The sequence below is a fragment of the Hydrogenophaga sp. ZJX-1 genome, from assembly GCF_048590325.1.
Lineage (GTDB): Bacteria > Pseudomonadota > Gammaproteobacteria > Burkholderiales > Burkholderiaceae_C > Hydrogenophaga.
Genome location: NZ_JBMBRA010000001.1, coordinates 503,835 through 615,210, shown reverse-complemented (window position 1 = coordinate 615,210; position 111,376 = coordinate 503,835). Strand labels below are relative to the sequence as shown.

At 66.2% G+C, this 111,376-nt stretch carries 109 protein-coding genes, 2 tRNA genes and 1 riboswitch (2 of these 112 only partly in view); of the genes, 59 read left to right on the top strand and 52 right to left on the bottom strand.

Annotated elements, in window-relative coordinates; all coding sequences use genetic code 11:
- Window positions 1–23: the 3' end of a hypothetical protein gene (locus ACN5W5_RS03070; protein ID WP_420047117.1), read on the top strand. 193 nt of this gene lie to the left of the window's left edge; only the last 23 of its 216 coding nucleotides appear in the window; its start codon lies beyond the left edge, outside the window; the stop codon is at window positions 21–23.
- A 10-nt stretch (window positions 24–33) separates the two neighbouring features.
- Here the strand turns inward: ACN5W5_RS03070 and ACN5W5_RS03065 are convergent, their stop codons facing one another.
- The 11 genes from ACN5W5_RS03065 to ACN5W5_RS03015 form a co-directional block, all read right to left on the bottom strand.
- The gene (locus tag ACN5W5_RS03065; RefSeq protein WP_420047116.1) at window positions 34–906 is read right to left on the bottom strand and encodes an alpha/beta fold hydrolase; all 873 of its coding nucleotides are present in this window, start codon (window positions 904–906) and stop codon (window positions 34–36) included.
- The gene (locus ACN5W5_RS03060; RefSeq protein ID WP_420047115.1) at window positions 903–2,003 is read right to left on the bottom strand and encodes a branched-chain amino acid ABC transporter permease; all 1,101 of its coding nucleotides are present in this window, start codon (window positions 2,001–2,003) and stop codon (window positions 903–905) included. Before ACN5W5_RS03060 ends, ACN5W5_RS03065 begins: the two co-directional genes overlap by 4 nt.
- A gap of 10 nt (window positions 2,004–2,013) precedes the next feature.
- Window positions 2,014–3,000, bottom strand: coding sequence for a branched-chain amino acid ABC transporter permease (locus ACN5W5_RS03055; protein ID WP_420047114.1), 987 nt, complete (start codon window positions 2,998–3,000; stop codon window positions 2,014–2,016).
- A gap of 82 nt (window positions 3,001–3,082) precedes the next feature.
- The gene (locus ACN5W5_RS03050; RefSeq protein ID WP_420047113.1) at window positions 3,083–3,817 is read right to left on the bottom strand and encodes an ABC transporter ATP-binding protein; all 735 of its coding nucleotides are present in this window, start codon (window positions 3,815–3,817) and stop codon (window positions 3,083–3,085) included.
- Window positions 3,814–4,575 (bottom strand): ABC transporter ATP-binding protein, encoded by a 762-nt coding sequence (locus ACN5W5_RS03045; protein WP_420047112.1) that lies wholly within the window; start codon window positions 4,573–4,575, stop codon window positions 3,814–3,816. The genes ACN5W5_RS03050 and ACN5W5_RS03045 overlap by 4 nt, the downstream gene beginning before the upstream one ends.
- Window positions 4,576–4,738: 163 nt before the next feature.
- Window positions 4,739–5,929 carry a substrate-binding domain-containing protein gene (locus ACN5W5_RS03040; protein ID WP_177135200.1) on the bottom strand — a complete coding sequence of 397 codons (1,191 nt, stop codon included), beginning with the start codon at window positions 5,927–5,929 and terminating at the stop codon, window positions 4,739–4,741.
- Between the two features lie 165 nt (window positions 5,930–6,094).
- Window positions 6,095–7,588, bottom strand: a complete 1,494-nt coding sequence (locus ACN5W5_RS03035; RefSeq protein ID WP_420047111.1) for a sigma-54 interaction domain-containing protein — start codon at window positions 7,586–7,588, stop codon at window positions 6,095–6,097.
- A 149-nt stretch (window positions 7,589–7,737) separates the two neighbouring features.
- A complete protein-coding gene (locus tag ACN5W5_RS03030; RefSeq protein ID WP_420047110.1) occupies window positions 7,738–8,376 on the bottom strand; it encodes an HAD family hydrolase in 639 nt (212 codons plus the stop codon).
- Between the two features lie 32 nt (window positions 8,377–8,408).
- On the bottom strand, window positions 8,409–9,902 hold the full coding sequence (locus ACN5W5_RS03025; protein ID WP_420047109.1) for a tripartite tricarboxylate transporter permease: 1,494 nt from the start codon (window positions 9,900–9,902) through the stop codon (window positions 8,409–8,411).
- Window positions 9,903–9,932: 30 nt separating this feature from the next.
- Entirely contained in the window at window positions 9,933–10,469 is a 537-nt protein-coding gene (locus ACN5W5_RS03020) for a tripartite tricarboxylate transporter TctB family protein (RefSeq protein ID WP_420047108.1), read from the bottom strand.
- A 78-nt stretch (window positions 10,470–10,547) separates the two neighbouring features.
- Window positions 10,548–11,510 carry a Bug family tripartite tricarboxylate transporter substrate binding protein gene (locus tag ACN5W5_RS03015; protein WP_420047107.1) on the bottom strand — a complete coding sequence of 321 codons (963 nt, stop codon included), beginning with the start codon at window positions 11,508–11,510 and terminating at the stop codon, window positions 10,548–10,550.
- Window positions 11,511–11,651: 141 nt separating this feature from the next.
- Here ACN5W5_RS03015 and ACN5W5_RS03010 point away from each other — a divergent pair, with 141 nt between their 5' ends.
- Genes ACN5W5_RS03010 through ACN5W5_RS03000 form a run of 3 tightly spaced genes read left to right on the top strand, consistent with a single transcriptional unit; the run spans window position 11,652 to window position 14,238 of the window.
- The gene (locus tag ACN5W5_RS03010; RefSeq protein WP_420047106.1) at window positions 11,652–12,341 is read left to right on the top strand and encodes a response regulator transcription factor; all 690 of its coding nucleotides are present in this window, start codon (window positions 11,652–11,654) and stop codon (window positions 12,339–12,341) included.
- Entirely contained in the window at window positions 12,338–13,759 is a 1,422-nt protein-coding gene (locus ACN5W5_RS03005) for a sensor histidine kinase (protein WP_420047105.1), read from the top strand. Before ACN5W5_RS03010 ends, ACN5W5_RS03005 begins: the two co-directional genes overlap by 4 nt.
- A 17-nt stretch (window positions 13,760–13,776) precedes the next feature.
- A complete protein-coding gene (locus tag ACN5W5_RS03000; RefSeq protein WP_420047104.1) occupies window positions 13,777–14,238 on the top strand; it encodes an RNA-binding S4 domain-containing protein in 462 nt (153 codons plus the stop codon).
- 15 nt (window positions 14,239–14,253) lie between these two features.
- Here ACN5W5_RS03000 and ACN5W5_RS02995 read toward each other — a convergent pair whose 3' ends face one another.
- From ACN5W5_RS02995 to cysS, 7 genes are all read right to left on the bottom strand, one after another.
- Window positions 14,254–15,162 (bottom strand): DMT family transporter, encoded by a 909-nt coding sequence (locus ACN5W5_RS02995; RefSeq protein WP_420047103.1) that lies wholly within the window; start codon window positions 15,160–15,162, stop codon window positions 14,254–14,256.
- Between the two features lie 74 nt (window positions 15,163–15,236).
- Window positions 15,237–15,329: transfer RNA gene (locus ACN5W5_RS02990), tRNA-Ser, on the bottom strand.
- A gap of 65 nt (window positions 15,330–15,394) precedes the next feature.
- On the bottom strand, window positions 15,395–16,675 hold the full coding sequence (locus ACN5W5_RS02985; protein WP_420047102.1) for an aspartate kinase: 1,281 nt from the start codon (window positions 16,673–16,675) through the stop codon (window positions 15,395–15,397).
- A gap of 102 nt (window positions 16,676–16,777) precedes the next feature.
- Window positions 16,778–17,788, bottom strand: a complete 1,011-nt coding sequence (gene tilS / locus ACN5W5_RS02980; protein ID WP_420047101.1) for a tRNA lysidine(34) synthetase TilS — start codon at window positions 17,786–17,788, stop codon at window positions 16,778–16,780.
- A 1-nt stretch (window position 17,789) separates the two neighbouring features.
- Window positions 17,790–18,779 (bottom strand): acetyl-CoA carboxylase carboxyltransferase subunit alpha, encoded by a 990-nt coding sequence (locus ACN5W5_RS02975; RefSeq protein ID WP_420047100.1) that lies wholly within the window; start codon window positions 18,777–18,779, stop codon window positions 17,790–17,792.
- Between the two features lie 109 nt (window positions 18,780–18,888).
- Window positions 18,889–19,539: a DNA-3-methyladenine glycosylase family protein gene (locus ACN5W5_RS02970; protein WP_177135288.1), complete on the bottom strand. Its 651-nt coding sequence runs from the start codon at window positions 19,537–19,539 to the stop codon at window positions 18,889–18,891.
- Window positions 19,539–20,927, bottom strand: a complete 1,389-nt coding sequence (cysS, locus tag ACN5W5_RS02965; protein ID WP_420047099.1) for a cysteine--tRNA ligase — start codon at window positions 20,925–20,927, stop codon at window positions 19,539–19,541. The genes ACN5W5_RS02970 and cysS overlap by 1 nt, the downstream gene beginning before the upstream one ends.
- A gap of 325 nt (window positions 20,928–21,252) precedes the next feature.
- Between cysS and ACN5W5_RS02960 the strand changes: the two genes are divergently transcribed.
- From ACN5W5_RS02960 to ACN5W5_RS02935, 6 genes are all read left to right on the top strand, one after another.
- The gene (locus ACN5W5_RS02960) at window positions 21,253–22,281 is read left to right on the top strand and encodes a tetratricopeptide repeat protein (protein WP_420047098.1); all 1,029 of its coding nucleotides are present in this window, start codon (window positions 21,253–21,255) and stop codon (window positions 22,279–22,281) included.
- On the top strand, window positions 22,281–23,786 hold the full coding sequence (locus ACN5W5_RS02955) for a L,D-transpeptidase family protein (protein ID WP_420047097.1): 1,506 nt from the start codon (window positions 22,281–22,283) through the stop codon (window positions 23,784–23,786). Before ACN5W5_RS02960 ends, ACN5W5_RS02955 begins: the two co-directional genes overlap by 1 nt.
- An 86-nt stretch (window positions 23,787–23,872) precedes the next feature.
- The gene (locus ACN5W5_RS02950) at window positions 23,873–24,403 is read left to right on the top strand and encodes a peptidylprolyl isomerase (protein ID WP_420047429.1); all 531 of its coding nucleotides are present in this window, start codon (window positions 23,873–23,875) and stop codon (window positions 24,401–24,403) included.
- Between the two features lie 2 nt (window positions 24,404–24,405).
- Window positions 24,406–24,912, top strand: coding sequence for a peptidylprolyl isomerase (locus ACN5W5_RS02945; RefSeq protein WP_177135292.1), 507 nt, complete (start codon window positions 24,406–24,408; stop codon window positions 24,910–24,912).
- A 40-nt stretch (window positions 24,913–24,952) separates the two neighbouring features.
- Window positions 24,953–25,768 (top strand): UDP-2,3-diacylglucosamine diphosphatase, encoded by an 816-nt coding sequence (locus ACN5W5_RS02940; protein ID WP_420047096.1) that lies wholly within the window; start codon window positions 24,953–24,955, stop codon window positions 25,766–25,768.
- Window positions 25,762–26,625, top strand: a complete 864-nt coding sequence (locus ACN5W5_RS02935; RefSeq protein WP_420047095.1) for a zinc-dependent peptidase — start codon at window positions 25,762–25,764, stop codon at window positions 26,623–26,625. The genes ACN5W5_RS02940 and ACN5W5_RS02935 overlap by 7 nt, the downstream gene beginning before the upstream one ends.
- Window positions 26,626–26,677: 52 nt before the next feature.
- On the opposite strand, the gene ACN5W5_RS02930 is transcribed toward ACN5W5_RS02935, so the two are convergent.
- A complete protein-coding gene (locus tag ACN5W5_RS02930) occupies window positions 26,678–29,428 on the bottom strand; it encodes a DUF349 domain-containing protein (protein ID WP_420047094.1) in 2,751 nt (916 codons plus the stop codon).
- Between the two features lie 725 nt (window positions 29,429–30,153).
- Between ACN5W5_RS02930 and ACN5W5_RS02925 the strand changes: the two genes are divergently transcribed.
- From ACN5W5_RS02925 to tolA, 19 genes are all read left to right on the top strand, one after another.
- Complete coding sequence (locus ACN5W5_RS02925) at window positions 30,154–31,056, top strand: transglycosylase SLT domain-containing protein (RefSeq protein ID WP_420047093.1); 903 nt, start codon at window positions 30,154–30,156, stop codon at window positions 31,054–31,056.
- A gap of 58 nt (window positions 31,057–31,114) precedes the next feature.
- Window positions 31,115–31,280, top strand: a riboswitch (ZMP/ZTP riboswitch).
- Between the two features lie 56 nt (window positions 31,281–31,336).
- Window positions 31,337–32,581, top strand: a complete 1,245-nt coding sequence (gene glyA, locus ACN5W5_RS02920; RefSeq protein WP_420047092.1) for a serine hydroxymethyltransferase — start codon at window positions 31,337–31,339, stop codon at window positions 32,579–32,581.
- Window positions 32,582–32,600: 19 nt separating this feature from the next.
- Entirely contained in the window at window positions 32,601–33,050 is a 450-nt protein-coding gene (nrdR, locus tag ACN5W5_RS02915) for a transcriptional regulator NrdR (RefSeq protein WP_177135298.1), read from the top strand.
- Window positions 33,051–33,170: 120 nt separating this feature from the next.
- Entirely contained in the window at window positions 33,171–33,728 is a 558-nt protein-coding gene (locus ACN5W5_RS02910) for a GspH/FimT family pseudopilin (protein ID WP_420047091.1), read from the top strand.
- 10 nt (window positions 33,729–33,738) lie between these two features.
- On the top strand, window positions 33,739–34,299 hold the full coding sequence (gene pilV / locus ACN5W5_RS02905) for a type IV pilus modification protein PilV (protein WP_420047090.1): 561 nt from the start codon (window positions 33,739–33,741) through the stop codon (window positions 34,297–34,299).
- The gene (locus tag ACN5W5_RS02900) at window positions 34,254–35,135 is read left to right on the top strand and encodes a PilW family protein (RefSeq protein WP_420047089.1); all 882 of its coding nucleotides are present in this window, start codon (window positions 34,254–34,256) and stop codon (window positions 35,133–35,135) included. Before pilV ends, ACN5W5_RS02900 begins: the two co-directional genes overlap by 46 nt.
- Window positions 35,136–35,140: 5 nt before the next feature.
- Window positions 35,141–35,905: a pilus assembly PilX family protein gene (locus ACN5W5_RS02895; protein WP_420047088.1), complete on the top strand. Its 765-nt coding sequence runs from the start codon at window positions 35,141–35,143 to the stop codon at window positions 35,903–35,905.
- A gap of 19 nt (window positions 35,906–35,924) precedes the next feature.
- Window positions 35,925–39,413: a pilus assembly protein gene (locus ACN5W5_RS02890; protein ID WP_420047087.1), complete on the top strand. Its 3,489-nt coding sequence runs from the start codon at window positions 35,925–35,927 to the stop codon at window positions 39,411–39,413.
- Between the two features lie 11 nt (window positions 39,414–39,424).
- Window positions 39,425–39,862 (top strand): type IV pilin protein, encoded by a 438-nt coding sequence (locus ACN5W5_RS02885; RefSeq protein WP_420047086.1) that lies wholly within the window; start codon window positions 39,425–39,427, stop codon window positions 39,860–39,862.
- Window positions 39,859–41,016 carry a bifunctional diaminohydroxyphosphoribosylaminopyrimidine deaminase/5-amino-6-(5-phosphoribosylamino)uracil reductase RibD gene (ribD, locus tag ACN5W5_RS02880; protein ID WP_420047085.1) on the top strand — a complete coding sequence of 386 codons (1,158 nt, stop codon included), beginning with the start codon at window positions 39,859–39,861 and terminating at the stop codon, window positions 41,014–41,016. Before ACN5W5_RS02885 ends, ribD begins: the two co-directional genes overlap by 4 nt.
- 113 nt (window positions 41,017–41,129) lie before the next feature.
- Window positions 41,130–41,777 (top strand): riboflavin synthase, encoded by a 648-nt coding sequence (locus ACN5W5_RS02875; RefSeq protein WP_420047084.1) that lies wholly within the window; start codon window positions 41,130–41,132, stop codon window positions 41,775–41,777.
- Window positions 41,774–42,904 carry a bifunctional 3,4-dihydroxy-2-butanone-4-phosphate synthase/GTP cyclohydrolase II gene (gene ribBA / locus ACN5W5_RS02870; protein WP_420047083.1) on the top strand — a complete coding sequence of 377 codons (1,131 nt, stop codon included), beginning with the start codon at window positions 41,774–41,776 and terminating at the stop codon, window positions 42,902–42,904. The genes ACN5W5_RS02875 and ribBA overlap by 4 nt, the downstream gene beginning before the upstream one ends.
- Window positions 42,905–42,937: 33 nt before the next feature.
- Entirely contained in the window at window positions 42,938–43,402 is a 465-nt protein-coding gene (gene ribH, locus ACN5W5_RS02865; RefSeq protein WP_177135306.1) for a 6,7-dimethyl-8-ribityllumazine synthase, read from the top strand.
- Window position 43,403: 1 nt separating this feature from the next.
- Entirely contained in the window at window positions 43,404–43,943 is a 540-nt protein-coding gene (gene nusB, locus ACN5W5_RS02860; protein ID WP_420047082.1) for a transcription antitermination factor NusB, read from the top strand.
- A 21-nt stretch (window positions 43,944–43,964) separates the two neighbouring features.
- Entirely contained in the window at window positions 43,965–45,185 is a 1,221-nt protein-coding gene (locus ACN5W5_RS02855) for a pyridoxal phosphate-dependent aminotransferase (RefSeq protein WP_420047081.1), read from the top strand.
- Window positions 45,182–45,634, top strand: a complete 453-nt coding sequence (gene ybgC, locus ACN5W5_RS02850) for a tol-pal system-associated acyl-CoA thioesterase (RefSeq protein ID WP_420047080.1) — start codon at window positions 45,182–45,184, stop codon at window positions 45,632–45,634. Before ACN5W5_RS02855 ends, ybgC begins: the two co-directional genes overlap by 4 nt.
- Window positions 45,635–45,664: 30 nt before the next feature.
- A complete protein-coding gene (gene tolQ / locus ACN5W5_RS02845; protein ID WP_177135309.1) occupies window positions 45,665–46,357 on the top strand; it encodes a protein TolQ in 693 nt (230 codons plus the stop codon).
- Between the two features lies 1 nt (window position 46,358).
- Complete coding sequence (locus ACN5W5_RS02840; RefSeq protein WP_420047079.1) at window positions 46,359–46,796, top strand: ExbD/TolR family protein; 438 nt, start codon at window positions 46,359–46,361, stop codon at window positions 46,794–46,796.
- A gap of 10 nt (window positions 46,797–46,806) precedes the next feature.
- Window positions 46,807–47,679 (top strand): cell envelope integrity protein TolA, encoded by an 873-nt coding sequence (gene tolA / locus ACN5W5_RS02835; RefSeq protein ID WP_420047078.1) that lies wholly within the window; start codon window positions 46,807–46,809, stop codon window positions 47,677–47,679.
- Between the two features lie 139 nt (window positions 47,680–47,818).
- Here the strand turns inward: tolA and ACN5W5_RS02830 are convergent, their stop codons facing one another.
- From ACN5W5_RS02830 to ACN5W5_RS02815, 4 genes are all read right to left on the bottom strand, one after another.
- Window positions 47,819–48,913, bottom strand: coding sequence for a transglutaminase-like domain-containing protein (locus ACN5W5_RS02830; RefSeq protein WP_420047077.1), 1,095 nt, complete (start codon window positions 48,911–48,913; stop codon window positions 47,819–47,821).
- Between the two features lie 135 nt (window positions 48,914–49,048).
- Entirely contained in the window at window positions 49,049–51,283 is a 2,235-nt protein-coding gene (locus ACN5W5_RS02825) for an ATP-binding protein (protein WP_420047076.1), read from the bottom strand.
- Between the two features lie 113 nt (window positions 51,284–51,396).
- Window positions 51,397–54,963, bottom strand: a complete 3,567-nt coding sequence (gene dnaE / locus ACN5W5_RS02820) for a DNA polymerase III subunit alpha (protein WP_420047075.1) — start codon at window positions 54,961–54,963, stop codon at window positions 51,397–51,399.
- Window positions 54,964–55,011: 48 nt separating this feature from the next.
- Window positions 55,012–55,752, bottom strand: coding sequence for a hypothetical protein (locus ACN5W5_RS02815; RefSeq protein ID WP_420047074.1), 741 nt, complete (start codon window positions 55,750–55,752; stop codon window positions 55,012–55,014).
- Between the two features lie 195 nt (window positions 55,753–55,947).
- Here ACN5W5_RS02815 and ACN5W5_RS02810 point away from each other — a divergent pair, with 195 nt between their 5' ends.
- The 7 genes from ACN5W5_RS02810 (at window position 55,948) to ACN5W5_RS02780 (ending at window position 63,417) form a co-directional block, all read left to right on the top strand.
- Window positions 55,948–57,585 carry an NAD(P)/FAD-dependent oxidoreductase gene (locus ACN5W5_RS02810; RefSeq protein ID WP_420047073.1) on the top strand — a complete coding sequence of 546 codons (1,638 nt, stop codon included), beginning with the start codon at window positions 55,948–55,950 and terminating at the stop codon, window positions 57,583–57,585.
- 128 nt (window positions 57,586–57,713) lie between these two features.
- Window positions 57,714–59,048 carry an NAD(P)/FAD-dependent oxidoreductase gene (locus ACN5W5_RS02805; protein ID WP_420047072.1) on the top strand — a complete coding sequence of 445 codons (1,335 nt, stop codon included), beginning with the start codon at window positions 57,714–57,716 and terminating at the stop codon, window positions 59,046–59,048.
- Window positions 59,045–59,911 (top strand): MipA/OmpV family protein, encoded by an 867-nt coding sequence (locus ACN5W5_RS02800; protein WP_420047071.1) that lies wholly within the window; start codon window positions 59,045–59,047, stop codon window positions 59,909–59,911. Before ACN5W5_RS02805 ends, ACN5W5_RS02800 begins: the two co-directional genes overlap by 4 nt.
- Entirely contained in the window at window positions 59,904–60,680 is a 777-nt protein-coding gene (locus ACN5W5_RS02795; protein ID WP_420047070.1) for a lysophospholipid acyltransferase family protein, read from the top strand. The genes ACN5W5_RS02800 and ACN5W5_RS02795 overlap by 8 nt, the downstream gene beginning before the upstream one ends.
- A complete protein-coding gene (locus ACN5W5_RS02790) occupies window positions 60,673–61,452 on the top strand; it encodes a glycosyltransferase family 2 protein (protein WP_420047069.1) in 780 nt (259 codons plus the stop codon). Before ACN5W5_RS02795 ends, ACN5W5_RS02790 begins: the two co-directional genes overlap by 8 nt.
- A 1-nt stretch (window position 61,453) precedes the next feature.
- Window positions 61,454–62,212: a class I SAM-dependent methyltransferase gene (locus tag ACN5W5_RS02785; RefSeq protein WP_420047068.1), complete on the top strand. Its 759-nt coding sequence runs from the start codon at window positions 61,454–61,456 to the stop codon at window positions 62,210–62,212.
- Complete coding sequence (locus tag ACN5W5_RS02780) at window positions 62,209–63,417, top strand: cation:proton antiporter (protein WP_420047067.1); 1,209 nt, start codon at window positions 62,209–62,211, stop codon at window positions 63,415–63,417. Before ACN5W5_RS02785 ends, ACN5W5_RS02780 begins: the two co-directional genes overlap by 4 nt.
- Before the next feature lie 11 nt (window positions 63,418–63,428).
- Here the strand turns inward: ACN5W5_RS02780 and ACN5W5_RS02775 are convergent, their stop codons facing one another.
- The 16 genes from ACN5W5_RS02775 to ACN5W5_RS02700 form a co-directional block, all read right to left on the bottom strand.
- Window positions 63,429–63,917 (bottom strand): hypothetical protein, encoded by a 489-nt coding sequence (locus ACN5W5_RS02775; RefSeq protein ID WP_420047066.1) that lies wholly within the window; start codon window positions 63,915–63,917, stop codon window positions 63,429–63,431.
- Window positions 63,918–63,957: 40 nt separating this feature from the next.
- On the bottom strand, window positions 63,958–64,695 hold the full coding sequence (gene fabG, locus ACN5W5_RS02770; RefSeq protein ID WP_420047065.1) for a 3-oxoacyl-ACP reductase FabG: 738 nt from the start codon (window positions 64,693–64,695) through the stop codon (window positions 63,958–63,960).
- A complete protein-coding gene (locus tag ACN5W5_RS02765; protein ID WP_420047428.1) occupies window positions 64,692–65,078 on the bottom strand; it encodes a 3-hydroxylacyl-ACP dehydratase in 387 nt (128 codons plus the stop codon). Before ACN5W5_RS02765 ends, fabG begins: the two co-directional genes overlap by 4 nt.
- Window positions 65,079–65,119: 41 nt before the next feature.
- Window positions 65,120–65,923: a beta-ketoacyl synthase chain length factor gene (locus ACN5W5_RS02760; protein ID WP_420047064.1), complete on the bottom strand. Its 804-nt coding sequence runs from the start codon at window positions 65,921–65,923 to the stop codon at window positions 65,120–65,122.
- Window positions 65,920–67,110, bottom strand: a complete 1,191-nt coding sequence (locus tag ACN5W5_RS02755) for a beta-ketoacyl-[acyl-carrier-protein] synthase family protein (RefSeq protein WP_420047063.1) — start codon at window positions 67,108–67,110, stop codon at window positions 65,920–65,922. The genes ACN5W5_RS02760 and ACN5W5_RS02755 overlap by 4 nt, the downstream gene beginning before the upstream one ends.
- 47 nt (window positions 67,111–67,157) lie before the next feature.
- On the bottom strand, window positions 67,158–67,934 hold the full coding sequence (locus tag ACN5W5_RS02750; protein WP_420047062.1) for an SAM-dependent methyltransferase: 777 nt from the start codon (window positions 67,932–67,934) through the stop codon (window positions 67,158–67,160).
- Window positions 67,931–68,731, bottom strand: coding sequence for a polysaccharide deacetylase family protein (locus tag ACN5W5_RS02745; RefSeq protein ID WP_420047061.1), 801 nt, complete (start codon window positions 68,729–68,731; stop codon window positions 67,931–67,933). Before ACN5W5_RS02745 ends, ACN5W5_RS02750 begins: the two co-directional genes overlap by 4 nt.
- Window positions 68,728–69,369, bottom strand: coding sequence for a hypothetical protein (locus ACN5W5_RS02740; protein WP_420047060.1), 642 nt, complete (start codon window positions 69,367–69,369; stop codon window positions 68,728–68,730). The genes ACN5W5_RS02745 and ACN5W5_RS02740 overlap by 4 nt, the downstream gene beginning before the upstream one ends.
- Window positions 69,366–71,714 carry an MMPL family transporter gene (locus tag ACN5W5_RS02735; RefSeq protein ID WP_420047059.1) on the bottom strand — a complete coding sequence of 783 codons (2,349 nt, stop codon included), beginning with the start codon at window positions 71,712–71,714 and terminating at the stop codon, window positions 69,366–69,368. The genes ACN5W5_RS02740 and ACN5W5_RS02735 overlap by 4 nt, the downstream gene beginning before the upstream one ends.
- A 58-nt stretch (window positions 71,715–71,772) precedes the next feature.
- Window positions 71,773–72,300 (bottom strand): outer membrane lipoprotein carrier protein LolA, encoded by a 528-nt coding sequence (locus ACN5W5_RS02730; RefSeq protein ID WP_420047058.1) that lies wholly within the window; start codon window positions 72,298–72,300, stop codon window positions 71,773–71,775.
- 140 nt (window positions 72,301–72,440) lie between these two features.
- Window positions 72,441–73,358 carry an acyl-CoA synthetase gene (locus ACN5W5_RS02725; protein WP_420047057.1) on the bottom strand — a complete coding sequence of 306 codons (918 nt, stop codon included), beginning with the start codon at window positions 73,356–73,358 and terminating at the stop codon, window positions 72,441–72,443.
- Window positions 73,355–73,660: a 3-hydroxyacyl-ACP dehydratase FabZ family protein gene (locus tag ACN5W5_RS02720; RefSeq protein WP_420047056.1), complete on the bottom strand. Its 306-nt coding sequence runs from the start codon at window positions 73,658–73,660 to the stop codon at window positions 73,355–73,357. The genes ACN5W5_RS02725 and ACN5W5_RS02720 overlap by 4 nt, the downstream gene beginning before the upstream one ends.
- Window positions 73,647–74,996: an AMP-binding protein gene (locus ACN5W5_RS02715; protein WP_420047055.1), complete on the bottom strand. Its 1,350-nt coding sequence runs from the start codon at window positions 74,994–74,996 to the stop codon at window positions 73,647–73,649. Before ACN5W5_RS02715 ends, ACN5W5_RS02720 begins: the two co-directional genes overlap by 14 nt.
- A gap of 52 nt (window positions 74,997–75,048) precedes the next feature.
- Window positions 75,049–75,333 carry a phosphopantetheine-binding protein gene (locus ACN5W5_RS02710; RefSeq protein WP_290967647.1) on the bottom strand — a complete coding sequence of 95 codons (285 nt, stop codon included), beginning with the start codon at window positions 75,331–75,333 and terminating at the stop codon, window positions 75,049–75,051.
- Between the two features lie 15 nt (window positions 75,334–75,348).
- Window positions 75,349–76,614 (bottom strand): beta-ketoacyl-[acyl-carrier-protein] synthase family protein, encoded by a 1,266-nt coding sequence (locus ACN5W5_RS02705; protein ID WP_420047054.1) that lies wholly within the window; start codon window positions 76,612–76,614, stop codon window positions 75,349–75,351.
- Window positions 76,611–76,856: an acyl carrier protein gene (locus ACN5W5_RS02700; protein ID WP_420047053.1), complete on the bottom strand. Its 246-nt coding sequence runs from the start codon at window positions 76,854–76,856 to the stop codon at window positions 76,611–76,613. Before ACN5W5_RS02700 ends, ACN5W5_RS02705 begins: the two co-directional genes overlap by 4 nt.
- A 231-nt stretch (window positions 76,857–77,087) precedes the next feature.
- On the opposite strand from ACN5W5_RS02700, the gene ACN5W5_RS02695 reads away from it, so the two are divergent.
- Window positions 77,088–77,786, top strand: coding sequence for a phosphatase PAP2 family protein (locus ACN5W5_RS02695; RefSeq protein ID WP_420047052.1), 699 nt, complete (start codon window positions 77,088–77,090; stop codon window positions 77,784–77,786).
- A gap of 22 nt (window positions 77,787–77,808) precedes the next feature.
- Here the strand turns inward: ACN5W5_RS02695 and ACN5W5_RS02690 are convergent, their stop codons facing one another.
- From ACN5W5_RS02690 to ACN5W5_RS02675, 4 genes are read right to left on the bottom strand one after another with little or no spacing between them, the layout of a single operon-like run.
- Complete coding sequence (locus ACN5W5_RS02690) at window positions 77,809–78,504, bottom strand: DUF599 domain-containing protein (RefSeq protein ID WP_420047051.1); 696 nt, start codon at window positions 78,502–78,504, stop codon at window positions 77,809–77,811.
- A gap of 39 nt (window positions 78,505–78,543) precedes the next feature.
- Window positions 78,544–79,098: a flavodoxin family protein gene (locus ACN5W5_RS02685; RefSeq protein WP_210822836.1), complete on the bottom strand. Its 555-nt coding sequence runs from the start codon at window positions 79,096–79,098 to the stop codon at window positions 78,544–78,546.
- 58 nt (window positions 79,099–79,156) lie between these two features.
- Entirely contained in the window at window positions 79,157–79,564 is a 408-nt protein-coding gene (locus ACN5W5_RS02680) for a DoxX family protein (RefSeq protein WP_420047050.1), read from the bottom strand.
- Window positions 79,565–79,616: 52 nt separating this feature from the next.
- A complete protein-coding gene (locus ACN5W5_RS02675) occupies window positions 79,617–80,318 on the bottom strand; it encodes a pirin family protein (protein WP_420047049.1) in 702 nt (233 codons plus the stop codon).
- 154 nt (window positions 80,319–80,472) lie between these two features.
- Here ACN5W5_RS02675 and ACN5W5_RS02670 point away from each other — a divergent pair, with 154 nt between their 5' ends.
- From ACN5W5_RS02670 to gluQRS, 3 genes are all read left to right on the top strand, one after another.
- Complete coding sequence (locus ACN5W5_RS02670) at window positions 80,473–81,420, top strand: LysR family transcriptional regulator (RefSeq protein ID WP_420047048.1); 948 nt, start codon at window positions 80,473–80,475, stop codon at window positions 81,418–81,420.
- Window positions 81,421–81,574: 154 nt separating this feature from the next.
- Window positions 81,575–82,639, top strand: coding sequence for an NAD(P)/FAD-dependent oxidoreductase (locus ACN5W5_RS02665; protein ID WP_420047047.1), 1,065 nt, complete (start codon window positions 81,575–81,577; stop codon window positions 82,637–82,639).
- 101 nt (window positions 82,640–82,740) lie between these two features.
- Complete coding sequence (gluQRS, locus tag ACN5W5_RS02660; RefSeq protein WP_420047046.1) at window positions 82,741–83,661, top strand: tRNA glutamyl-Q(34) synthetase GluQRS; 921 nt, start codon at window positions 82,741–82,743, stop codon at window positions 83,659–83,661.
- Here the strand turns inward: gluQRS and ACN5W5_RS02655 are convergent.
- A complete protein-coding gene (locus tag ACN5W5_RS02655) occupies window positions 83,639–83,860 on the bottom strand; it encodes a hypothetical protein (protein WP_420047045.1) in 222 nt (73 codons plus the stop codon). The two genes, gluQRS and ACN5W5_RS02655, sit on opposite strands and share 23 nt — an antisense overlap.
- Before the next feature lie 122 nt (window positions 83,861–83,982).
- Here ACN5W5_RS02655 and trmB point away from each other — a divergent pair, with 122 nt between their 5' ends.
- Window positions 83,983–84,744 carry a tRNA (guanosine(46)-N7)-methyltransferase TrmB gene (gene trmB, locus ACN5W5_RS02650; protein ID WP_420047044.1) on the top strand — a complete coding sequence of 254 codons (762 nt, stop codon included), beginning with the start codon at window positions 83,983–83,985 and terminating at the stop codon, window positions 84,742–84,744.
- A 13-nt stretch (window positions 84,745–84,757) separates the two neighbouring features.
- On the opposite strand, the gene ACN5W5_RS02645 is transcribed toward trmB, so the two are convergent.
- A complete protein-coding gene (locus tag ACN5W5_RS02645; protein WP_420047043.1) occupies window positions 84,758–85,003 on the bottom strand; it encodes a hypothetical protein in 246 nt (81 codons plus the stop codon).
- A gap of 168 nt (window positions 85,004–85,171) precedes the next feature.
- On the opposite strand from ACN5W5_RS02645, the gene ACN5W5_RS02640 reads away from it, so the two are divergent.
- Window positions 85,172–86,002 carry a pseudouridine synthase gene (locus ACN5W5_RS02640; RefSeq protein ID WP_420047042.1) on the top strand — a complete coding sequence of 277 codons (831 nt, stop codon included), beginning with the start codon at window positions 85,172–85,174 and terminating at the stop codon, window positions 86,000–86,002.
- Window positions 86,003–86,008: 6 nt separating this feature from the next.
- Here ACN5W5_RS02640 and ACN5W5_RS02635 read toward each other — a convergent pair whose 3' ends face one another.
- The 3 genes from ACN5W5_RS02635 to ACN5W5_RS02625 form a co-directional block, all read right to left on the bottom strand.
- Window positions 86,009–86,440, bottom strand: coding sequence for an acyl-CoA thioesterase (locus ACN5W5_RS02635; RefSeq protein WP_420047041.1), 432 nt, complete (start codon window positions 86,438–86,440; stop codon window positions 86,009–86,011).
- Window positions 86,441–86,482: 42 nt separating this feature from the next.
- Window positions 86,483–89,104, bottom strand: a complete 2,622-nt coding sequence (alaS, locus tag ACN5W5_RS02630; RefSeq protein WP_420047040.1) for an alanine--tRNA ligase — start codon at window positions 89,102–89,104, stop codon at window positions 86,483–86,485.
- 90 nt (window positions 89,105–89,194) lie between these two features.
- Window positions 89,195–90,124, bottom strand: a complete 930-nt coding sequence (locus tag ACN5W5_RS02625) for a LysR family transcriptional regulator (protein ID WP_420047039.1) — start codon at window positions 90,122–90,124, stop codon at window positions 89,195–89,197.
- A gap of 232 nt (window positions 90,125–90,356) precedes the next feature.
- Between ACN5W5_RS02625 and ACN5W5_RS02620 the strand changes: the two genes are divergently transcribed.
- From ACN5W5_RS02620 to ACN5W5_RS02600, 5 genes are all read left to right on the top strand, one after another.
- A complete protein-coding gene (locus ACN5W5_RS02620; protein ID WP_420047038.1) occupies window positions 90,357–91,508 on the top strand; it encodes an ABC transporter substrate-binding protein in 1,152 nt (383 codons plus the stop codon).
- 193 nt (window positions 91,509–91,701) lie between these two features.
- Window positions 91,702–92,727, top strand: a complete 1,026-nt coding sequence (locus ACN5W5_RS02615; RefSeq protein WP_420047037.1) for an ABC transporter ATP-binding protein — start codon at window positions 91,702–91,704, stop codon at window positions 92,725–92,727.
- Between the two features lie 10 nt (window positions 92,728–92,737).
- Window positions 92,738–93,640, top strand: a complete 903-nt coding sequence (locus tag ACN5W5_RS02610; RefSeq protein ID WP_420047036.1) for an ABC transporter permease — start codon at window positions 92,738–92,740, stop codon at window positions 93,638–93,640.
- A complete protein-coding gene (locus tag ACN5W5_RS02605; RefSeq protein ID WP_420047035.1) occupies window positions 93,630–94,427 on the top strand; it encodes an ABC transporter permease in 798 nt (265 codons plus the stop codon). The genes ACN5W5_RS02610 and ACN5W5_RS02605 overlap by 11 nt, the downstream gene beginning before the upstream one ends.
- A gap of 49 nt (window positions 94,428–94,476) precedes the next feature.
- Window positions 94,477–95,916: a gamma-aminobutyraldehyde dehydrogenase gene (locus ACN5W5_RS02600; RefSeq protein WP_420047034.1), complete on the top strand. Its 1,440-nt coding sequence runs from the start codon at window positions 94,477–94,479 to the stop codon at window positions 95,914–95,916.
- A gap of 216 nt (window positions 95,917–96,132) precedes the next feature.
- On the opposite strand, the gene ACN5W5_RS02595 is transcribed toward ACN5W5_RS02600, so the two are convergent.
- Window positions 96,133–97,536: a PLP-dependent aminotransferase family protein gene (locus ACN5W5_RS02595; RefSeq protein WP_420047033.1), complete on the bottom strand. Its 1,404-nt coding sequence runs from the start codon at window positions 97,534–97,536 to the stop codon at window positions 96,133–96,135.
- Between the two features lie 145 nt (window positions 97,537–97,681).
- Here ACN5W5_RS02595 and gabT point away from each other — a divergent pair, with 145 nt between their 5' ends.
- The 10 genes from gabT (at window position 97,682) to ACN5W5_RS02545 (ending at window position 108,009) form a co-directional block, all read left to right on the top strand.
- Entirely contained in the window at window positions 97,682–98,980 is a 1,299-nt protein-coding gene (gabT, locus tag ACN5W5_RS02590) for a 4-aminobutyrate--2-oxoglutarate transaminase (protein WP_420047032.1), read from the top strand.
- The gene (locus ACN5W5_RS02585) at window positions 98,977–100,167 is read left to right on the top strand and encodes a CaiB/BaiF CoA transferase family protein (protein WP_420047031.1); all 1,191 of its coding nucleotides are present in this window, start codon (window positions 98,977–98,979) and stop codon (window positions 100,165–100,167) included. The genes gabT and ACN5W5_RS02585 overlap by 4 nt, the downstream gene beginning before the upstream one ends.
- 37 nt (window positions 100,168–100,204) lie before the next feature.
- Window positions 100,205–101,287: an ABC transporter ATP-binding protein gene (locus ACN5W5_RS02580; RefSeq protein WP_420047030.1), complete on the top strand. Its 1,083-nt coding sequence runs from the start codon at window positions 100,205–100,207 to the stop codon at window positions 101,285–101,287.
- Window positions 101,288–101,436: 149 nt separating this feature from the next.
- Entirely contained in the window at window positions 101,437–102,468 is a 1,032-nt protein-coding gene (locus ACN5W5_RS02575) for an ABC transporter substrate-binding protein (RefSeq protein WP_420047029.1), read from the top strand.
- Window positions 102,468–103,775, top strand: coding sequence for an ABC transporter permease (locus ACN5W5_RS02570; RefSeq protein WP_420047028.1), 1,308 nt, complete (start codon window positions 102,468–102,470; stop codon window positions 103,773–103,775). Before ACN5W5_RS02575 ends, ACN5W5_RS02570 begins: the two co-directional genes overlap by 1 nt.
- Window positions 103,776–103,789: 14 nt before the next feature.
- Window positions 103,790–104,608: an ABC transporter permease gene (locus tag ACN5W5_RS02565; RefSeq protein ID WP_420047027.1), complete on the top strand. Its 819-nt coding sequence runs from the start codon at window positions 103,790–103,792 to the stop codon at window positions 104,606–104,608.
- A 3-nt stretch (window positions 104,609–104,611) separates the two neighbouring features.
- Entirely contained in the window at window positions 104,612–105,217 is a 606-nt protein-coding gene (locus tag ACN5W5_RS02560; protein ID WP_420047026.1) for a GNAT family N-acetyltransferase, read from the top strand.
- A gap of 7 nt (window positions 105,218–105,224) precedes the next feature.
- Complete coding sequence (gene speB, locus ACN5W5_RS02555; RefSeq protein ID WP_420047025.1) at window positions 105,225–106,181, top strand: agmatinase; 957 nt, start codon at window positions 105,225–105,227, stop codon at window positions 106,179–106,181.
- A 25-nt stretch (window positions 106,182–106,206) separates the two neighbouring features.
- Window positions 106,207–106,491 (top strand): cupin domain-containing protein, encoded by a 285-nt coding sequence (locus ACN5W5_RS02550; protein WP_420047024.1) that lies wholly within the window; start codon window positions 106,207–106,209, stop codon window positions 106,489–106,491.
- A gap of 39 nt (window positions 106,492–106,530) precedes the next feature.
- A complete protein-coding gene (locus ACN5W5_RS02545; protein WP_420047023.1) occupies window positions 106,531–108,009 on the top strand; it encodes an NAD-dependent succinate-semialdehyde dehydrogenase in 1,479 nt (492 codons plus the stop codon).
- A gap of 193 nt (window positions 108,010–108,202) precedes the next feature.
- Here ACN5W5_RS02545 and ACN5W5_RS02540 read toward each other — a convergent pair whose 3' ends face one another.
- Window positions 108,203–108,676 carry an RT0821/Lpp0805 family surface protein gene (locus ACN5W5_RS02540; protein ID WP_420047022.1) on the bottom strand — a complete coding sequence of 158 codons (474 nt, stop codon included), beginning with the start codon at window positions 108,674–108,676 and terminating at the stop codon, window positions 108,203–108,205.
- A gap of 133 nt (window positions 108,677–108,809) precedes the next feature.
- Between ACN5W5_RS02540 and ACN5W5_RS02535 the strand changes: the two genes are divergently transcribed.
- Window positions 108,810–108,883: transfer RNA gene (locus tag ACN5W5_RS02535), tRNA-Gly, on the top strand.
- A 67-nt stretch (window positions 108,884–108,950) separates the two neighbouring features.
- On the opposite strand, the gene ACN5W5_RS02530 is transcribed toward ACN5W5_RS02535, so the two are convergent.
- Entirely contained in the window at window positions 108,951–110,105 is a 1,155-nt protein-coding gene (locus ACN5W5_RS02530; RefSeq protein WP_420047021.1) for an acyl-CoA dehydrogenase family protein, read from the bottom strand.
- A gap of 35 nt (window positions 110,106–110,140) precedes the next feature.
- The gene (locus ACN5W5_RS02525) at window positions 110,141–110,893 is read right to left on the bottom strand and encodes a metallophosphoesterase family protein (RefSeq protein WP_420047020.1); all 753 of its coding nucleotides are present in this window, start codon (window positions 110,891–110,893) and stop codon (window positions 110,141–110,143) included.
- 221 nt (window positions 110,894–111,114) lie between these two features.
- Here ACN5W5_RS02525 and ACN5W5_RS02520 point away from each other — a divergent pair, with 221 nt between their 5' ends.
- A protein-coding gene (locus ACN5W5_RS02520) for an acetyl-CoA C-acetyltransferase (RefSeq protein WP_420047019.1) crosses the window boundary here: on the top strand, window positions 111,115–111,376 show its beginning. 944 nt of this gene lie beyond the right edge of the window; only the first 262 of its 1,206 coding nucleotides appear in the window; the start codon lies at window positions 111,115–111,117; the stop codon falls past the right edge of the window.

Here is a 111,376-nt window from a genome sequence, read left to right as displayed (position 1 = left end):
AAGCCCTCCCGTCCAGGCCCTGATCTCAGGCTCTCAGTGCACACCGACTAAAAAGCGCTGCACCAGATCCAGCTGCTCGGGCACATTGAGCGCCGGCGCATGGCCACAGCCCGCGATCGTCACCACCAGCGCACGCGGCCCGCGGTCGCGCATGGCTTCGGCGGTGTCGGCCAGCAGCAGGTCGGAATCCGCGCCACGCAGGCACAACACCGGTATGTCGATGCGGTCGTAGGCATCCCACAGCTCGTAGTCCGCCGGATGCTGGGTGAACTGCATCACCATGGCGGGGTCGTAGTGCGGCGTGACACGGCCATTGGGCAGGCGGCGGGTGGAGCTTTCGGTGAGCAGCTTCCATTGCGCGTCGGTGAGGAATCCGTAAGGTTTGTAGACCGTGCGGAAATACTGTTCCAGTTCGCCCACGGTGGCAAACGAAGCCGGGTTGCCGGCGTAGCTGCGGATGCGCTCGACCGCGGCGTCGGCCAGCTTGGGGCCGATGTCGTTGAGCACCAGGCGCTGGATGCGGCCCTGCAGCGGACCGGCCGCGCACACCATGCCGATGGCGCCACCCATGGAGGTGCCCACCCAGTGGAAGGACGCGAGCCCAAGCTGCTCCACCAGCGCCGTGGCGATGCGGGCGTAGAAGTCCAGGCAGTACTCGATCTCGGGTGTCGGGCTCCATTGCGACAGGCCACGGCCGATGGTGTCGGGGCAGATCACGCGGTGACCCAGACCGCTCAGGTACGCGGCCAGCGGGTCCATGTCGCGCCCGGTGCGCGCCAGGCCGTGCCAGGCGATCACGGGCGTGCTTTCGGGCACGCCGGGTGCGGGTGCCCAGTCCATGAAATGGATCTCGCGGCCTTCGCACACAAGGTAGCGCGACTGGGGAACCACAGTGGAGGTGTTCATTTCAAGCCTCTGAGTTTTGCGAGGACCGAACGCTCGCGCAGCTTGCCGACGATGCCGGTGGGAAAGTAATAGACCGACAAGACGAACAGCACACCCATCCAGAGCAGCCAGCGGTCGGGGGTGAGCAGCGCGGGCAGCAGCGGAATGCCAGCGGTGGCCTCGCCCGCGAGGCGCAGCAGGTCCTGCAGGTAGCTCTGCGCCAGCACGAACAACACGCTGCCGATCAACGCGCCGTAGAGCGTGCCCATGCCGCCGATCACGACGATGAGCAGGATGTCGAGCATGATCTCGAACGAGAGCGAGGTGTCGGGTCCGTTGTAGCGCAGCCAGAGCGCGAGCAGGCAGCCGGCCAGCGTGGCGAAGGCGGCCGAGAGCACGTTGGACAGCGTGCGGTACACGACGGTGCGGTAGCCCAGCGCCTCGGCACGGAAATCGTTTTCGCGGATCGCCTGCAGCACGCGGCCGAAAGGCGAATTCACGATGCGCAGGATGGTGAGGAAGATCGCCGTGACCGCCGCGAAGATCAGGTAGTAGGTGACCAGCTTGCCGTTCAGATCCACCTCGCCCAGTGGCGTGACCAGCGGCTCTTCGGTCAGCGTGAAGCCCGGCGACAGCAGTTCGGGCACGCTGAAGCTCAGGCCGTCTTCGCCGCCGGTGAAATCCGACAGCTGCGAAGCCAGCGTGAGGAAGGCCGAGGCCACCGCCAGCGTGATCATGGCGAAGAAGATTGCTTTCACCCGCAGCGAAAACAGGCCGATCATGAACGAGAGCACCAGCGAGATCAGCAGCGCACAGATCACCCCCAGCGCGATCGCACCCCAGGACGGTTCTTCGACCGCGTTGAGCGCGATCGCCACGCCGTAGGCCCCGATGCCGAAGAACATGGTGTGGGCAAAGCTCACGATGCCGGTGTAGCCCAGCAGCAGGTCGAAGCTGGCCACCAGGGCCACGAACACCAGCACCTTGGCCGCCACGTTGAGCGCCTTCACACCCGGAAACAGGAAGGGCGCGAACGCCAGGCCGAGGAACAGGATCACAAGCAGCGCGGCGAGCCAGCGGCTGCGTGGGAGGTCGTGGGAGAGCAGTCGGGTCAACATCATCGGCTCCTCAACGGTTGGTCACAGGATAGACACCCTGCGGCCGCCACAACAGAATGGCCACCATCAGCGCGATGTTGGAAAACAGCGCCACCTTGGGCACCAGGAAGCCGGTGTAGTTGGCCATCAGGCCGACCAGCAGCGCGCCGATGAGCGCGCCCAGCGTGGAGCCCAGGCCGCCGATGATGATGACGATGAAGATCAGCACGTTGACCTGCGCGCCCATCTGCGGAATCACGCTCTGCTGGTACAGACCCCACATCACGCCGCCCAGGCCGGCCAGTGCAGAGCCGGCCACGAACACGCCGACGAACAGGCGACGGATGCGGTAGCCCAGGGACTCGACCATCTCGCGGTCCTGCACGCCGGCGCGGATCAGCAGACCGACCTTGGTGCGGTTGAGCGTCCAGACCATGGCAGCGAACACGGCAGCACCCACCAGCACGGCCAGCAGCCGGTATTTCTCCACCGCGGCATCGCCCATGAGCACCGCGCCACGCAGCGCCTCGGGCAGCGGCAGCGGGATCTGCTCCGGCCCCCAGATCACCTTGATCAGCTCTTCGCCGATGATCATGCCGCCCATGGTGATGAGGATCTGCTTCAGGTGCATGCCGTACACCGGGCGGATGATCAGGCGCTCGAACACCAGACCCAGCGCTCCCGCCACGGCCATCGCCACCAGCATCGCGGGAAACAGCGCCAGCAGGTTCAACCACAGGCTGTCGGCCGTGGTGTAGCTGCCCATGGTGGCCAGCACGGTGGTGGCCACGAAGGCACCGAGCGCGATGAACACGCCGTGGCCAAAGTTGAGCACGTCCATCAGGCCAAACACCAGCGTCAGGCCCGAGGCGATGATGAAGACGATCATGCCCATCGCCAGCCCGGCCACGGTGAGCGTGAGCCAGGTGGAGGGGCTGCCGATGGCGGGCAAGGCGGCCAGCGCCAGCACCGGCACCAGGGCCATGGGTTTCCAGTCCATGTCTTTGAACAAACTCATGGGACCTCCCGCCGGGCCGCCCCAAGGGAGGCCAGCCCCTCTTGGAGGGGCAGCGAATACACGCAGTGATGGGTGTGGGGTGTCATTGGTGTGCTCCCAGGGAAAGGCCCAGCAGTCTCGACTGCATCGATTCATCGGCAGCCAGTTCGGCCATGGAGCCGCTGTGCACCACGCGTCCGTCGTCCATCACGGCCACCGTGTCGCCGAGTTGTCTGGCGAAGTTGAAGTTCTGCTCGACCAGCAGGATCGTGGTCTGCGCCGCCTTGAGCTGGCGGAAGGCCTCGATCATGTTCTGGATGATCGCGGGCGCCAGGCCCTTGCTGGGCTCGTCGATCAGCAGCAGCTGGCGCGGTTCGACGATGGCGCGCGACACGGCCAGCATCTGCTTCTGTCCGCCGCTGAGCTTGCCCGCCGGGTGGGTCCAGAACTTCTTCATGGCCGGGAACAGGCCGAAGATCCACTCCAGCCGCGTGGTGTCGATGTCGTCCAGCGTGCGCGCGCCGCGTGCGGCCAGCAGCATGTTCTCGCGCACCGAAAGGTCCGAGAAGATGCCCATGCTCTCGGGCACGTAGGCCACGCCGCTGTGCGCGATGTCGGGCGTGGGCTTCTGCGTGATGTCCTGGCCATCGAGCACCACCGTGCCCTGGCTGGCGTGCCACAGGCCCATGATGGTGCGCAGCGTGGTGGTCTTGCCCGCGCCGTTGCGACCCAGCAGCATGGTCAGTTGCCCGGCGGGCACGGCGAGGTCCACGCCGTGCAGGATGTGGTACGCGCCGATGTGGGTGTGCACGCCGTTGAGAGTCAGGAGATTGCTCATGCTGACACCTCTTCTTCAGGGTTGATGCCGAGGTAGGCCTGCTGCACCACCGGCGAGGCGATCACGGTCGCCGGGTCGCCGTCGGCCACCAGTTCGCCGTTGTGCAGCACGATGATGCGATCAGACAACTCGCGCACCACGTCCATCTTGTGTTCGACCAGCAGGATGGTCTTGGTCTTGTCGGCCTTGAGCTGGCGGATCAGGTTCAGGATGACGGGCACCTCGTCCACGCTCATGCCCGCGGTGGGCTCGTCGAACATGAACACCTGCGGCTCCAGCGCCATCAGGATGCCCACCTCCAGCTTGCGCTGGTCGCCGTGCGGCAGGCTGGACGCGAGCGCGTCGCCCTTGTCCGCCAGCGCCACGGCCTCCAGCACCTCGTCGGCGCGAACGACCAGGTCACGCCGGTCGCTCCAGATGCGCCAGAGGTTCAGCCCCGCGCCCGCCCTCGCCTGCACCGCCAGCCGCACGTTCTCGCGCACCGTGAGGTTGGGGAACAGGTTGGTGAGCTGGAACGCCCGACCCAGACCGGCCTGCGCCCGCGCCGGCGCGCCCAGCGAAGAGACGTCCACCCCGTTCAGGCGAACGCTGCCCGCCGAGGCCCGGATCTGCCCCGAGATGAGGTTGAAGTAGGTCGTCTTGCCCGCACCGTTGGGGCCGACGATGGCGGTCAGCGTGCCCGGCTCGAAAGCGCAGGACACAGCATTCACCGCCACGTGCCCACCGAAGCGGACCGTGAGATCGCGTGTTTCAAGCATGAAGTCTCCGAACGCCACACCACAAAAGCGCAGCGCAAGTGCGCAAGCAGTCGCCGCCAGCGGCGACCTACGAGAAACACCGCGGAACCGGCTTCGCCGGGCCGCAGGTGTTGTCCCCCTTTCAGGGGGAAGCCGCCTCAGCGGCGCAGGGGGTCAAGCGCTTTCAGCGCTTGTTTTTGATAGGCACATTCATGTCCGCCGGCTTGATCTCGCGCACGAGTTCAGGCACACCCCACGGGAACGCCGGGTCCACCTTGATCTTGAAGTGGTACATGCTCTGCATCGCCTGGTGGTCTTCCTTGCGGAAGGTCATGGTGCCCTTGGGCGTCTCGAAGCTCATGCCCTCCATGGTCTTGATCAGCGTGTCGGTCTTGGTGTCGCCATTGGTCTTCTTGAGCGCGGTCACCACCGCCATCGCCGCGCTGAAGCCGCCAGCGGTGAAGAAGTCGGGCGGGCTCTTGAACTGGCTGTAGTGCTGCGCCACCATGGCATCGTTGACCGGGTTCTTCGGGATGCCGAAGTAGTAGTACGTGGCGCCTTCCATGCCAGGAAAGTTCTTGTAGTTGGCCATCGCCGGCAGGATGTTGCCGCCGGTGGCGATCTCGATGTTGTAGCGCTTGAGATCGAGATCGGCGATCTTGAACGGGTTGCCTGCGCCGGCCCAGATGATGAAGATCACCTTGCGGCCCGGCAGGTCCTTGAGCTTGTCGATCAGGCGCTGCGCACCGGCGGTGAAGTCGGTGGTGCTGGTCGGCAGGTATTCCTCGTGCACGATCTTGGCGGTCTTGACCGCGTCCTTGAAGGCCTTCACGCCATCACGCCCGAACGCGTAGTCCTGCGCCAGCGTGGCGATGTTCACGCCGGCCTTGTCCAGCGCCACGGCGTTGGAGATCGCGTCCTGCGAGGAATTGCGGCCGGTGCGGAAGATGTACTTGTTCCACTTGTCGCCGGTGATGGAGTCCGCCACGGCGGGCTCCACCAGCAGGATTTTCTTGTACTCCTCGGCCACCGGCAGCATGGCCAGCGCCACGCCGGAACCGGTCGGGCCCACGGCGATGTCGGCCTTGTCGTCGGCGAACGCGGCCGCCAGCTGGGCCTTGCCCACGTCGGGTTTGAACTGGCTGTCTTTCTCGATCACCACCAGCTTCTTGCCACCCACCATCATCGTGCCACCGGTGGCGTAGTTCAGGCCCATCATCAGGCCCGTGTGGGTCTGCTTGGCGTAGGCTTCGAGCGGGCCGGTCTTGTCGTAGACGTGGGCAATGCGGATCTCGCCCTTGTTCGACTGGGCAAAGCCCAGCGTGGCGGTGCAGGCGAGCGCGATGACCGCCAGGCGGCGGGTGGTGTTGTGCATGTCTTGTCTCCTGGTTGGAAGTGTCACAGCGCGTGGCGCCGCGTCTTTCCCATCGCAGGGTCCGTGCCAGGGAGACAAGTGTTTGATTTCAAACAGATTTTTCAGCGACGACTGGGCGCTTGTCTGAGTTTCAGACAGTCACGGGCGGATACATGTGTCTATTATTCAGACGCTTGTCTGAATTTCAGACATATCCACAGAGCCTGTTGAGGCTCCCAGCTTGTCGTACAGGCTGGCGCGCGAGATGCCGAGTAGGCGTGCCGCCGCAGCCCGGTTGCCGCCGCTGCGCTGCAGCGCCGCCGCGATGGCCCGCTGCTCCAGTTCGGCGATCTGCTCCGGCAGGGGCCGGGCGTCCACCCCGCCCGCGGCCAATGCCTGCGCAGGAGCGGGCACCATGGCAGGCTCGATGCGGTCCAGCCCCGATTCGCGCAGCACCACCTCCACCTGCGGCGCCGCGATCAGCGGCGAGTCGCTGCGCAGGGCCAGTTGCTCCAGCACGTTGCGCAGCTCGCGGATGTTGCCACGCCAGGGCTGGGCCGCGAGCAGCGCGCGGGCACAGGGCTGCAGGTCGATCTGCTCGCCTGCGCCGCGCGCGGCGATGTCCTCGCACAGGGTTTCGATCAGCAAGGGCACGTCGTCGCGCCGCTCGCGCAGCGGCGGCACCCGGATCGGCAGCACGTTGAGGCGGTAATACAGGTCTTCGCGGAAGCTGCCCTCGCGCACCATGTGCTGGAGGTCGCGCGAGGTGGCTGCCACCACACGCACGTCAAAACTGACCAGCTTGTTCGAACCCAGTGGCTCGATCTCGCCTTCCTGCAGCGCGCGCAACAGCTTGACCTGCACCGACATCGGCATGTCGCCCAGCTCGTCGAGAAACAGCGTGCCGCCGTCGGCCAGCTTGAACTTGCCGTCGCGGCCCTTCTTGTCGGCGCCGGTGTAGGCGCCCGGCGCCACGCCGAAGAACTCGGCTTCCAGCAGCGTGTCGGGCACGGCCGCCATGTTCACGCTCACGAACGGCCGCCCCGCGCGCGGCGACGCGGCGTGGATGGCGTGGGCCAGCAGTTCCTTGCCGGTGCCGGTTTCGCCCAGCAGCAGCACCGGGCTGCTGGAAGACGCCGCGCGTCGCGCCTGGCGTTTCACTTCCAGCGCGCCCGGGCTGGTGCCCACGAAACTGGCGAAGGTGTATTTGCTGCGGCGCTGGCTGGCCAGCTCGCGCCGCGCGTCGCTCAGGTCCTGCTCCAGCCGCGCGAACTTGGCGATCAGCGGCTGCAGTGTGGTTTCGGGGTGGTCGAACAGCACGATGCCCAGCACGCCGATGACCTCGCCCGCGTCGTCGCGCAGCGGAATGCGGCTGACCACGAAGGTGCCGGCCTTGTTGGTCAGCAGGTCGATCAGGATCGGCTTGCCGGTGGCCAGCACCTGGTGCATCTGCGTGTTCTGAACCACGCTGGAGACCGGGTGGCCGACGAAATCTTCTTCGCGCTCGAAACCCAGCGCGGGCAGGAAACGGCGGTACTGGTCGTTGATCCAGACCACGCGCGCCTTGCGGTCCACCAGCATCATGCCTTCGCTGGCGGTGGCGAACAGGTCGAACATGGAACGCGCGGCGAGCTCCAGAATGCTCTGCGCGTCGCGGGGAAGTCGGTCGTCTCGGATCATGACGGGATATTAAGCCCACCCCCATCGCTTGTTCGCTTCGCGTAACCGCTCCGCCCCTCAAGGGGCGATGCGAGCGGCCCGGCAAAGCCGGCTCCACCGCATCCTGGGTGAGGCATTTCGCTCCGGAGCGATAGCAGCCGTTCGGTCGCTCAGATCGGCAGCAGGCCAGCTTCGACCAGTTGCGCCCTCGCCTGCCCGGCCGACTCGAAGCGCACGCCCTGCCACCCGTGCGGGCGCGCCGCGTCCAGGTTGCGCTGCACGTCGTCCACAAACCAGACACCCTCCCGACGGAGGCCGAAGCGCTCGACCGCCAGCGCGTAGATACCCGGGTCGGGCTTGATCTGTTGAACATGGGCCGAGAAGATGCCGTCGTCGAAAGCGCTGAAAAACGTCTTGTCTCGCAGCAGTCGCTCGGCATACGGCGCCGGCATGTTGGAGAGGAAGCACAGCCGATGGCCCTGCGCGCGCAGTTCGTGCAGCAGCGCCTCGGTACCTTCCAGTGTGGCCAGGTGCGGCGGAATGGCCTCGATCACCGCCTGCACGTCCAGCTCCGGCAGGCCGGTGCGCGCGGCAATGCGTTGCGCCAGTGCGTCGGGTTCGATCTGACCCAGGTCGAACAGCGCCCAGTCGCCACCAGGATCGAAACCCTGGAACAGCTGCTGCGCCAGCGCCTGCGCTCCGGCGTGGTGGGGGGCGTGTTGCGGCAGCAGGTGCTGCAGCAGGGTCAGCGGCTGCCAGTGCAGCAGCACGCCGCCCAGGTCAAAAATGACCGTCTTCTGTGGGCTCATGCCGCCATTGTCGCGCGCATCCCCCCACCCCTTCAGGATCTGCGGTGCCAGGCCAGCAGGCGCGGCGTGATCAACACCAGCACCACAATGGTCAGCAAGGTGGCCGACATCGGGCGCTGGAAAAACACGGCCACACTGCCCTCGCCGATCGACATCGCGTTGCGGAACTGCGCCTCGGCCAGCGGGCCCAGGATCAGGCCCACGATCACCGGCGCGGTGGGGAAATCGAACCGGCGCAACACCACGCCCACCAAGGCCAGGCCAAACATGACGAACAGGTCGAACGAGCTCTGGCGCATGCCGTAGACACCCACCGTGGCGAAGATCAGGATGCCGGCGTACAGCGGCGCCTTGGGGATCTTCAGCAGCTTCACCCACAGCCCCACCATGGGCAGGTTGAGCACCAGCAGCATCACGTTGCCGATGTAGAGCGAGGCGATCAGCGCCCACACCAGGGCAGAGGACGTCTCGAACAGCTGTGGCCCGGCGTTGATGCCGTAGTTCTGCAGTGCGCTCAGCAGGATGGCCGCCGTCACCGAGGTGGGGATGCCCAGCGTGAGCAGCGGCACCAGCGTGGCCGTCACGGCCGCGTTGTTGGCGGCTTCGGGGCCGGCCACGCCTTCGATGGCACCGGTGGTGCCGAATTCCTTCTTGAACTCGGGGTCGGCCAGCTTGCGCTCCGTCGCGTAGCTCAGAAACGTGGGGATCTCGGAGCCACCCGCGGGGATGGTGCCGAAGGGGAAGCCGATGAAGGTGCCGCGCAGCCAGGCGGGCCAGGAGCGCTTCCACTCGGTGCGCGTCATGTGCGCCTTGTTCATCTTGTTCAGGTTGGCTTCGCTCCTGCCTTCGTACAAGGCGTTGTAGAGCGCCTCGGTGACGGCAAACAGGCCCACGGCCACCAGCACCACTTCGACGCCGTCCAGGAATTCGATGACGCCGCCGGTGTAACGCACCTGGCCGGTGATCTGGTCCATGCCCACCAGACCCAGCGCCAGGCCGAAGAACAGCGCCGTGATGCCGCGCAGCGTGCTCTGCCCCAGCACCGCGCTCACGGTGGTGAAGGCCAGCAGCATCAGGCAGAAATACTCGGGTGGTCCGAGCTTCACGGCGAACTCCGCCAGGATGGGCGCGAACAGCGTCACCAGCACCGTCGCGATGCTGCCGGCCACGAACGAGCCGATGGCCGAGGTGGCGAGCGCGGCGCCGGCGCGTCCGCTCTTGGCCATCTTGAAGCCTTCGAGCGCGGTCACCATGGTGCCGGTCTCTCCGGGCGTGTTGAGCAGGATGGAGGTGGTCGATCCGCCGTACATGGCGCCGTAGTAGATGCCGGCGAAAAAGATCATCGACGCGGTGGCCTCCACCTGACCGGTGATCGGCAGCAGCATGGCCACCGTGACCGCCGGGCCCAGGCCAGGCAGCACGCCGATGGCGGTGCCCAGCGCGCAGCCGGCCAGCGCCCACAGCAGGTTGATGGGGGTGCCGGCGGTCACAAAGCCGCCGAGCAGGTTGTTCCAGGTTTCAAGCATGGTGAATTCCTTTCTGGTCCGTCACAGGGCTCACAGCCAGCCGGTGCCTGTGAGGCCCGGCAGGTTGACGGCGAGGAATTTGGTGAACAGCCAGAAGGTGGGCGCCGAGATCAGCATGCCGATCACCGCGTCTTTCACCGTCTGCATGGCGTTGCCCGCAGGCTTGCCTTCGCTGATGCGCAGGCCGCGCACCGCCAGCGTGAAGCACATCGCACAACTCAGGATGAAACCGATGGTGGTGATGAGCGCCGCGTTGCCCAGGATGCCGGCCGACACCCAGACCATGGCATGCCAGTCGCCACGGGCCGCGCCCGAGGGCTCGGGCATGTTGCGGAAACCGCCAGTGCGCACTTCCCAGATCAGCAGCACACCGCACAAGCCCATGGCGGCCGACACCACCCAGGGCAGGAAGTCCGGGCCGACGCCCGCGTAGCCCGCGTCCGACGGAATGTTGGCCGCGCCGTAGGCCAGTCCGGCGGCCAGCAGCACGGCGGCAATGCCCAGGGCCAGCTGGCCGGGGCGGTGATCGGGGCGCGGCTCGGGCGTCGCTGGGGTGGGGGCTTGCATGGAGCTCTCCTGTCCGGAAAAAGGCGCGGCCACGACACGTACGCCGTGGCCGCTGTGTCAAACGGAAACGGGTGTGGCTCAGACCATGCCGGCGCGCACCATGGTCGCGCGCAGGCTGGAGAAGTCCTTGTCGACGAACTCGTCGAAAGCCTTGCCGGTCAGCAACGCGGGCATCCAGTTGTTCTTCACCAGCGCATCGGTCCAGGCCTTGCTCTTGGTGGCCTGGATCACACGGTTGGTCAGCTCATCGCGCTGGGCCGGGGTGATGCCGGCGGCGCCGAACACGCCGCGCCAGTTGCCAATCTCCACATTGATGCCCTGCTCCTTGAGCGTGGGCACGTCAATGCCCTTGACGCGTTCGCCCGAGGTGATGCCGATGGCTTTCATCTTGCCGGATTCGATGTACTGCTGGAACTCGCTGTAGCCGCTGCCGCCCACGGTGACGTTGCCACCCAGGATGGCCGCCACCGCCTCGCCACCGCCACGGAAGGGCACGTAGTTGATCTTGGCCGCGGGCACGCCGACCGACTGCGCGATCTGCGCGGCCGCAATGTGCTCGGTGGAACCGCGCGAGCCGCCGCCCCACTTGACGCTGCCCGGGTCCTTCTTGAGCTGTTCAACCACGTCTTTCATGGTTTTGAAAGGCGAGTTGGCCGGCAACACGAACACGTTGTATTCGGTCGTCAGGCGGGCAATCGGCGTGAGTTGCGTGACCGACACCGGCGGCTTGCCGGTGATGATGCCGCCCAGCATGACAGCGCCCATGACCATGAGCGCGTTCGGATCGCCCTTGCTGGCGTTGTAGAACTGGGCCAGGCCAATCGCGCCCGCGGCGCCGCCCTTGTTTTCAAAGGTCACCGAACTGGCCACCTTGGCGTCGCGCAGGGCTTCACCCAGGGCACGGCCGGTGCCGTCCCAGCCACCGCCCGGGTTCGCGGGAATCATCATCTTGATGTTGGCCCCCTGGGCCCAGGCCAGGTTCGGCAGGGCGCCAGCTGCGGCCATGGCGGCCAAGGATTTGAGGAAGGTGTCGCGACGCATGTGATGTCTCCATAGGGTGTTGATCGACGGGGTCCATGTTCCTGTCGCACGCTGTCAATCGGCTGTCCAACCACCTAGGAGAAACCCTAGTCCAACTGGGCACCCCTGTGAGTTGCCTGTGCTGCCGATAATCGAAGCCGAATGAAACTGCTGCTGATCGAAGACAACCCCACCATGCAGACCACGCTGCGGCGCACGTTCGAGCGGCGCGGCATGCAGGTGCTCACCTGCGGCGACGGCGAGCGCGCGCTGGCGCTCTGGCAAGCCAGCCTGCCCGACGCCGTGCTGCTCGATCTGAGCCTGCCCGGGCGCGACGGCCTGCAGGTGCTGGGCGACGCGCGCACCGCCGGCCTGACCACGCCGGTCATCATCCTCACCGCGCGCGGCACCGTGGGCGACCGCATCATCGGCCTGAACACCGGCGCCGACGACTACCTGCCCAAGCCCTTTGACCTGGACGAACTCGAAGCCCGCCTGCGCGCCCTGGTCCGTCGCTCAGGCAGCGCCAGCGAAGCCGTCAACGGCCCGAGCGGCCGCTCCGCCGTCTGGTGCGGCATGCAGCTCGACAAGGACAACGGCGCGGTCTACTTCGAGGGCCAGCCCCTCGAACTCGCGCCGCGTGAACTGGCCCTGCTGCGCGCCGTGCTGCAGAAGCCGGGGCACGCGATCGCCAAGGAGCGCCTGACCGAGCTGGTGTTTCCCGGGGAAAGCCAGGTGCAGCCCGAAGCGATCGAGGTCGTGGCCTACCGCCTGCGCAAGAAGATCGCCCACACCGGCGCGCAGCTGGTCACGCTGCGTGGCCTGGGTTACCTGTTGAAAGCCACGACGTGAAGCCCCGCTCGCTCTCGCTGCGGCGCACCCTGCTGCTCGGCATCCTGCTGCCCGTGTTCGGCTTCGTGCTCATCAACACCGTGGTGCTCTACCGCCAGGCACTGGCCGCGGCCGATACGGCCTACGACCGCACCCTGCTGGCCACCGCCAAGTCGCTGGGCGAACAGCTGGAGGTGGTGAAGGGCGGCTCGGGTGCGCGGGTGACTTCATCGCTCGCCTATTCCGCGCTGGAGGCTTTCGAAGCCGACAACCGCAGCCGCATTTTCTACCGGGTCAGCGGGTTTGCCGGCGAGATGGTCTCCGGCTTCGAAGACCTGCCGCCCGCCCGCCAGCGCATGCCCGACCAGAAGATCTACGCCGCCCTGGTGCACTTCTACGACGACCAGTACCGTGGCGTGCCGGTGCGCATGGCGGTGCTGCTGCAGCCGGTGGCTGGGGTCGCCGGACAAGGCATGACCACGATCCAGGTGGCCGAAACGCTGGAGCTGCGCCAGACGCTCGCGCGCCAGATCCTCATCGACACGCTGTGGCGCCAGGCGGCGCTGGTGATCGTGATCGCGGGGGTGGTGGTGTTCGTGGTGCAGCGTGCCACGCGTCCGGTGCGCGCACTCAGCCACGCGCTCTCGGCGCGCAGCGAGAACGACCTGTCGCCCCTGCCCACCGACAGCGCCCCACGCGAGCTGCTGCCGCTGGTGGAAGCCACCAACCAGCACATGCAGCGCCTGTCGCAGTTGCTGGAACACCAGAAGCGCTTCGTGCGCGACACCTCGCACCAGCTGCGCACGCCGCTGGCCGTGCTCAAGACCCAGGTGCAGTCGGCGCGCCGGGGCGACGTGGAACCGCAGCTGGCGCTGGAAGAAATCGGCCACACCGTCGAACGCGCCACCGAACTGGCCAACCAGATGCTGGCGCTGGCCAAGGTCGAGCAGTTGCGCCAGGAGACCGATGCGCCGGCAGTGGACTGGGCCGACGTGGTCCGGGCCGTGGGACTCGATCTCTCGCCCCTGATCGCCGAGCGCGCGCTCGACTTCTCGCTCGACGTCGTCAGCGCGCGGGTGCGCGCACACGAATGGGCACTGCGGGAGCTCAGCCGCAACCTGCTGCACAACGCCATCAAGAACACGCCCGAAGGCTCGCGCCTCGCGGTGACGCTGGTGCGCGACGCCCACGCCGCGGCGCTCACCATCAGCGACAGCGGCCCCGGCATTTCGGCAGCGTTGCGCGAGCGCCTGTTCCAGCCCTTCGCCACCGACCCTCAGCGCGCCGGTGCACCGGGCAGCGGCTCGGGTCTGGGCCTGGCGATCTGCCACGGCGTCACGCTGTCGCTCGGCGGCAGCATCGACCTGATCAACCGCGAAACCCACGGACAGGTCCTGGGGCTTGACGCGACCGTCCGCCTGCCGCTGGCCTCCACCTGAACCTAACAAACCTTTCGATGAAGAACGTCCCGTCCACCAGTGCAGGCAGCGGCAAGATCCGGCTCGACAAATGGCTCTGGGCCGCGCGCTTCTACAAGACCCGCAGCCTGAGCTGCGAAGAAATCGACAAGGGCCGCGTGCGGCTCAATGGCCAGCCGGTCAAGCCCTCGCACGACGTGAAGCCGGGCGACACGCTGGAGATCCGGTCGGGCCCCATCGTCCGCACCGTGCTCGTGCGTGCGCTCAGCGGCGTGCGCGGCCCGGCCCCGGTCGCGGCCCAGCTTTACGAAGAAACCGCCGAGTCGACGGCCCAACGCCTGGCCGCCGCCGAACAGCGCCGGCTGGCGCCCGAGCCCGCCCACAGCCTGACCCAGGGTCGCCCGACCAAACGCGACCGGCGCCACATCGAAGGCCTGCGCGACGAGGGCAAGGCCCCGGGCTGGAATGAACGCTGGAGCGCTTCGCTGGACGACGACTGATCGTCGAGCGATCCGTCAGTTTTTTCGAGTGCCCAGCCACACCACGGTGGCCACCACCAGCAGGCCGCCCGCCACCTGCACGGGCGCGATGCTCTGTCCCAGGATGGCCCAGGCCAGCATCAGCGCAAAGATGGGTTCGATGTTCATGATGGCCGAGTTGCCCACCACGCCCAGGCGCGGCAACACGGTGAACATGATGGTGAAGGCCGTGCCATACAGGACCGTGAGCCCGAGCAGGCCCCACCAGCCCGCCACGGCCACGGGAAAATGGAACCCGCCCTGTGTCGCCACCCCGGCCAGGGCCAACACTGCCACGATGCCCATGGTGCTCGCGGTGCGCAGGCGGCCATCCAGGTCGGCCGTCTCGTGCTGGGTCAGCACCAGCGCCAGACCGAAGGTGGCAGCCGCCGTGAGCGCGAAGGCCACACCCACGCCAATCTGCGCCCAGTGACCCGAAGCACCCAGGCCCGAAGCGGCGCCGGACACATCGAGCGCCAGCGCCAGACCCAGCAGCATCACCGGCATGGCGCGCACCATGCGCGCCTCGGGCCGGTGGCCGTAGACCACACGTGCCCACAGCGCAGTCCAGAGCGGGTAGGTGTTGAACGCCAGCAGCGCCAGCGCCACCGGCAGGCGGGCCACCGACGAATACAGGCACAGACTCTGGACACCGACCAGCAGGCCGATCACGGGCAGCGCCCTGCGGTGCCGCTGACCGAGCCGCACCGGCACACGGAACCAGCGCAGCAGAAATGAAACCACCAGCGCCGTGACCCCGCTGCGGAAAACCACCGCGGTGGCGACATCGACACCGTTGTCGAAAGCCATGCGTGCCGCCACGTGGTTCGCCCCCATCATGAAGGCGATCAGCAGCAGCGTGGCAAAGGCGGCGCGCGACAGCGCCGGGCGTGAAGTCGAAGACATGCGCAAAAGGTCCTTGTGCGGGCTGTCCCAAGAAAAAACCCGTTCCAGCTTGCGCTGGAACGGGTTTCTCTGATTGGCGGAGCGAGAGGGATTCGAACCCTCGATGAGGCTCTACACCCCATACTCCCTTAGCAGGGGAGCACCTTCGGCCACTCGGTCATCGCTCCGGAGCCTCATATTATGCCTCAAGTTGTCCCCTCTCCCGAGGGAACCGGTGCTGTGGCTGCCGACTTCAGCCGGCGATGCTGTCTTCGGTGCGGTCCAGATCGAACTCGCGGTGCAGTGCGCGCACGGCCAGCTCCATGTACTTCTCGTCGATCACGACCGAGGTCTTGATTTCCGAGGTCGAGATCATCTGGATGTTGATGCCTTCGTCGCTCAGGCACTTGAACATGCGGCTGGCCACACCGACGTGGCTGCGCATGCCGATGCCGACGATGCTGACCTTGCAGATGCGCGCATCGCCCACCACGTCGGCCGCGCCGAGTTCGGGCACGACCTTGCCCTTGAGCAGGTCCATGGCCTTCTGGAAATCGTTGCGATGCACCGTGAAGCTGAAGTCGGTCTTGCCGTCCTTGCTCAGGTTCTGGATGATCACGTCGACCTCGATGTTGGCCTCGGCCACGGCACCCAGGATCTGGTACGCGATGCCCGGCTTGTCGGGCACGCCGAGCACGGAGATCTTGGCTTCGTCGCGGTTGAAGGCAATGCCGGAAACGACGGCTTGTTCCATTTGTTCGTCTTCCTCAAAAGTGATCAGGGTGCCGGAGGCGGCTTCTTCATTCAGGTCGATGTCCCAGGGCGTGAAGCTCGAAAGCACGCGCAGGGGCACCTTGTATTTGCCGGCAAATTCCACCGAACGGATCTGCAGCACCTTGCTGCCCATGCTGGCCATTTCCAGCATCTCTTCAAAGCTCACCCGCAGCAGGCGGCGCGCTTCGGGCACGACGCGCGGGTCGGTCGTGTACACGCCATCCACGTCGGTGTAGATCAGGCATTCGGCCGCCTTGAGCGCAGCGGCCACGGCCACGGCCGAGGTGTCGCTGCCACCACGGCCCAGCGTGGTGATATTGCCATCGGGGTCCACGCCCTGGAAGCCGGTGACGATGACCACCTTGCCGGCGTCCAGGTCGGCGCGCACGCGGGCGTCGTCGATCGATTCGATCCGCGCCTTGGTGAAGGCGCTGTTGGTCTTGATCGGCACTTGCCAGCCGGCGTAGCTCACCGCATCCATGCCTTCGGCCTGCAGGGCAATCGCCAGCAAAGCCGAGGAAGCCTGTTCGCCGGTGGCGGCCAGCATGTCGAGTTCGCGGCCGTATGCGCTGTCGGTCTTGCCCGGGGCCAGCTCTTTGGCGAGGCCCAGCAGGCGGTTGGTTTCGCCGCTCATGGCGCTGGGCACCACCACCATCTGGTGGCCGGCCTTGTGCCATTTGGCGACGCGGCGCGCCACGTTGCGGATGCGCTCGGTCGACCCCATGGAGGTGCCGCCGTACTTGTGAACAATCAAAGCCATCGGGTTGGATTGGGTTGGAAAGATCGTTGAAACAGGGGCCGCGGTGCCGGGGCGCTGCGGTGATCCTGCGGGGCGCGAAACGCGCCGGACAAAGCCTTGGAATTATATCGGCGAGGTGCCGGTCAGGCGGGCAAAGGCCAGACACCCACCTTCGCGCGTCACGAAACCGCCCGCCACCTTGATGCGGATGTGGTGGCCCCGCGTTCGGCAATCGGCGATCTGGTCCAGCAGCTCGTCCAGCTGGGCCGTGCTGGCAGCCACGCCCGCACTGCAGCGCAGCCAGTGGCGCAGCGCATTGGCCTGGCGCTCGCGACTCAGCAACTGCAGACCCTGAATGGCCGGCGGCATGCCGGTCTGCGCCAGATCGATCCGGGCCAGATCGTCGAGCAACACCTGTGCCTGTGCCGCGTGACCCGCACTGCGCGCGAGCAGCGGGCGAAAACCGGGAAAACAGGTCTCCCAGGCCGGCATCAGGATCGCCCGGATGCGGTTGCGGGTGTAGCGCAGGTCGGTGTTGGTCGGATCGTCCACAAAGGCATGCCCTGCCGTCTCCAGCCATTCGCGCAGGGCCCGGGACGGCAAGCCCAGCAAGGGACGGCCAAACACCACGCCGTGCCGCTGAAACCGGTCCGGCATGGCCGCCAGACCGGGCAGTCCCGCACCCCGACTGAGCGCGAGCAGCAGGGTCTCGGCCTGGTCGTCGGCGTGCTGCCCGAGCAGCACCACGGAAGCGCCCGCCCGCTGCGCCATGTCGGCAAGCGTCGTGTAGCGCACGTCCCGCGCAGCGTCTTCGGGGCTCTGACCCGGAGCGTGCGCCGCCTGCACGCGGCGCACCTGCAGCCCGATGCCATGGCGCTCGCAAAAACTGACGGCGAGTGCTTCAAAGCCGTTGGCCGCCGCCTGCAGCCCGTGGTGCACATGCAGGGCCTGCACCCTGCCCGTCCAGCGATGTTGTGCGGCCAGCAGCAGGGCTGTGGAGTCCGCGCCAGCACTGTAGGCCACCGCCACCGTTGTTGGTGATGCGCTGGCATCCGCGCTCGCGGGCAGCCAGCGCGCACACCACGCAGCCAACGCCTGCTCGCAGGGGTTGGCGGGTGCGGATGGCACGCTCACCTCAGCGCTTGTCCGACTTGCTTTCGGCCTTGGTGTCGGTGTAGCGCCCGTAGCTGTTGAGGCGCGCGTAGCGGCGGTCCACCAGTTCCTTGACCTTGAGGTCGGCCACCTGGCGCCAGGCGTCGGTCAGCGCGCGTTTGAGAAACGCGGCCATCTGCTTGTGGTCGCGGTGTGCGCCACCCACCGGCTCGTTGACGATCTTGTCCACCAGGCCGAGCGCCTTGAGGCGATGCGCCGTGATGCCCAGCGCATCGGCCGCATCGCTGGCGCGGTCGCTGGTCTTCCAGAGAATGGAGGCACAGCCCTCGGGGCTGATCACCGAGTACACCGAGTACTGCAGCATCAGCACCTGGTCGGCCACAGAGATGGCCAGCGCGCCGCCGGAGCCCCCTTCACCAATGATGGTGGAGATGATCGGTACTTCGAGTTGCGCCATCTCGAAGATGTTGCGGCCAATGGCTTCGGACTGGCCACGTTCCTCCGCGTCGATGCCGGGGTAGGCACCGGGCGTGTCCACGAAGGTGAACACCGGCAGCTTGAACTTCTCGGCCAGCTTCATCAGGCGCAGCGCCTTGCGGTAACCCTCGGGCTTGGTCATGCCGAAGTTGCGCAGACCCCGCTCCTTGGTGTCGCGCCCCTTCTGGTGACCCAGCACCATGCAGGGCTGGCCGTTGAAGCGGGCCAGGCCACCGACGATGCTCAGGTCGTCCGAGAAATGGCGGTCACCGTGCAACTCCTGGAAGTGCGTGAAGATGTCGCGCACATAGTCCAGCGTGTAGGGGCGATCCTGATGCCGCGCGATCTTGGTGATCTGCCAGGGCGTGAGATGGCTGTAGATGTCTTTGGTGAGCTGCAGGCTCTTGCCCGACAGCTGCTCAATCTCGGCGGAGATGTCGACCGCCGATTCGGTCTGGACATAACGCAGTTCTTCGATTTTGGATTCGAGATCGGCAATCGGCTGTTCGAAATCGAGAAAATTCTTTTTGGCCAAGGTGTGACTCCTGTGGTCTTGTGGCGACCCTTCCGCGATCCGCATGCAGGCGGTTCGCGGTTCCGTGTCCTGAAGCATCAGGACGGTGTTTCAACGACGTCTTTTGGTATCAATAGGCCACAGGGGCCGGGTCCAGCGAGCGCCAAATATACCAAGTCGCCACACTGCAGAACGGCGCCCAGGTGGCGGCCACTTCGCGTATCTCGCTGCGACTCACCGGCTCTCCAGAAAAATAGCAACGGCTGATGCCATTCTGCAGGCCCACATCGTCCAGTGGCAGCACGTTGGGCCGCATCAGGTGGAAGATCAGGAACATCTCGGCGGTCCAGCGGCCGATGCCACGGATCGCCACCAGCTCGGCGATGATGGCCTCATCGTCCATGTCGGCCCAGGCATTCACATGCACCTGGTCGTTGGCAAAGTGCAGGGCCAGGTCCACCAGGTACTCGACCTTGCGCGCCGACAGGCCGGCCGCACGCATGTCGTCCACCTTGAGCTTGAGCACCTGGGCGGGCAACATCTTCTTGGGCAACACGGCAAAACGGTCCCAGACCGATTGCGCCGCTTTCACCGAAATCTGCTGGCCGACAATGCTGCGCGCCAGCGTGACGAAAGCATCCCCCCGCGATTGCAGGCTCACGCCGGCATGTTGCGGAATGAGTTTTTTCATCACGCGATCGCGCTTCATGAGGTGGCGGCAGGCCTCTTGCCAATACAACGGTGCGTCAGGCCCCACATCGGGCAACACGGACGAAGCCATCAGCTGCGCTCCCAGGTGGTGCCCGTTGCACTGTCCTTCAGCACCACACCCTGCGCCAGCAGGTCCTGGCGTATGCGGTCGGCCTCGGCAAAGTTCTTGGCCTGCTTGGCAGCGGCGCGGTCCGCGATCAGCACCTGGATCGCCGCTTCGTCCAGCCCACCTGCAGCAGCGCCACCGCCCTGCAAATAAGCCGCCGGATCGACCTGCAGCAGCCCCAGCGTGCCGCCCAGGGCACGCAGCAGCCCGGCCAGCGCCGCGTCTTTGCTGCGGTTGACTTCGCTCGCCAGATCAAACAACACGGCCACCGCTTCGGGCGTGCCAAAGTCCTCGTCCATCGCGGCGCGGAAGCGCCGGGCAAACGGATGCGACCAATCGATGGTGACCACCGGGTCGACAGACACCAGCGACAGAGCGGTGTACAGCCGTTTCAGCGCGGCACGGGCATCGTCCAGATGCGCGTCGCTGTAGTTGAGCGGGCTGCGGTAGTGGGTGCGGACGATGAAGAAACGCACCGTCTCGGCGTCGTATTTCTCCAGCACTTCGCGGATGGTGAAAAAGTTGCCCAGGCTCTTGGACATCTTTTCGTTGTCCACCCGCACAAAACCGTTGTGCATCCAGAAACGCGCCAGCGGTTTCCCGCTCGCCCCCTCGGACTGGGCAATCTCGTTTTCGTGGTGCGGGAACTGCAGGTCGGCCCCGCCGCCATGGATATCAAAGGACTCACCCAACAGCGCGCAGCTCATCGCCGAACACTCGATGTGCCAGCCCGGGCGCCCCTGACCATAGGGGCCATCCCATCTGGCCTCGTCCGGCTCATCGGGCTTGGCGGCCTTCCAGAGCACAAAATCCAGTGGATCGTTCTTGTCGCTGGCCACCGCCACCCGCTCACCGGCGCGCAGGTCGTCCAGTGACTTGCCCGACAACTTGCCGTACCCGGGAAACCGGCGCACCGCGAAGTTCACGTCACCATCCTGTGCGCAGTAAGCCAGGCCTTTCGCTTCGAGCTGACCGATCAGCGTCAGCATCTGGGGCACATAGGCTGTGGCACGCGGCTCGAAACTGGGCGCCTCGATACCCAGTGCAGCGATGTCCTGGTGCATGGCAACGGTCATCTCGTCTGTCAGGTCCTTGAGCGTGACGCCCCGTTCCACAGCTCGTTTGATGATCTTGTCGTCGATGTCCGTGATGTTGCGGACGTAGGTCACACGGTAGCCACTGACCTTGAGCCAGCGCTGCACCACATCGAAGGCCATCATCATCCGGGCGTGCCCGATGTGGCACAGGTCGTAGATGGTCATGCCGCAGACATACATGCGCACATGGCCGGGCTCCAGTGGTTCGAACGGCTCCAGACGGCGGGACAGGGTATTGAAAATGCTCAGGGTCATGGAAACAAAAATCAGGCAGCGCGCGCAAGCAAAGGGGAGCAAAGGCCGAACACAGCACCTTCCGTCTGCACCTGCCAACAGGCGCAGAGCGGCACACAAGATCGGGAGCGGTCGGTGCGAGCGGGCCGAATGTCGCACCCGACCGGCGTCAGGAAGCCATTGGACTTACACCCTCAGATACAATCTACCAGTATAGCCAGCTTGGTCTTGAGCGAGCACACACAGACAGGCGCTATATTCATGTTTTCAGGCCCGCTCGCGGTCTTCGGTCTGCCCGCATTCGCTCTTCTGAGGTCCCATGCATCACCCCGTCAAAACTTCGTCCATGCTGTCCGCCTCAAGTCGCGGCAGCACCTCCACCTTGGTCACATCCCGACTGCGCCTGCTGGCGCTCTCGATGGCTGTTTCGGCCGCACTGGGGGCTACTGTGGTCATGGCCCAGACCGACGATTACGCCGAGGTGAACCGCCTCATGCGGGCCGGGCAACTCAGCGAAGCTTTGACCAAGGTGGACCAGTACCTCACCAGCAAGCCCCGCGACCCCCAGATGCGCTTTCTCAAAGGCGTGATCCAGACCGAAGGCGGCAAACACAGCGATGCCATTGCCACCTTTTCCAAGCTGACCGAAGAATTTCCCGAGCTGCCCGAGCCCTACAACAACCTGGCCGTTCTTTACGCCGGACAAAGCCAGTTCGACAAGGCACGCGCAGCCCTCGAAATGGCCATCCGCACCAACCCCAGTTACGCCACAGCCCATGAGAATCTGGGTGACGTGTACGCCAAGCTGGCCAGCCAGTCGTACAGCAAGGCACTGCAGCTGGATGCCGGCAACACCGCCGTGGCCCCCAAGCTCAGCCTGATCCGCACCCTGTTCAGCGCCGACGCCAAGGGCGGTGCCCGTCCGGCTGCGGCGCCGGCTACGGCGGCGGTAGCGCCCGTTGCCACCGCACCCGTGGCGGTGGCCAAGCCCACAGTCCCGGCACCGACGACGCCCGCAACCGCCGCTTCGGGCAACGCCGAAGCCGCTGTGGAAGCCGCCGTGTCCTCCTGGGCCAAGGCCTGGTCCAGCAAGAACATGCAAGGCTACCTGGGTGCCTACGCCGGCAACTTCACGCCCCCCGGCGGTCAGGCCCGCGGCGCCTGGGAAGCGGACCGCAAGGCCCGCATCCTGCCTCGCTCTCGCATCGGCGTGGACATCAGCGACCTGTCGGTCTCGGTTGATGGCGATCGCGCATCGGCCAGCTTCAAGCAGGACTACAGCTCCGACACGCTCAATGTCACCAGCCGCAAGAAACTTGATTTCGTCAAAAGCGGCAGCCGCTGGCTGATCGTGCGCGAATCCACGGGTTCCTGATGGCCGGTCGGCGGTACTTCCAGCATGGCCATGCCAGCATTCCCACCGCCAACCTGAGTTCTGGCATTGGCGGCCTGCTGCGCCCGGCCACTGGATTGGCCATTCTGGCTGCGTTGGCGCTGGTCATTGGTTTGATCAGTTCCTGCGTGGGTCCGACGGGGTTGTCCGGCGGTCTGCTGGACCGGATGACCGCCGTGGTCACCACCGCCGATCCAGCCAATGCGTCATCCGCTCCGTCCATGCTCGACAACGCGCTGAGCAAGGTTCAGGACGCTGCCGAGTTGCTTGGAACGCCAAAAGCAGTGTCCGGACTGCAGTCCAGCCCGCTCTCCAGTGAAGCCCTGCAGCAGGTGATGCCGCTGATGGGCCAGGCCGAAGCCCGCCTCATTGAGATCTACCAGTTGATCAGCCAGGGATTGGCGCGCGAAGCACTCGCCAAGGCCGACGCACTGGTGCGTGACCACCCGAACTTTCATCTCGCACACCTGGTGCATGGCGACTTGCTGAACCTGCAAACGCGCCCGGTGCACAAGCTCGGTGATGTGCCCGACACGAAGGCGCTGGCCGCCTCTGAGCAACTCAAGACGCTGCGAGAAGAGTCGCACCGCCGGCTGCGCGCCCTGATGGAGCGACCACCCGCCGGGAGCATCCCCGCGCAGTTCCTCGCCCTGTCGTCGCAGAGCCGGCATGCCATCGCCATCGATGCTTCGCGTTCGCGCCTGTACCTGTTTGAAAATCAAACCCCCTCGGCGTCAGGCAGCCTGATCGCAAAAGCACCCCAGTTGCACCTGGTGGGTGATTTCTACATTTCCGTGGGGCTGTCCGGCATCGAGAAAGCTGCCGAGGGTGACAAGCGCACGCCGCTTGGCGTTTACTACATCACCAGCAACCTCAACCCGGACAACCTGCCCGACCTGTACGGCGTGGGTGCGCTCCCGATCAACTACCCCAACCCGCTCGACGTGCAACGCGGCAAGACCGGCAGCGGCATCTGGCTGCATGGCACGCCAAGGGAGCAGTTTGTGCGCGCGCCTCAAGCCTCCGATGGCTGCGTGGTGCTGTCCAACCCGGACCTGGAGCGGCTGCTCAAGACCGTGCAGATCCGCACCACGCCGGTCGTGATCGCACCCGAACTTCAATGGGTACAGCCCGAGGCACTCGATACCGAACGTCAGGCCTTTGAGGCGGCCCTGGAAGCTTGGCGCGTCGCCAAGAGCGAGGGCAATCTGGGACAACTCAAGGGGTTTTACTCCAGCCGGTTCCTGAACCAGGGCCGCGATCTGGCCCAATGGTGGCCGCGTGTCGAGAGCGAACTGCGTCCCGCAAAAGGCCCCCGGGAGCTGCAGCTCAAGGAAGTCTCATTGCTTCGCTGGCGCGATGCCCAGGACACCATGGTGGTGACTTTTGGCGAGGTTCCCTTGGGCCAATCCCGCGGCGTGACGCGCCGCCAGTACTGGGCGCTGGAACGCGACCAGTGGAAAATATTCTCTGAAGGTACCCCTTGATGCAAAACACGTCTTTCATGCCACGCCCGTTGCGCCGTCGTCTGGCGTCCCTGCTCGTCGCGAGCGCGGCAGTGGCCCTGTTCCCGATGGCCGCCTGGGCCCAGAGCACGCCGGCCGGCGAGGCGCCCAAGGTGCGACTGAGCACCTCCATGGGTGACATCGTGCTGGAACTGTATCCAGACAAGAGCCCCAAAACGGTCGAGAACTTCCTGCAATACGTGCGCGACAAACACTACGACGGCACGGTGTTCCATCGCGTGATCAACAACTTCATGATCCAGGGCGGCGGTTTCAATGCCGATTTTCAGCAAAAGCCCCCCCGTGCGCCCATTCCGCTGGAAGCCAGCAACGGCTTGAAAAACGACCGCGGCACGATCGCCATGGCCCGCACGCAAAACCCCAACTCCGCCACGGCACAGTTCTTCATCAACGTGGTGGACAACGCCGCCTTGAACGCCCCCAACCCCGACGGCCATGGTTATGCCGTTTTTGGCAAAGTCACCGCAGGCATGGACGTCGTGGACAAAATCAAGCTCGTTCCAGTCGGCAACCAGGGCATGCATCAGAACGTGCCCAAGACACCCCTCACCATCCTCAAAGCCACTCTGGAGAAATAAACATGGCCAATCCCCAAGTCGAACTGCACATCGCCAACTTTGGCATCGTCACCCTGGAACTGGACGCCGAGAAGGCACCGCTGTCCACAGCCAACTTCCTGTCGTACGTCAACAAGGGTCACTACAACAACACGGTGTTTCACCGTGTCATCCCCGGCTTCATGGTGCAGGGTGGCGGCTTCGAACCGGGCATGAACCAGAAGCCCGCCGACGCACCCATCAACAACGAAGCCAACAACGGCCTGAAGAACGAGCTCTACACCGTGGCCATGGCGCGCACCAGCGACCCGCACTCGGCCAGTGCCCAGTTCTTCATCAACGTCGCCAACAACGGTTTCCTCAACCACACCGCCCCCAGCGCCCAGGGCTGGGGTTACGCCGTGTTCGGCAAGGTGGTTGCCGGTTCGGACATCGTGAAGAAGATCGAGGGCGTGGCCACGGGTCGCAAAGGCTTCCATGACGACGTGCCCAAGGAAGATGTCGTCATCGAAAAAGCCGTCGCCATCTGACCGTCGCCATTTGATGGCGGGGGCTCCCTGCCCCGTCCCGATGCCAGAATCGACCCCCGACCGCTTCGCCACCCTGCGCGCACCCGCGCACTGGCAAGCGGTCGATTTCATTTCCGACCTGCATTTGCAGGCGGCAGAACCCGCCACACTTACCCTGTGGCAACACTATCTGCAACAGCCCCCTGTGCAGCGGGCCGATGCGCTGTTCATCCTGGGCGATCTCTTCGAGGTCTGGATCGGTGACGATGTGCTGACGCCCCAAGTGCCAGACACCACACCGTCCTTCTGGCACGCCTGCGCCCAGTTGCTGTGGGAGCACAGCCGCCACACGCCGGTGTATTTCATGCGCGGCAACCGCGATTTCCTGCTTGGCGCCCATGCACTGAGCACTTGCGGGATGCAGGGACTCGACGATCCGACCGTGCTGGAATTTCATGGCCAGCGCTGGCTGCTCAGCCATGGCGACGCCCTGTGCCTGGCCGACACCGACTACCAGCAGTTCCGGGCAGTGGTGCGTTCCGCCGACTGGCAGCGCGATTTCCTGGCCAAACCGCTGAGCGAGCGCGAGGCGATCGCCCGCGGACTGCGCGAGCAAAGCGCGGCCCGCAAACGCGGCAGTGCACACGATCCCAGCCTCTGGGCCGACGTGGATGCGGGTGCGGCCAGAGAGTGGCTGCAGGTGGCCGGCTCACAAACCTTGATACATGGCCACACCCACCGTCCGGATCAGCACGATCTGGGCCAAGGCCTGCGGCGCGTGGTGCTCAGCGACTGGGATCCGACCGCCCTGCCACCGCGGGCCGATGTGCTTCGCCTCAGAGCGCAGGACGGACTGCAGCGACTGCCCCTGTGCTGAAACCACTGGCCCGCCTGCTGCAACGCTGGCTGCCCAGGCGCTGGCGCAGCCCTCTGCCGCTGCCCGCGGCGCTGTGGCGCGAAACGCTGCAGCAACACCCCTTCCTGGCCGAACTCACCACCACCGAACAGACTCGCCTGCAGCAGCTCTGTGGTCATTTCCTGCTGGAGAAGGAATTCCACGGCGCCCATGGCCTGGTGGTCACCGATGCCATGGCGCTGAGCATCGCGGCACAGGCCTGCCTGCCGCTGCTGCACATCGCCAGTCCGACCGCCCGGAGCTCCCGGGACCCGATGGATGCGCTGGACTGGTACGACGACTTCGTGGGCATTGTGGTGCAACCGGGTGCTGCGGTGGCCATGAGGGAGTCCATCGACGCCGCGGGCGTGGTGCACCGCTACCGCGAAGTCCTCGCAGGCGAAGCCATGGACCGCGGCCCGGTGATGCTGAGCTGGGAAGATGTGGCACAAGCCGGTCAGGTGACTGGCAGCGGAAGCAACGTGGTGATCCACGAATTCGTGCACAAGATGGACATGCGCGGCATGCAAGCCGGCGACACCCCGGATGGCGCACCCGCGATGACCCGGGGCCTGTGGGGCTCGACCCATTCGGCCCAGGCCAGACAACACTGGCGCCGGACCATGACCGAGGCCTACACACAGTTTCGTGAAGCGCTGAACGTCGCCGAACGCTTTGGCGGCGAACGCCCCTGGCTGGACAGTTATGCCGCCAAGGATCCGGCGGAGTTCTTCGCGGTGACCTGCGAGGCCTACTTTGTCAACCGCGAGCGCTTCGCCCTCGAATGCCCGACCCTGCTACCGCTGTACGACGGGTTTTTCCGGGCTCACCCGCCGTAAACGGCCACCGGCCCACCGGGTCAGGCAGGCGGTCGCCCCACCTCAGTGCCTCTCAACGCTTGAGAAGGACCTTGAGCGTGTTCTGCAACCGGCGCGCAGCGCCAGCGTCAAACTCACCGGCCAGCACGCGGGACACATCCTGAGCCCAGGTATCGGCCGGCGCGGCTTCGTGGCGGCGCGTGAGCAGCTGCAGCTGCAGCATGCGGCGGGCATCCAGCAGTTCGGCCGGCGTGGGCACTTCGGCCGCCATTTCCAGGCGCAACAGGGCATCAGCAGGCACCGCAGCAGGCGTGCCCGCGTTCAGGCTCTGGGACCACGCGCTGCGGGTCGCCGCGTTGACGCGCGAACCCAGCGCCTGCGCCGTCGGCAACTGCGACGCATCGCGCTGCTCCCAGGCGGTCAACAGCTGGGTCAATACCTCACCGTGCGCTTGCGCCGCGAGCTTGCGCAGCGCGGCTTCGGCGTGTTCGATCGCCTGACGCTGGGCTCGGAAAGCGGCATCCCCCAGGCGCGGCCCCCGCGGCTCGCGGTCAAACCGTTCGCCGCCGCGCCCGTCGCGAGCATCGCGCCCGTCACCACGGCCGCCAAAACCACCCCGTGCATCGCGGCTGTCGCGGCCCGGAGGACCCCGACGGTCATCACGTCCGGCGGGTTCGGTCTTTTTCATGCCCGGCCGGTCATCGCCACGCACCGCAACGATCTTCTTGGGCGGGGCGGCAGGCTTGACGGGTGCCGGGGCCTCTGCCGCCGCGACTTCGTCCCCGGCATCGGCCGGCGCTGAACCGTCCACAGCCGGGGCCATCGACTGGTTTTCTGCAGTCTCCTCAGTGGCCCCGGCAGGCGCGGCAACGGCATTCGCCGCGCCACGAGCAGGTTCAGCCGCAGCCTCCGCCTGACCGCGCAAGGCCGCTTCCAGCGCCGCCATGGCAGCGCGAATCTGCTGGGCATCGCCGCTCGCACTGGCAGCGTCCACCGCCTGCGAGGCCTCCAGCACGCGCTGATCGTGGGCATTGAGTGCCGTTGACGCCTTCTCGCGCTCGCTGCTCTTGCGGGCAAAGGCTTCGTCAATGGGTTGGCGGAAGGCCTCCCACAACTTTTGTTCCTGTTTGCGCTCCAGCGGCACCGCGTGCGCTTCGGCCTGCCAGCGCTGCTGCAGCGCCTTGACCGCGTCAATGCGCAACTGGGGCGCTGCGCCCATGGCCTTGGCTTCCTCGATCAGGGCACGGCGACGCTCAACGCTTTGTGCCTGCGCGGCTTCGAGTCCGGCATGCGCGGCGTGCATGGCGGTTTTCCAGAGCGGCTGCATTTCGGCAAACGCCTTCTCGCTCAGGTGACCGGCTTCCCGCCAGCGCTCGGAAAACGCGTGCAACTCACGCACCTGGGCTTTCCAGTCGGTGCTTTGCCCATGCGTGGCGGTCCAGGCCTTGAGCTCTTCGATGATGGCCATGCGCTGGGCCTTGTGGGCCTCCGCCTGCTGGCGGACCTGGGTCAACCAGACTTCAACACTCTTGTGCGCCTCGGTGCAGGCTTCGTCGAAACGCTTCCACAACGCATGGTTGGGCTGGCCGCCCTGATCGGTCGCCTTCCATTGATCACGCAGGCTGCGCAGGGTCTCCTGCATCTTGCGCCCACCCAGTCGCTGGCCCTCCGGCGGTTGCAACAGCGCCTCGGCCTTTTTCACCAGCTCTTCCCGCAGCTGATCGGCACGCCAGCGCTGCCAGTCTTCCAGATCACCGGCCTGGGTCAGGGCCGCGTGGGCGCGGGCCTCCAGCTCGGGGCCAATGAGGCGGGCATGCGACTTCAGCACCGCACGCACATCGGCCGCGGCCTTCGGCGTGGCTTTTCCATGGCCCTCGGCCAGCTCGCGCTCCAGCACACCCAGTGCACGATCCAGTTCTGCGAGCACCTTGACCCGGCGCTCCTGGGCGGCTTGGGCATCGTGAGCGGCTTTTTCGCCGGGCACAGCCGCTGCCTCGCCACGGGCAGCACGCAGTTCGTCCGCCCAGACCGGCACGGCCGGCAGCGGTGCCTGCGGGTTGGCATCGGCCGCAACCGCCTGGGCCAGGGCCGCTTCGAAAGCTTCCCACACCAGTTGCAGCTGGCTGCGCGATGCCTGGAGCATGGGAGGAAACTTCGGTTCAACGCTGGGCCACTGGGCATCGTCGGCCAGGGTACTGGCCTGCTGCTGCCATTGGGCCACGTCGGTGCGCAGCGCTTCGGCGCTCTGCTGGGCTTCGCGCCAGGGCTTGGTCGACATCACCTCGATGCGCTGAGCCATCAACACCGCCGACTCCCGCTCCACCTGAACACGGTGCTGCACATCCTCGATCGCCTTGACGCGTTCGGCCAGGGCCTGCTTCAGCCCCGCCAACGGTTCACGCGACAGCGGAGCACCCGCCCGGGCCGCATCGCGCTGCCAGGCCATGGCATCGGCCAGATTCAGACGGGACTGCCCGATGAGGGCCTCGGCCTTGACGGCCCACTCGGCGGCAATCTGTTCCTGGGCCTTCAAACGCTTGTGTTCGTCCAGCTTTTCCTTCAGCGGCTTGGCCGCACCCCGGTCACGCTGCGACAGCTCCTTGAACACTTCGGTCATCTGCTCCAGCCCCGGTTCGCCGGCCAGCCATTCGCGGATGCGGGATGCGCGCTCGCCAGAAGTGGGCGCAGAAAACGCGCCACCGGTCAGGGCATCCAGGGGATGTGCGGCGTTGGCAGGGGCTTGCTTGGAGCTGGCGGGCGTGTTCACGGCAGATTCCGGGGCATTGGACTGGGGGGGACTTCTTCGCAGGGAAAACAGCGACATACAGGGATCGTTCCGGGATAGGGGCCGGCGCATGAGCGCCTGGCGAAGCCCGTATTGTCGCTGCTGTTGCTGCACATGCCGATCCGGCACGCCCAAAAACAAGAAACCCCGGTGAGCAGAACCCACCGGGGTTGACGGCGGGCAATTTGCACTTGCCGTCGGTTTTGGCGGAGGGAGTTGGATGTCTCTCCAGCCTGGAAGCAACAGATTGCTCCCGTTTGGAACCGGTTGGCGGATGCTCCGCGTCACCGGTTTGATGCCCATCCACGACGGGCAACTGAAGGTTAACCGGGTTCCTGATCCGCTTCAAGACGTACCCCCGAGCAACGTCATGGAGATTTTCAATCGCGATCGGCGCGTGATGAAGGTCACGCTGTTAACAGCAGTAACAACACCCTATCGCACCCGAATCGACCAGCGGTACCTCTGAAACGCTGACCGGCGAGCACCGCTGATCCGGGCTGGCATCCGTGCTAGCACGGGACACAAAAAGTGGCCAACACCGCCATTACATATACCTTTAAGTATTTATGAAACAACTTTTAAACATTGACTTGATATTAAACTCCCCCTAACATTCGCCGGTTTTGCCCTTCAGGGTAAACCCGAGCCGCTGACCCAGCAGGGTCCATCGAACGCGATGGCTCACAAAGCCCGCCTCGATGAGGTGCCCAGCCAGCCGCACAGACCCACCCGGTCACCGCGGCACCGACAGGAGAGACTTCATGAATGACACCACCCCCCGCCACCACAAGAGCACCCCAGGTGCCAAGGCATCCATCAACACCGCCCTGAGCGACATGGTCCAGGGCTTCATCGCCATCACCCACAACAGCGTTGCGCTGCTGGGCACCGTTCTCGCCGTGGGCCTGATCACGCTGGCCGCGCGCCACGACCTGCGCAGCGACGCCGAGCAACACCTGCTGGGCTGGTTGCAGCAGCGCCAGGTGGCATCAGCGCCCGTGGTCGCGTTCAAACCCGAACCCGATGCCGTGCAACGGGTGACCGCCGTGCAGCCCACCCAGCTGCCCAAGCAACAGGCCAACGTGGCCTTCTGGCTGAGCCGCAAGTACCGGGTTGCTCCGGAGCCGCTGGGGGTTCTGGTGGCCGAAGCTTTCGAGGTGGGCGAAAAGGCGCGGATGGACCCAACCCTGATCCTGGCGGTGATGGCCGTGGAGTCGCGCTTCAATCCTTTTGCCCAGAGCCCTGTCGGTGCGCAAGGCCTGATGCAGGTGCTCACGCGCGTGCACACTGAAAAATACGAAGACTTTGGCGGCCAGCTGGCGGCGTTCGATCCCGTATCCAACCTGCGGGTGGGTGCGCGGGTGCTGCAAGACTGCATCAAACGGGCAGGCTCCATCGAAGGCGGCTTGCGCCTGTACGTCGGTGCGGTCACCACCGATGGCAGTGGCTACATCAACAAGGTGATGGCAGAACACCTGCGCATCCAGAGCGTGGCGCTGGGCAAGCCCATGCCCACCCGCTTCCCCAGCTACAGAACCATACCGGTCGTCGTGCCCGCTGATACCGAGACACTGCCGACGCCCGACGTCACCGAGATGGAAGCAGCCGACGCTGCCTCCCCCGTTGCAGAAACCGTGGAACCCCTGCTGCTGGCCCGTTCGTGATCCCTGGGCCCGGTAATATCGGCTATCCGGGCGCCTGCCGCCCTGCTCGGATAAACTAGGCCCCGCACGCAACTGGCGATAGGCACTCCAGGCTCAGGGCTCACAGCCCAGGCTTCGGTGCTGACGTGGCCCCCCTGCCCCCATATGGGACCAGGGACAACCACTGGGAAGCGTGCCGCCTGGCTGCCAAGACAGGTGATCAGCCGTTCGCCTGGGCAGCCCCTGCCGTCGTCACCCCGCTGACGTGCGCCGGGATCCACGTTACCCAAGACTGCCAACCATGTACGACCGCAACATCCTCATCGAGCAAACCGACCCCGAGCTGTTTGCCGCCATCCAGGCCGAAAACGCACGCCAGGAACACCACATCGAGCTGATCGCCAGCGAAAACTACGCCTCGCCCGCCGTCATGGCCGCCCAAGGCACCCAGCTCACCAACAAATACGCCGAGGGCTACCCTGGCCGCCGCTACTACGGCGGCTGCGAATACGTCGACATCGCCGAGCAACTGGCGATCGACCGGGTGAAGCAGATCTTCGGCGCCGACGCCGCCAACGTGCAGCCCCACTGCGGCGCATCCGCCAACGAAGCCGTGTTCCTCGCCTTCCTGAAACCCGGCGACACCATCATGGGCATGAGCCTGGCCGAAGGCGGCCACCTCACCCACGGCATGGCGCTCAATATGAGCGGCAAGTGGTTCAACGTGGTCAGCTACGGTCTGGACGCCAACGAAGCCATTGACTACGACGCCATGGAGCGCAAGGCGCATGAGACCAAGCCCAAACTCATCATCGCGGGCGCATCGGCCTACAGCCTGCGCATCGACTTCGAGCGTTTTGCCAAAGTGGCCAAAGACGTCGGCGCCATCTTCATGGTGGACATGGCCCACTACGCCGGCCTGATCGCTGCCGGCGTGTACCCCAACCCGGTTCCGTTTGCCGACGTGGTGACATCCACCACCCACAAGAGCCTGCGCGGCCCGCGTGGCGGCATCATCCTGATGAAGGCCGAGCACGAAAAAGCCATCAACAGCGCCATCTTCCCCGGCCTGCAGGGTGGCCCGCTGATGCACGTCATCGCGGCCAAGGCCGTGGCATTCAAAGAAGCACTGCAACCCGACTTCAAGGCTTACCAGCAACAAGTGCTGACAAATGCACGCATCGTTGCCGAAACCCTGGTGTCGCGCGGCCTGCGCATCGTCAGCGGCCGCACCGAGAGCCACGTCATGCTGGTCGATCTGCGCGCCAAAGGCATCACGGGCAAGGAAGCCGAAGCCGTGCTGGGCAGCGCCCACATGACGATCAACAAAAACGCCATCCCCAACGACCCGGAAAAGCCCATGGTCACCAGCGGCGTGCGCATCGGCACCCCTGCCATGACCACCCGCGGCTTCAAGGACGAAGAAGCCCGCCTGACCGCCAACCTGATCGCCGACGTGCTGGATAACCCGCGTGACCCGGCGAACATCGAGGCCGTGCGCGCCAAGGTCAACGCGCTGACGGCCCGGTTCCCGGTGTACAAGTGATGCCAACTGGCGCGACGCGATGAAGTGCCCCTTCTGCGGTCATCTGGAGACCCAGGTCGTCGAGACCCGGATCTCCGAAGACGCGGACTTCATTCGCCGCCGCCGCCAGTGCGGCCATTGCGAAAAACGCTTCACCACCTATGAACGGCCGGAGGTCAGCTTTCCGGCCGTGGTGAAGAAAGACGGCCGGCGCGTCGACTACGTGCCGGCCAAATTGCGCGCGTCCTTTGCGCTGGCGCTGCGCAAACGCCCGGTCAGCACCGAGCAGGTCGACGCAGCCATCGAGCGCATCGAAGAAAAGCTGCTGAACCTAGGCGCCCGCGAAGTCCCGGCCACCCGGCTGGGAGAAATGGTCATGCGCGAACTCAAGAAGCTCGACAAGGTGGCCTACATCCGCTTCGCCAGCGTGTACCGCAGTTTCGAAGACATTGACGAGTTCCGGGCACTGGTGGACGAAGTGCGACGTTGATGACGCAGCCGCGTGGCCAGCGCCACGCCGATTCGAGTACTTTCTGCCGCCTGTCGCGTTGTTTCCGCCGGTCAGCTGACTGCCTCTGATGGCCTCGGCACGCGCCGATACGATGCGTACATGGATTCTCATGCCCACCCCATCCCTTCAGCGCCCCCGCAAAGCGCCAGCGGCTTCTCTCTTATCGAGATGATGGTCGTGGTGTCCTTGATGGCCATTCTGGCTGGACTCGCAGCGCCCAGCTTCACGGGGATGATCGAGTCCTACCAAGTCGCCTCCGCGCGAGACAACCTGCTTTCCACACTCCAGTTCGCGCGTACCGAGGCCATCCGAACCGGGCAACCCATTACGGTGCGACGTAGAGCAGATTGCCCCAGCAACAACTGGGGTTGCGGCTGGATCGTGTTCCGGGACACAAACGGCGACAACGTCCAGCAAGCCGCAGAGCCGCTGGTTCGCGGCACCGAACTCCAACGCGGCGTATCCATTCAAGCCAACAACGTTGCCGCTAACAACTTTGTGCGCGTCAACAGCTTCGGCCAGTTCGCTGGCAGCATGTTTTTCGCTTTCCAGATGGCTCCCATCAACACACCCAACAGCACAAGCTGTATTGCCCTGACCTTCTCGTCCGGCATGAGAGCCACCTCGACCAAAGGTTCCGGCAGCTGCCCCACCTGATTGGCCCCACATGATCCACACCTCCTTGCGCCGCCACCAGACCGGCATCAGCATGATCGAGTCGCTGGTTGCCCTTTTTGTGCTCGCTCTGGGCATTCTTGGACTTGCCGGGCTTCAGACACGCACATTGACAGAAACCCGCTTGACGAACGCTCGGGCTGTCGCAGTGCGCATGGCTGGTGATATCCATGAGCGCATGAAGCTGAACACGGGCGCCCTGAACGACAGCGCCGCCAATGGAACACCCAATCCCTATCTGGTGGGCTGGGGTGCCGCTCCCGCAGGGACCAACTGCAACACCGCGGCATGCACCAGCGCCCAACTGGCCGGCTTCGATCTGGCTCAATGGAAAGCGACGCTCGCGGCGTCATTGCCCGGGGGCAACGGTGCAATCTACGCCATGCCGGGTGACCCCACCGCCTTTGGTGTGGTGATCGCATGGACCGACAACGTCTCGGCACAAGCCGACGGTCTGGCCGATGACGACAACCCTTTCCTGGTGACCACCGACGTGGCCAACGTGACATGCCCGGATGGATCGATCTGCCACCTGATCAGGATGCGTCCGTGATGAAATACTCTACCCACTTACGTGGAAGCGCCAGCATGCGGTTCACGTCGCACCGGCGCCAGCAACGCGGCGTGACCCTGATCGAACTGATGGTCGGCATCACCATCGGTCTGCTCGTGTCTGTGGCCGCCATTGGCACCCTGGTCTACAACCGTGTCGCGTCGACCACTATCACCGACACGGTGAACCTCCAGCAGGATGCTGCAGCCGTCATGCGCATGATCGGACGCCAGCTCAAACAGGCTGGCGCAGTTCCCGCCGAGGACTACGTGGACCTGACCAATCCGGGTCTGAGTACCCAGAAGTTTGTCTACCGCAGCGATTACATCGGCCTGGACAACACGCAACCGATCCCGATTTCCATCCGAGGGACCAACAACGGTGTTGAAGACACGCTCACGGTGTCCTTCAGCAACGTGGCCAACATTACTGCTTTGCTGAGCGATTGCATGGGCAACAACCCTGCCGCAGCGAGCGCTGTGGTCACCAGCCAGTTCAGCCTGGACGATGGCTCGATCCTCTGCCAAGGAGCCGCCGCTGGCGCAACGCCTCAGCCGGTGATCCCCAACGTGGAAGAACTGCAGATCTGGTACGCCGTGCGTGACCCAGCCGTTGTCCCGCCTGCCATCCGCTATTTCCAGGCCGACGCTGTCGCGGACTGGACGGCGGTGGAAGCCGTTCAGGTGTGCATCCGCCTGGTTGGAGTCAGCGGCAACAACCCCACCGGCGGTGCTGCAACAGCCGACTGTACCGGTGGGGCTGTTGCTGACGACGGTCGCATCCGGCGTGTCTTCCGTCAGGTGTTCACCCTGCGCAACCTCCAGACCCTGAGCTGAACACCATGAACACCGCCATCGTCTCCAACAAGATCGCTTTGCGCCAGCGAGGCATCTCCTTGATCGTTGTCATGGTCATGCTGCTGCTCGGTAGCATGCTGGCGCTCGGTGCAACTCGAACCAACTGGCTCAACGAGTCGCTGGTCAGCAACGAAAGCGACTACCAGCGCGCCTATTCAGCGGCAGAGGCCTTGATTGCCGACGCAGAGACAGACATCAGAGGCGTACTCGCAGGGGGTTTCCCTTGCAAAACCAGCGCCAACTTCTATGGATGTCGAGATCGATACGGTGGCACGGCTGGTCCATTCATTCCCGTGATGAGCCAGGATCTGGATGACTTGCGCGCCACCATCCCCAACTTTGCCACCCTGCCGTGCCGACAAGGCATCTGCCTGCTGGAAGAAGAAGATGCTCTGGGCGTCGGCTGGTGGAACTTGGGAGCCGGCTTCGATGCTATGACCGCAAACACGCGCACGGCCAACGCCATCGCAGCCACCTATGGCGAGTTCACCGGCATTGACAATGACGACATCGATAACCCCCTGCTGCTGGTGCGAGCCGACGGCGAATACGGTGCCTGGTACTGGATCGAAGTGATGGAGTTCCAGAACACCGGGGCCATGGCGCCCATTGCCGGCAACCTGCCCGTACCCGCCGTGGACGCCCCTTTCATCTTCCGAATCACCGCCGTGGCCAACGGCCTCAAGCCCGGCACACGCGTGGTGTTGCGCACCATCTTTGTTCCAGCCTTGGCCGATCCCGCGGCCTGATCGAATGGGAGATCCAACAATGAAAACATCCACCAAGTTGAATACCGCTCAAGCCATCATGCTGGGTGGGTATCTTCTCATGTCGACCTCGGTCATGGGGGCCCCCATGACCTTCAGCCAGGTCCCACCGGGTGCGGGAGCGAGGGAGCCAGCACCCAACGTCATCGTCTCGGTCGATGATTCGGGCAGTATGGGTGAATCCGGCATGACGACCTTGCGCCAAGCTTTGCGAGACACCTTCGGTTCGTCGTCCAGCCTTGCCGAAAACCGCATTCGCATGGCCTGGCAATCAATGAACAAATGTCCTTCCTTGGGCACCGCTTCAACGGCCTGCGGCACCTACAACGGCATGCGCTACCTCGGAGGTACCCACCGAACCAACTTTGACGCATGGGTCAACAGTCTCGTCCACAACGGAGGTACGCCCGGGCACCTCATGATGGACAACGCAGGCCAATATCTGTCAGCAGCCATCTCCGACGTGAACAGCCCTTGGGCAGCCAATCCTGGAATCACCCAGGCACCCATCCTCTCCTGCCGGAAGAACTACCACATCTTCATGACCGATGGCGGCTGGAATAGCGGCACATCCAGCACATCCCAGCACATCGACACATCAAGGACTAACAACGGCACGCGCATCGTGCGCGGTGGAGGCAATGCAGACAACACCACCAAGGTCCTACCTCTGCCTTCCGGTAGAACCTACGACATCACCAGCAACCAAACACGCCTATATAGAGATATTTGGGGCGGCGCAACCACGACAGCCAGCGGCAATCAAACCACGCTCAGTACGTTAGCCGATATTGCCTTTCACTATTGGTCCACTGATCTTCAAACTGGTTTAGCAAACGACGTTCGCCCAACGAACAATCGCACTACCCCCGAAACCTTTGTCGCAACAAATGGAACCAGCACCACACTGGAGCCCTTCTGGAACCCCAGGAACAACCCGGCCACCTGGCAGAACATGGTGACATACACCATCGGATTCAACACTGCAGCGTCGTGGGCCGGAGACCCCTCTTGGGGCTCCGACACCTTTTCGGGAGATCTGCCCAATCTCATCAACGGTGTGAACACATGGGTATCGCCATTTTGCGCGGGAAGCAATTCTGGTACTGGGAACCGCCCTTGTGACGGAAGCACTGGCTATACAAGTGCTGGAGCGTCACCTCGGATCGACGGCCGCAGAATGGATCTGTGGCATGCGGCACTCAATGGCCGCGGCCGGTTCGTTCCGGCGCCCAACAGCCAGGCCTTGGTGGATGCATTTCAGGGCATCCTGAACGACATCCTTTCACAGACCGCCAAGCCGCTGGTTTCCATTGCGAGCAACTCCACTCGCCTGGCCAGGAACGGCCTCGCCTACGTGGCCAGCTACAACTCGGAACGCTGGAGTGGCGACATCAAGGCATACCGCATCGACGACGACTCGGGCCTTCCCTCCACCACAGAGACCTGGAAGGTCAGCACCCAACTGGACTCGACGGACACAGGCGTGTTTTCGCACACCAGCCGAGTCGTTCTCACCCACAACGGCACCATTGGGACCGGTTTCTTGTGGAACAACCTTTCAACCGCCCAAAAGAATTTGCTGTCCACCACAAGCACAGACGGCACCGCCAGGATCAACTACCTTCGCGGCGACCGTTCCATGGAGGTGCCTGCAACGGGAGGAACGATGCGCCAGCGCGACTCGCGCCTGGGTGACATCGTCAATTCCAACCTCTGGTACGTGGGTAAGCCGGTGCGCCTAGACACCGATTACCCGGGCCACGCCAGTTTTCGGTCTTCTTACGCCAGCCGCACGCCGGTGCTGTATGTGGGCGCGAACGACGGCATGCTCCACGGCTTCAACGCCAACACGGGCAAAGAGGTGTTGGCCTATGTTCCCAGGGGGGTTTATGCCAACCTGCGCAACTACACGCTGCCCTCCTACACTCACAACTACTTTGTTGACGGTAACCCTTTTGCAGGTGACGCCGATCTGGACCAATCCATCTCAGGCACCAACTGGCGCACCGTTCTGGTAAGCCCCTTGGGCGCGGGCGGCAAGGGCTATTTCGTTCTGGATGTCACAAACCCGGCCACTTTCACCGACCCCGGCGCCAGCGCCAGCTCAGTGGTGTTGATGGACAAGACCGAAGGCGTCGACAGCGATGTGGGTCACATCTTCGCGACACCTTCGCTGGACAACCAGACCGGCTCCCTGTCGCAGCAAATCGTCAAGCTCAACAACGGACGTTGGGCCGCGATCATGGGCAACGGTTACAACAGCAGCAACGAGCGCCCGGTCTTGCTGATTCAGTACTTGGACGGCACACGAGCTCTGAAAAAAATCATTGCTGACAGCGCCAATGCGCAGACCAATGGGCTCGGTGCGCCTGCGACCTTTGACGTGAACGGCAATGGCACGGTGGACGTGGTGTACGCCGGTGACCTCAAGGGCAATATGTGGAAGTTCAATCTGGTGAGCACCAGCGACTCAGACTGGGGCGTGAGCACTTGGTCGGGATCGGGCAGCACCTGCGAAAACGCCACCACCTGCGTCCCCCTCTTCGTGGCCAAGACCTCCGGTGGCGCTACCCGCCCTATTACCGCAGCCCCGACCCTGATGATCCACCCCCAAGGTGGTCTGCAGGTGATCTTTGGAACCGGTAAGGATCTGGAAGCCAGCGACCGTGGCGCCACATCGCCCCCGACAGAAACCATCTTCAGTGTTTGGGACCTGAGCACCTACAAGATTGAATCGGCCAGACTGGTCGCTGAAGAAACTGGCGCCATCACTGCGAGCAACGGCCGAAGCAGACTGGTAGAGCAGACGGTGACTGGAAACGGTTCCTCTGGTGTGATCGAGACCTCGTCTAACGCAATCGAGTATTCGCGCACCGACAGCAGTGCGAAGCGCGGCTGGTTCTTTGATCTGCCTGTCAGCGACGAACGCCTGTTGATCGCGCCCCGTGTCTTTGACGCCAACACGCTGCTGTTCGGCACGATTGCACCGAAGAAGGCCATTGAAGGTGAAACTTGCGACCTGTCGTCTGCGCAAGACAAAGGCTTCCTCACGTTCTTGAACGCCATCAGTGGCGCTCCGCCGAAAAATTCCGTGTTCGGTGACGAAATGGATCCCACTGGGAATGCCAGTCGCTTGGCCTATGGATCGGGCGAGTTCATCACACTGGTTGGACCAGGAAGCACCACCTTCATTCCGCCTACCTTTGCCTGCGACGGCAATGATTGTGAGCAACCACCCAACAACACCTGCATCGGCCCCACCTGCGCCAGCTGCACAGGCCCCGACTGCCCGGATACCACCTGCGTCGGTGCCGATTGCCGCTGCACGGGTAAGCTGTGCCGTTGCGTGGGTCCTGACTGCGACTGCGAGGGCGCCTGTGGCGGAGCTGGTAGCGGTGGATTCAAATGCGGTCTCGTCGCGGATCTGCTGGATGCCTGCCGCAGCGGCCGATTTGGTGCCCGGACCGACTGGCGCGAACTGCGTTGAAGGGCCAAACGATGACATCTGTAAAAACAAGCCTCATTTCAAGCGTTGGGCGCAGGCATAAGGGCTTCACGCTGATCGAGTTGATGATCGTGGTTGCGGTGGTGGCGATTCTGTCCGCCATTGCCATTCCGAGCTACGACGCCTATATCAGGCGAACCCACCGCGCCAACGCCAAGTCCGCTTTGATGCAGGTGGCGCAATGGATGGAGCGTGCTGCTACCGCACAGGGCAGCTATCCACTCACGGCGGCTGTGCCTGCCGGCCTGCTGAACGTGGAGGGCAACCGTTATGCGCTGACCGTGGTATCGGCCAATGGCACCTCTTATACCTTGACCGCCACAACCCAAGGGCCTCAAGCAAGCGATGAATGTGGCAACTTCACTTTGACGCAGGCTGGGACCCGGGCGGTCACTGGGTCGCTTCCCGTTGACGAGTGCTGGGGGCGATGAGTGGAGTCTCGCCGGTGCCGCTGGCCGGTATGGTGGAGACCCTGTCGCTGGCTCGCGAGGCCCTCAAGCTATCCAACCCCAACCCCCGCGTCGGCTGCATCCTCACCGCCCCCGGCGGTCGGGTGATCGGCCAGGGACACACCCAGCAAGCTGGCGGCCCACACGCCGAAGTCATGGCCTTGCGTGATGCACAGGCTCGCGGTGAATCCATCGAAGGGGCCACGGCCTACGTCACGCTGGAACCCTGCTCCCACCACGGCCGCACACCGCCCTGCTGTGATGCGCTGATCGCCGCGAAAGTCGCCAAAGTGGTGGTGGCCACGGCCGATCCAAACCCGCTGGTGGCGGGCCGAGGTCTGGAACGCTTGCGCGCCGCGGGCATCACCGTGGAGCTGCTGCCACCCGACAGCGAAGCCGCTCGCGCCTCGCGCGAACTCAACATCGGCTTCTTCAGCCGAATGATCCGGAAGACACCCTGGGTGCGCATGAAGGTCGCCGCATCACTGGACGGCAGCACGGCGTTGGGCAACGGCGTGAGCCAGTGGATCACGGGCAAGGCTGCGCGCACCGATGGCCACGCCTGGCGGGCCCGCGCCTGCGCGGTGTTGACGGGCATAGGAACCGTGCTTGAAGACGACCCGATGCTGGATGTGCGGCTTGTGGACACGCCACGGCAGCCGCACCTTGTGATCGTGGACAGCCGGCTGGAAACGCCGTTGACCGCCCGCCTTTTCAGCCCACCGGCCCAGGGGCTGGCGCGCCAGATCCTCGTCTATTGCGCCACCACCGAACCGCAGAAACAGGCGGCGCTGGAAGCCCAGGGTGCCACGGTGATCTGCCTGCCCGGCCCGCAGGGCAAGGTGGACCTGGCGGCGATGCTGCTCGATCTGGGCCAGCGCGAGGTCAACGAGCTGCATCTGGAAGCGGGCCACAAACTCAATGGCTCGTTCATCCGAGAAGGCCTGGTGGACGAACTGCTGCTTTACCTGGCCCCTCTGCTGCTGGGCTCGGGAGGACACGGCATGGCCGGTTTTGGTCCGCTGCAGAAGCTGGATGACGGCACGAAGCTGGCTTTTCATGCCATCGATCCGGTGGGTGAAGATCTGCGGATCGTCGCCCGGGTGCGCGGCCACGAGGCATTTCTGCACGCCTGAATACCCCATCTGCCCTGGACAGGGCCCCTTTGGCGCCCTGCCGCACGGCATTTCTGCCTTTCCGGTGACCCTCGGCCGGAAAGCGCGCGCAAACCCTGCGAAAATACGCGCCTATGTTTACCGGCATCATCACCGGCGTGGGGCGTATCGCCGACCTCCACGCTCAGGGCAGCTCTTTGGACCACGGCAAGCGACTCACGATCGAGGCGCCGCCGGGCTACCTCGACGACGTGGGTCTGGGCGACAGCATCGCGCACAACGGTGCCTGCATGACCGTGACCACGCTGGATGCACCCAACCACCGCTACACCATCGATGTGTCGGCCGAATCGCTGGCCTGCACGGCGGGGCTGGCCACGGTGGGCAACCGCGTCAACCTTGAAAAGGCCTTGCGCGGCAACGACCGGCTGGGCGGCCACATCGTTTCCGGCCATGTGGATGGCATCGGCACCGTGACGCGCTTCGCCCGGGTCGGCGAAAGCTGGGAGCTGCGGGTGATGGCGCCGCCCGAGCTGGGCAAATACCTCGCCTACAAGGGCTCCATCACCGTCAACGGCGTGAGCCTCACGGTGAACCAGATACAAGACAGCGCCGCTGGCTGCGAGTTCAGCATCAACCTCATTCCCCACACCGTGGAAAACACCTCGCTCGGCCAGCTGGCCGACGGCAGCCAGGTCAACCTCGAGATCGACACCGTGGCGCGTTACGTGGAACGCATGCTCAGCGCCTCCAGCACCCCACACAAGGACCCTTCAGCATGAACGCCCCCGAAACCCTGGCACCCGTGGCCATCTCCCCGGTGGAAGACATCGTCGCCGACATGCGCGCTGGCCGCATCGTCATCCTCGTCGATGAAGAAGACCGTGAAAACGAAGGCGACCTGGTGCTCGCAGCCGACCACGTCACCCCCGAAGCCATCAACTTCATGGCCCGCTACGGCCGCGGCCTGATCTGCCTCACGCTCACGCGCGAACGCTGCGAGCAGCTCAAGCTCCCACCCATGGTCGTGCGCAACGGCGACAAAAAGGGCACGGCGTTCACCGTGTCAATCGAAGCTGCCGAGGGCGTGACCACCGGCATTTCGGCGGCCGACCGCGCGCGCACCGTGCAGGCCGCGGTGGCGCCGAATGCCCTGGCCGACGATCTCGTGCAGCCCGGCCACATCTTTCCGCTGCAGGCTGTTGAAGGCGGTGTGCTCATGCGCGCTGGCCACACCGAAGCCGGTTGTGACCTCGCCGCCATGGCCGGCTGCTCGCCCGCCTCGGTGATCTGCGAAATCATGAAGGACGACGGCACCATGGCCCGCCTGCCGGACCTTCAGCTCTTTGCGGCCGAACACGGCCTGAAGATCGGCACCATCGCCGACCTGATCGAACACCGCAGCCGCAACGAGAGCCTGGTGCAGAAGCTCGGTACCCGCAGCCTCAACACCGCCTTCGGCGAATTCACCGCACACGCCTTCCGCGATGGCCCCAGCGGTGCCCTGCATCTGGCACTGGTCAAGGGCCAGTGGACGCCCGACCAGAGTGTGGCCGTGCGTGTGCACGAACCGCTGTCCGTGCTGGACGCGCTGGAAGTGGGCCGCTCCATGCACAGCTGGAGCCTCGAAGCCAGCCTGCGCCACATCGCCGAATCCGGCGCGGGCGTGGCCGTGCTGCTCAACTGCGGAGAAACGGCCGCGCAATTGCTGGCCCAGTTCGAAGGCACGGCCCGCTCGGCCCAGGCCCCCGAACGCGGCCGCATGGACCTGCGCACCTACGGCGTGGGCGCGCAGATCCTGCGCGAATGTGGCGTGCACAAGATGCAGCTCATGGGCAACCCGCGCCGCATGCCCAGCATGACCGGCTACGGCCTCGAAATCACCGGGTACCTCAGTCGCAACGCCTGAACCTCCTCACACACAAACAGAAAGAGACTCCCCATGTTCGGCGCAGACAAAGGCACCCCCAACCCGCTCGATGGCAAGAAACTTGCCATCGGCATCGTGCAGGCCCGCTTCAACGAAGGTATCACCGATGCGCTATTCAACGCCTGCCACGCCGAGCTGCTGGCGCTGGGCGTGCAAGAGAAGAACATCACCCATGTGAAGGTGCCCGGCGCGCTCGAAGTGCCCGTGGCCCTGCAGGCCCTGGCCGAGCGCGACGACTTCGACGCACTGATCGCCCTGGGCTGCATCATCCGCGGCGAGACCTACCATTTCGAACTCGTGGCCAACGAATCCGGCTCGGCCGTGACGCGCCTGGCACTGGACTACCAGGTCCCGATCGCCAACGCCATCCTCACCACCGAAAACCTGGAGCAGGCGGTCGCCCGCCAGGAAGAAAAAGGCCGTGACGCGGCACGCGTGGCCATCGAAATGGCCCACCTGCTGGAAGACATCGGCTGACATGAACGACACCACCTCGACCACCACCAGCGCGCCCAAGGCGCGCAAGGCCGCCGACAAATCGGCCCGCACCCGCTCCCGCGAGTTCGCCCTGCAGGCGCTCTACCAGCACATGGTGGGCCGCAACGAAGCCAGCGACATCGATGCCTTCACGCGCGACCTCTCGGGCTTCCACAAGGCCGACAGCGTGCATTACGACGCCCTGCTCCACGGCTGCGTGGCCCAGGCCGACGCACTCGACACGCTGATCACGCCCCTGCTCGATCGCCCGCTGGTCGAACTCTCGCCCATCGAGCGCGGCGTGCTCTGGATCGGCGCCTACGAGCTCCAGCACTGCCTCGACGTGCCCTGGCGCGTGGTCATCAACGAGTGCATCGAGCTGGCCAAATCTTTCGGCGGCACCGACGGCCACAAATACGTCAACGGCGTGCTGCACCAGCTCGCCGCCCAGCTGCGACCGGCCGAGATCGCCGCCGCTCCGAGCAAGGCGCCAGCGCGCAGGCCATCGGGCCCGCGCAGCGACGGCCCCGACGAAGCCTGAGAGCGGGACACCAGCCACAGCATGCGGATTTCCCAACGCGCCCAGCGGGTCGAGCCCTTTTACGTGATGGAGCTGGCCAAAGCCGCGGCCGACATGGCCGCCGGAGCCCGGCCCGGCGACCGCCCGATGATCACGCTCAACATCGGTGAACCCGACTTCACCGCTCCGCCGCTGGTGCAGCTGGCCGCCGAACGCGCCATCCGCGACGGCCGCAGCCAGTACACCGCCGCCACCGGCCTGCCCGCCCTGCGCCGCGCCATCAGTGGCTGGTACGCGGCGCGCTTCGGGCTGGACATCGATCCGGGCCGCATCGTCGTCACGGCGGGCGCCTCGGCGGCGCTGCAACTGGCCTGCCTGGCGCTCATTGAGGCCGGCGACGAGGTGCTGATGCCGGACCCGAGCTACCCCTGCAACCGCCAGTTCGTGCAGGCGGCCGAAGGCAAGGCGGTGCTCGTCCCCTCCGGCCCGGCCGAGCGCTTCCAGCTCAGCGCGGCCCATGTGGAAGCAGCCTGGACGCCCGCCACACGCGGCGTGCTGCTGGCCTCGCCGTCCAACCCCACCGGCACCAGCATCGCACGCGACGAGCTGGAACGCATCGCCCGCTTCGTGCGCGAGCGCGGCGGCGTGACCCTGGTGGACGAGATCTACCTCGGTCTGAGTTATGAAGATGCCTACGGCCACAGCGCGCTCGGCCTCCCCGAAGGTCTGGGCGACGACGTCATCAGCATCAACAGCTTCTCGAAATACTTCAACATGACCGGCTGGCGCCTGGGCTGGCTGGTGCTGCCGCCCGCGCTGGTGCCCGTGGTGGAGCGGCTGGCGCAAAACCTGTTCATCTGTGCCAGCACCATCGCGCAACACTCGGCGCTGGCCTGCTTCGAGCCGGAGAGCCTGGCGGAATACGAGCGCCGCCGCGCCGAGTTCAAGGCCCGGCGCGACTACTTCATCCCCGAACTCAATCGCCTCGGCCTCGCGGTGCCGGTCATGCCCGACGGTGCGTTCTACGCCTGGGCCGATGTGAGCGGTCTTTGCGATCGCTGGGCCATCCCGCCGCAGGGCGCGCGCGCCGACGAAGGCGGCAGCTGGGCACTGGCCTTCGAGCTGATGAAACGCTGCCAGCTGGCCACCACGCCCGGCCGCGATTTCGGCAACACGGACCCCGGGCGCTACCTGCGGTTTTCCACCGCCAATTCGATGGCGCAGCTGCGTGAAGCGGTGGCCCGGCTGGAGGCGGCCCTGTGAGCGAGCCGGAAGCCAGTCCGTTCACGTGGCCAGTCCGCGTGTACTGGGAGGACACCGACGCCGGCGGCATCGTGTTCTACGCCAACTACCTGAAATTCTTCGAGCGCGCCCGCACCGAGTGGCTGCGTGGTCTGGGCATCCAGCAGCAACGCCTGCGCGAAGAAGTGGGTGGCATGTTCGTCGTGACCGACACCCAGGTGCGCTACCTGCGGCCGGCCCGGCTGGACGATTTGCTTTTGGTTACCGCCCGTGTTCTGGAAGTCGGCAAGGCCTCCCTCACAATCAGGCAGACTGCGCTCCTGAAAGCGCAGCAGGTTGGCGAAACCGATGTGCCGCTCTGTGAAGGCAGCATCCGCATCGGCTGGGTGAATGCCGCTACCATGCGACCCCAGCGCATCCCCACTGCGGTGCTGGATGTCATGGCCTTGCCGGGCAGCCCCTACACCTGAACCTTTCTCCTTCCAACCACTCCGAACGACATGACCCAAGAACTCTCCATCGTCCAGTTGCTGCTCAACGCGAGCTGGGTGGTCCAGGCCGTGGTGCTGTTGCTGGTGGTGGTGTCCATCATCAGCTGGGCCGCCATTTTCCGCAAAGTCTTCGCACTCAAGCGGGTGAACGCGCACAACGAAGATTTTGAGCGCGAGTTCTGGTCCGGTGCCAACCTCAACGACCTCTACGCCGCAGCCGCCCAGAGCGCACGCCACGGAGGGCCGCTGGAACGCATCTTTGCCAGCGGCATGCGCGAATACCAGAAACTGCGCGAACGCCACATCACCGACAATGGCACCCTGCTTGACGGCGCCCGCCGCGCCATGCGCGCAAGCTTCCAGCGCGAGCTCGACGTGATGGAAGCCAATCTGTCCTTCCTCGGCACGGTCGGCTCCGTGGCGCCCTATGTCGGCCTGTTTGGCACCGTCTGGGGCATCATGCACGCCTTCACCGGCCTGGCCGCACTCGCCCAGGTGACGCTGGCCAGCGTGGCGCCCGGCATCGCCGAAGCCCTGGTCGCGACCGCCATCGGCCTGTTCGCCGCCATCCCGGCGGTGGTGGCCTACAACCGCTTCGCCCACGACATCGACCGCGCGGCCAGCCGCATGGAAACGTTCATGGAAGAGTTCTCCAACATCCTGCAGCGCAACCTGGGCAACCAGTCTGCCTCCGGACACTGACATGGCAGCGTCGTCCCGTCGCCCACGGCGCACCAAGAACGAGATCAACATGGTCCCGTTCATCGACGTCATGCTCGTGCTGCTGATCATCTTCATGGTCACGGCGCCACTGATCTCGCCGAGCCAGATCGATCTGCCCAGCGTCGGTCAGGCCAACGCGCAGCCCAAGGATTTCGTGCAGGTCATCATCGACAAGGACGAGGGCATCGAGGTGCGCGAAGGCCTGTCCAACAAAGACGGTCGCAGCATCAAGATGACGCAACTCGCCGACGAAGTGCGCAAGCTGCAGGCGGCGTCGGAGGGTGGTGAAGCCGACAAGGTCCCCGTGGTCATCAGCGCCGACAAGGGCATCAAGTACGAGACCGTGGTCAAGGCGATGGACACCCTGCAGCGCGCGGGTGTCCAACGTGTCGGCCTGTCGGTCCAGACCACGCGCTGACCCGCCCGCCATGCAGATCACCGCCGACACCCACGACCTCAAGCCTCCCCGTCCGGGCCGCTGGCTGGGCCCTGTCGGGCTGGCGCTGCTGGCGCATGCCCTGCTCATGGGCGCGCTCACCTGGGGCGTGCACTGGAAGGACGAACCGCTGGTTTCGTTCGAGGCCGAGCTCTGGTCCAGCGTGCCGCGTGAAGCCGCGCCGCGTGCCGTGGAGCCGCCCCCACCGCCGCCGCCACCACCGGAACCCGAGCCACGGCCCGAACCCAAACCCGAGCCGCGTCCGGCACCGCCACCAGCGGTGAAAGAGGCCGAGATCGCCACCGCCCAGGCCAAGAAGAAGGCCGAGGAAGAGAAGCGGGAGCAGGCGAAAAAGGCCGAGGCCAAACGAAAGGCCGAGCTGGAAAAAGAAAAAGAGGCCAAGAAGAAAGCCGCTGAAAAGCAGGCGGCCGAAAAGAAAGCACAGGAGAAGAAGCTGGCCGAGCAGAAAGCCCGACAAGCAGCCGAAGAAAAGTTGCGCGAGCAATTCCGCCGCGAACAGGTAGCCCGCATGATGGGCCAGGTCGGCGCGAGCGGCGGCCCGAATGCGCGCGGCTCCGCGGCCCGATCAAGCGGCCCGTCGTCGGGCTACGGCAACCGGGTGCGTGAACGCATCCGCCCCAACATCCGTATCTCGCAAGAGCTTCCCCGGAATCTGCTGACCGAGATTGAGATTCGGACCTTGGCCGATGGCACCATCTCCTCGCGCCGCGTGGTGAAAAGCAGTGGCAATCCCGCCTGGGACGATGCGGCCCTGCGCGCCATCGACCGCACCGGCAGCCTGCCCCGCGACACCGATGGGACGGTGCCATCGCCGATGATCGTGGAGATGCGCCCGCTGGACTGAGCACCTCTGCCCGCGCTCCGCGCAACGGTTCAAGGCCGCCAGCATCGAGGGATTCCGGGCACATGGGCCACGATCTGTTGCTTGCCTTGCATGGTTGCGACGCCATCGGCCTCGACCACGGGCTCGCGGGGGTACTGTCTCATGCGGGCGCACTTTCGCCAGGTCGTGATGTGATGACAGTGGTTGTGGCGGCGGCCCGCAGCTTGACCGGGTGGTTGAACCGGGTCCGGTCCAGCCGGGTGTTCATGGCCTCGAAATGCCGGGGCAGGAAGCGGCTCTTTTTGCCCATCTCGTCACTCAGATCGGGCAGGACGCGGATCTCGAACGGATCGGTGCCGTTGATGACGGCCAGCGGATGGGAGGGGCGCCCCTCCTGAAGCCCGATCGGAACCACCGCGGCAAGGTGCGGCCCAGCTTCCGTGAACAGCGAGCAACTGGTGTCGCAGAACGAGGCATCGGCCGCGTGCCAGCGCCCGCCGAGCCGGGCCGCTGCGAAGTGGTGTTTCACACGGGCGCCCATCTGTGCGCGCCAGCCGTCGGGCATGAGCACACCCAGGGAGCCCATGTCGAGCGGGGCCTCGACAAACCCCGCCTCGATGCCCGCTGCGCGCATCAGCGCCACCTGCAGGTTGGCCTTGGTAGAGCACACACCGCTGCCCCGCGCCAGGGTGTCCGACGCCAGCTCCTGCCGGAGGCCAAACCGGTAGGGCATGGACCGCACGAAACGGAAGATGGTTTCTGCGGTGTCGGCTGGTGTGGTGCGCTCCAGCGATTGCGCCAGCTGGCGGATCGTTGGGTGTCCGTGATCGCACAGGGTTTTCGGATCGGGCAGGTCATCGGGGAAGCGGGCGCCGAGCTCGGACCGATCGACCGCCAGCAGGGCCTCGGCCCAGGCGCTGCGCAGGTGCTGAGCCGCAGCCGACCGCCAGATCGCCTGGGTCGCGTCGAGACTCCAGACCAGGGTGTCGGCGTCCAGCGCCTGCCGCGCCGGGCCCCGGGCGGCGAAGTGGTTGCCCGGCCCCCACCATTCCCCGCCACCGGCCAGCCGCCCGGCGAGCACCAGGTGCACAGGGCGGCCGCCGTGGTTCGGCAGCGTCTGCCCCGACTGGAGCCGCTGCACGGAGCCCAGGTTGAAGAGATGGCTGGTGCGGAGCCCCAGATGCAGGCCCAGCGGTGAATCGCCAAACAAAGACAACAGAACAGCCCGCGGCGGCAGCCCCGATGGTTGCGACATGGTGTTTACTCCCTGACCAATCTGACCGCCTTATGAGGCGGCTCTGGAAGCCATTCTTCCATTGGTCGGGAAAGCCGCCATGCAAACCTTGCTGGCGCGCGCAAAACCCGGACGGACTGGGCGAAGCGGACCCGCTCAGTCAGCGGCTGGCGTGGCTCCGACGCCCGCGAGCACGTCCTGCAGCACGCGCTGGAGTTCGGCCGCATCCACCGGCTTGTGCAGCACGGCGGCAAACAGCGAACTCACCAGCTCGGGTGCGATCTCGTTCACATGTCCGCTCATCAGCACGATGGGTGGGGGTGAGTTGGTGGCGCGGATGCGCTGCGCCAGCCCCACGCCGTCGAGCCGCGGCATGGACTGATCGGTCAGCACCACATCCCAGCGCTTGCCGGTCTGCACGAACTGCGCCCAGCCTTCTTCCCCGTCGCGCGAGCGGGTCACGTTCCAGCCCTTGCGCTCCAGCAGCGCGCTCCAGGCGTGCCGCACCAGCTGGTCGTCGTCCACAAACAGGAGCTGGCGTCCCAGACCGGTCCCCCCGCCGGGCACGGTGACCGGATCAACCGCCGCGTCGCGCCGGCTGGCGGGCAGGTAGAGATGGAAGCAGGCGCCCCCGTCGGGTTCGTTGCGCAGCCCGAGACCGCCGTGGTGGCGCACCACGATGCCCTGTGCCACCGACAGGCCCAGCCCGGTGCCGCGCCCCTTGGCCTTGGTGGTGAAAAACGGTTCGAACACCCGGTCCAGGTGCTCGGGTGCCACGCCAGCGCCGTGGTCGCGCACGGTCAGCACCAGGTAGTGACCGGGCACCAGCCCGGCTGCGCCAGGCGGCACGTCCTGCGCTGGGGGCAGCGGCAGCTCCAGGGCATCCAGCGTGAGTTCGATACGGCCCTTGCCCTGCATGGCGTCAGCGGCGTTGATCAACAGGTTCACCAGCACCTGCTGCAGCTGCGTGGGGTCGGCATCGACCTCGTCGTCGTCCACCCGGTAATCCACCACCAGTTCACAATCGCGCGTCAGGCCCGAACCCACCATCTGCCGGGTTTCCTCGATCAGGTTGGTCCAATGCAGGCGCCGCAGCTTGGGCGGGGTCTGGCGGCCAAAGGCCAGCAGCTGGCGCATCAGGCCATCGGCATAGCGCGTCGCCTTCAGGGCCTGTTGCAGGGCTTCGTGGCTGGGGTGCCGGGTGTCCGGCAAATCCTCGACCGCCAGCCTGACCCAGCCGGTGATCGCGGCCAGCGAGTTGTTGAAATCGTGGGCGATGCCCCCGGTGAGGCGACCCAGCGCCTCGGTTTTCTGGCTCTGCATCAGCTGTATCTGCAGTGCTTCCTGGCGTTCATGGGCGCTGCGCTGCGCCTCGGCGTCCTGCCGCACGCGCAGCAGCAGTCCGTTGACCCCATTCGCCAGCTGGGCCAGTTCGTCGTTCCCTTGCACACGCACCTGCCCCGAGGCGCTGGGCCCTTGTTCGGTGATGCCCTTCAGTTCGGCGTGCAGGCGCAGCAGACGCTGCACCATCAGGCGGTCCAGCAGCAGCACCAGCAATGCGCTGGCCAGCAGCCCCGCCAAAGCAGCCAGGCCCATGCCTTGCCAGGTGAGCACGTGGCCTTGTTGCTGCAGCCGTCGGTCCAGGCTCAACACCAGTTCGGCCACCGTGCGGCCCTGGTGATCGTGCAGCGCGGCATGCAGTTCGTCGTGCGCGTCGTCGACTGGAACCAGGTGAATGTCCTCGCCAGCGTGCTCGGGTTTACCCAGCGCCAGCCGGACCGGCGTCATCAGCACGTCGGCAAACTGCGCGAGCTCGCCTTCGTCGAAATGGCGCACCATGACCATGGCGCCACTAGGCCCCTGCTGGGGTCGATCGGGGTGGTGAATGGCGACCGCGATCACGAACTCCAGCCGACCTTCTTGCACGCGCATGGTCTGCAACGCCGCTTTGGCATCGGTTCCCGCCAGGATGGGATGCGCCAGTTCGCGCAGCGCTGCCACGCGACCAGGAGCCACCCGGGCCAGTTCCTCGCCACCCGTGCGGGCTACGGTGGCAACCGATCGGCCGGCCCCGTCGAAGATGAGCACCTCTGAAATCCGCAGGTAACCCATGTTGTCCAGATCGAAGTTCTCCGACATGTACGCAGGCTTGCGCCCACCCACATAGTCCACCGTATCGACCCAGTAGGCGTAATCGCGCGCCGTGGCCGCGAGGGCCTGGACCTGCTGGTTGAGCACGCGACGGGCACGCTCGCCCTCACGCGCGGCACGATCGGCTTCCAGTTGTCTGAAAGAATCCCCGACGAAGTAGCGCGCTCCGAGCATGGCGCTCGAAGCGCACAGTCCGACGACGATCAGGACCAGCGCCCAAGCTTTGTGTTGCAGTTTCATGGCTATCCGAATCATCGACGCCGTTGACGGCAACTGAAGCGACAAACCCGGTGCGGGCGTGACGGGCTGCGCAGAATGACCACCCTTTGCCACCTCCGCACGCGAATCCAGGGTCAATCGAACACGATTTCGGCTCGCCGCTCGTGCGCCTGGGCCATCCAGCTCGCCAGTGCCGCATCGGTCGGGAAGAACAGCGCCCGGTCGTCCAGCTGCAGTTCACACTGCGCGCCCGCGCGCTGCAGCGCCAGCCGCACCGGCAGCCCGCGCACCCGCTCGCCCTGGTCGGTGAGCTCGCGCTTGGGCGGAAATTCGCGCACCAGCGTGGCCACGGCGGGCGCCGTGCCGTTCACCGCCACGCGCAGGAACTTGCCGAAGCGGCAGCGCGCCGCGGCCAGGTCCCAGATCTGCTGGATCTTCAGCCGCAAGCCACCCGAGAAGCGGTCGGGCTGGGCCACGGCCTGCACGACGATGAGCTCGTCGTCCTTCAGCGTGTTGCGGTGCAGGTTGATCAGGTTCTCGTCGGCGCTGACTTCCAGCACCGCCGTCTTGTCATCGATCTTGAACAGCGCGAGCTTGCCGCGTTGTCCGTTGATGATCCGGAAGTCGGTCACGATGCCGGCCAGGATCACCGGGTCGCGGCTCTCTTTCACGTCACCCAGCTCGGTGCGCGCAAAACGCCGCACCTCGCGCTGCACCTCGTCGAACAGGTGGCCGGAGAAATAGAAACCGAGGGCGGTCTTCTCCAGCGTCAGCTGCTCTTTCACGCCCCAGGGCGTGGTGGACACCAGGTCGGGCTCCTGCGTGCTGGATCCGTGGTCGTCTTCGCCCATCATGTCGAACAGGCCGCCCTGGTTGGCGTTGGCCACGCAGGCCGCAGCGAAGTCGAACGCCACCTCCACCGAAGCCAGCACCTCGGCGCGGTTAAGGTGCAGCGAGTCGAAGGCACCGGCCTTGATGAGCGCTTCCACCGTGCGCTTGTTCAGGCGCTGGCGGTCCACACGGCGACAGAAATCGAACAGGCTCTTGAACGGGCCGGTCTCCGCGCCATTGGGGCCTTCGCCGCGGCCTTCACGCGCCGCCACGATGGCGTCGATCGCCTGCTGGCCCGTGCCCTTGATGGCGCCCAGGCCGTAGCGGATGGACTTGTCGGTGATGGGCTCGAAGCGGTGGAACCCGCGGTTCACATCGGGCGCCTCGAAGCTGATGCCCATCTTCTTCGCGTCTTCCCACAACACCTTGAGCTTGTCGGTGTCGTCCATTTCCACCGTCATGTTGGCGCAGAAGAACTCGGCGGTGTAGTGCACCTTGAGCCAGCCGGTGTGGTACGCCAGCAGCGAGTAGGCGGCGGCGTGCGACTTGTTGAAGCCGTAGCCCGCGAACTTCTCCATCAGGTCGAAAACCTCGTCGGCCTTTTCCTGGGAGATGCCGTTCTTCGCCGCACCGGCGCGGAAGATGGCGCGGTGTTCGGCCATCTCCTCGGCCTTCTTCTTGCCCATCGCGCGGCGCAGCATGTCGGCGCCGCCGAGCGAATAACCGCCCAGGATCTGCGCGGTCTGCATCACCTGCTCCTGGTAGACCATGATGCCGTAGGTCTCGGAGAGCATCTCGGCCACCAGCGGGTGCGGGTATTCGATCACCTCGCGCCCGTGCTTGCGCGCCACGAAGCTGGGGATCAGGTCCATCGGGCCCGGGCGGTAGAGCGCGTTCAGGGCGATCAGGTCTTCCAGCCGGCTGGGCTTGGCGTCTTTCAGCATGCCCTGCATGCCGCGGCTTTCAAACTGGAACACGGCTTCGGTCTGGCCGCGGGAGAAGAGCGCATAGACCCGCTGGTCGTCCAGCGGAATGTCTTCGAAGCGAAAGTTCTCCTGCCCCTTGTGGCGCTTCATGATGAACTCGCGCGCGATCTCCAGGATGGTCAGCGTGGCCAGACCCAAGAAGTCAAACTTCACCAGGCCGATGGCCTCCACGTCGTCCTTGTCGTACTGGCTCACGGCCGAGTCGCTGCCCGGCTGCATGTAGAGCGGGCAGAAGTCGGTCAGCTTGCCCGGCGCGATCAGCACACCGCCGGCGTGCATGCCGATGTTGCGCGTCATGCCTTCGAGTTTTTGTGCCAGCTCGATCAGGGTCTTGACGTCGTCTTCCTTCTGGATGCGCTCGGCCAGCACCGGCTCCATCTCGATCGCGTAGTTGTTCTTGTCGCCCTCCACCTTGGGGCTGGGCGGGTACTGCAGCGTGACCGACATGCCCGGCTTGTTGGGGATCAGCTTGGAGATGCCGTCGCAAAAACCGTAGGAAAAATCGAGCACGCGCCCCACATCGCGGATCGCCGCGCGCGCGGCCATGGTGCCGAAGGTGGCGATCTGGCTCACGGCGTCCTTGCCGTAGCGGTCCTTCACGTAATCGATCACGCGGTCGCGGTTCGACTGGCAGAAGTCGATGTCGAAGTCGGGCATCGAAACGCGTTCCGGGTTCAGGAAGCGCTCGAACAGCAGGTTGTACTGCAGCGGGTCGAGGTCGGTGATGAGCAGCGCGTAGGCCACCAGCGAGCCGGCGCCGGAACCCCGGCCCGGCCCCACCGGGCAGCCGTTTTCTTTCGCCCACTTGATGAAGTCCGACACGATCAGGAAGTAGCCCGGGAAGCCCATCTTCAGGATGGTGTTGAGCTCGAACTCCAGCCGCTCCACGTAGCGCGCACGCACTTCTTCGCGTTTGACCTCGTTCGGAAAAAGATGGCGCAGGCGCCCTTCCAGCCCTTCGTACGAGACATGGCGGAAATAGTCCTCCACCGACATCACCACGCCGTTGACCGGCGGGATCGGGAAGTTCGGCAACTGCGGCTTGCCCAGCACCAGCGTGAGGCTGCAACGTTTGGCGATCTCCAGCGTGTTGGCCACAGCGCTCGGGATGTCGGCGAACAGCGCTTCCATCTGCGCGGCGCTCTTGAAATATTGCTCGCGCGTGAAGCGGCGCACGCGCCGGTTGTTGCCCAGGATCTCGCCGTCGGAAATGCAGACGCGCGCCTCGTGCGCCTCGTAGTCGTCGGGCTCCAGGAACTGCACCGGGTGCGTGGCCACCACCGGCAGGTGCAGCCGGGCTGCGAGCTGCACAGCGGCCGTCACATGGCGCTCGTCGTCCACACGGCCGGCCCGCTGCAGTTCGATGTAGAAGCGGTGGGTGAACAGGCCGGCGAGCTTCAGCGCCACGTCGGCGGCGCGGTTCGCATCGCCCTGGATCAGCGCCTGTCCGACCGGTCCGGCCTGTGCGCCCGAGAGCATCAGCAGACCGCCGTTGAGTTCTTCCAGCCATTCGCGCTGCACCAGCGCACCGCCCCGGCCGTCGCTGCGCGTCCACGCGCGCGCCAGCAGCTCGCTCAGGTTCAGGTAGCCCTGTTTGTCCTGCACCAGCAGGATCACGCGCGGCGCGGCAGGCTGGTGGCTGCCGGGCATGGCATTGGGCGTTTCTTCGGTGAAGCCCTGCAGCATCACTTCGGCACCCAGCAGCGGCTTCACGCCCTCGCCACGGGCGGCCTTGTAGAACTTCACCGCGCCAAACAGGTTGCTCAGGTCGGTGATGGCCAGCGCGGGCTGGCCATCGGCGGCCGCAGCGGCCACCACGTCATCGATGCGGTTGGTGCCGTCAACGACGGAGAACTCGGTGTGCAGGCGAAGGTGGATGAACATCGGTTTAACTTGTCTCGGTGTGGGTCTGCGGGCGAAGCTCAAAGCCCTTCAAGGCGCTTTGTCCGAACGCTGGGCCTTCCAGGCGCGCACCGCGTCGGCCATGGTGGCGGGCGTCTCTTCGGGCAAGGCGTGGCGGCGCCAGAGGTATTCACCCACGAACATCAGCGCGATCAACGGTCCACCCAGCAGGTTGGCAAAGAGGGACCAGGCCGCCACCGGCGCGAACAGGAACAGCAGCGTGGAAATCAGCGCCATGCCGGCAAAGAAAATGCACCAGGCCAGGGTGACCTGGCGGGTGTAGGCGGCCTGCGCGGGCGAGAGCACGCCGCCGTGCACGCGCCGCGCCATCTGGGTCACCAGCGACTCGTCCGGGCCCCTCAGGGTGCGCCCGAAAAAAACCGACAGCAAAAGATAGACGCCCAGATGCTCCACGTAGTAGAGCAGCGCCACCTGGCCCCTGAGGAACGGCCACGACACGACCAGCCCAGCCAGCACCGCGGCCCCGGCCAATGCCCCCAGCCAGCGCGAGGGCAGACGCCACAGCCCCAGCGCCAGCGCCACGCTCATCGGCGTCAGCGCCAGGGCTGCGCCCCAGCCGGACGACTCGTTGCCCGTGCTCGTGTAGTGCGCCGTCACCGCCCAGACCACGGTCAGCAGGGCCACGCCGATACCTCGAACCCAGTTCCACACCATCGACGAGTCGCCCTTCGCTGGGCGCACAGGCCCGGTCCCACTGGCCACCACGTCGGGCAACAGGACTTCAACGGAATCGGACGGATGGGATGACATCGGGAGGGGGACGTTCGGTCGTGGGGTGGAGGGGCGCGTCCCGGCAGCCTGGGCGCACCGTGCGGGTGTCGGGGCGGCTATTGGAGGCACCGCGACAAGCCCGGATGGATGGAGCTTCGATTTTAACGAGTCCCCTGCTCGGCCTGCCAAAGCGCCGCCGCAGAATCGATCACCCTTTGAGGCGATACTCCTGTGATGGGAAACTCACCACCGCATCACGACGTCGTCATCCTCGGTGGCGGTCTGGCCGGGCTCACGCTGGCCATGCAATTGAAACGGCGCGAACCGGACATCGACATCCTGGTGCTGGAGCGACGCGCCCATCCGGTTCCCGAAGCCATCCACAAGATTGGTGAATCGTCCGTCGAGATCGGCGCGCACTATTTCGACAAGGTGCTCGGCCTCGGCGAACACCTCAGGGAACGGCAGTTGCGCAAGTTTGGCTTCCGCTTCTTTTTCTCCGAAGGTCGGCGCGACATCGACCAGGTCACCGAGATCGGGGCCAGCCGCCACCTCTCGGTGCCCAGTTACCAGATCGATCGCGGCATATTCGAGAACTTCCTCGCGATCGAAGCCCAGGAACGGGGCATCCGTTTTGTCGAAACCGCCATGGTGCGGCAGGTCGAACTGACCAACGGCGAACCGGATTCCCCTGCCACCCACCAGGTGGTGTACGAACACCAGGGTGCACAGCACACCGTCAACGCGCGCTGGGTGGTGGACGCCTGCGGCCGCGCGGGCCTGCTCAAACGCAAGCTGAACCTCGCCCAGACCAACGAGCACCCCGCCCACGCGGTCTGGTTCCGCATCAAGGACCGCATCCACATCGACGGCTGGAGCGACAACACCGCCTGGCGCGAGCGCTGCGACCCCCAGGCGCGCTGGCTCTCGACCAACCACCTGGTGGGCGCCGGATACTGGGTCTGGCTCATCCCGCTGTCGTCCGGTTCGCACTCGGTCGGCATCGTGGCCGACCCGGCGATCCACCCCCTCGCCACCATGGACACGTTCGACAAGGCCATGACCTGGCTGGCGCAGTACCAGCCCCTGCTGTTCGACGAACTGGACCCCAAGCGGGACCTGCTGCAGGACTTCGCCTTCTTCAAGCGCTTCTCCTACGGCTGCAAACAGGTTTTTTCGGCCGACCGCTGGGCCCTCACCGGCGAAGCCGGCCTGTTCCTCGACCCGTTCTACTCGCCGGGCAGCGACTTCATCGCCATCAGCAACACCTACGTCACCGAGCTGATCGCCATGGACCGGCGCGGCGAACGGCTGGGGGCGCGCGCGCAGATTTTTGACCAGCTGTTCCATTCGTTCTATGACAGCACCATGGTGCTGTACCAGGACCAGTACCCGCTGTTTGGTGACCCGGAGGTGCTGCCGGTCAAGGTGATCTGGGACTACACCTATTACTGGGGCGTGCTGGCCCAGTTCTTCTTCCACCAGCGCCTGACCGACCTCTCATCGCTCGCCGCTTTGCGCAGCGAACTGGCCGAGTGCCAGCAGATCAACGTGCTGGTGCAGGCGTTCCTGCGCCAGTGGTCGCTGGTGAGCCAGAAACGCAACCCGGCGGTGATGCTCGACCAGGCCGAGATACCCTGGTTCGCGGAACTCAACCGCAGCCTGAACGACGATCTGGACACCGAAGGCTTCCTGGCGCGCATCCGCGAATCCCACGTCCGCCTGAAACAGCTGGCTGGCGAGATCATCCTGCGGGCCCGGACCGACCATCCGGACCTCCTGGCCGGCGAACTGACCGCCTTGATGCCGGCGACCGCTGACGCGGGATCGTTGTCGAACAGCGCCCGCCTGCTGCCCGAAACCGTCTTCTGAAGCTCCGGATCCCGCCTCATCGCGGTTGACCCGCCGCCCGCTGTTCGCCAGGGCGGAAAGACTATCATTCGGGGCTTCCAGCCGCCCATCAACGCTGTCCGCCCGTCGGCATTTCAAAGTCTCATCCCATGAATCCAAAGGCCCAGGGGGAACCAGGCCCCACCTGCGACGTGCTCGTGATCGGCGGCGGCCCCGCCGGCTCGACCGTGGCCAGCTTGCTGGCCGAAAAGGGGCACCACGTGGTGGTGCTTGAAAAAGCCCACCATCCCCGCTTCCACATCGGCGAATCCTTGCTGCCGGCCAACCTGCCGCTGTTCGAAAAGATGGGCATCGCCGACCAGATCAAGGCGATCGGCATGCACAAGCCCGGCGCCGAGTTCGTGTCGCCCGATCACGATTGCACACAGACGTTTCATTTTGCCGATGCCTGGGACAAGTCCATGCCCAGCGCCTACCAGGTCCGGCGCGCGGACTTTGACGACATCCTGTTCCGCCACGCCGCCGGCAAGGGCGCCGAGGTGCACGAAGGCGTCAAGGTCACGAAGGTGGATTTCCTGGCCGAAGGCGGCGCCGACATCACGGCGCGCTGCGACGATGGCCAGGAGATGCAATGGCGCGCGCGCTTCGTGATCGACGCCTCGGGGCGCGACACCTTCCTCGCCAACCGCTTCAAGATCAAGCAGCGCAACCCGCATCACAACAGCTCGGCCGTGTACGCGCACTTTGACGGCGCACAACGGCGCGAAGGTGCCGACGAGGGCAACATCACCATCTTCTGGTTTGCCCACGGCTGGTTCTGGTTCATCCCCCTCACCAACGGCACCACCAGCATCGGCATGGTGACCTGGCCGTACCACATGAAGACGCGCGGGCAGCGCAGCCTGCAGCAGTTCATGATGGACAACATCGCGACCTGCGAACCGCTCGTCGAACGCCTCAAGGAAGCCCGCCAGGTCAGCCCCGCGGAGGCCACCGGCAATTTCTCCTACGTCTCGCAGAGCAACCACGGCCCCAGCTACCTGATGCTGGGTGATGCCTACGCGTTCATCGACCCGGTGTTCTCATCCGGGGTCTGGCTCGCCATGCACAGCGCCGTGGTGGGCGCCGACACCGTCGACACCTGCCTGCGTGAACCCCAGCGGGCCGGTGCAGCACTCAAACGTTTTGACCGCGTCATGCGCCACGGGCCTCGGGAGTTCTCATGGTTCATATACCGGGTCACCAACCCCATCATGCGCGACTTCCTGATGGGCCCCCGGAACGTGCTGCGGGTCAAGGAAGCGATTTTGTCCGTGCTCGCGGGCGACGTGTTCGGCAAGACGCCGATCTGGCGCTCGATCCTCGTTTTCAAGGCGATGTACTACACCGCCAACATCCTGCAGCCCAAACGCGCGTTCATGGCCTGGCAGCGTCGCCGATTCAACATCCGCAAGGTGGACGACCCCGCCCTGTACAACGCATGAAATTCCCCCACAGCCGCCCGGCAGCGCCGGCCTTCCGGCAGGTCGCCGCCTGTGCCTTGCTGCTGTACAGCGCAGGCCAGACCGCTCAGGCCGCCGAAGAAAAGCCGTTGTGGGAAGCCGGCATCGGCGTGGCCTCGGTCAGCTTCCCCGCCTACCGGGGGTCGGACCAGCGCCACAACTTTCTCCTCCCCACGCCCTACTTCGTCTACCGCGGCGAGTTCCTGAAGGCCGATCGCGACGGCGTGCGTGCGCAATTGTTCGACTCGGACCGCGCGGAGCTGACCGTCTCGGCCGCGCTCTCGCCGCCCGCCTCCAGCGACGACATCCGCGCGCGCGCGGGCATGCCGGACCTGAAGGCCAACTTCGAACTCGGACCGCAACTGAACCTGACCCTGTGGCGCACGGACGATCGCAACCGCGAGCTCAAGCTGCTGCTGCCGCTGCGCGCCGCTTTCACGCTGGAGAAACAGTCCCGAAGCCTGGGCTGGGTGCTGCACCCCAAGCTCAACCTGGACATCAGCGACCTGACCGCCTTTCCGGGCTGGAACCTGGGGCTGCAGCTCGGCCCCCTGTTCGGCGACCGCAAACAGCACGGCTACTTCTATGGCGTCGACGCGGCCTACGCCACCGCGGATCGCCCTGCCTACGCGGCCGGTGGCGGGTTCGCGGGCATGCAGGCCATCGTGGGCGTGTCCAAGCGCTACCCCAAACACTGGGTCGGTGCCTTCCTGCGCTACGACAACCTGAACGGAGCACGCTTCGTGGACAGCCCCCTGGTGCGCACCCGGAACTACGTCGCCGCGGGTGTGGCGGTGTCCTGGATCCTCGGCGAATCGACGACGCGCGTCCTGGTTGATGAGTGAGCGCCACCCGCCGAACGGTCCGCTGTGGACGCTGTATGAGCATGTCGCCATGCTCATCGGGCTGGGCAGCCTGGCCGCGCTGTGCCTGGCCTGGCTGCCGTTCGCCATGCTGCTGCACCCGCTGCTGCCGCGCAAGGTCGGCCAGCGCCTCGGCCGCCGCGTCATCATGGGGGGTTTCCACTTCTACCTGCGCCTGCTCAGCGGCTTGTGCTCGTGCCGTTTTGACCTGAGCGAACTGGACACGCTGCGCGACCAGGGGCCGCTGATCATCGCCGCCAACCACCCCTCCCTGCTCGACGCGGTGCTGATCGTCTCGCGGCTGCCCGACGTGGTCTGCGTCATGAAAGCGGCCCTGATGCTGCATCCCTTGTTCGGGTCGGCAGCGCGGCTGGCGCGCTACATCCGCAACGACGGCATGCTGCAGATCGTGCAGCAAAGCCGGGAAACGCTACAGACCGGCGCGCAGGTGCTGATCTTCCCCGAAGGCACACGCACCAAGGCCTTTCCGCTGGACCCGCTGACCCCGACGCTGGGACTGATTGCCCGGCGCTCGGGTGCCCCGGTGCAGACCGTGTTCCTGGAGTTTTCGACCCCCTACCTCGGCAAGGCCTGGCCCCTGTTCCGCAAGCCCACGCTACCGCTGCACTGCCGCGCCCGCCTCGGTCGCCGGTTCGATGCGCCGATCGACCACTCGGCCTTTACCCAGACCCTGGAAGCCTACTTCCGGCAAGAATTGACGCCCCCCGTGCCAACCGCCACCCATGCCTGAGACCACGCCCACCCCATCGACCACCCATCTGGTCCTGATCCCCAGCTACAACCCCGGACCGCAGGTGCTGGAAACGGTGCGCCAGGCGCGCGCGCAATGGACGCCCGTCTGGGTGGTGGTGGACGGCAGCACCGACGGCACCGACGGCAGCCTGCAGGCCCTGGCGCAAGGCGACCCGGGCCTGTGCATCATTGTGCTGCCGGAAAACCGCGGCAAAGGCTCGGCCGTGCTCGAAGGCATCAACCGGGCCGCCCAGGCCGGCTTCACGCACGCGCTCACCATGGACTCCGATGGCCAGCACCCGGCGGACCTGATCCCCACCTTCATGGCCGCGTCGCTGAAGGCACCCCAGGCCATGGTGCTGGGCAAGCCGGTGTTCGGCCCCGAGGCCCCTGCCCTGCGCGTCAACGGCCGCAAGGTGTCCAACGGCTGGGCGAACCTGGAGACGCTGTGGATGGGCATCGGCGACTCGCTTTACGGTTTTCGCGTCTACCCCATCGCGCCGCTGGCCCGGATCATGCAGGCCAACCCCTTCATGCGGCGTTTCGACTTTGATCCGGAAGCGGTGGTGCGGCTGTGCTGGGCCGGCGTGCGGCCGATCAACATCGACGCGCCCGTGCGCTACCTCAGCGCCGAAGAAGGCGGCGTCTCGCATTTCAAATACCTGCGCGACAACACCCTGCTCACCTGGATGCACACCCGCCTCTTTCTGGGCTTTGTGGTGCGCCTGCCATCGCTGATCTGGCGCCGTCTGCGTGCCTCCGGAGACTGACATGACCAATACCCAAGAACGCACCAGCGCGCTGAAGTCCGACCCGCGCATGAAACACTATTTCGGCAGCGAGGACGAACGCCGCCGCATGACGCAGACCATGTTTGACGAAGCCGCGCCCGGCTACGACAAGGCCGAGGCGCTGACCGGACTGGGCAGTGGCGCGTGGTACCGGCGCGAGGTGTTGCAGCGCAACGGCCTGAAGCCTGGCATGGCCCTGCTGGACGTGGCCGCGGGCACCGGCCTGGTCACCGTGGCCGGCGCCGAACTGGTCGGACCTCAGGGCCGCGTGTGGGCGCTCGACCCCTCGCCGGGCATGCTGGCCGAGCTGCGCAAGAAGGTGGACGTGGAAACCATCGTCGCCTACGCCGAGGCCATTCCGCTGCCCGATGCCCAGGTCGATTTTGTGTCCATGGGCTACGCACTGCGCCACGTGGGCGACCTGAACCTGGCGTTTGCCGAATACCTGCGCGTGCTGCGTCCGGGCGGCCGCGTCTGCATCATGGAAATCAGCCGCCCCCGCAACCGGCTGCTGCGCGGCCTGCTGCACTTTCACATCGGCGTGATCGTTCCGGTGCTCGCGCGCCTCACGCGCCGCCACGCCGATGTCCAGCGCCTGTGGGAATACTACGGCGACACGATCGAAGCGGCGCTGGAGCCCGAACTCATCCTCGATGCGCTCAGGCGCGCCGGGTTTGCCGACGTGGACTGCTCCGTCACCCTGGGCGTTTTCCGCGAGTACACCGGGCGCCGACCGTGAACACCACCGAGATCTTCCTGATCGCGATGCTGATCATCTTCAGCATCCCCTGGCTGGTCTGGCGGGTCTTCAAAACCGACTACTTCGCACCGCTGGTGGTGGTGCAGATCGTCATGGGCATCGTGCTCGGTCCGGGCGTGCTCGGTCACTGGTTCCCGGCCTACTACGAGTTCGTCTTCACGCCCACCGTGGTGCATTCGCTCAACGGCATCGCCTGGTGGTCGGTGATGCTGTTCGTGATGATCGCGGGCGTAGAACTGGACCTCGGCAAGGCCTGGCAACACCGGCGAGAAAGCGGCATCACCGCCGGCCTGGCGCTGGGCGCACCCTTGCTGCTGGGCTGCGGCGCGGCCACCGTGCTGCTGGGTTTTGACGGCTGGATGGGCCCGAAAGCACAGACCTGGCAGTTCGTGGTGGGCATCGGCATGGCCTGCGCCGTCACCGCCCTGCCGATCCTGATCCTGCTGATGGAGAAGCTCGACATCCTGCGTCAGCCGCTCGGCCAGCGCATCCTGCGCTACGCCAGCCTGGACGACATCGCGATCTGGGGCGTGCTGGCGCTGATCCTGATGGACTGGAGCCGCATCGGCAAACAGCTCGCCTTCCTGATCGCCTTCGTGGTGTTGGGCCTGGCGTTTCGCCGCCTCATGGCCTGGCTGGACGAGGCAGACCGCTGGTACGTGGCGCCGATCTGGCTGGCCCTGTGCGGCCTGGGTGCGGACTGGGCGGGTCTGCATTTCATGGTCGGCGCGTTCCTGGCCGGCGCCATCATGGACGGTCACTGGTTCAACCAGAAAAAGCTCGACCTGCTGCGCCACCACGTGCTGCTGGTGATGATGCCGGTGTTCTTCCTTTCCACCGGCCTGCGCACCAACTGGGCCGTGGGCGGCACCGGGGTGTTCGCCGCCGCCGCGCTGCTGCTGGTGGCCTCAGTGGCCGGCAAGCTGATCGGCGTGCGCATCGCTGCGCGGGTGCTGCGCTGGGCGCCGGGCGATGCGTCGATCATCGGCTGGCTGCTGCAGACCAAGGCCCTGATCATGATCATCTTCGCCAACATCCTGCTGGACAAGCAGGTGATCACCAGCGAAGCCTTCACCGCACTGCTGCTGATGGCCGTGGCCAGCACCATGCTGACGGTGCCGATGGTGGAGCCGCAGATGCGCCGCTCGCAGGCGCTGGCGGGTTCCGCCGCTCGAAACAGCTGAAGCCGCGCGGATCAGGCGCCGCTGCAGCCGACGCGCTCGACCTTGATCGAGCCCATGACGGACACGCCCTTGGCGGCGTTCTCGCCGCTCATGACGGTGGTGCCGCTGCTGGCCGAGGCCAGGCGGGCACCGCAATGCAGCTTGATGTCCATGCCGCCCATGACGTTGATGGCCGCGCGCAGGCAGTACCAGCCGTTGGGGTTGAGCAGCTCGATTTCCGAGCCACCCATGACGTTCACGCCCGGGTTCACCATGATCAGGCTCGGGCCCGGCGTGACCTCGCGGTCTGCCGTGCCCTGGCCGATGCCGAACACCTTGACCGACGTGGCCAGGGTCCTGTAGGCGGGATTGGGGCCGAAAGGGTGTTCGCCCCAGGCTTTCAGGCAAGCCTGCAGCGCACCGTTTTCGCTGTCCTGGGCCTGGGCCAGACCGGTGGCGCCACCCAGGATCAGACCAGCGATCAGGACGCTGCGGGTGAATCGGTTGCGGGGGGGTGTCATGGGGTTGAGGCTCCTTGGCGTTCGGTAACGGCCGGCGCGATCAGATCATCGCGCCGTTGATGGAAATCACCTGTCCGGAAATGTAGGACGCACGCTCCGAAGCGAGGAAGGCCACCAGGTCGGCCACTTCTTCCGGGCGGCCCACGCGCTGCATCGGCACCATGCGCTTGACCATGTCGGCATCGAACGTGCCTTCGATCATGCCGGTGGCGATGAGCCCGGGTGCGACCGCATTCACCGTCACGCCGCGGCTGGCCAGTTCCAGCGCCAGCGACTTGCTCGCGGCGTGCAAGGCACCCTTGGCGGCCGAGTAGTTCACCTGCCCCCGGTTGCCGGCCACCGCCGCCACCGACGAGATACTGACGATGCGGCCCCAGCGGGTGCGCATCATGGGCATGGTCAGCGGCTGGGTGACGTTGAAGAAGCCGTTGAGCGACACGTCGAGCACGCGGTCCCACTGCTCGCCGCTCATGCCGGGGAACACCGCGTCGTCGTGGATGCCGGCGTTGTTCACCAGGATCTGGACCGCTCCCGCTTCGACCAGCGCTTCCAGCGCGGCGGCGGTTGCAGGCCGGTCGGTGATGTCGAAGGCCACGGCCTCGGCGCTGCCGCCATCGGCCTGGATCTGCGCCACGATGGCCTGCGCCTTCTCCAGGCCCCGGTTGGCGTGAACGATGACGTGGTGGCCATCGGCGGCCAGGCGCTGGCAGATCGCGGCGCCGATGCCACCGCTGCCGCCGGTCACGAGGGCGCGCCTGCTTTTCGTTGAAGAGGTCATACGGTTTGAGCGTCGAGCACCACCGAGGCCCGGCCTTCGATCAGGCAGCGCTCGCCGTGGTGGAGTTGGAACTGGTAGAGGATGAGCCGCGCATCGCCCGAGAGGCGCTCGGCGGTGATCCGCAATGGCCCGGCCTGGTCGTCCAGCCGGTCCACGTGCAGGCGGAGGCCGCGCACGCTGGTGAGGTAACCCTGGGTCGGTGCAGCGGCCGACTGCGCGAGCAAGGCGCCGTGCACAGCCATCGCCTGCGCGGCGTACTCCACGCCGGTGGCCGCGCCCAGGCGGTCCGCGGCACGCAGCGGGTTCCGGGGGTCGGTGTGGCTCACCGCATCGCAGACGATGCGCTGCGCGCTCCACTCCAACACGTTCTCCAGCAGGCACATGCTGCCCTGGTGGGGAATGTGCGCGGCGATCCAGTGATGGTTCAGCACGGCTGCAGATCCACCTGAAGCTGCATGGGCGCGAGGTAGTCGAGCACCACCGGGCCGGCCGTGCCGCGCGCCAGGCGCTGCAGCAGGGGCAAGGCGCGCAGAGCCGGGATGTGCTGGCGCAGCCCTTCCATGGCGGCGTCGCCCATCTCCTCCGCAGGTGTGCGGCTGGGAGCCACCGTGATCGACGCCAGCGAAGCCTCGCTGCGCTGGGCGCTGAGCAGCAAGGCCACGCCGCCACAGTCGGGCGTGTCGCGTTTGGCGTGCAGCGGTTCGGGGTATTCGCTGTCGTAGGCCACCAGCAGCACCGGCTGGCCGTCCAGGGCCACCTGGGCCAGCGCGTCCAGCAGGCCGGAGCCGAAGCTGGCGTCGAACGCGCCGAGCACCTGGCAAGGCGCCATGCTGTGCGTGGCGATGCCCCAGTAGCCGGCGGCGGCGTTGTGCACCGAGTTGTGGAAGCGCGTGGGCGAAATCTGGCGATCCTCGCCCGCAAGCTGCTCGCACAGCGAATGGCAGTTGTGGCCGTCGGCACCCGAGGCGGCAAACACCGTGGCCAGCGTGGAAGCGTCGGCGCCGGCGTGGGTCACGGCCTCCAGGCCGATGCCCAGGCTGAGCCGGATGACGCGGCTGGCGCGGCGGCGCTCGGCCGGGGGCAGCAACAAGGGCACGGGCAAGACGCTCGGTGCCGGCACATAGCCCGCTTCACCGCGCAGCACCGCCACAGCGGTGGCCCAGTCGGGCAGGCCGGGCGCGATGAGGCCGATGCCGTTGATCCAGGCTTGCAAGGGTTGAGCTTTCATTCCGCGATCCCCAGCACAAGACTGCAATTGCTGCCACCAAATCCGAACGAATTGCTGAGCGCATGGCGCAGCGGCGCGTCGGCGCCGTTGAGCTGGTAACGGATCGGTATGGCCGGGTCCAGCGCGCCGGTGCCGGGGCTGCCGGGCAGGCGGCCATCGGTCAGTGCCATCGCGCAGATGATCGCTTCGATCGCGCCCGCCGCGCCCAGTGTGTGGCCCATGTAGCCCTTGGTCGAATTGCCTGGCACGGTGTCGCCAAACAGCGCGCTCACCGCCTGTCCTTCGGCCGAGTCGTTGGCGGGCGTGGCCGTGCCGTGCAGGTTGATGTAATCGATGTCGCTGGCGCCCAGGCCCGCCGAGCGCAGTGCGGCCTCCATCGCCAGGCGCGCGCCAAGGCCCTGCGGGTGCGGCGCCGACATGTGGTACGCGTCGCTGGACTCGCCAGCGCCCAGCAGCAACACGGTGCCCGGCACAGGCTGGTCCGGGCGCTCCAGCAGCGCGAAGGCCGCACCTTCGCCGATGGAGATGCCGTCGCGCGCCGCGTCGTAGGGCCGGCAGGGCCGGGATGAGGTCAGTTGCAGGGAAGCAAAACCGTACAGGGTGGTCAGGCAGAGGGTATCGACACCACCCACGATGGCAGCGTCGATCTGGCCCAGCGCGAGCTGGCGCGCCGCCGCGGCAAACACCTTGGCGCTGGACGAGCAGGCGGTGGAGATCGCCATCGCCATGCCCTCCAGACCGAAGTAGTCGCGCGTGAACTCGGCGAGCGAGAACGCGTTGTGCGTGGTCCGGTAATGAAAATCGTCGGGCAACGCACCGCTGACCGGATCGCGCCGCCGGTAGGCCAGCTCGGTCTGCAGGATGCCGGCGGTGCTGGTGCCGAGGAACACGCCCACACGATCGGCGCCGTAGCGAGCGACGGCCTCACGCACGCGCTGCGCGAACCCGTCGGTCTCCAGGCCCATCAGGGTCAGCCGGTTGTTGCGGCAGCCGTAGCGGGCCAGCGCTTCGGGCAGGTGCTGCGCGTCAACGCCCTCCACCTCGCCCACCCAGGTGTCAAGCGTCACCGACTCAAAGGCACACGGCGCGAGGGCCGAACGCTCGGCGTGCAAGGCCTCACGCGTGGCCTCCAGCCCTCGGCCAAGGGCAGTGGTCAATGTGTAGGCGGAGAGTTGCAGTGGAATCACGTGAGGCTGTGGATCGTCTAAACCCGCAGTGTAGAGGAAGGCACCGATCAGACGGGCACCCGGCACACCAGCATCACGTTGGCAAAGGGCTTGCCTTCGCTCATGGGTTCGGTTTCAACGTCGAAGCCCAGCGCGGTCAACAACGCCTGCCACTCGGCCAGGCTGCGGCAGTGGAGGCGCGGCGGACGGCGGCTGCGCGCCAGGGTCACCGCGCGGTCCACCCAGTTCGACACCAGAAAGGGCCAGCCCGCTTCGGCGTCGCCGACACGGGTGAGGAACAGGCCGCCGGGCGGCAGGGCCGCGCGAACGCGTCGCAGCAGGCGCTCTTGCGAGGCGGGGTCCACGTAGTGCAGCGCATCGAGGATGGTGACGGTGTCCACCTGCCCGACATTCACCTGGGTCATGTCGCCCTGCTCCACCTGCACCAGCGGGTGGTGGCCCCCGAACGCCGCCACCGCGCGTTCGACATCGCGCGACATCAGTTCAACTCCGCGCAGGCTCTGGAAACGGGGCGCGGGCGCCCAGCCGGCCGGCCACTGCCCTCGCTCCGACAGGCGCTGCGCCGCCAGCAGCCAGGCGAACAGGCAACCCTGCCCGCAACCGAGGTCGAGCAGCCGCCCGCCCCTGGACAGCAGGCCGCGTCGCAACAGTTCCCGGAAGATCGGGTCGCCACCCAGCTTGCCCCAGGCGTGGAAAAAAGCGAACCGGCCAGCCGCCCGGAAGAGGCGGCTCGCGTCGGCGCGCAAGGCATTCAGAAACACCCGGGGCGCTGGCGCCGCGCCGCCCTGCGAGCTCGCTTGGGAACGGCCCTGCGCTTCGCTCATGCCAACGCCTGCTGGAGCGTCACGGCCCGCAAGGACTCGGCTTTCAGCCGGTCGAGCAGCAGCGGCAAGGTGGCCAGGATCACCGGCTGCCCCTCGGGCGTGAGCGCAGCGTGACCGTCGTGCATGAGCAGGATATCGCCCGGCCCCAGCCCCCGCGTCAGGCGTTGCAGCACCTGCTGTGGGCGACCGTCGCGCGTGTCGTAGGGCCGGCGGGTCCAGGCGGCCAGCTGCAGGTCGAGCCCGGCCAGCACCGGCTCCAGGAAGGGGTTGCGCAGACCGGCGGTGGGGCGAAAAAACAGCGGCGCCTGGCCGGTGATGTCGCTCAGGCTGGCCTGGGCGGCCGCGACATCGGCACGCATGCGCCGGGGACCGAAGAGCGAAAACGCGTTGGAGTGGGAGTCACCGTGGTTCTCGACCCGGTGACCGCGCGCCACGATCTCGCGGCAGAGTGCCGGGTTGGCCCGCGCACGCCAGCCGATGCAGAAAAAACTGGCCCGGGCGCCGGCCGCGTCCAGCAGATCGAGCACACGCGGCGTGACCTCGGGGTCGGGTCCGTCGTCGATGGTCAGGGCCAGTTCGCGCCGCGCCAGTGCGGCCGCCGGCAGGCGCGTCAGATTGGGACCGAGCAGGCTGGAGCGGGGCAACAGACCGGCCACCGTGATCACAGCGTGGTTGAGGGCCACAGCCCCCAGTGCCCAGGGCCAGACGGCTGGCACGGCCACCGTGCCCAGCGCAGCCCCCGCGTGCAGCAGCGCGGACGCCTTGATCGCGGGGGGGATGGTCCAGGGCCGGCTCATGGCAACGCCGGGAAATGCCCCAGTGAGAGAAACCGCTGCCACAACGGCAACCAGACCGCCCAGTCGTGTTCACCCGGCAAGGTGATGTGGGTCGCTTCGGGCAGGTGCCGGGCCAGCAAGCGCATGCCATCGGCAAAACGGTCCTGCTCCCCGTATCCCATGAACACCGGCACCTGAGGCAGCGGCCGCTTGAGCCACTGCCAGAGGCGCACGTCGGGGTCGGTCTGCTGATCGGGGCCTGCCTGCCAGGCGTCGAGCCCGCCAGCGCGATCGATGGCGTTGGTGGTCAGCCGACCGCCTGCGTAGGGGGCGAGCAGGCACAGGCCGTGCATCTCGCCCGTGCGCCCGGCCAGGCTGGACAACGCCAGCTGACCGCCGCGCGAAATGCCCCCCAGCCAGACCCGCCGGTACCGCGCACGCGCCGGCGCCAGCCAGTCCTGTTCCAGACATTGCAGCGCCAGCTGGTTGTCGGCGCCTTCCGCGTGCAGGTCGGGGGCGATCAGGTCCAGCGCCAGCCCCTGCCGCTGCACCTCGGCAAACAGGCCCGCCTTCACCATGTGCTGCGGCGTCATGAGGGCCCCCGGCAGCATGAACAGCACGCTGTCGGCCCCGCAGAGCTGGCTTTCGGTCGGACTCATCGATCCGCTGTCGCCTTCGGATACACCAGCACCGCCGCCAGCAGCAGCGACATCAGCGCGCCCGGCCCCACGGTGATGCCGATGGCGTTGAGCACCGGCACGTTCGACGTCGCCAGGGCACCAAAGCCGATCGCGGTGGTCACGGTCGCGACCGACAGGGACATCAGCGTGGCCGCATCCAGCGGTTCACCGCCGGCCGAGCGGTCAAAAAACAGCGCGTAATTGGAGCCCACGGCCACGGTCAGCAACATGCCCACCAGATGCAGCAGATGCAGGCGCTGGCCCGACAGGTGCAGCGCCGTGATCACCACCATCACTGTGATCACCAGGGTCAACAGCACGCGCAGCAGACGTCCGGGTGAGCGCAAGGTCACTGCGAGCAGCACCACAATGGCCAGAAAGCCCAGCAGGGACAGCCGAACCGCCTCACCCACATAACCGCCGTACAGCGATTCGAATTCGGTCTTGAGGTCGACAAACACCGCTCCACTGCCCGCCAGCGCCGCGCGCAGGCGCTCCACAGGCAGGCTGGCGTCGGGCGCACCGGGCGCCGGACGCAGCGGCATCATCACGTTCCAGCCACCGTCCTCGCCGGGCATCAGCATCGAATCCACCGCCAGCGCCAGCGCGCTGCCGTCCAGGTCGGCGCGCTGCATCACCCCGGCGGTGCGTGCCGCCTGCACGTCGGCCAAAAACGGACCGAGCCGGGACGCGGACAGAGGCGAATCGACCAGCGCCGCCTGCAGCCGCGCCTGCAGCACCGAAGCCTCGGGCAGGCTGGCCAGGCGTTGCTGCTGCAACCGGGCGCTGGGCAGGAAGCGGGCCGGGCTGTCGTAACCGCCGATCACGCCCTCCTCCACCAGCCGGTCCAGCTGCTGGCCGGCCCGCTCGGCCGACTGCAGCGCAAGCTCCGGACTGCTGGCGTGGATGCTGACCAGGTAGCGGGCATCGGGTGCGGCCAGGTCGTCGCGCATGCGCGCGTCATTCTCGGCTTCGGCCTGGCTCACGGTCGACAGCGCCGAGAGATCGGCGTGCCAGAGGTTGTCGCGCTGCTGCCAGAGGTAGCCCATCGACACCACCGCCAGCAAGCCCACCACCGCACGCAGCCGCCAGGCCTGCCCCAGCAGGGCATGGACCCGGTGCACCCAGGCCCCGGGCGCCGGCACCTCGAACGCGGTTCCGGCCAGCACGGGCAACACAAAGCGGGTCACCAGCGCCGCCGTCACCACGCCGGTCAGCGCGTACAGCCCCAGCTGGGACAGACCGGGGAATCCCGAGAACAACAAAGCACCGAAGCCCAGCGCCGAGGTCAGCACGCCCAGCCTCACCGTGGGCCAGAACTGCTGGCGCCAGGCGGCCAGGCCCATGCGACCGGATTGCACAAAAAAGTAAATCGCGTAGTCCACCGCTTCGCCGATCAGGGCCGTGCCAAAACCGATGGTGATGCCGAACACCGTGCCATGCACCAGGCTCACCACCACCACGCCGGCCAGTGCGCCACTGAACATGGGCAACAGACCCAGCGCCAGCAGGCGCGGCGAGCGGTAGACCCAGAGCAGCACACCAGCGATGCCCAGCATGCTGATGAGGAAGAGCTGCGAGGTCTCCTTCTTGATGGTCTCCCGCGACTGCACGGCAAACTGCCCGGGGCCCGACATCTGCAACGCCAGACCGGCATGACCCGTGGCCTGCACAGCCTGCGCGAAGGCCGCGCGCACACCGTTGATCGCGTCCGCCTGTCCGTCGGTGTCCGAGCCCAGGGCGCGCGTCTGCAGCAGCAGCATGGCGCGTTCGCCGTTGCGCGAGGCCCAGACACCCGCACGCATTTGCGGTTGCGATGCCGGGTTGAGCTGGCCCAGCACGGCCAGCACCTCCCCCGTGGGGTCGTTCAACAGATAAGGCTTGAGCAACAGACCGGCGGGTGACGAGAGCAGGTCGATGGTGTCGGTCACGGCAGACTGCAGCCCCTCTTCGGTGAAGCGCTCAGGGGTCACCGCGGGGCTGAGGCGGTAGCGGTGGCGCAGCAGCACGTCGCGCTCACCTTCCAGTCCGCCCGCTTCGCCGTTCTGCACCGACACATAGGCCGGATCACTGGCCAGGCGCTTGCGCAGCTCGCGCGATACGGCGGCGCGCTGCACGGCATCTCCGCCACCCACCGAAACCATCAGCAGGCGCGAGACCGTGCCGTCCCGCAACTGCCCGGCGAGCGCCTGCTGTTCGGCACTCGGTTTTGAGGGCAGGAAAAACGACATGTCGGCCGAAAAACGGCTGTTCCAGACCACCGCCACCCCGGCCAGCATCAGCGCCAGCCAGACCAGAAACACCCGGACCGCGGTCGACCTCATTGGAAAACCTCCGTCCAACGGACTGCGGTGCGAGCCCCTTCGGGCGGCCGTGCGGCGCTCATTGGATTTCGATCGGTTCGATGCTGATTTCCGAACGGTCTCCGTCGACCTGCAGGTACTCGATGTGGCGGACCTGGTTCTTGCCGCCGCTGACGGTGATGCGCTGGAGCAAGGCGGCAATGGCGGGCTCGCTCGGAACCAGCGTCAACACCCACTGGCTGCTCTCGCCTTGCAGGTTGAGCTTGTAGTTCTGTTCCAGCGACTGGCGGTTGCCCGAGAGCGTGCTGCGGATGCTGTCCACAAACGCCAGCGCTTCGGGTCGGCTGGCGAGGTTGATGGTGAGCTTGCGCTTGTCACGCTCCATGCTGAGCATGTCCTTGTCCAGCACCAGGGTCTCGGGCTTGGGCAGCAGCGTGCGTTTCTCCAGCCGGTCGGGCGGGCTGTACACCATCTCGCCACTGGCCTGGACCGGCTTGTCGAGCAGGGCCATGTGGCGTTTCTCGACAAAACGCGCCCGGCCACCCTTGTGGCTGGCCAGATCGGTCATCAACTGTTCGATGTCGTAGGCCGCGTGCGCGGCCGTCATGACACCCAGCCCGGCGAGAGCCAGAACAAAACAACGCAGAAGCGCCCCCCAGGACCGCCCGGGAACCGGCTTCGCCGGGCCAGAGGCTGCGCCCCCCCTCGCAGAAGGGGGGAAGGCGCGAAGCGACGCAGGGGGGGTGTTCATGATTTCCAGAAGTCGAAGAAGTTGAACCAGTTGTAGGGCGCCTGCCTGCACAGACGGGCGAGGCTGTCGGCGTAGGCTTGCATCGCCGCCTTGATCGCCGCGTCGCGCCCACCGCGTTCGATGTTCGAGAAGTCGGCCAGTTGCTCGAAATGCAGCTGGTAGCGGTTGCCTCCGAGGTACAGACCCGCCATGAGGAACACCGGCCGCTTGAGCATCGCCGCCATGCGCCAGGGCCCCAGAGGAAAAGCAGCCTCCTGGCCCAGGAACTCGACCGGGACCGTGGCGTCATCGCTCAGCGAGCGGTCGGCCAGCATGCCCACCAGATACCCTTCGTCGAGCTTGTCGCGCACCTCCAGCATCGACTCCAAGTGCCCCAGGGAGATGATATCTTGCATCGCCTTGGGGTTGATGGCCGCGAGCGTGGCATTGAGCTTGCGCGCGTTCTGCTCATACATCAGCATGGCCACGCGCAAACCCTTCTTCCCACGCCCCATGGCACGCAGCACCTCAAAGCTGCCCAGGTGGGCACCCATGAGCAGCGCACCGGGCTGTTTTTCAATCGCTGCCAGCAACGCCTGGTCGCCCTTGACCTCGATGTCAAACACGTTGAAGCGGTCGTTCAGCAGGTAGATGCGGTCGTGGATGGTGCTGGCGAAACTGAACACGTGGCGATAGCCGTCACGCCAGCCGGCGTAGCGACCCAGAACGCGGTGCAGATAGGCGCGGCTCGCACGGCGCGCCGCGGGCGCAAACAGCACGAAATAGACGGCGATGCCGTGCAGCACCAGACGCCCCACCCGCCGGCCGAACGAAAGCGAGATCCAGACCATCAGGCGCAGGATGGCCAGGTTGCTGCGCTCCTGGCGCCGCATCCACTCGGGTTGTGCGTCGGGGTGACGGGGCTTGTTCGTCATGACGCTGCCGGCTGCAGGCTGCCCGAGGCGACATCGCGATCGCCACAGCGCACCACAAAAGACAGCCCGCCACGCGCCCCGTCCTGCAGCGTGAACACCAGTTCGTCATCCGGCCCGCAGGGGCTGAGGAACTTGGCCTGTGCGACCTGCCAGGCGCCGCCCGCGAGCCCCAGGTGCGCTTGCGCCAGCAGCACGGCCTGATCCAGCAGGACCACGCCGGGCACGATGGGATGCCCCGGAAAATGCCCGGCAAAGGCCGGATGGTCGGGCGGCACGTGCCAGACCCGCTCAAGCACGACCATGACCCAAGCGTTCCTGGTAAAGCGCCAGCAGCGCCGTGCGCGGCAGCTTGCCGGTGCTGTTGCGTGGCAGCGCGTCAACCAGCACCAGTGGGCGCGGCAGGAAGACACGGTCGATGCGCTGGCGCAAGGCGCGCTGCAGCGTGTCCACCGACACACCGGGGGCCACCACGAACGCCGTCAGCCGTGTGATGCCTTCGACCTCATCGCCTGCGGCGTCGGGCAGAAAAAAGGCACCGTCGAGCACGCCATCAATGGCACACAGCTGGTGGTTCAGGTAGGCCAACGAGCTGCGTTTGCCCGCGATGTTGATCAGGTCGGCATGCCGGCCGTGCAGGAGAAAACGACCCTCGCCCTGGAGTTCGATGATGTCCGACAGCGGCACCCGGCCTTCCACATGGCCCTCGCGGGCATAGGTGGTGTCGTTCTCCTGCTCCAGCACGACGCCCGGCAGCAAATGCCACAGGGGGCCGTCGGTGGTGCGCCGGCAGGCCAGCTGGCCCGACTCCGTCGAGCCGTAAATCTCGTGCACCGGTGCCCCGCTGCGCTGCTCGGCGCGCGCGGCAAGCTCGGTGCCCAGCGGCGCGGTGGCGGACAGGCACATGTCCAGCGCAGGCCATTCCAGATCGGACGCCAGCAAGGCCGACAGGTGGAAAGGGGTGGTCACCAGCATGCGCGGCCGCGGCACGGCCTGCAGCGCGTCCACCACGTCCTGCGGGTAGAACGGCTTGCCGCTCCAGAAACTGCAGCCGCCGTGCAGCGCGAGCAAAAAGGTGGATTCGAATCCGTAGCTGTGCTGCGCCGGCACCGTGCCCACGAGCACCGTGCGCCCGCCCCTCAGACCGAGCCCGACCGCCTCGGCCAGCCCGTTCTGCACCAGCCGGCCCCAGGTCTTGGCGTGCGGCTGGGGCAGGCCCGTCGAGCCCGATGTGAACAGGATCGCGACCACGCGGTCGGCGTCCACCATCGGCATGTCTTGCGCGGGTGAACGGTGCAAGGTGGCCAGATCGGGAAAGCCGATGCAAGGCAGGTCGGCCACATCGAACGGACCGTCCACCACGCCGAACGCGCCCGGATGGTCCTGCGCCAGCCGCTGCAGGGTGACCCCCGAGTGCGAGGCCGGTTGCAGGCTGGTCTTGCCCGCGAGCACGCAGGCGGCAAACAGCACGGCGAAGTGGTACCGGTCTTCACACAGGTTGAGCACCCCCTGGCCTGCAGGCAACACACTGGCCACCGCCTGGGCATCGGCCAGGAAGTCGCGCACCGTCACCGGGCCCGAAGGGCGCCAGGCGAGCACGTCGTCCAGCCCGTGAGCACTGATCAGGGGCAGCCGGTTCATGCGCCGCCCGTCTGAGACCGCCACCACCTCCCGACGAGCGAAACGCCCAGGCTCATTTGGTGCGCTGGCTGGCGATATGGGTCGTCAGCGCACGCAGGGAGGCGTAGATCTTGTCGTTGTTCTCGTTGTCCGAGCGCAGCTGGAAACCGTAATGCTTGGAAATGACGAGCGAAATTTCGAGCATGTCGATCGAGTCGAGGCCCAGCCCCTCGCCGTACAGCGGATCGTCCGGCTTCACGTCCTGTGGCTGAACGTCCAGGTTGAGGGCTTCCACGATCAGCGCAGCCACCTCACTCATAAGGTCTTCGAAAGAAACGCTGGCAAAGTTTTCAGACATGGGATTCCCGGGTTGTCAATGGGTGTGCGTGGGGACGGCGGCAAAAACCAGCACGGCATTGCTGCCACCAAACGCAAAAGAGTTGGACAGGGCAGCACGCATGGGCATCTGGCGACGGCCCTCAACCACATGGTCTACCCCCTCGCAGGCCGGGTCAAGCCGGCCTTCGAGGTGCGCCGTGGGCGGAATGGCCTGCTCGCGCAGCGCCAGCACGGTGGCCAGCGCCTCGATGGCCCCCGCTGCGCCCAGCAGGTGACCATGCATGGACTTGGTGGCACTCACGGGCAGCGAGGGCGCCCGATCGCCAAAAACCTGCCGCAGGGCTGCGATTTCCACCGGGTCACCCTCCTGGGTTGCGGTGCCGTGGGCATTGACGTAATCGATGTCATCGGGGCTGAGTTCAGCATCCCGCAAGGCGGCCTGCAGTGCACGGGCCTGCCCCTGAGCGTCGGGGCGCACCAGGTGACTGCGATCGCAGCTCGCGCCGTAACCCACGATCTCGCCCTGGATGCGGGCGCCGCGCGCGATGGCGTGGTCCCAGTCTTCGAGCACCAGCGCCGCGCCGCCCTCGCCCAGCACCAGGCCGCGGCGATCGGACGAAAACGGTCTGCAGGCCGAAGGCGAGGTCTGCTCGTTGCCCGGCGAGATCAGGCGCATGGCTTCCCAGGCGCGCGCCACGCCATAGGTCTGAGTGCCGTCGGAGCCGCCCGTGATCGCCACCGTCGCCTCGCCCGAACGCACGCGCCGGAACGCTTCACCGATCGCCACCGAAGACGAAGCGCAGGCCACGGTGTGGCTCATGCTCACACCGCCCAGCCCGAGCTGGATGGACAGGTGCGCATTGACGGCGTTGTTCATGCCCATCACCACACCCAGCGGCGACAGGCGCTCGCGCCCGTTCTGCCACATGTCGCGGTAGCCTTTTTCGAAGGCCATGATGCCGCCCAGCGCCGTGCCCCAGATGCAGGCCCAGTCGTTGCGTTGTTCCAGATCCGCGGGCAGTCGCTCCAGCCCGGCGTCTTGCCAGGCATCGAAAGCCGCTGCCACACCCAGATGGGCAAAACGCTCCATCATGGCAGCGAGCGGTTTGCCCAGCGCTGCCACGGGGTCAAACCCGGTGCAGCTCACAAACGGCATGGACAAGGGCCTGGGCTTGTCATCGGTCTGGAGGTAGCTGACCGCCGAACGACCCGCGAGCAGGTGTTCAAAGAAATGGTCCACACCTCCACCGTAGGGGCTGACCAAACCCAGCCCCGTGATGGCCACCCGGCGCCGGATCATGATGCGGTAGCTTTGGCTGCGCGCAGGGAATCGATCAGTTTCACCATCTCGCCGACAGACTTCGGGATCGCAACACTGGAGTCGATGGAAATCCCCAGGCGGTCTTCCGCCTCGAACATCAGCTCGGCGAGCATCAGCGAGTCAACACCCAGATCAGCGAGCAACGCATCAGGAACCACCGCCTCGGGCGCTGCGCCCAGGCGATCATGGAGAAATTGGCGGATCAGTTCGGTCGATTGCATGGCATACATTTCATGGCTGGCTGTCTTGCTCGACCCCGACACCCGGTAACGAATGCCCGGCAGGTCCGGTCGGTTGGCAAAGTGCCTCAACCCGGGCGCAGACTGCCGATCAGCGCGTAATTTTCAGTGATTTGATTGTACAGCCGGCACAATGCAGGCTGTTCCTCTCCGCTCCCCACCATGACCCCTCCTCAGCGAGACGCTGCACGCGCACAAGTGCCGTTTGTTGCCATGCCTGCCTCCGAAACCACGCCCCACCCGACCGGGACGTCGGGCTGGCTGCGCAGGCTCGGGCTGCGGTTTGTCATCCTCTGGCCGCTCAAGGCGTTTGGCACAACGGCTTTCATGGCCATGTTTTTCTGGAGCTATTTCTGGATCCTCGAACACCCACGCAGCGTTGCCGTGGTCATGCCCGAAATCTGGCTGGACCACTGGATCGGATTTGTACCGTCTGCGTTCCCGATCTACGTGTCGCTCTGGTTGTATGTGTTCCTTCCGCCAGCGGTGATGGGCAATCTGCGTGCTTTGGTGTGGTTTGGCGTCTGGGTGGGAGCCATGTGCCTGTTCTGCCTGGCGCTCTTCTGGTGGTTTCCGACCCAGACACCACTGGTCAACATGGACTGGAGCCTGTACCCCGGTCTGGCGGTCGTCAAGGGTGTGGACGCGGCCGGAAACGCCTGTCCTTCGCTGCATGTGGCCTCAGCGGTGTTCAGCTTGTGCTGGATGCACCGCATTCTGGTCCAGCTGCGTTCACCCGCCGTGCTGCGGTGGATCTCGGCGGTGCAATGTGTAGCCATCGTCTGGTCGACCATCGCCACCCTGCAGCATGTGGCCCTCGACGTGTTTGCCGGTGCCGCCGTGGGCCTGGCTTTCGCGGCCGCCTCACTGGCCCATGTGAAGAACACCGCAGAGCCTGTTGCCGCTTCATGAGACCCGCAGGGGGTGTTTCGCTTCAGTCGCGCAACACGCGCAAGACATCCGAGTGGAACTCGCGGCTGTAGAGGATGGCCACCACCGTCAGCGTGCCCAGCACCATCGCCAGCGGCGACACGAACCAGGCCAGCGCGGCAAACGAAAAGTAGTAGGCACGCAGACCGTCGTTGAAGGTTTCCGCGGCGGCGCCCACCATGGCGGCCGCGCGATCGGCGTACTGGTTGCGGTCGAACTTGCCCGATTCAAAATCTTCGGGTGGCGGCATCGCACCGATCACCAGCGCGACAAAGGTGTACTGACGCATGCACCAGGAAAAGCGGAAAAACGCATAGACGAAGATCGCCACCAGCACCAGGATCTTGAACTCGAAGACGATCAGCGACGTGGCCTGCGCGAAAGGAATCTCGTTCATCAGCTCGGACGCCTTGTCGGTCGTGCCCAGCAAGGCGAACAGACCACCGATCACCAGGATCGACGTGGACGAGAAAAAGGCCGGGGTGTTGGACAAGGTCTGGGTGATCAGTCCATCGAGCATGCGCGGGTCGCGCATCGCGGCCTGGCGCATCCAGTAGGACCGGTAGCGGTTGGTGGTCACCAGCAGCGAGGAACGGCGGCGCCCCCAGACGCTGGCGAACCAGGCGTAGCCCACCCACAAGGCAAAAAAGCAGACCAGCGCCAGCCAGTCTGCCCAAGGGAGGATGTTGAATATCTTCATGCGGCGGATGTTAGCCGCACGATGCCGCCTACCGGCCGCTCAGCCCTTGAATTTTGCCGCCACCTCGGCGACACGTTCACCGAACAGGCGCGCCGTCTCCAGATCACCGGGCAGCATCTCGTTGGCACTCGCATCCGAGGGACTTTGTGCGATCGCGCCGCTGTACGACACCAGGTAGTTCACATCGTCGCGCTGTGCAGCCTTGGTGTTGCTGGGCATGAGGCCCTGGCTCACCCAGATCATGCCGTGCTGCATGGACAGCGTGAACAGGTAGTGCAGCGTGGACAGCTTGTCGCCGTTCATTCCAGCGCTGTTGGTGAAACCGGCCGCGAGCTTGTCTTTCCACTGCTGGGAAAACCAGGGTTTGCTGGAGGCATCGGCGAATTTCTTGAACTGCCAGCTCACGCTGCCCATGTAGGTGGGTGAACCCATGATGATCGCGTCGGCCGCGGCCAGCGCTTCCCAGCCGCCTTCGGGCAGATTGCCATCGGCGTCGATGGCGATCAGCTCGGCCCCTGCACCACTGGCCACCGATTGCGCCATGCGCTGGGTGTGACCGTAACCCGAGTGGTAAACCACAACAACGTTTGCCATTGGAGATCTTTCAGAATAGCGCCGCAGCGCGGGTGGGAAAAAGGGGCTCGAAGATCACTCAGGCCGAGCGACGGGCGTCCAGGCTGAAGGCACCGGCACCGAAAGCCGCGAGTGCCAGGAGGCCGCCAGTCACACCGATGTTCTTCATGAACATCAGCTGCTGCATCATTTGCTGCTCGGCCGGCATGGCCCAGTAGTTGTGGAAGAAGAACGAGGCGCCCAGCGTGAACAGCGCCAGAGCCAGGGCCGCCCAGCGCGTGCCGAAGCCGACGATCAGGGCCAGCCCCCCCAGCACCTCCACCGCGATGGCCACCGCAGCGGCCACGGTGGGCATGGGCAGGCCCACCGATGCGATGTAGCCGACCGTACCGGCGAACCCGGTGATCTTGGCGATGCCAGCGGGCAGGAACAGGGCCGCCAGCAGCAGGCGGGACAACAGGGCGAAGGGGTTTTGCAGGGTGTTCATGAAAATGTCCTTGGAATGAAGCTGGGGGTGGGTCAAAAAGATTGCCTGGGTGTCAGGCCACAAGGTCAAACACCAGCACCTCGGCGTCTTCGCCGCGGGCCAGGGAGAGAAGGTCGGCATCAGCGATCAGCGCCGCGTCGCCTGCCTGCAGGCGCTGGCCGTTCACGTCGAGCGCGCCGCGCACCAGGTGCACATAGGCCTTGCGCTTCGGGTCCAGCGCCAGCTCGGCGGTTTCGCTCCCGGTGAAGAGGCCGGCGTACAAGGCCGCGTCGGCGTGGATGCTGACCGAGCCCGCGGCACCATCGGGCGAAGCCACCAGGCGCAACTGGCCGCGCTTTTCGGTCTCGGCAAAGCTCTTCTGTTCGTAGCCGGGATCGATGCCCTTCACATTCGGCTCGATCCAGATCTGCAGGAAGTGCGTGGTCTGATCGGGTGCGTGGTTGAACTCGCTGTGCCGCACGCCGCTGCCGGCACTCATGCGCTGCACGTCACCGGGCGGGATGCCCTTGACGTTGCCCATGCTGTCCTTGTGCGCCAGATTGCCCGACAGCACATAGCTGATGATTTCCATGTCGCGGTGACCGTGCGTGCCGAAGCCGGTGCCCGGAGCGATGCGGTCTTCGTTGATCACGCGCAGGTTGCCCCAGCCCATCCAGGCGGGGTCGAAGTACTCGGCGAACGAAAAGGAGTGAAAGCTCTTGAGCCAGCCGTGGTCGGCGTAGCCGCGGGCGTCGGAACGTCGGATCTGCATCATGGTGTCTCGTCCTTTCAAGGGGGGTGGTGCTGACCGGTTGCGGGACCGCAGCGGCTGGCATGGGTTGAATTGTGGAACCGCCACCCCCCGGTGTGTTTGCACGGTTTTGATGGCATCATTCAATTCAATTGAATACACCAGTTCACCAATCACCATGGCCAGTTCCAGCCCCCGCGCCGCGCTTTCCCCTGAAAACCTCGGACTTCTCGAAGCCGTGGCGCGGCTCGGCAGCATGGCCGCCGCCGCACGGGAACTCGGCATGGTGCCCAGTGCCCTGACCTACCGCATCCGCCAGATCGAGGACGCGCTCGACGTGCTGCTGTTCGACCGCAGCGCGCGCCGCGCCCAGCTCACCCCCGCCGGCGCCGAGCTGCTGCGCTCGGGGCAGTACCTGCTGAACGAGCTTGACGCGGTGGCCCAGCGCGTCAAGCGCGTGGCCACTGGCTGGGAACCCCAGATCACCATCGCGGCCGACGCCATCATCGCCCGCGCAACCCTGTTCGAGCTGTGCGAGGCCTTTTACGCCGAAGGCACGCCCACACGGCTGAAGCTGCGCGCCGAAACGCTCTCGGGCACGCTCGAAGCGCTGCAGAGCGGCCAGGCCGACCTGGCGCTCGGCGTGCCCAGCGAAATGGCGCAACCCGAGATCCAGACCGCGCCGCTGGGCAGTGTCACTTTTGTCTATGCGGTGGCCCCTCACCACCCGCTGGCCTCAGCCACACAGAGCCTGTGCGACGAAGATCTGCGCGTTCACCGCGCCGTGGCCGTGGCCGACAGCACCCAGCGCGGCAACGGTGTCACCCACAACCTGCTGCCCGGGCAGGACGTTCTCACCGTGCCCACCATGCAGCACAAGCTCGAAGCCCAGCTGCGCGGACTGGGCGCGGGCTTCCTGCCGCTGCCGCTGGCGCAGCCTTTCATCAACGCCGGGCGCCTGATTGTGAAGACCGTGCAGCGGCCCAACCGCAGCATCCGCCTGGCCTACGCGTGGCGCCAGCCGCGCAGTGCGGGCGACACCGGGCGCGCGCTGCGCTGGTGGCTGGAGCGCCTGCAGCACCCCACCACGCGCGCTGCCCTGCTCAACAACCACCACCAGATTTGATGCAAACGGGGCTCACGCCACCATGCAGGCTGCTACAGTCAACCTCAAACTCCCGCAACACCCAGCGCACCGAGACATGACCACCAGTAAAAAAACCCGCGCCCCGTCCGCTGCCGCCAAACGCCTGCCGGCCAGCCGCGCCAGAAAACCCAAGATGAACACACCCCTGCACTTTGCGGTGGTGGGCGCCGGCATGGCCGGCGTGGCCTGCGCACGCACGCTGCTGCAGGCGGGTCACCGCGTCACCCTGCTTGAAAAAAGCCGCGGCTTCGGTGGCCGCATGTCCACCCGCCGCAGCGAATTCGGCGGCTTCGACCACGGAGCTCAGTACTTCACCGTGCGCGACAAGCGCTTCGCCCAGGCCCTGCTCACGGCCCAGACCGTGGTACGCCCCTGGAGTGCGAACACAGTGCGCGTGCTTGATGAGTTCGGTCACGTGCTGGCCAGCTCCCCTCCCCCCTCCGAGCCGCATTTTGTGGCCACGCCCGGCATGAGCGGCCTGGTTGAGCACTGGGTCCAGCCTCTGGCGCACCCGGAGCTCTTCGGCAACCTGCCCGCGCGCACGCTCACCGAAACCCGCGTCACCCACATTGAACGCGACGTGCTGCATCCCGAGCAATGGCAACTGCGCACCGAAGACGTCGATGGCGGCCAGCATGTGCTCGGTGGCTTCGACCGCGTGGTGCTCGCCATTCCGCACCTCCAGGCCCACGACCTGCTGCTGGTCTCCGGCCACTCGCCCGAGCTGCGCCAGTCCCTCGCGCCCGTGCAGGTGGCCCCCTGCTGGACGCTCATGGTCGCCTACCCCCAGGCCATGCAACCCGGCCTGCCCCACATCGGACCCCAGTGGAACGCCGCGCGCAGCGTGCACCACCGCATCAGCTGGCTCGCGCGCGAGAACAGCAAGCCCCGTCGCGAACCGATCGAACGCTGGACCATCCAGGCCAGCCCGGAATGGTCCAGCAAACACCTCGAAGACGATGCCGAGCGCGTCAAGGCCAAGCTGCTCAAAGGCTTCGCCGAAATCACCGGCATCCGCGCCACCCCGACCCACGCCGTGGTGCACCGCTGGCGCTTCGCGCAGACCCAGCAGCCGCTGGGCCGGCCCTATGTGTACGACAAGTCGCTCGGCATCGGCCTGTGCGGCGACTGGTGCCTGGGCCACCGCGTGGAAGACGCCTTTGTCTCCGGGCTCGAACTCGCTCTCGAAATGATTTGACCGCTGCGCCGCTGCGCGGCTTCCCCCCGGGGGGACCACACCAGCGGTCTGGCGAAGCCAGTCCCGCGGTGTGTGCTGGCACAGACACGCGCTCCGAGTACATGGCTTTGTCGGTTGCTTCGTCCTACAGGGGCCGCTTCGCCCCTTCGCCCACCGGCCCGCTGCACGCGGGCTCGCTGGTGGCGGCGCTGGCCAGCTGGCTTGACGCCCGCGCCCACGGCGGCATCTGGATCGTGCGAATCGAAGACGTGGACACGCCGCGTTGCCTGCCCGGTACCGACCGGCTCATCCTGCAGCAGCTCGCCACTTGCGGCCTGGTCAGTGACGAACCCGCCGTCTGGCAATCGGAACGGGGTGCGCTTTACCAGCGGGCGCTGGACCAGCTCGTCGCCAAGGACCGTGCCTACCCCTGCGGCTGTTCGCGCAAAGCCATCGAAGCGGCCTTGCATGCGGCAGGACTGGGTCGCGCGCGCCACCACGCCGCCATCTACCCCGGCACCTGCCGTCCCGAAAACGGCGGATTGCATGGCAAGCCCGCGCGCGCCTGGCGCTTTGCGGTGCCGGGCGAGCCGGCTGTCATGACGTGGACCGACCGCCGCCTGGGCCCGCAATCCCAGAACCTCAGCGCCGAGGTTGGCGACTTCATCCTGCGACGCGCCGACGGCCTCTGGGCCTACCAGCTCGCCGTGGTCGTGGACGACGCCGCGCAGGGCATCACGCACGTGGTGCGCGGTGAAGACCTGGCCGACAACACACCGCGCCAGATCGCGCTGCAGCGGACGCTGGGCCTGCCCCTGCCGGCTTACCTGCACACCCCGCTGGTGCTGGGCGCCAACGGTGAAAAGCTCAGCAAACAGAACGGGGCGCAGGCACTGGACCTGGGCGAACCGGTGCTGGCGCTGCAACGGGCGGCAGCAACGCTGGGTCTGCCCGCGGTTCCGGGCACGGTGCCGGAAGTCCTCGCCGCCTGGGTCGCGCAGTGGAGGGACGCTCAGCCTCTCAGCCTTTGCGCCCGCCCATGACCAGCAGCAGGCCCCCCACCGCGATGGCACCGATGCCCGCCCACAGCGGCACGTTGACGGTCTTCCTTTCCTTCACGGTCAACTCCAGCGGGCCCAGCTTCACCGCCGTGCTGTCCTGGGTGTAGCTGAAGCCGCCGTAGATCAAGGCCAGCGCGCCGCCAGCGATCAGGACCAGGGCGATGAGTTTGGTGGCGTTCATGGTGATTCTCTGAAAAGGTTGTGAAGTCTGTCACCCCCATTCTGCCCCCGACGGGAAATCACGGCACGCGCCGCGCCAACGAGCCGGGCTCCTACAATCTCCCACCCCTCTCGCGTCGCACCATGAACCCTGACATCCCCGACAACGCCACCGCCGACCAGGCACCCCCTCCCGCCGGAACACCACGGCCCGACGGCGCGCCCTTCATGCGCGTGATCAAGAGCTACGTGCTGCGCGCCGGGCGCACCGGCCCGGGCCAGGCCCGCGCCTACGAACAATTCGGTCCGCAGTTTCTGCTCAACTACGACGCCAGCCAGACGCTGGACACCACGGCCGCCTTCGGCCGCGCGGCGCCGCTGATCATGGAGATCGGCTTCGGCATGGGCGGCGCCACCGCGCACATCGCCACCGTGCGCCCTGGCGACAACTTCCTCTGCTGCGAAGTGCACGAACCCGGCGTGGGCGCGCTGCTCAAGCTCGTGGGTGAAGCGGGCCTGCAGAACATCCGCATCTTCCGCCACGACGCGGTCGAGGTGCTTGACCACATGCTGCCCGAGGGCAGCCTGGACGGCGTGCACATCTTCTTCCCCGATCCCTGGCACAAGACGCGTCACCACAAACGCCGCCTGATCCAGACCCCGTTCGTGAACCGCCTGGCGCGCCACCTGAAACCGGGTGGTTACCTGCACCTGGCGACCGACTGGGAACCTTATGCGCAGCAGATGCTGGAAGTCCTGAGCGCCGAGCCGCTGCTGAAGAACACGGCCGCTGCCGGCAGCGACGGCTATGTCCCCAAGCCGGACTACCGGCCCTTGACCAAATTCGAGAACCGCGGCATCAAACTGGGCCACGGTGTGTGGGACCTGGTGTTCGTGCGCGCCTGAACGGCGCGCCGGGTCAATCGTCCTCGGCTTCGTCCGAGCCCAGCGCCGCGTCGGCACCGGCACCGATGAGCTGGCCGCCGATGCGGGCCGTGCCGACCGCCGCGTCCACCGCGAGGCCGGCCACACCCACCACCGCCGATGCCGCCACATCGACCACGGCCACCACAGCGCAGCCGCTCAGCAACAGACTGCTCACACCAAGCGCCAGCGCCAGGCGGGCACGGATGACGGTGTCGGAGAGGTTGGCGGCTTTGATCACGGCGGGGTCCTGTTGTGAAGGCGCAGAGAATACCCGCATTTCCTTCGCTCACCCTCCTCCGCTGTGGCCAGATCCTCCAAGAACCCGCTCATTCCCGCCCGTGACGGCGTTTCGCCCAGCTGCGTCGCACTGCCTGGGGTCAAAACCGGTGACGCCCGCTGGCCCGGCGTGATCGACTTTCTGGACGAGCGCCTGCCCACGGTGGGTCGCGCGGCGTGGGCCGAGCGGTTGGCCACGGGCGCGGTGCTGGACGAAGCGGGCCAGGCCGTACCGCCCGACGCGCCGTACCAAGGCAATACGCGGCTGTATTACTACCGCGAGCTGCCGGACGAAGGGGTGGTGCCGTTTGAAGAAACGGTGCTCTACCAGGACGCGCACCTGGTGGTGGCCGACAAACCGCACTTTCTGCCCGTGACGCCGGGCGGGCGCTATGTGCAGCAGACTTTGCTGGTGCGCCTTCAACGCCAGCTCGGCCTGCCACAGCTGGCACCGCTGCACCGCATTGATCGCGAAACCGCCGGGCTGGTGCTGTTCGCCGTGAATCCCGCCGAGCGCGGGACCTACCATGCGCTCTTCAGTGGTCGGACCATGCACAAGACCTACGAGGCCATCGCGCCGGCCACCGACGCATGGGCCTGGCCACACACGAGCAGCAGCCGCATCGTGGAACACCCGTCCGATTTTTTCCGCATGAACGAGGTGGCTGGTGAGCCGAACAGCGAGACACGCATCGACATGCTGGAGCGGCGCGGCGACTGGGCACGCTATGCGCTGGAACCCGTCACCGGCAAACGCCACCAGCTGCGCGTGCACATGAACGCGCTCGGCCTGCCCATCGTGGGCGACCAGCTCTACCCGACCGTGCTGCACGGGCCGGACGAAGCGGAAGACTTTGCGAACCCGCTGCGCCTGCTGGCGCGGGGCATCGCCTTCACGGACCCGGTGACGGGCGCGCCGCGTGCCTTCCAGAGCCAGCGCTCGCTGGACTGGCCCGGCTGATACCGTTCAGCCCTCGGCCAGCACCTGCGCCCGGAAGCGGGCCGGAATGGGCGCCACGCGCCGGGTTTCGCGGTCGATGAACACGATGCCGATCTTGCCGCGCGCCACCTCGCGGCCCGATTCCACGTTGTCCATGCGGTAGACCAGGTCGAAACCGTACTTGTTGGGGTCCTGCGGCAGCAGGCTCACCCGCATGGTCTCGCCATGAAAGCCCTCGGCCTTGTACTGCGCCACGATGTCGCCGACGACGATGGGATGGCCGGCGACATCGGACTCGGTGTACCCCAGGGACTTGAAGTAACGCACCCGGGCTTCAGACACCAGCGTCAGCAGCTGCGCGTTGTCCAGGTGCCCGCCCTGGTTGACGTGGCTGATGTAGATCGACATCTCCGTGCTGAAAGCGAAGTGATCGGGCAGATCAATCTGGATACGCGGCATGGCTTCAGTGTCCCGGGCAATCGCTGACAGGCGCGCAGGCGATCACACCCGCTCGGCCACCCAGGCCTGCACCGAAGCCAGCGCCTTGGGCAGGCCACTCGCATCGGTACCGCCGGCCATCGCCATGTCGGGCTTGCCACCGCCCTTGCCGCCCACCTGCTGGGCCACGAAGTTCACCAACTCGCCGGCCTTGACCTTGCCCATCACGTCGGCGGTCACGCCCGCGGCGATCTGCACCTTGCCGCCGTCCACCGCGGCCAGCACGATGGCCGCCGACTTGAGCTTGTCCTTCAGCTTGTCCATGGTCTCGCGCAGGCCCTTGGCATCGGCGCCGGCCAGCACCGCCGACAGCACCTTGATGCCCTTGACCTCGACCGCCTGGTTCACCAGCTCGTCGCCCTGCGCCGAGGCCAGGCGGCTCTTGAGCGCGCTCATTTCCTTTTCCAGATCGCGCATCTGGTCCAGCAGCGCACCCACGCGCGCGGGCACCTCGCCGGGCGTGACCTTGAGCGTGCCAGCCACACCGCCGAGCGTGGCTTCCATGCCCTGCACGTAGGCCAGCGCGTTCAGGCCCGTCACCGCTTCCACGCGGCGCACGCCCGCGGCCACACCGCCTTCTGCGGTGATGGTGAAGAAGCCGATGTCGCCCGTGGCGCTGACGTGGGTGCCGCCACAGAGTTCGCGGCTGGAACCGATGTCGAGCACGCGCACGGTCTCGCCGTACTTCTCGCCGAACAGCATCATGGCGCCGGTCTTCTGCGCCGACTCGATGTCCATCACACGCGCCTGTGTCGCGGCGTTGGCCACGATCTCGGCGTTCACACGCTGCTCGATCTCGCGGATCTGCGCGTCCGTCACTGGCGCGTTGTGCGTGAAGTCGAAGCGCGTCTTGTCGGCGTCGACCAGCGAACCCTTTTGCTGCACGTGGGTGCCCAGCACCTCGCGCAGCGCCTTGTGCATCAGGTGCGTGACCGAGTGGTTGCGCACGGTGGCGGCGCGCTGGGCGGTGTCCACCGCCGCGGTCACCGTGTCGCCAACGGCGAGGGTGCCCTGCTCCATCACGCCGTGGTGGCCAAAGACGTCGGACTTGATCTTCTGCGTGTCGCCCACGGCGAACTTGGCCGAGCCGCTGGTGATCACGCCTTCGTCACCGACCTGACCACCGCTCTCGGCGTAGAACGGCGTGGTGTCCAGCACCACGACGCCCTGCTGGCCGGCCTTGAGATCGGCCACGGGCGTGCCGTCCAGGTACAGCGCCACCACCTTGGCCGGCGCTTCGAGCTGTTCGTAGCCGACGAAGGTGTTGCCGGCACCGGTGTACTCCAGCGCCTTGTCCATCTTGAACTTGCCAGCCGCGCGGCCCTTGGCTTTCTGCGCTTCCATGGCGGCGTGAAAACCGGCCTCGTCCACCGTGAGACCGCGCTCGCGGCAGACGTCGCCCGAGAGGTCAAGCGGGAAGCCGTAGGTGTCGTGAAGCTTGAAGGCCACATCGCCCGGCAGCACTTTGGCGTCGCCCGCCAAGGCCGCGTCCAGAATCTCCATGCCGTTGGCCAGCGTCTCGTAGAAACGCTCTTCTTCGGTCTTGAGCACTTCAATGATCCGCTGCGCCTGCGAGGCCATGTTCGGGTAAGCCTCGCCCATCACGGCCACCAGATCGGGCACCAGCTTGTGGAAGAACGGCGTCTTCTGGCCGAGCTTGTAGCCGTGGCGGATGGCGCGGCGCACGATGCGGCGCTGCACGTAGCCACGGCCTTCGTTGCTGGGGATCACGCCGTCGCTGATCAGGAACGCCGTGGCGCGGATGTGGTCGGCGATCACCTTGAGCGAAGGGTTGCTCAGATCGGTGGTGCCGGTCTCGCGGCCGGCGGCCTTGATCAGTGCGTCGAAGATGTCGATTTCGTAGTTGCTGTGCACGTGCTGCAGGATGGCGGCCAGGCGCTCCAGGCCCATGCCGGTGTCCACGCAGGGCGCGGGCAGCGGTGTCACGGCGCCGGTCTCGTCCATGTTGAACTGCATGAACACGTTGTTCCAGATCTCGATGAAGCGGTCGCCGTCTTCATCGGGGCTGCCGGGAGGGCCGCCCGGGATGTGGTCGCCGTGGTCGTAGAAGATTTCCGAACAGGGGCCACAGGGGCCGGTGTCGGCCATCATCCAGAAGTTGTCGCTCTTGTAGCGGCCACCCTTGTTGTCGCCGATGCGGATCACGCGCTCGGGCGGCAGGCCGATTTCCTTGGTCCAGATGTCGTAGGCCTCGTCGTCCTCTTCGTACACCGTGGCCAGCAGGCGCTCGGCCGGCAGCTTGTAGACCTCGGTCAGCAGTTCCCACGCCCACTTGAGCGATTCGCGCTTGAAGTAGTCGCCGAAGGACCAGTTGCCCAGCATCTCGAAGAAAGTGTGGTGGCGCGCGGTGTAGCCCACGTTCTCCAGATCGTTGTGCTTGCCACCGGCGCGCAGGCAGGCCTGCACCGAGGCGGCACGCACGTAGTTGCGTTTGTCGGTGCCCAGGAACACGTCCTTGAACTGGACCATGCCCGAGTTGGTGAACATGAGCGTGGGGTCGTTGCCCGGTACCAGCGGGCTGGACGCCACCACGGTGTGGCCCTTGGAGGCGAAGAAGTCCAGGAAGGTCTTGCGGATGTCGGCAACGGAGGCTGGGCGGGTCATGTCGGTGGTGCTTCGTGCAGGTTCAGAACAGCTATGCATTATCGCCCGGCGCGGTGCCTGGGCCCCAGCGGCGCGCCTGCGGTCAGGCAGCTACCGGACGTGGTTGACACCACCCGGTGCATGACCTTCCAGCGTGGGGCGCACGGCCGTGAGGAAGTTGCTCAGCGATTCCGGCAGCATGGCACCTTTGCGCCAGGCCAGCCCCACTTCCAGGTGCGGCAGGCCCTGGGCCAGTGGCCGCGCCTCGATGCGGTCGCCCTCCAGTGACCAGGGCCGGTACAGCATGTCGGGCAGCACGGAGCAGCCCGCGCCGGTGGCCACCAGGCTGCGCACGGCCTCCACCGACGAGGTTCGGATCAGCACCGTGGGGTCCGCGCCGCCAGCGTTCCACAAGGCGGTGGTGGCGTCACCCAGTTCGTCCACCTGCAACAGCACGAGCGACTGCCGGGCGAGTTCGGTGGCCTCGATCTTTTCCTCGCCGGCGAGGCGGTGGTTGACCGGTAGCCACACCCGCCAGCCCGAACGCAGGATGGTTTCGGTCTCCAGCGCCTGGCGGTTCTGCAACTGCGAGACCACGATCAGCGCCACGTCGAGTTCGCCGCTGATCAGCAGGTGCTCCAGGTAGTCGCGCCGGTCTTCGGTGATCTGCACCTGGATGCGCGGGAACACGCGTCGAAAGCGGTCGAGCAGGAACGGCAGGTAGTAACCCACCATCAGGCTGGTCACGCCCACGTTGAGGCTGCCGGTCACGGTGTGCGGCCGCGAAGCCAGGGCGTCGCGCGCGTTGCGCATGGCCACGTCGATCTGGTGCGCGTGGCGCAGGAACTGGTGCCCCGCGTGGGTCAGCGACATGCCGCGGGCCCGGCGCTCGAACAGCAGGGTGCCCAGATCGGCCTCCATCTGCGCGATGGCCTGCGACACCACCGATTGCGAAACCCCCAGTTCGTGGATGGCGGCCGAGATGGAGCCCGATTCCGCGACCGCTATGAAATACCGAATGCTCTTGAACGAGGTGCTCATCGGGTCATTTCGCCATTTCAGGCACTCTTTTGGATCAATTAAAGGGTAAACCCGCAAATGCACCGCTTTGAGGCACAGGGTAATCCACTAAAAAAGCGCGTTCTGGTGCGAGGTTTCTGTTTTACCGATGGATTCTATTGTCTGCCCGGTATGGTTCTGCACAGGGGCAATACCTAAGATGCCCCTCAGGCCCGCAACAGCGCGCCCCAACCACCCCTGTCAGGAGTTCCCTATGTCCCAGACCCGCACACTTCTCGTTGGTTTGCTGGCGGTTGCCTCCGCCGCATCCAGCCTCGCAGCCCCGCCCAAGGCCGTTGGCAAGGGTGAAGGACAGCTCAACATCATTGCCTGGGCCGGCTACATCGAACGCGGCGAAACCGACAAGGCCTATGACTGGACCACTGGCTTCGAAAAGGCCTCGGGTTGCAAGGTCAACGTCAAGACCGCCGCCACCTCCGACGAAATGGTGGCGCTGATGAAAGCCGGTGGCCACGACATCGTGACCGCCTCGGGCGACGCCAGCGGACGCCTGATCGCCTCCAAGCTGGTGCAGGAAGTGAACGTGGGCCTGGTACCCAGCTACAAGAACATCGACCCCCGACTGCAGAACGCGGCTTGGCACACGGTGGACGGCAAGCACTACGGCGTGCCCTACCAGTCGGGCCCGAACGTGCTGATGTACAACACCGACGTGTTCAAGAAGGCGCCCGACTCCTGGTCGGTGGTGTTCGAGGAACAGACCCTGCCCGACGGCAAATCCAACAAGGGCCGCGTGCAGGCTTACGACGGCGCGATCTACATCGCCGACGCCGCGCTGTACCTGATGTCCAAGAAGCCCGAACTCGGCATCAAGGACCCCTACGAACTCAATGAGAAACAGTACGCCGCCGTGCTGGAGCTGCTGCGCGGGCAGAAGAAGCTGACCCACCGCTACTGGCACGACGCCACGGTGCAGATGAACGACTTCAAGAGCGAGGGGGTGGTGGCCTCGGGCTCCTGGGGCTTCATGGTGAACTCGCTCAAGGGTGAGAAGAAGCCGATTGCCTCCGTGGTGCCCAAAGAAGGCGCCACCGGCTGGGCCGACACCACCATGCTGCACGTGAACGCCAAGAACGTGAACTGCGCCTACCAGTGGATGGAGCACCAGCTCAGCGACCAGCTGCAGGCCCCGCTGGCCGAGTGGTTTGGCACCGTGCCGGTGACGCCCGCCGCCTGCAAGGCCAAGGCCCCCGGCGGCAGCGACTTCTGCAAGGTCAACGGCTTTGACGACCTGAACAAGATCAAGTTCTGGAAGACCCCGCAGGCCAAGTGCGCCAGCCAGGGAACCTGCGTGCCTTATGCCAAGTGGGCGATGGACTACATCGCGATCATGGGCGGAAGGTAGAAGGAATCCCCCCCGCGCCGCTTCGCGTCACCCCCCTCTCTCGCCTGCGGCGGGAGGGGGACGGCACCAGAGGCCCGGCGAAGCCGGTTCCTCGGTGCCCCTGGGTGGGGCTGGTTCGTGCGATGCGGGTCGTGCTCCGACACCATAGACCACTGAACTGAACCGAACCGCATCCCTGATTGAAGATTTCTGCATGACCGACGCCATCGAGTTCAAAGACGTTTCCAGGCACTACGGCGACGTGAGGGCGCTGGATGGCGTCAGCTTCACCGTGCAGGAAGGTGAGTTCTTTTCCATGCTGGGGCCTTCGGGCTCCGGCAAGACCACCTCCCTGCGGCTGATGGCCGGCTTCGAGCAACCGAGCCGGGGCAGCCTGACCCTGATGGGCCGGGAGGCCTCGGGCACACCACCCTACGAGCGCGACGTGAACACCGTGTTCCAGGACTACGCGCTGTTCCCGCACATGAACGTACTGGACAACGTGGCCTACGGCCTGATGGTGCGCAAGGTGCCCAGGGCCGAGCGCCATGCCCAGGCCCGCGAGGCACTGGCCATGGTGGCCCTGCCCGACCACGCCGAACGCACGCCGGCCCAGCTCTCGGGCGGCCAGCGCCAGCGCGTGGCGCTCGCGCGGGCCCTGGTCAACCGACCGCGCATCCTGTTGCTGGACGAGCCCCTGGGCGCGCTGGACATGAAGCTGCGCGAGCAGATGCAGGTGGAGCTCAAGGTGCTGCACCGCAAGCTGGGCATCACCTTCGTCTATGTGACGCACGACCAGGGCGAAGCGCTCTCCATGTCGGACCGCATCGCCGTGTTCAACCAGGGCCGGATCGAGCAGATCGCCAGCCCGCGCGAGCTGTACCACCAGCCGCGCACGCGCTTCGTGGCGGACTTCGTCGGCAGCGCCAACGTGATCGACACCGCGCTGGCGCAGTCGATCACGGGTCGGCCGCAGGCGTTTGCCGTGCGTCAGGAACACATCGCCATGCACCCGGCGGGCGCCGCCCCTGCCACCGGCCGACTGCAGGTCGAGGGCGAGGTGCTGGCGATCCAGTTCCTGGGTGCGAGCCAAAGGCTGGAAGTGCAGGTCGGCGGACAGGTGATCACCGCCCTGCAGGCAGAAAGTGAAGCCGCGTCGGCACTCGCCGCGCAAACGCAGGCGGGCCAGCGGGTCGCGCTCAGCTGGGCGCAAGCGCACATGGTGATGCTGGACGCCTGAGGCCACCGCCATGCGCACGCTCTCCAACTTCTTCTACCAGCAGCGCACGCTCACGCTGCTGCTGATGCTCACACCGCCGCTGCTGTGGTTCGGCGTGGTGTACCTGGGCTCGCTGCTGACGCTGCTGAGCCAGAGCGTCTTCGTGTTCGACGACATGAGCATGTCGGTGGTGGCCGAGTTCACCACCGACAACTTTGTCAACCTGCTGGTGCCGGCCAACATGGACATCGTGCTGCGCACGCTGGCCATGGCCGTCGCCGTGACGCTGGCCACCGTGCTCATCGGCTTTCCCATGGCCTGGTACATGGCCCACCACGCCGGACCGGCCGAGAAGGGTTTTTTCTATGTCGGCGTGATGCTGCCCATGTGGGCCAGCTACATCGTCAAGGCCTACGCCTGGACCGTGCTGCTGGCGCAGGGCGGCGTCATCTACTGGGTGATCAATGCGCTGGGCCTGCAAGGTGCCCTGCAGGCGGTGCTGGCGATACCGGTGATCGGCGGCGACACGCTGGCCACCTCCAACCTGGGCCGCTTTCTGGTGTTCACCTACATCTGGCTGCCCTTCATGGTGCTGCCGATCCAGGCCGCCATCGAACGTGTGCCGGCCAACCTGCTGCTGGCCTCGGGCGACCTCGGCGCCCGCCCGTTCCAGACCTTCCGCAGTGTGCTGTGGCCGCTGGCCTTCCCGGGCGTGGTCGCGGGCTCCATCTTCACCTTCTCGCTCACGCTGGGCGACTACATCATTCCCCAGCTCGTCGGCCCCTCGGGCCTGTACATCGGCAACATGGTCTACACCATGCAGGGAACCATCGGCAACATCCCCATGGCGGCGGCTTTCACCTGCGTGCCCATCGTGCTGATCACCCTCTACCTCGCCATGGCGCGCCGACTGGGGGCCTTCAATGCGCTCTAAACCCACCTTGCTGCGCCTCGCCGCCTACGCGGGCCTGGCCTTCCTGCACCTGCCCTTGCTGTTCATCGCGCTCTACGCCTTCAACAGCGCCGACAGCAACTACAGCTTCCCCATGGAAGGGCTGACCCTGCGCTGGTTCGCGCGCGCCCTCGAACGCACCGACATCCACGAGGCCATCTACCTCTCGCTGGCGGTGGCGGCGATGGCCACGGTCATCGCGATGGTGCTGGGCACGCTCACCGCCGCGGCCCTGAACCGCGACCGCTTCTTCGGCAAGGACGCGTTCACCACCATGCTGATCCTGCCGATTGCCCTGCCCGGCATCGTCACCGGCATTGCCCTGCTCTCGGCCTTCCGGCTCATGGAGGTCAACCCCGGCTTCTGGACCATCGTGGTCGGCCACGCCACCTTCTGCGTGGTCATCGTGCACAACAACGTGGTGGCACGTCTGCGGCGCCTGCCCAACCGCCTGTGGGAGGCGTCGATGGACCTGGGCGCCGACACCCTGACCACGCTGCGCCACATCATCCTGCCGCAACTCGGCACGGCCCTGCTGGCCGGCGGCATCCTCGCCTTCGCGCTCTCGGTGGACGAGCTGATCGTGACCACCTTCACCGCCGGCACCGACAAGACCCTGCCGATCTGGCTCATGGGCCAGCTCGGGCGCCCCCGCGAAGCGGCCATCACCAACGTGGTGGCGCTGGTCATCATGGTCATCACCATGCCGCTGATCCTGCTGGCCTGGCGCCTCACCCGCGAAGGCGACGCCAGCCCCAACGCCCGCTGAACACCCCGATCCCGTCCGCTCTGTTTCAACCCCACCTCTGGAACCCGACATGGCTGCCACCCGCTTCACCACCCAGCTCCTGATCAATGGCCACAGCGTCGCCGGCGAAGGCCGCGTCGAACCCATCCTCAACCCCTGCACGGGCGAACTGCTGTGCGAAGTGCGCGAAGCCAGCGCCGACCAGCTGCGCCTGGCGGTGGACGCGGCCAGCGCCGCCTTCCCCGCCTGGGCCGCGCTCACGCCTCGCGACCGCAGCGGCTACCTGTTCAAGATCGCCGATGCCATCGAAGCCCATGGCGACGAACTCGCCATGCTCGAATCGTTGAACTGCGGCAAGCCCCTGGCCGCTGCGCGCAACGACGAGATCCCCGCCATCGCCGACGTCTACCGTTTCTTTGGCGGCGCCATCCGCAACCTGTCGGGCCCGCTGGCGGGCGAATACCTGGCGGGCCACACCAGCATGATCCGGCGCGACGCACTGGGCGTGGTGGCCTCCATCGCGCCCTGGAACTACCCGCTCATGATGGCCGCCTGGAAGCTCGGACCGGCCATCGCCATGGGCAACACCGTCGTGCTCAAGCCCTCGGAAAACACGCCGCTGACCACGCTGCGTTTCGGCGAACTGCTGGCCGGCATCCTGCCACCGGGTGTGGTCAACATCGTGTGCGGGCGCGGCGACTCGGTGGGGGCGCCCCTGATCCGCGACCCGCGCATCCGGGTCGCCTCGCTCACCGGCGACGTCTCGACCGGCAGCAAGATCATGGAGGCCGCCGCGCGTGGCATCAAACGCACCCACCTGGAGCTGGGCGGCAAGGCGCCGGTGATCGTGCTCGACGACGCCGACCTGGGGCAAGTGGTCGAAGGCCTGCGCACCTTCGGCTACTACAACGCCGGCCAGGACTGCACGGCCGCCTGCCGCGTCTACGCCACGGAAGGCATCTACGAGAAGCTGGTGGCCGACCTGAGCAGCGCCGTCTCGTCCATCAAGGTGGGCAGCCAGCAGGAACCCGGCGTCGAGATGGGCCCGCTGATCTCGGCCCGCCAGCGCGACCGCGTCGCCAGTTTCGTGGACCGCGCGGCCCAACTGGCCCACACCGAAGTCACGGCCGGCGGCGGCACGGTGGGCAACAAGGGCTTCTTCTACAAGCCCACGGTCATCGCCGGTGCGCTGCAGGAAGACGAGATCGTGCGCAGCGAGGTCTTCGGCCCGGTGGTTTCCATCACCCGCGTGAAAGACGCGGAACAGGCCGTCGCCTGGGCGAACGATTCCGAGTACGGCCTGTCCAGCTCGGTCTGGTCCAGCAACGTGGGATCCGCCATGAACATCGCCGCACGCCTTCAGTACGGCTGCACCTGGGTCAACACCCACTTCATGCTGGTGTCCGAAATGCCGCACGGCGGCATGAAACACTCGGGCTACGGCAAGGACATGTCGGTCTACGCGCTGGAGGACTACAGCTGCGCGCGGCACATCATGGTGAAACACTGAGGCACCCCCCGCGCCACTAGGAGGCACCCCCTGCGCCGCTTCGCGGCTTCCCCCTCTCTCTCGCCTTCGGCGGGAGGGGGACGGCACCAGAGGCCCGGCAAAGCCGGTTCCTCGGTGCCCTGGGTGGCGTTGCTGCGTGCGGTGCGGGTCGCACTCCGGCGCTGTGCAACCTGAGACTTCATGGGTTGGGCCTCTGCTCGACACCACGCACGAAACTCAGCCCTTGCTCTGCGCCTTCAAAAAAGCCAGCACCTGCGGCTCTTCGGTGAAGGCCACGTTGAAGCGGAACCAGGGGCTGGGCTGCAGGTCGGGGGCGAACAGGTGGCCGGGGCCGAGCAGGATGTCCTGTTCCGCCGCCTTGTAGGCCAGCTCGGTCGCGTTGGCGATATCGGGGTGGCGCGCCCAGAGGAACATGCCCGCCTTGGGCTCGCAGAACAGCTCAAAACCCAGGTTCTCCAGCTGCTGTGCCACGCGCTGGTGCGCCTGCGCCAGGCGCTCGCGCAGGCTGCGCAGGTGCTTGCGCCAGCGCCCGTCCACCAGCGCGCCGTAGGCCAGGCGCTCGTTGAACTCGGACGAGGTCAGGCCAGAGATCATCTTGAGCTGAGCGAAATCTTCCAGCAGGTCGGGCGGTGCGGCCAGGAAACCCACCCGGATGTTGGGTGAGATGGTTTTTGAAAAACTGCTGATGTAGACGACCCGCTGCAACTGGTCCAGGCTGGCCAGCGAGGGTCGCGGCTCGGGGTCGAGGTCGGCGTAGATGTCGTTTTCCACCACGGTGAAATGGTGCTGCTCAGCCAGCTGCACCACGCGGTGCAAGTGCGCGAGGTTCGCCACCGAGCCGGTGGGGCTCTGCAGCCGCGGCTGGGTGAAGAACACCTTGGGCTTGTGTTCGATCACCAGCGCCTCGAGCGCAGCGAGGTCGTAGCCGGCGGGCGTGCGCGGCACGCCGATCAGCCGGGCGCCCAGGAAGCGCAGTGAAAACAGCAGGTTGGGATAGCCGGGATCGTCCACCAGTACCGCATCGCCCGGGCGCACCAGGCGGCGCGCCACCAGGTCCATGGCCTGGCTCGAACCCTGGGTGAGCAGCACCTGATCGGCGCTGACGGCGATCTCCTGTTCGGCCAGCAGGTCGCGAACCAGCTGGCGCAACGGCGCAAAACCCTTGGGTTCGCCGTAACCGCCCAGGTCCACGTTTTCAGCCGCCAGCGTGCGCAGGCTGCGGCGCAGGCCTTCCTCAAACAGCCAGTTGCCCGGCAACCAGCCGCAGCCCGGCTTCATGCGCAGCGCGCGCGCTTCGAACACGCGGCGCAGGTACCACATGGAGTCGAAGTTGTAGTTGGCCGTCTCGGCGGGCACGGTGCCGGGCGCCTGCGGCGCCACGCCCTCGCGCTTGCGCACGAAAAAGCCCGAATGCGGGCGCGAGACGAAATAACCCAGCGCCACCAGCCGGTCGTAGGCATCGACCACGGTGTACACGCTCACGCCGTGGGCATGGGCGAACTGGCGGATGGAGGGCGCCTTGGAGCCAGGGCGCAGGTTGCCGCTCTGGATCAGGTCGCGAAACCCCTCGACGATCTGCACCACGAGCGGGCTGGTGCTTTTGGGGTTCAGGGTGAACATCGGTGGCTATCAGGGTAAATGTGTACTGGTCCGTAGGGCTGCACAGTGCATCGCTGTGCAGGCACTGTCTGTATATGTTAGCGGTGGCCCGCGAGCCCTACAGTCCGCCCCAGTCTGAAATTTCTTCATGATCGGAGCCCCCTGCATGCAACGCGAATCCCAAGCCACCAACGCCATGCTCATGGCCCGCCGCCAGGCCGCCATCCCCCGCGGCGTCGGCCACAGCCACCAGATATTCATCGCCAAGGGCGAAAACGCCGAGATCTGGGACGTGGAAGGCCGCCGCTACATCGACTTCGCCGGCGGTATCGCCGTGCTCAACACCGGCCACCGCAACCCGGCCGTGATCGAGGCCGTGAAGGCCCAGCTCGACCAGTACACCCACACCTGCTTCCAGGTGCTCGCCTACGAGCCCTACGTGGAACTGGCCGAGCGCCTGAACGCCAAGGCCCCGGGCGACTTCGCCAAGAAAACCCTGTTCCTGACCACCGGCGCCGAAGCGGTGGAAAACGCGATCAAGATCGCGCGCGCCCACACCGGCCGCTCGGGCGTGATCGCCTTCACCGGTGGCTACCACGGCCGCACCCTGCTGACCCTGGGCATGACCGGCAAGGTCGCGCCGTACAAGACCGGCTTCGGTCCGTTCCCGGGCGAAATCTTCCACGCCCGCTTCCCGAACGCGCTGCACGGCGTGAGCGTGGACGATGCGATCGCCTCGGTCGAATCCATCCTCAAGAACGACATCGAAGCCAGCCGCGTGGCGGCCATCATCATCGAGCCGGTGCAGGGCGAAGGCGGCTTCAACGTGGCGCCGCCCGAACTGATGCAGCGCCTGCGCGCGCTGTGCGACCAGCACGGCATCCTGATGATCTGCGACGAGGTGCAGACCGGCGCCGGCCGCACCGGCACCTGGTTCGCCTGCGAACAAAGCGGCATCGCCCCCGACCTGATCACCCTGGCCAAGTCGATGGCCGGCGGTTTTCCGATCTCGGCCGTGGTCGGTCGCGCCGAAGTGATGGACGCGCCCGCCGCTGGCGGCCTGGGCGGCACCTACGCCGGCAGCCCGCTGGCCTGCGCCGCGGCCCTGGCCGTGCTCGACGAGTTTGAAAAACACGACCTGCTGCAGCGCAGCCGCGACGTCGGCGCGCGCATCACCGCCAGCCTGCAGGCGCTGGCCAAGAAGCACAAGTGCATTGCCGACGTGCGCGGCCTGGGTGCCATGGTCGCCATGGAACTGTGCAAGAACGGCGACGTGCACCAGCCCGACGCCGACCTCACCAAGGCGCTCGCCGCCGAAGCCACGAAACGCGGCCTGATCATCCTGACCTGCGGCACCTACGGCAACGTGGTGCGCATCCTGGTGCCGCTGACCGCGAGCGACGCCTTGCTGGACGAAGGCCTGGCGATCATTGCTGCCTCGCTCGACGCGCTGCAAGGCGCATGAGCTCCAACGATCAGCCCCCCGACGGCGCGAGCAGCGCGGCGCCCCGCCCGCTCGCGGGCGTGCGTGTGCTCGACCTCTCGCGTGTGCTCGCCGGCCCCTGGGCCGGTCAGCTGCTGGCCGACTACGGCGCCGAAGTCCTGAAGGTGGAACGCCCGGGCGCCGGTGACGACACGCGCAGCTGGGGTCCGCCCTGGTGGGGCGAAGGCGCCGGGCGCGTGGCCGCGTATTTCGTCTGCGCCAACCGCGGCAAGCGCTCGGTGGCGATCGACATCGCCAGCGCCGAAGGCATCCAGCAGGTGCGTGAACTGGCGCGCGAAGCGGACGTGCTGATCGAGAACTACAAGGTCGGCCAGCTCGCCAAGTACGGGCTCGACGCCACCAGCCTGCAGGCCATCAACCCGCGCCTGATCTACTGCTCGATCACCGGCTACGGCCAGAACGGCCCGCTGGCGCACAAGGCCGGCTACGACTTCGCGATCCAGGCGGAAGGCGGCCTGATGAGCATCACCGGCAACCAGGGTGAAGAGCCGCAGAAGGTGGGCGTCGCCGTGACCGACCTGATGACCGGGGTCTACGCCACCACAGCCATCCTCGCCGCGTTGCACGAACGCGCGCGCACCGGCCAGGGACGCCACATCGACGCCGCGCTGTTCGACGTGCAGGTGGCCATGCTGGCCAACCAGGCCAGCAACCAGCTGATCGGGAACAAAACGCCCACGCGCATGGGCAACGCGCACCCGAACATCGTGCCCTACCAGGTGTTCCCCACACGCGACGGCCACATGGTGCTGGCCGTGGGCAACGACGGCCAGTTCGCGCGCTTCTGCGAAGCCTGCGAGCACCCGGAAGTCTCGCGCGATGCGCGCTTCTCCACCAACCCGGCGCGCGTGGAACACCGAGCCACGCTGGTGCCGCTGCTCACCGGCTGGACGCTTCAGCGCGACACGGCCGACTGGGTGCAACGGCTGGATGTGGCCGGCGTACCCTGCTCGCCGATTCTTGACATTGCTCAGGTCATGGCGCACCCGCATGTGGCGGCGCGCGGTTTGCGCACAAGGCCCGAAAGTGCCACAGTGCCACCCATGATCGCCAATCCGATGGTGCTGGACGGTCAACGCCCGGTCGCCGATCTGCCGCCACCTGCCCTCGGCGTCCACCAGGCACGATGGTTGCATGACCAGTCCTGAATCTCCTTCAGTCCACTTTTCCGACCCGATCGCGCCCATGACCACCCGCAACGCACTCGTCACCTTCACCGGTGTGCAGAAAACCTACGATGGCCACACCCTGGTGGTCCGGGACCTGAACCTGGAGATCCAGAAGGGTGAGTTCCTCTCGCTGCTCGGTCCCTCGGGCTCGGGCAAGACCACCACGCTGATGATGCTCGCAGGCTTCGAGTCACCGACCTCGGGCGAGATCAGCCTGAACGGCGTGCCCATCACACGCACGCCGCCACACAAGCGCAACTTCGGCATGGTGTTCCAGAACTACGCGCTGTTCCCGCACATGACGGTGGCCGACAACATCGCCTACCCGCTCACCGTGCGCAAGCTCGGCAAGGCCGACGTCGAAGCCAAGGTCAAGCGCGCGCTCGACATGGTGCAGATGGGTCACATGGGCAGCCGCTTTCCCGGCCAGCTCTCGGGCGGCCAGCAGCAGCGCGTGGCGCTGGCCCGCGCGCTGGTGTTCGACCCGCAGCTGGTGCTGATGGACGAGCCGCTGGGCGCGCTCGACAAGCAGCTGCGCGAGCACATGCAGCTGGAGCTCAAGGCGCTGCACCGCCGCCTGGGCGTGACCTTCGTCTACGTGACGCACGACCAGTCGGAAGCGCTCACCATGTCGGACCGCGTGGCGGTGTTCAGCGAAGGCGTGATCCAGCAGATCGACCAGGTCGACCGGCTCTACGAAACGCCGTCCAACCGTTTTGTCGCCAGCTTCGTGGGCGACAACTCCGTGCTCGATGCCCAAGTGGTGCAGACCACGGGCGAACACTGCGAGGTGGCGCTCGCCGACGGCACGCGACTGACCGGCGTCAACGTGAACCAGGCGCAGGCCGGCGAGACCGTGCAGTGCAGCGTGCGGCCCGAGCGCATCACCGTGGTCAATGGCGATGGCCCGACCGCCAACCGCCTGGGCGCAGCCATCGGCGACGTGATCTATTTCGGCGACCACCTGCGCCTGCGCTGCCAGGTCAGCGGCCAGCCCGAGATCAGCGTCAAGGTGCCGCTGCAGCACCTGGGCCACATGGACCCTGGCCAGGCCGTCCACCTGCACATTCCGCCGGAGCACCTCCGTATATACAGATGACCCCCCTGCGCCGCTTCGCGTCTTCCCCCCTGGGGGACACAGCCTGTGGCCCGGCAAAGCCGGTTCCACGGCTGCCCCAGTGGGAACACGCGCTCCGGCGCATTACCGATTTCCCGTTCCCCGTTCCTCAACCCCTGGAGTTCAATCCGATGAAACTGAAACCCGTTTTCCTGGCCGCGGCCATGGTGGTCGCCCTGCCGGTGATGGCCCAGAGCCAGCTCACCGTCGTCAACTTCGGTGGCGCCAACGGTGCCGCCCAGAAAAAGGCCTACTTCGAGGCCTACGAAAAGGCCGGTGGCGGCAAGATCACCGCCGTGGAATACAACGGTGAACAGGCCAAGATCAAGGCCATGGTCGAAGCCAAGAAAGTCACCTGGGACGTGGTTGAAGTCGAGAGCCCGGACCTGAGCCGCGGCTGTGACGAAGGCCTGTTCGAGAAGATGGACTGGGCCAAGGTCGGCAACAAGGCCGACTTCCAGAAAGCCGCCGTGCACGAGTGCGGCGTCGGCACCTTCGTCTGGTCCACCGTGATGGCCTACGACGGCGACAAGCTCAAGACCGCGCCCACCACCTGGGCCGATTTCTGGGACGTGAAGAAATTCCCCGGCAAGCGCGGCATGCGCAAGGGCGCCCGCTACAACCTCGAATTCGCCCTGATGGCCGACGGTGTCAAGACCGCCGACGTCTACAAGGTGCTGGCGACCAAGGAAGGCGCCGAGCGCGCGTTCAAGAAGCTGACCGAACTCAAGCCCAACATCCAGTGGTGGGAAGCCGGCGCGCAGCCGCCCCAGTTCCTGGTCGCCGGTGACGTGGTCATGACCACCGCCTACAACGGCCGCATCGACGCCGCCCAGCGCGAAGGCAAGAACCTCAAGATCACCTGGACCGGCGGCATCTACGACCTGGACTACTGGGTCATGCCCAAGGGCACGCCCAACAAGGACGCCGCCCTGAAGTTCATCGCCATGGCCAGCTCGCCCGACGCGCAGGCCGAATACGCCAAGAACATCAGCTACGGCCCGACCAACAACAAGGCCCTGACCAAGCTCGACGCCAAGGTGCTGGGCATGCTGCCCACCTCGCCGGCCAACAGCAAGGACGCGCTGCAGTTCGGCATCGGCTTCTGGGCCGACCAGGGTGAAGCCCTGGAGAAGCGCTTCTCCGCCTGGGCAGCGCAGTGATGAGCGCCAGCGGAACCGAACGCCAGCCGTTCGCAGGGGCCACCCTGGAACGACCCGCTCCTGCAGGGGGCCCCGGCCAGGCCGTGACGGGGGGAACCCTCGCCGTGCAGCTGCACCGCGCCGAACGGCGCAGGAAGCTGCGTGCCCTGGCGCTGACCATGCCCCTGCTGGTCTTTTTGCTGGTGTTTTTTCTGGTTCCGCTGGGTTCACTGCTGGTGCGGGCGGTTGAAAATCCCGAAGTGGCCGACGTCCTGCCCAACACCGGGCAGGCGCTGGCCGACTGGGACCGCAACAGCCCGCCGCCAGCCGCTGCCTACGCAGCGGTCCTGGCCGATCTGGGCAGCATCGAAGAAACCGCCCAGGCCGGCGCGCTGGCCCGCCGCCTCAACAGCGAGGTGGCCGGTGCCCGTTCGCTGGTCATGGGCACCTACCGCGCCCTGCCGCTGGGCGACAACCTGAGTCCCGACGAAGCACGCAGCAAACTCATAGAACACGACGCGCGCTGGGAAGAACTGCCTTACTGGCAGACCATCGCCAAGAACAGTTCGCGCTGGACACCCGACTACCTGCTCGCCTCACTCGACCTCAAGCGCAACGCCCAGGGCGACATCGAGCGCGTGGGCGCCGAAGAAGCCGCGTTCAGCGACATTCTGGGCCGCACCTTCCAGATGAGCGCCGTGGTGACCTTCTTCTGCCTGCTGCTGGGCTACCCGCTCGCCTACTGGCTCAGCACGCTCTCCGCGCGCAAGGCCAACGTGCTGCTGATCCTGGTGCTGCTGCCCTTCTGGACCTCGGTGCTGGTGCGCATCGCCGCCTGGATCGTGCTGCTGCAGAACAACGGCCTGGTCAACCGCTTCCTGGTCTGGGTCGGAGCGACCGATGCACCCATTCCCCTGCTGTTCAACCGCCTGGGCGTGATCATCGCCATGGTCCACATCCTGCTGCCCTTCATGATCCTGCCGCTGTACAGCGTCATGAAGTCGGTACCGCCGAACTACCTGCGCGCCGCCATCTCGCTGGGCAGCCCGCCGCTGGCCGGCTTCTTCCGCGTCTACCTGCCGCAGACCTACCCCGGCGTGGCCGCTGGCGGCCTGCTGGTCTTCATCACCTGCATCGGCTACTACGTGACGCCCGCCCTGCTCGGCGGCCCGGCCGACCAGATGCTGAGCTACTACGTGGCGCAGTACACCAACGTCGAAGTCAACTGGGGCATGGCCTGCGCGCTCGGTGGCGTGCTGCTGACCGCCACCATGGTGCTCTACGCGCTGTACCGCAAGGTCTCCAAGGCCGAGCTGAGCCTGGGCTGAAGAAGAGAACCGCCATGAAACTCCTGCCCGTCTTCCCCGCCTACTACAACCTGCTCGACAAGCTCGGCTGGTTCGCCCTGCGCGGCGCCGGCATCGGTGTGATCGTCTACCTGCTGCTGCCGGTGGTGGTGATCATCCCGCTGTCGTTCAGCGACAGTTCGTTCCTCGCCTACCCCATCGAAGGCTGGTCGCTGCAGTGGTACCGCGAGATGTTCCATTCCGACGACTGGACACGCGCAGCGAAGAACAGTTTCATCGTCGCGCCGCTCGCCACCCTGCTGGCCACCGTGCTTGGCACGCTGGCGGCCATGGGCCTGGCCAACACCAGGTTTTTCGGCAAAGGCTTCATCACCAGCCTGCTGATCGCGCCCATGGTGGTGCCGATCGTGGTGGTGGGTGTGAGCAGCTACCTGTACTTTGCCAAGTGGGGACTGAACGACACCTACCTGGGCCTCGTGATCGTGCACGCTGCTCTGGGGGCGCCCTTTGTCGTGACGACCGTGCTGGCCACGCTGCAGAGCTTCAACCACAACCTGGTGAAAGCCAGCCTGAGCCTGGGCGCGAGCCCGCTGGAGACCTTCTTCCGCGTCACGCTGCCGGTCATCGCCCCTGGCGTGATCTCGGGCGCGCTGTTCGCGTTCGCCACCTCGTTCGACGAGGTCGTGGTCACCCTGTTCCTGGCAGGCCCCGAGCAGGTGACGTTGCCACGCCAGATGTTCACCGGCATCCGCGAAAACATCTCGCCCACCATCGCGGCGGTGGCGACGCTGCTGATCCTGTTCACGACCGCGCTGATGCTGACGCTGGAGTGGCTGCGCGGCAGAAGAAAATAGTCCATGCCCTTCACCACCGACACCACCCTGACCGGCCAGCACGCGAAGCTGGTGCCCTTGCGCCCCGCACACCACGACGACCTGGTCGAAGCCGTGCGCGACGGCGAGCTCTGGAAGCTCTGGTACACAGCCATCCCCACGCCCGAAGGCATGACGGCGGAAATCGAACGCCGCCTGGGTCTGCAGAAGACCGGCAGCATGTTGCCCTTCGCCGTGCTGGATGCCAACGGCCAAGCGGTGGGCATGACCACCTACATGAACATCGACGCCGCCAACCGCCGTGTCGAGATCGGCTCCACCTGGTACCGCACGGCCGTGCAGCGCAGCCCGCTCAACACCGAATGCAAGCGCCTGCTGCTGGCGCACGCGTTCGAGGCGCTGGACTGCATCGCGGTGGAATTCCGCACGCACTTCTTCAACCACCAGAGCCGGCGCGGTATCGAGCGCCTGGGCGCCAAGCTCGACGGCGTGCTGCGCTCGCACCAGATCAACCGCCACCCCGCGGCGAACGGCGCGCTGCGCGACACCTGCGTCTACAGCATCCTGGCCGGCGAATGGCCGACGGTGAAAGCGCACCTGACCCACCAGCTGACGCGCCCCCGAACCTGAGAACCCCATGAGCGAATCCGCTTTCAACCAGCCGCTGGGCGGCAATGCCATGCCGCGCTTCGGCGGCCTCGCCAGCATGATGCGCCTGCCCGTCGCTACCAGCGCCGAAGGCCTGAACGCCGGCTTCATCGGCGTGCCGCTGGACACCGGCACCAGCCACCGCCCGGGCGCACGTTTCGGCCCGCGCCAGATCCGCGCCGAGTCCAGCCTGATCCGCCCCTACAACATGGCGACCGGCGCCGCGCCGTTCGACGCGCTGCAGGTGGCCGACCTGGGCGACGTGGCGATCAACACCTACAACCTGCTGAAGTCGGTGGACCTCATCGAGCAGCACTACCGCCCGGTCATCGCGGCCGGCTGCATCCCGCTCACGCTCGGCGGCGACCACACGATCGCCCTGCCCATCCTGCGCGCCATGAAGGCGCAACACGGTCCGGTGGCGCTGATCCATGTGGACGCCCACGCCGACGTCAACCCGGACATGTTCGGCGAGGCCATCGCGCACGGCACACCGTTCCGCCGTGCGGTGGAAGAAGGCCTGCTGATCGGCGACAAGGTCTGGCAGATCGGCCTGCGCGGCAGCGGCTATTCGGCCGAAGACTTCGACTGGCCGCGCCAGCAGGGCTTCACCGTGGTGCCGGCGCACGAGGTCTGGTGGACCAGCCTGACGCCGTTGATGGCGCAGATCCGCGAAAAGATCGGTCCGGACACGCCCACCTACCTCAGCTTCGACATCGACGGCATCGACCCGGCCTACGCCGGCGGCACCGGAACACCCGAGATCGGCGGACTCACCGTGCCGCAGGCGCTGGAGATCGTTCGCGGCTGCCGCGGCTTGAACCTCGTGGGCTGCGACCTGGTCGAAGTATCCCCGGCCTACGACACCAGCGGCAACACCGCCCTGCTCGGCGCCAACCTGCTGTTTGAAATGCTCTGCGTGCTGCCCGGCGTGGCCTACCGCTGAACCCCGTTGTCACAAGGAAGACCCCATGAGCCGTCCCCAAGCCGTCCCGACCGTGCAGATTTCCACCGAACGCGTTATCGTCACCGAGTGGCGTTTCGCGCCCGGAGCGGAGACTGGCTGGCACCGCCACGCGCACGACTATGTGGTCGTGCCCATGACCGGCGGCGAGCTGCTGCTGGAAACGCCCGATGGCAACCGCACGGCACCCTTGACGCCGGGCCAGTCGTACACCCGGAACGTGGGCGTGGAACACAACGTCATCAACCCCACCGGACACGAAGTCGTGTTCGTGGAAATTGAAATGCGCTGAACCCGCCCTTTTGCATCTCAACCTGACCAAGAGACATCCATGGACATGAAAACCTCCCCCCTGGCCCTGCTGAAGGACCCGACCCTGCTGAAGACCGACGCGCTGATCAACGGCGAATGGGTCAAGGGCGCCAGCCGCTTTGACGTGCTCGACCCGGCCACCGGCCTGAAACTGGCCGACGTGGCCAACCTCGGCCCGGCCGACGCCGAGAAAGCGATCGCCGCCGCCAACGCCGCCTGGGCCGGCTGGAAGGGCAAGACCGCCAAGGAACGCAGCATCATCCTGCGCAAGTGGTACGACCTGCTCATGGCCAACCAGGACGACCTGGGCCGCATCATGACCGCCGAACAGGGCAAGCCGCTGGCCGAAGCCAAGGGCGAAGTGGCCTACGGCGCGAGCTTCGTCGAGTGGTTCGCCGAAGAGGCCAAGCGCGTCAACGGCGAGACCCTGCCGCAGTTCGACAACAACCGCCGCCTGATGGTGCTCAAGCAGCCCATCGGCGTCTGCGCGGCCATCACGCCCTGGAACTTCCCGCTGGCCATGATCACGCGCAAGGTCGCGCCCGCGCTGGCCGCCGGCTGCCCCGTCATCATCAAACCCGCCGAGCTCACGCCGCTGACCGCGCTGGCCGCCGCCGAGCTGGCCATCCGCGCCGGCATCCCGGCCGGTGTGCTCAACATGATCACGGCCGACGACCAGAACTCCATCGCCGTGGGCAAGGTCATCTGCGCCAGCGACGTGGTGCGCCACATCAGCTTCACCGGCTCCACCGAAGTGGGCCGCATCCTGATGGCGCAAAGCGCGCCCACCGTGAAGAAGATGTCGCTCGAACTCGGTGGCAACGCGCCCTTCATCGTGTTCAACGACGCCGACATCGACTCGGCGGTCGAAGGCGCCTTCGCCAGCAAGTACCGCAACGCCGGCCAGACCTGCGTCTGCTCGAACCGGCTGTACGTGCAGGAAGGCGTGTACGACGAGTTCGTCAACAAGTTCGCCGCCAAGGTGAAGACCGCCAAGGTCGGCAACGGCTTTGAAGACGGCGTGAACCAGGGCCCGCTGATCGAAGAGGCTGCACTGGTGAAGGTGCAGCGCCATGTCGACGACGCCGTGGCCAAGGGCGGGCGCGTGGTGGCTGGTGGCAAGCGCCTGGCGGGTCAGTTCTTCGAGCCCACCGTGGTGGCCGACGCGACCGCCGACATGCTGTGCGCGAAAGAAGAGACCTTCGGCCCCTTCGCCCCGGTGTTCAAGTTCAAGACCGAGCAGGAAGCCATCGATGCGGCCAACAACACCGAGTTCGGACTGGCCAGCTACTTCTACAGCCGCGACATCGGCCGCATCTACCGCGTGGCCGAAGCGCTGGAGTACGGGATGGTCGGCATCAACGTCGGCATCCTGGCCACCGAGCACGTGCCCTTCGGTGGCGTGAAGCAGTCGGGCCTGGGCCGCGAGGGCTCGCACCACGGCATGGACGACTACGTCGAGATCAAGTACCTCTGCCTGGGCGACATCCAGAAGTGAAGCAGTAAAGCACCCCCTGCGCCGCTGACGCGGCTTCCCCCTCACTGGCGCCTTCGGCTTGGAGGGGGACAGCGCCTTGGGCCGGCGGAGCCGGACCCTTGGCGCTTCTGGGACGGAGGCGCTTGCGTTCGTGGCAAAGCGCGCTGAAGTCGACCGGTCACATGGAGAAGATTGGCGCTCGATCCGGCACCGATCAGTTCACCACCTGCCAGCTGCCATCGGGCTGACGGCAGGCCCGGCCGTAGACGTCGTCGGGCCGGCCGCCCACGATCGCCCGCATGGTGTATTCGCGGCAGGGCGCGCCGGCCGATTCATAGGTGCGCGTGGGCGTCACGGTGTACTGGTTGCGCGTATCCGGGTTGACCCACTGGGTTGGCTGACCGGTCTGCGAAGTTTCCAGCACCTGCGCGGTGCGCATGCGGTCGGTGCTGTCCATGGAGCGGCCCACGTTGGCGCCGATGTTGGCACCGATCAACGCGCCCACGATGGTGGCCGCCGTGCGGCCTCTGCCACCGCCCACCTGCGAGCCCAGGGCACCACCGAGAACACCGCCGACGACCATGCCACCGGTTTCGTTCGGACCACCCGGTGCAGCACAACCCGCCAGCGCCGCAGCGAGCGCGCCAACGAGGATCAGTCGAGCAGGAAAACGTGTGGGGAAACGCATATGCAACTCCTTGAAAGATGTGTCAGAAAGACGCTGGATCGGTCACGGCGGTGGTCTGTTTGGGCGTTTCCGGAACACGGAACCGCCGCAGCGAGTGGCGCCAGGCCCGTGCGTTATCATTCGAACCGGTTTTGCGGGTGTAGTTCAATGGTAGAACGGCAGCTTCCCAAGCTTCATACGAGGGTTCGATTCCCTTCACCCGCTCCAGATACACAAAAGGCCCCCCGGGGCCTTTTGGCTTTTCTGCGGCCGGCGTGCACCGGGCGCCAGTGGTTCAGCGAGCACCCAGGCCCATGCTGCGCGAGATCACCTCTTTCATGATCTCGTTGGTGCCGCCATAGATGCGTTGCACACGCGCGTCGGCGTAGGCCCGGGTGATCGGGTACTCCCACATGTAGCCGTAGCCGCCATGCAGCTGCACGCATTCGTCCATCACCTTGCACTGCAGGTCGCTGCACCAGTACTTGGCCATGCTGGCGGTGGCGGTGTCGAGCTTGTCCTGCACGGCCAGCTCGCAGCACTTGTCCACGAACACGCGCGCCACCTGCACCTCGGTCTGCAGCTCGGCCAGCGTGTAGCGCGTGTTCTGGTAGCTCGCGACCGGCTGACCGAAGACCTTGCGGTCCTTCACGTACTGCACGGTCCAGTCGATCGCGGCCTGTGCTGCGGCCACCGCGCCGATGGCGATCTGCAGCCGCTCCCAGGGCAGCTGTTCCATGAGGCAGATGAAGCCCCCGCCCTCGCCCCCCAGCAGGTTCTCGGCGGGCACGCTGACGTTGTCGAAGAAGAGTTCCGACGTGTCCTGCGCCTTCATGCCCAGCTTCTTCAGGCGCTTGCCCTTGCTGAAGCCCGCCATGCCCTGCTCCACCAGCAGCAGGCTGGTGCCCTTGGCGCCGGCGGTCGGGTCGGTCTTGGCAACCACGATCACCAGGTCGGCGTGCCAGCCGTTGGTGATGAAGGTCTTGCTGCCGTTGAGCAGGTAGCTGCCGTCGGGTTGTTTGATGGCTGTGGTCTTCACGCCCTGCAGGTCGCTGCCCGCGGCGGGCTCGCTCATGGCGATGGCGCCCACCATCTCGCCGGTGGCCAGCAGCGGCAGGTAGTGCTTCTTCTGTGCCTCTGTGCCGTAGTGCAGGATGTATGGCGCCACGATCTCGCTGTGCAGACCGAAACCGATGCCGCTCACCCCGGCACCGGAGATCTCCTCCATCTGAGCCACCGAGTACAGCTTGTCGGCCCCGGCGCCACCGTATTCCTCGGGCATGGTCATGCAGAGAAAGCCGTTTTCACCGGCCTTGCGCCAGACCTCGCGATCCACACACCCCTGCTCTTCCCAGCCCTCGTGGAAGGGCGTGATTTCCTTCTCCACGAAGCGACGAAAGCTGTCCCGGAAGGCTTCGTGGTCGGTGTTGAAGAGGCTGCGTTCGATCATGGGAGTTCCTCGGGTTTCGGAAGGGAAGGGTTGTTTCAGGCGAGGCCGGTAGCGAGCCAGCGCGCCCAGTCGGCGGCGCCGTTGCGGGTGGCCTGAGCGACAGCGGCTGACCAGTCGTAGGCCACGGCGATCTGTGCCACGCTCCAGCGGCCCTGCGCATCGGACTCGCACAGGGCGTAGCGCGCGTGCGGGCTGCCGGTCTGGTGCACATGGAAAGCGATGTGGTCGTCGTCGAAGGCGGGCAGGCCCACGCTGCCAGGGTTCACGCACAGGGTGTGGGGCGCCTCGGGCAGTTGCAGCACCCGCGGCAGGTGGCTGTGACCGCAGAGCAGCAGGCCGGCACCCTGCCCCGCCACGCCCGCCAGGCGCTGCGCCACCTCGGCCGCGCTGGCCGCGCGCGAGCCCGCGGATTCGACCGTTTCGAGCAGGTATTCGTGGTCGTTGTCGGGCCGGCCGTGGCAGACGAACACACCGCCGTCGAGCGCCAGCGTGGCGGGCAAGCCGGCCAGCCAGGCCCGCTGCGCGGCGCTGGTCTGCCGGAAGCCGTACACATCGCTCGCGCCGCCGGAGCCGCTGGCGCAGCGCAGCAGCTGGCGCTCGTGGTTGCCGGCGATCGTGGGCAGGTCCAGCGCCATCAGGCGTTCAGCCGTTTCGGCGGGCCAGAGCGGGCCGGACAGGATGTCGCCGCAGTTGACGATCTGGTCCGCGCCGCGGCGTGCCACGTCGGCCAGCACGGCGTTCAGTGCGGGCAGGTTGCCGTGGATGTCGGAAAGGGCGACGATGCGCATCGGAATGTTCAGAAAGTGGGTCTGTCGCGGGTTTGACGGTTCGCCTGCATTTTCACAAAGCAATCGCTTGGCAAAAGTCTATACTGATCCGGCACATTCGGCCACCGGGTCGGCCCGGCGAAGCGAGACACAGGAGACAACATGCAAGTTCGATTTCACATGCGTTGTTTGCCCACTGCGGCAGCGCTGGTTTTTTCAGGCCCTTTCTGCGGAGGCCGGCCATGAGCGAAGCCTTTGTTTACGACGCCATCCGCACCCCGCGCGGCAAGGGCAAAAAAGACGGCAGCCTGCACGAGGTCAAGCCGGTCAACCTGCTGGCCGGCCTGCTGCGCGAACTGCAGCACCGCAACCACCTGGACACCTCGGCGGTGGACGACGTGGTGATGGGCGTGGTCTCGCCCATCGGCGAGCAGGGCTCGGTGCTGCCCAAGGTCGCCGCGCTCAAGGCCGGCTGGGACTGGCGCTGCTCGGGCGTGCAGCTCA

Bases quoted from the DNA above. Each gene is read 5' to 3' on its own strand.
- ACN5W5_RS03010 (WP_420047106.1), top strand. From the start codon at position 11,652: ATGAAACTGCTGCTGATCGAAGACAACCCCACCATGCAGACCACGCTG.
- ACN5W5_RS02955 (WP_420047097.1), top strand. From the start codon at position 22,281: ATGGCCGGTCGGCGGTACTTCCAGCATGGCCATGCCAGCATTCCCACC.
- ACN5W5_RS02840 (WP_420047079.1), top strand. From the start codon at position 46,359: ATGGCAGCGTCGTCCCGTCGCCCACGGCGCACCAAGAACGAGATCAAC.
- ACN5W5_RS02540 (WP_420047022.1), bottom strand. From the start codon at position 108,676: ATGCGTTTCCCCACACGTTTTCCTGCTCGACTGATCCTCGTTGGCGCG.
- ACN5W5_RS02710 (WP_290967647.1), bottom strand. From the start codon at position 75,333: ATGTCTGAAAACTTTGCCAGCGTTTCTTTCGAAGACCTTATGAGTGAG.
- tolQ (WP_177135309.1), top strand. From the start codon at position 45,665: ATGACCCAAGAACTCTCCATCGTCCAGTTGCTGCTCAACGCGAGCTGG.
- ACN5W5_RS03000 (WP_420047104.1), top strand. From the start codon at position 13,777: ATGAAGAACGTCCCGTCCACCAGTGCAGGCAGCGGCAAGATCCGGCTC.
- ACN5W5_RS02730 (WP_420047058.1), bottom strand. From the start codon at position 72,300: ATGACGGCCGCGCACGCGGCCTACGACATCGAACAGTTGATGACCGAT.
- ACN5W5_RS02745 (WP_420047061.1), bottom strand. From the start codon at position 68,731: ATGAGCCGGCCCTGGACCATCCCCCCCGCGATCAAGGCGTCCGCGCTG.
- ribBA (WP_420047083.1), top strand. From the start codon at position 41,774: ATGAACGCCCCCGAAACCCTGGCACCCGTGGCCATCTCCCCGGTGGAA.
- ACN5W5_RS03025 (WP_420047109.1), bottom strand. From the start codon at position 9,902: ATGCTTGAAACCTGGAACAACCTGCTCGGCGGCTTTGTGACCGCCGGC.
- ACN5W5_RS02785 (WP_420047068.1), top strand. From the start codon at position 61,454: ATGACCAATACCCAAGAACGCACCAGCGCGCTGAAGTCCGACCCGCGC.
- ACN5W5_RS02585 (WP_420047031.1), top strand. From the start codon at position 98,977: ATGAGCTCCAACGATCAGCCCCCCGACGGCGCGAGCAGCGCGGCGCCC.
- ACN5W5_RS02735 (WP_420047059.1), bottom strand. From the start codon at position 71,714: ATGAGGTCGACCGCGGTCCGGGTGTTTCTGGTCTGGCTGGCGCTGATG.
- ACN5W5_RS02610 (WP_420047036.1), top strand. From the start codon at position 92,738: ATGCGCACGCTCTCCAACTTCTTCTACCAGCAGCGCACGCTCACGCTG.
- ACN5W5_RS02565 (WP_420047027.1), top strand. From the start codon at position 103,790: ATGAAACTCCTGCCCGTCTTCCCCGCCTACTACAACCTGCTCGACAAG.
- ACN5W5_RS02830 (WP_420047077.1), bottom strand. From the start codon at position 48,913: ATGTCGCAACCATCGGGGCTGCCGCCGCGGGCTGTTCTGTTGTCTTTG.
- nusB (WP_420047082.1), top strand. From the start codon at position 43,404: ATGAACGACACCACCTCGACCACCACCAGCGCGCCCAAGGCGCGCAAG.
- cysS (WP_420047099.1), bottom strand. From the start codon at position 20,927: ATGACCCTGAGCATTTTCAATACCCTGTCCCGCCGTCTGGAGCCGTTC.
- ACN5W5_RS02550 (WP_420047024.1), top strand. From the start codon at position 106,207: ATGAGCCGTCCCCAAGCCGTCCCGACCGTGCAGATTTCCACCGAACGC.
- ACN5W5_RS02570 (WP_420047028.1), top strand. From the start codon at position 102,468: ATGAGCGCCAGCGGAACCGAACGCCAGCCGTTCGCAGGGGCCACCCTG.
- ACN5W5_RS02950 (WP_420047429.1), top strand. From the start codon at position 23,873: ATGGCCGCCTGGGCCCAGAGCACGCCGGCCGGCGAGGCGCCCAAGGTG.
- ACN5W5_RS02970 (WP_177135288.1), bottom strand. From the start codon at position 19,539: ATGGCTTCGTCCGTGTTGCCCGATGTGGGGCCTGACGCACCGTTGTAT.
- ACN5W5_RS02720 (WP_420047056.1), bottom strand. From the start codon at position 73,660: ATGGTCGTGCTTGAGCGGGTCTGGCACGTGCCGCCCGACCATCCGGCC.
- ACN5W5_RS02900 (WP_420047089.1), top strand. From the start codon at position 34,254: ATGCCCGGATGGATCGATCTGCCACCTGATCAGGATGCGTCCGTGATG.
- fabG (WP_420047065.1), bottom strand. From the start codon at position 64,695: ATGACCTCTTCAACGAAAAGCAGGCGCGCCCTCGTGACCGGCGGCAGC.
- ACN5W5_RS02760 (WP_420047064.1), bottom strand. From the start codon at position 65,923: ATGAAAGCTCAACCCTTGCAAGCCTGGATCAACGGCATCGGCCTCATC.
- ACN5W5_RS02985 (WP_420047102.1), bottom strand. From the start codon at position 16,675: ATGGCTTTGATTGTTCACAAGTACGGCGGCACCTCCATGGGGTCGACC.
- ACN5W5_RS02855 (WP_420047081.1), top strand. From the start codon at position 43,965: ATGCGGATTTCCCAACGCGCCCAGCGGGTCGAGCCCTTTTACGTGATG.
- ACN5W5_RS02600 (WP_420047034.1), top strand. From the start codon at position 94,477: ATGGCTGCCACCCGCTTCACCACCCAGCTCCTGATCAATGGCCACAGC.
- ACN5W5_RS02885 (WP_420047086.1), top strand. From the start codon at position 39,425: ATGACATCTGTAAAAACAAGCCTCATTTCAAGCGTTGGGCGCAGGCAT.
- ACN5W5_RS03035 (WP_420047111.1), bottom strand. From the start codon at position 7,588: ATGATCCGAGACGACCGACTTCCCCGCGACGCGCAGAGCATTCTGGAG.
- ACN5W5_RS02765 (WP_420047428.1), bottom strand. From the start codon at position 65,078: ATGTGCCTGCTGGAGAACGTGTTGGAGTGGAGCGCGCAGCGCATCGTC.
- ACN5W5_RS03015 (WP_420047107.1), bottom strand. From the start codon at position 11,510: ATGCGTCGCGACACCTTCCTCAAATCCTTGGCCGCCATGGCCGCAGCT.
- ACN5W5_RS02895 (WP_420047088.1), top strand. From the start codon at position 35,141: ATGAACACCGCCATCGTCTCCAACAAGATCGCTTTGCGCCAGCGAGGC.
- ACN5W5_RS02655 (WP_420047045.1), bottom strand. From the start codon at position 83,860: ATGAACGCCACCAAACTCATCGCCCTGGTCCTGATCGCTGGCGGCGCG.
- ACN5W5_RS02800 (WP_420047071.1), top strand. From the start codon at position 59,045: ATGAAATTCCCCCACAGCCGCCCGGCAGCGCCGGCCTTCCGGCAGGTC.
- ACN5W5_RS02695 (WP_420047052.1), top strand. From the start codon at position 77,088: ATGCCTGCCTCCGAAACCACGCCCCACCCGACCGGGACGTCGGGCTGG.
- ACN5W5_RS02560 (WP_420047026.1), top strand. From the start codon at position 104,612: ATGCCCTTCACCACCGACACCACCCTGACCGGCCAGCACGCGAAGCTG.
- ribD (WP_420047085.1), top strand. From the start codon at position 39,859: ATGAGTGGAGTCTCGCCGGTGCCGCTGGCCGGTATGGTGGAGACCCTG.
- ACN5W5_RS02930 (WP_420047094.1), bottom strand. From the start codon at position 29,428: ATGTCGCTGTTTTCCCTGCGAAGAAGTCCCCCCCAGTCCAATGCCCCG.
- ACN5W5_RS03045 (WP_420047112.1), bottom strand. From the start codon at position 4,575: ATGCTTGAAACACGCGATCTCACGGTCCGCTTCGGTGGGCACGTGGCG.
- ACN5W5_RS02580 (WP_420047030.1), top strand. From the start codon at position 100,205: ATGACCACCCGCAACGCACTCGTCACCTTCACCGGTGTGCAGAAAACC.
- ACN5W5_RS02530 (WP_420047021.1), bottom strand. From the start codon at position 110,105: ATGATCGAACGCAGCCTCTTCAACACCGACCACGAAGCCTTCCGGGAC.
- ACN5W5_RS02635 (WP_420047041.1), bottom strand. From the start codon at position 86,440: ATGCCGCGTATCCAGATTGATCTGCCCGATCACTTCGCTTTCAGCACG.
- ACN5W5_RS02575 (WP_420047029.1), top strand. From the start codon at position 101,437: ATGAAACTGAAACCCGTTTTCCTGGCCGCGGCCATGGTGGTCGCCCTG.
- ACN5W5_RS02810 (WP_420047073.1), top strand. From the start codon at position 55,948: ATGGGAAACTCACCACCGCATCACGACGTCGTCATCCTCGGTGGCGGT.
- ACN5W5_RS02995 (WP_420047103.1), bottom strand. From the start codon at position 15,162: ATGTCTTCGACTTCACGCCCGGCGCTGTCGCGCGCCGCCTTTGCCACG.
- ACN5W5_RS02750 (WP_420047062.1), bottom strand. From the start codon at position 67,934: ATGAGCGAAGCGCAGGGCCGTTCCCAAGCGAGCTCGCAGGGCGGCGCG.
- ACN5W5_RS02740 (WP_420047060.1), bottom strand. From the start codon at position 69,369: ATGAGTCCGACCGAAAGCCAGCTCTGCGGGGCCGACAGCGTGCTGTTC.
- ACN5W5_RS03055 (WP_420047114.1), bottom strand. From the start codon at position 3,000: ATGAGTTTGTTCAAAGACATGGACTGGAAACCCATGGCCCTGGTGCCG.
- ACN5W5_RS02825 (WP_420047076.1), bottom strand. From the start codon at position 51,283: ATGAAACTGCAACACAAAGCTTGGGCGCTGGTCCTGATCGTCGTCGGA.
- ACN5W5_RS02615 (WP_420047037.1), top strand. From the start codon at position 91,702: ATGACCGACGCCATCGAGTTCAAAGACGTTTCCAGGCACTACGGCGAC.
- ACN5W5_RS02790 (WP_420047069.1), top strand. From the start codon at position 60,673: ATGCCTGAGACCACGCCCACCCCATCGACCACCCATCTGGTCCTGATC.
- nrdR (WP_177135298.1), top strand. From the start codon at position 32,601: ATGAAGTGCCCCTTCTGCGGTCATCTGGAGACCCAGGTCGTCGAGACC.
- ACN5W5_RS02775 (WP_420047066.1), bottom strand. From the start codon at position 63,917: ATGACACCCCCCCGCAACCGATTCACCCGCAGCGTCCTGATCGCTGGT.
- ACN5W5_RS02685 (WP_210822836.1), bottom strand. From the start codon at position 79,098: ATGGCAAACGTTGTTGTGGTTTACCACTCGGGTTACGGTCACACCCAG.
- ACN5W5_RS02680 (WP_420047050.1), bottom strand. From the start codon at position 79,564: ATGAACACCCTGCAAAACCCCTTCGCCCTGTTGTCCCGCCTGCTGCTG.
- ACN5W5_RS02545 (WP_420047023.1), top strand. From the start codon at position 106,531: ATGGACATGAAAACCTCCCCCCTGGCCCTGCTGAAGGACCCGACCCTG.
- ACN5W5_RS02795 (WP_420047070.1), top strand. From the start codon at position 59,904: ATGAGTGAGCGCCACCCGCCGAACGGTCCGCTGTGGACGCTGTATGAG.
- trmB (WP_420047044.1), top strand. From the start codon at position 83,983: ATGAACCCTGACATCCCCGACAACGCCACCGCCGACCAGGCACCCCCT.
- ACN5W5_RS02945 (WP_177135292.1), top strand. From the start codon at position 24,406: ATGGCCAATCCCCAAGTCGAACTGCACATCGCCAACTTTGGCATCGTC.
- ACN5W5_RS02690 (WP_420047051.1), bottom strand. From the start codon at position 78,504: ATGAAGATATTCAACATCCTCCCTTGGGCAGACTGGCTGGCGCTGGTC.
- ACN5W5_RS02625 (WP_420047039.1), bottom strand. From the start codon at position 90,124: ATGAGCACCTCGTTCAAGAGCATTCGGTATTTCATAGCGGTCGCGGAA.
- ACN5W5_RS03060 (WP_420047115.1), bottom strand. From the start codon at position 2,003: ATGTTGACCCGACTGCTCTCCCACGACCTCCCACGCAGCCGCTGGCTC.
- ribH (WP_177135306.1), top strand. From the start codon at position 42,938: ATGTTCGGCGCAGACAAAGGCACCCCCAACCCGCTCGATGGCAAGAAA.
- ACN5W5_RS03020 (WP_420047108.1), bottom strand. From the start codon at position 10,469: ATGCAAGCCCCCACCCCAGCGACGCCCGAGCCGCGCCCCGATCACCGC.
- ACN5W5_RS02670 (WP_420047048.1), top strand. From the start codon at position 80,473: ATGGCCAGTTCCAGCCCCCGCGCCGCGCTTTCCCCTGAAAACCTCGGA.
- ACN5W5_RS02675 (WP_420047049.1), bottom strand. From the start codon at position 80,318: ATGATGCAGATCCGACGTTCCGACGCCCGCGGCTACGCCGACCACGGC.
- speB (WP_420047025.1), top strand. From the start codon at position 105,225: ATGAGCGAATCCGCTTTCAACCAGCCGCTGGGCGGCAATGCCATGCCG.
- ACN5W5_RS02700 (WP_420047053.1), bottom strand. From the start codon at position 76,856: ATGCAATCGACCGAACTGATCCGCCAATTTCTCCATGATCGCCTGGGC.
- ACN5W5_RS02940 (WP_420047096.1), top strand. From the start codon at position 24,953: ATGCCAGAATCGACCCCCGACCGCTTCGCCACCCTGCGCGCACCCGCG.
- ACN5W5_RS02715 (WP_420047055.1), bottom strand. From the start codon at position 74,996: ATGAACCGGCTGCCCCTGATCAGTGCTCACGGGCTGGACGACGTGCTC.
- ACN5W5_RS03030 (WP_420047110.1), bottom strand. From the start codon at position 8,376: ATGAGCCCACAGAAGACGGTCATTTTTGACCTGGGCGGCGTGCTGCTG.
- pilV (WP_420047090.1), top strand. From the start codon at position 33,739: ATGATCCACACCTCCTTGCGCCGCCACCAGACCGGCATCAGCATGATC.
- ACN5W5_RS02725 (WP_420047057.1), bottom strand. From the start codon at position 73,358: ATGACGAACAAGCCCCGTCACCCCGACGCACAACCCGAGTGGATGCGG.
- alaS (WP_420047040.1), bottom strand. From the start codon at position 89,104: ATGACCCGCCCAGCCTCCGTTGCCGACATCCGCAAGACCTTCCTGGAC.
- tolA (WP_420047078.1), top strand. From the start codon at position 46,807: ATGCAGATCACCGCCGACACCCACGACCTCAAGCCTCCCCGTCCGGGC.
- ACN5W5_RS02815 (WP_420047074.1), bottom strand. From the start codon at position 55,752: ATGTCATCCCATCCGTCCGATTCCGTTGAAGTCCTGTTGCCCGACGTG.
- ACN5W5_RS03050 (WP_420047113.1), bottom strand. From the start codon at position 3,817: ATGAGCAATCTCCTGACTCTCAACGGCGTGCACACCCACATCGGCGCG.
- ACN5W5_RS02705 (WP_420047054.1), bottom strand. From the start codon at position 76,614: ATGATCCGGCGCCGGGTGGCCATCACGGGGCTGGGTTTGGTCAGCCCC.
- glyA (WP_420047092.1), top strand. From the start codon at position 31,337: ATGTACGACCGCAACATCCTCATCGAGCAAACCGACCCCGAGCTGTTT.
- ACN5W5_RS02925 (WP_420047093.1), top strand. From the start codon at position 30,154: ATGAATGACACCACCCCCCGCCACCACAAGAGCACCCCAGGTGCCAAG.
- ACN5W5_RS02910 (WP_420047091.1), top strand. From the start codon at position 33,171: ATGGATTCTCATGCCCACCCCATCCCTTCAGCGCCCCCGCAAAGCGCC.
- ACN5W5_RS03040 (WP_177135200.1), bottom strand. From the start codon at position 5,929: ATGCACAACACCACCCGCCGCCTGGCGGTCATCGCGCTCGCCTGCACC.
- ACN5W5_RS02665 (WP_420047047.1), top strand. From the start codon at position 81,575: ATGAACACACCCCTGCACTTTGCGGTGGTGGGCGCCGGCATGGCCGGC.
- ACN5W5_RS02620 (WP_420047038.1), top strand. From the start codon at position 90,357: ATGTCCCAGACCCGCACACTTCTCGTTGGTTTGCTGGCGGTTGCCTCC.
- gluQRS (WP_420047046.1), top strand. From the start codon at position 82,741: ATGGCTTTGTCGGTTGCTTCGTCCTACAGGGGCCGCTTCGCCCCTTCG.
- ACN5W5_RS02890 (WP_420047087.1), top strand. From the start codon at position 35,925: ATGAAAACATCCACCAAGTTGAATACCGCTCAAGCCATCATGCTGGGT.
- ACN5W5_RS02805 (WP_420047072.1), top strand. From the start codon at position 57,714: ATGAATCCAAAGGCCCAGGGGGAACCAGGCCCCACCTGCGACGTGCTC.
- ACN5W5_RS02595 (WP_420047033.1), bottom strand. From the start codon at position 97,536: ATGTTCACCCTGAACCCCAAAAGCACCAGCCCGCTCGTGGTGCAGATC.
- ACN5W5_RS02525 (WP_420047020.1), bottom strand. From the start codon at position 110,893: ATGCGCATCGTCGCCCTTTCCGACATCCACGGCAACCTGCCCGCACTG.
- dnaE (WP_420047075.1), bottom strand. From the start codon at position 54,963: ATGTTCATCCACCTTCGCCTGCACACCGAGTTCTCCGTCGTTGACGGC.
- ACN5W5_RS02875 (WP_420047084.1), top strand. From the start codon at position 41,130: ATGTTTACCGGCATCATCACCGGCGTGGGGCGTATCGCCGACCTCCAC.
- ACN5W5_RS03065 (WP_420047116.1), bottom strand. From the start codon at position 906: ATGAACACCTCCACTGTGGTTCCCCAGTCGCGCTACCTTGTGTGCGAA.
- ACN5W5_RS02605 (WP_420047035.1), top strand. From the start codon at position 93,630: ATGCGCTCTAAACCCACCTTGCTGCGCCTCGCCGCCTACGCGGGCCTG.
- ACN5W5_RS02960 (WP_420047098.1), top strand. From the start codon at position 21,253: ATGCTGTCCGCCTCAAGTCGCGGCAGCACCTCCACCTTGGTCACATCC.
- gabT (WP_420047032.1), top strand. From the start codon at position 97,682: ATGCAACGCGAATCCCAAGCCACCAACGCCATGCTCATGGCCCGCCGC.